Origin of the sequence: Arthrobacter jinronghuae, assembly GCF_025244825.1 — a bacterium.
In the GTDB taxonomy this organism is placed as follows: domain Bacteria; phylum Actinomycetota; class Actinomycetes; order Actinomycetales; family Micrococcaceae; genus Arthrobacter_B; species Arthrobacter_B jinronghuae.
On the sequence record NZ_CP104263.1, the window covers coordinates 2,063,476 to 2,178,818 of the forward strand.

The 115,343-nt window shown below is 65.3% G+C and carries 101 protein-coding genes and 1 pseudogene (2 of these 102 only partly in view); 30 read left to right on the forward strand and 72 right to left on the reverse strand.

What is annotated here, in order from left to right; all coding sequences use genetic code 11:
- The 7 genes and pseudogenes from holA to N2K98_RS09655 all read right to left on the reverse strand — a co-directional run.
- A protein-coding gene (holA, locus tag N2K98_RS09625; RefSeq protein ID WP_255865668.1) for a DNA polymerase III subunit delta crosses the window boundary here: on the reverse strand, window positions 1-62 show its 5' end (the start). Its footprint begins 976 nt before the window's first position; the window shows 62 of its 1,038 coding nt (coding positions 1-62); the start codon lies at window positions 60-62; the stop codon falls past the left edge of the window.
- 255 nt (window positions 63-317) lie between these two features.
- Window positions 318-2,609, reverse strand: a complete 2,292-nt coding sequence (locus N2K98_RS09630) for a ComEC/Rec2 family competence protein (RefSeq protein ID WP_260553700.1) — start codon at window positions 2,607-2,609, stop codon at window positions 318-320.
- A gap of 433 nt (window positions 2,610-3,042) precedes the next feature.
- Entirely contained in the window at window positions 3,043-3,843 is an 801-nt protein-coding gene (locus tag N2K98_RS09635) for a helix-hairpin-helix domain-containing protein (RefSeq protein ID WP_255865670.1), read from the reverse strand.
- Between the two features lie 142 nt (window positions 3,844-3,985).
- On the reverse strand, window positions 3,986-4,531 hold the full coding sequence (locus N2K98_RS09640) for a DeoR/GlpR family DNA-binding transcription regulator (RefSeq protein WP_255797617.1): 546 nt from the start codon (window positions 4,529-4,531) through the stop codon (window positions 3,986-3,988).
- A gap of 93 nt (window positions 4,532-4,624) precedes the next feature.
- A pseudogene (locus N2K98_RS17275) lies at window positions 4,625-4,804 on the reverse strand (DeoR family transcriptional regulator); the annotation flags it as partial.
- A 103-nt stretch (window positions 4,805-4,907) separates the two neighbouring features.
- Window positions 4,908-5,837, reverse strand: coding sequence for a carbohydrate kinase family protein (locus N2K98_RS09650; RefSeq protein ID WP_255865671.1), 930 nt, complete (start codon window positions 5,835-5,837; stop codon window positions 4,908-4,910).
- A 95-nt stretch (window positions 5,838-5,932) separates the two neighbouring features.
- Complete coding sequence (locus tag N2K98_RS09655) at window positions 5,933-7,963, reverse strand: bifunctional aldolase/short-chain dehydrogenase (protein ID WP_255865672.1); 2,031 nt, start codon at window positions 7,961-7,963, stop codon at window positions 5,933-5,935.
- A gap of 290 nt (window positions 7,964-8,253) precedes the next feature.
- Between N2K98_RS09655 and N2K98_RS09660 the strand changes: the two genes are divergently transcribed.
- The 7 genes from N2K98_RS09660 (at window position 8,254) to N2K98_RS09690 (ending at window position 15,978) form a co-directional block, all read left to right on the forward strand.
- Window positions 8,254-9,306: a substrate-binding domain-containing protein gene (locus N2K98_RS09660; protein ID WP_255865673.1), complete on the forward strand. Its 1,053-nt coding sequence runs from the start codon at window positions 8,254-8,256 to the stop codon at window positions 9,304-9,306.
- 144 nt (window positions 9,307-9,450) lie between these two features.
- The gene (locus tag N2K98_RS09665) at window positions 9,451-11,010 is read left to right on the forward strand and encodes a sugar ABC transporter ATP-binding protein (protein ID WP_255865674.1); all 1,560 of its coding nucleotides are present in this window, start codon (window positions 9,451-9,453) and stop codon (window positions 11,008-11,010) included.
- Window positions 11,007-12,035: an ABC transporter permease gene (locus tag N2K98_RS09670; RefSeq protein WP_255797611.1), complete on the forward strand. Its 1,029-nt coding sequence runs from the start codon at window positions 11,007-11,009 to the stop codon at window positions 12,033-12,035. Before N2K98_RS09665 ends, N2K98_RS09670 begins: the two co-directional genes overlap by 4 nt.
- Window positions 12,036-12,060: 25 nt before the next feature.
- Complete coding sequence (locus N2K98_RS09675) at window positions 12,061-13,191, forward strand: ABC transporter permease (RefSeq protein ID WP_255865675.1); 1,131 nt, start codon at window positions 12,061-12,063, stop codon at window positions 13,189-13,191.
- Window positions 13,188-13,751, forward strand: coding sequence for an SIS domain-containing protein (locus N2K98_RS09680; protein ID WP_255865676.1), 564 nt, complete (start codon window positions 13,188-13,190; stop codon window positions 13,749-13,751). Before N2K98_RS09675 ends, N2K98_RS09680 begins: the two co-directional genes overlap by 4 nt.
- 23 nt (window positions 13,752-13,774) lie before the next feature.
- A complete protein-coding gene (locus N2K98_RS09685; RefSeq protein ID WP_255865677.1) occupies window positions 13,775-15,511 on the forward strand; it encodes a dihydroxyacetone kinase family protein in 1,737 nt (578 codons plus the stop codon).
- Window positions 15,508-15,978: a ribose-5-phosphate isomerase gene (locus tag N2K98_RS09690; protein ID WP_255797607.1), complete on the forward strand. Its 471-nt coding sequence runs from the start codon at window positions 15,508-15,510 to the stop codon at window positions 15,976-15,978. The genes N2K98_RS09685 and N2K98_RS09690 overlap by 4 nt, the downstream gene beginning before the upstream one ends.
- A 641-nt stretch (window positions 15,979-16,619) precedes the next feature.
- Here N2K98_RS09690 and N2K98_RS09695 read toward each other — a convergent pair.
- Together N2K98_RS09695 and leuS are read right to left on the reverse strand one after the other, a co-directional pair.
- Window positions 16,620-17,789 (reverse strand): DegV family protein, encoded by a 1,170-nt coding sequence (locus N2K98_RS09695; RefSeq protein WP_255865678.1) that lies wholly within the window; start codon window positions 17,787-17,789, stop codon window positions 16,620-16,622.
- Between the two features lie 12 nt (window positions 17,790-17,801).
- Window positions 17,802-20,303 (reverse strand): leucine--tRNA ligase, encoded by a 2,502-nt coding sequence (leuS, locus tag N2K98_RS09700; RefSeq protein WP_407080027.1) that lies wholly within the window; start codon window positions 20,301-20,303, stop codon window positions 17,802-17,804.
- A gap of 343 nt (window positions 20,304-20,646) precedes the next feature.
- On the opposite strand from leuS, the gene N2K98_RS09705 reads away from it, so the two are divergent.
- Complete coding sequence (locus tag N2K98_RS09705; protein WP_255865680.1) at window positions 20,647-21,678, forward strand: sigma-70 family RNA polymerase sigma factor; 1,032 nt, start codon at window positions 20,647-20,649, stop codon at window positions 21,676-21,678.
- Here the strand turns inward: N2K98_RS09705 and N2K98_RS09710 are convergent.
- From N2K98_RS09710 to N2K98_RS09730, 5 genes are all read right to left on the reverse strand, one after another.
- Window positions 21,669-22,640 carry an SDR family oxidoreductase gene (locus N2K98_RS09710; protein WP_255797603.1) on the reverse strand — a complete coding sequence of 324 codons (972 nt, stop codon included), beginning with the start codon at window positions 22,638-22,640 and terminating at the stop codon, window positions 21,669-21,671. The two genes, N2K98_RS09705 and N2K98_RS09710, sit on opposite strands and share 10 nt — an antisense overlap.
- On the reverse strand, window positions 22,637-23,632 hold the full coding sequence (locus N2K98_RS09715) for a bile acid:sodium symporter family protein (protein WP_255865681.1): 996 nt from the start codon (window positions 23,630-23,632) through the stop codon (window positions 22,637-22,639). Before N2K98_RS09715 ends, N2K98_RS09710 begins: the two co-directional genes overlap by 4 nt.
- A complete protein-coding gene (locus N2K98_RS09720) occupies window positions 23,632-24,984 on the reverse strand; it encodes a flavin-containing monooxygenase (RefSeq protein WP_255865682.1) in 1,353 nt (450 codons plus the stop codon). Before N2K98_RS09720 ends, N2K98_RS09715 begins: the two co-directional genes overlap by 1 nt.
- 151 nt (window positions 24,985-25,135) lie before the next feature.
- The gene (gene glpK, locus N2K98_RS09725; protein WP_255797600.1) at window positions 25,136-26,659 is read right to left on the reverse strand and encodes a glycerol kinase GlpK; all 1,524 of its coding nucleotides are present in this window, start codon (window positions 26,657-26,659) and stop codon (window positions 25,136-25,138) included.
- Between the two features lie 61 nt (window positions 26,660-26,720).
- On the reverse strand, window positions 26,721-27,464 hold the full coding sequence (locus N2K98_RS09730; RefSeq protein WP_229951808.1) for an MIP/aquaporin family protein: 744 nt from the start codon (window positions 27,462-27,464) through the stop codon (window positions 26,721-26,723).
- A 197-nt stretch (window positions 27,465-27,661) separates the two neighbouring features.
- Here N2K98_RS09730 and N2K98_RS09735 point away from each other — a divergent pair, with 197 nt between their 5' ends.
- From N2K98_RS09735 to N2K98_RS09745, 3 genes are read left to right on the forward strand one after another with little or no spacing between them, the layout of a single operon-like run.
- Window positions 27,662-28,498, forward strand: a complete 837-nt coding sequence (locus N2K98_RS09735; RefSeq protein ID WP_255797599.1) for an aldo/keto reductase — start codon at window positions 27,662-27,664, stop codon at window positions 28,496-28,498.
- Window positions 28,499-29,428, forward strand: coding sequence for an alpha/beta fold hydrolase (locus N2K98_RS09740; RefSeq protein WP_255865683.1), 930 nt, complete (start codon window positions 28,499-28,501; stop codon window positions 29,426-29,428).
- 2 nt (window positions 29,429-29,430) lie between these two features.
- On the forward strand, window positions 29,431-30,522 hold the full coding sequence (locus tag N2K98_RS09745; RefSeq protein ID WP_255865788.1) for a glycosyltransferase family 4 protein: 1,092 nt from the start codon (window positions 29,431-29,433) through the stop codon (window positions 30,520-30,522).
- A gap of 3 nt (window positions 30,523-30,525) precedes the next feature.
- Here the strand turns inward: N2K98_RS09745 and N2K98_RS09750 are convergent, their stop codons facing one another.
- Together N2K98_RS09750 and N2K98_RS09755 are read right to left on the reverse strand one after the other, a co-directional pair.
- Window positions 30,526-31,539 (reverse strand): NADP-dependent oxidoreductase, encoded by a 1,014-nt coding sequence (locus tag N2K98_RS09750; protein ID WP_255865684.1) that lies wholly within the window; start codon window positions 31,537-31,539, stop codon window positions 30,526-30,528.
- A 57-nt stretch (window positions 31,540-31,596) separates the two neighbouring features.
- Entirely contained in the window at window positions 31,597-32,031 is a 435-nt protein-coding gene (locus N2K98_RS09755; protein ID WP_255797596.1) for a MarR family winged helix-turn-helix transcriptional regulator, read from the reverse strand.
- Window positions 32,032-32,136: 105 nt separating this feature from the next.
- On the opposite strand from N2K98_RS09755, the gene N2K98_RS09760 reads away from it, so the two are divergent.
- From N2K98_RS09760 to N2K98_RS09780, 5 genes are all read left to right on the forward strand, one after another.
- Window positions 32,137-33,108: a phosphotransferase gene (locus tag N2K98_RS09760; RefSeq protein WP_255865685.1), complete on the forward strand. Its 972-nt coding sequence runs from the start codon at window positions 32,137-32,139 to the stop codon at window positions 33,106-33,108.
- A gap of 247 nt (window positions 33,109-33,355) precedes the next feature.
- Entirely contained in the window at window positions 33,356-34,990 is a 1,635-nt protein-coding gene (locus tag N2K98_RS09765) for an HNH endonuclease (protein ID WP_255865686.1), read from the forward strand.
- A 133-nt stretch (window positions 34,991-35,123) separates the two neighbouring features.
- Window positions 35,124-35,861 carry an MBL fold metallo-hydrolase gene (locus N2K98_RS09770; protein WP_255865687.1) on the forward strand — a complete coding sequence of 246 codons (738 nt, stop codon included), beginning with the start codon at window positions 35,124-35,126 and terminating at the stop codon, window positions 35,859-35,861.
- 151 nt (window positions 35,862-36,012) lie between these two features.
- Window positions 36,013-36,486, forward strand: coding sequence for an Hsp20/alpha crystallin family protein (locus N2K98_RS09775; protein ID WP_255797592.1), 474 nt, complete (start codon window positions 36,013-36,015; stop codon window positions 36,484-36,486).
- Window positions 36,487-36,717: 231 nt separating this feature from the next.
- A complete protein-coding gene (locus tag N2K98_RS09780) occupies window positions 36,718-36,867 on the forward strand; it encodes a hypothetical protein (protein ID WP_255797591.1) in 150 nt (49 codons plus the stop codon).
- A 152-nt stretch (window positions 36,868-37,019) separates the two neighbouring features.
- Here the strand turns inward: N2K98_RS09780 and N2K98_RS09785 are convergent, their stop codons facing one another.
- The 13 genes from N2K98_RS09785 to pyrR form a co-directional block, all read right to left on the reverse strand.
- The gene (locus tag N2K98_RS09785; protein ID WP_255865688.1) at window positions 37,020-39,227 is read right to left on the reverse strand and encodes a primosomal protein N'; all 2,208 of its coding nucleotides are present in this window, start codon (window positions 39,225-39,227) and stop codon (window positions 37,020-37,022) included.
- Between the two features lie 6 nt (window positions 39,228-39,233).
- Window positions 39,234-40,457: a methionine adenosyltransferase gene (gene metK / locus N2K98_RS09790; RefSeq protein WP_255865689.1), complete on the reverse strand. Its 1,224-nt coding sequence runs from the start codon at window positions 40,455-40,457 to the stop codon at window positions 39,234-39,236.
- Between the two features lie 56 nt (window positions 40,458-40,513).
- Window positions 40,514-41,773: a bifunctional phosphopantothenoylcysteine decarboxylase/phosphopantothenate--cysteine ligase CoaBC gene (gene coaBC / locus N2K98_RS09795; protein WP_255865690.1), complete on the reverse strand. Its 1,260-nt coding sequence runs from the start codon at window positions 41,771-41,773 to the stop codon at window positions 40,514-40,516.
- A 32-nt stretch (window positions 41,774-41,805) separates the two neighbouring features.
- On the reverse strand, window positions 41,806-42,069 hold the full coding sequence (gene rpoZ / locus N2K98_RS09800; protein ID WP_227921386.1) for a DNA-directed RNA polymerase subunit omega: 264 nt from the start codon (window positions 42,067-42,069) through the stop codon (window positions 41,806-41,808).
- A 26-nt stretch (window positions 42,070-42,095) separates the two neighbouring features.
- Window positions 42,096-42,665 (reverse strand): guanylate kinase, encoded by a 570-nt coding sequence (gene gmk, locus N2K98_RS09805; RefSeq protein WP_255797587.1) that lies wholly within the window; start codon window positions 42,663-42,665, stop codon window positions 42,096-42,098.
- Window positions 42,666-42,706: 41 nt separating this feature from the next.
- Window positions 42,707-43,024, reverse strand: a complete 318-nt coding sequence (gene mihF / locus N2K98_RS09810; RefSeq protein ID WP_255797586.1) for an integration host factor, actinobacterial type — start codon at window positions 43,022-43,024, stop codon at window positions 42,707-42,709.
- Window positions 43,025-43,139: 115 nt separating this feature from the next.
- Window positions 43,140-44,009 (reverse strand): orotidine-5'-phosphate decarboxylase, encoded by an 870-nt coding sequence (gene pyrF, locus N2K98_RS09815; protein ID WP_255865691.1) that lies wholly within the window; start codon window positions 44,007-44,009, stop codon window positions 43,140-43,142.
- The gene (gene carB, locus N2K98_RS09820) at window positions 44,002-47,295 is read right to left on the reverse strand and encodes a carbamoyl-phosphate synthase large subunit (protein ID WP_255865693.1); all 3,294 of its coding nucleotides are present in this window, start codon (window positions 47,293-47,295) and stop codon (window positions 44,002-44,004) included. The genes pyrF and carB overlap by 8 nt, the downstream gene beginning before the upstream one ends.
- Complete coding sequence (carA, locus tag N2K98_RS09825) at window positions 47,295-48,431, reverse strand: glutamine-hydrolyzing carbamoyl-phosphate synthase small subunit (RefSeq protein WP_255865789.1); 1,137 nt, start codon at window positions 48,429-48,431, stop codon at window positions 47,295-47,297. Before carA ends, carB begins: the two co-directional genes overlap by 1 nt.
- A gap of 38 nt (window positions 48,432-48,469) precedes the next feature.
- Entirely contained in the window at window positions 48,470-48,985 is a 516-nt protein-coding gene (locus N2K98_RS09830) for a PH-like domain-containing protein (RefSeq protein ID WP_255797583.1), read from the reverse strand.
- Window positions 48,985-50,313 (reverse strand): dihydroorotase, encoded by a 1,329-nt coding sequence (locus N2K98_RS09835; RefSeq protein ID WP_255865694.1) that lies wholly within the window; start codon window positions 50,311-50,313, stop codon window positions 48,985-48,987. Before N2K98_RS09835 ends, N2K98_RS09830 begins: the two co-directional genes overlap by 1 nt.
- On the reverse strand, window positions 50,310-51,305 hold the full coding sequence (locus N2K98_RS09840) for an aspartate carbamoyltransferase catalytic subunit (protein ID WP_255865695.1): 996 nt from the start codon (window positions 51,303-51,305) through the stop codon (window positions 50,310-50,312). Before N2K98_RS09840 ends, N2K98_RS09835 begins: the two co-directional genes overlap by 4 nt.
- Complete coding sequence (gene pyrR / locus N2K98_RS09845; protein ID WP_255797580.1) at window positions 51,302-51,886, reverse strand: bifunctional pyr operon transcriptional regulator/uracil phosphoribosyltransferase PyrR; 585 nt, start codon at window positions 51,884-51,886, stop codon at window positions 51,302-51,304. Before pyrR ends, N2K98_RS09840 begins: the two co-directional genes overlap by 4 nt.
- A gap of 146 nt (window positions 51,887-52,032) precedes the next feature.
- Here pyrR and N2K98_RS09850 point away from each other — a divergent pair, with 146 nt between their 5' ends.
- Window positions 52,033-53,253, forward strand: a complete 1,221-nt coding sequence (locus N2K98_RS09850) for a PrsW family intramembrane metalloprotease (RefSeq protein WP_255865696.1) — start codon at window positions 52,033-52,035, stop codon at window positions 53,251-53,253.
- Window positions 53,254-53,350: 97 nt separating this feature from the next.
- Here N2K98_RS09850 and nusB read toward each other — a convergent pair whose 3' ends face one another.
- From nusB to N2K98_RS09915, 13 genes are all read right to left on the reverse strand, one after another.
- Window positions 53,351-53,761 (reverse strand): transcription antitermination factor NusB, encoded by a 411-nt coding sequence (nusB, locus tag N2K98_RS09855; protein ID WP_227921364.1) that lies wholly within the window; start codon window positions 53,759-53,761, stop codon window positions 53,351-53,353.
- Window positions 53,758-54,321 carry an elongation factor P gene (efp, locus tag N2K98_RS09860; RefSeq protein ID WP_227911484.1) on the reverse strand — a complete coding sequence of 188 codons (564 nt, stop codon included), beginning with the start codon at window positions 54,319-54,321 and terminating at the stop codon, window positions 53,758-53,760. Before efp ends, nusB begins: the two co-directional genes overlap by 4 nt.
- 102 nt (window positions 54,322-54,423) lie before the next feature.
- Window positions 54,424-55,545 carry a 3-dehydroquinate synthase gene (gene aroB / locus N2K98_RS09865; RefSeq protein ID WP_229951787.1) on the reverse strand — a complete coding sequence of 374 codons (1,122 nt, stop codon included), beginning with the start codon at window positions 55,543-55,545 and terminating at the stop codon, window positions 54,424-54,426.
- Complete coding sequence (locus N2K98_RS09870) at window positions 55,546-56,088, reverse strand: shikimate kinase (protein ID WP_255797578.1); 543 nt, start codon at window positions 56,086-56,088, stop codon at window positions 55,546-55,548.
- Window positions 56,078-57,286 carry a chorismate synthase gene (gene aroC / locus N2K98_RS09875; protein WP_255865697.1) on the reverse strand — a complete coding sequence of 403 codons (1,209 nt, stop codon included), beginning with the start codon at window positions 57,284-57,286 and terminating at the stop codon, window positions 56,078-56,080. The genes N2K98_RS09870 and aroC overlap by 11 nt, the downstream gene beginning before the upstream one ends.
- A gap of 32 nt (window positions 57,287-57,318) precedes the next feature.
- Window positions 57,319-58,188: a shikimate dehydrogenase family protein gene (locus N2K98_RS09880; protein ID WP_255865698.1), complete on the reverse strand. Its 870-nt coding sequence runs from the start codon at window positions 58,186-58,188 to the stop codon at window positions 57,319-57,321.
- A 2-nt stretch (window positions 58,189-58,190) separates the two neighbouring features.
- Window positions 58,191-59,405: an endolytic transglycosylase MltG gene (mltG, locus tag N2K98_RS09885; protein WP_255797575.1), complete on the reverse strand. Its 1,215-nt coding sequence runs from the start codon at window positions 59,403-59,405 to the stop codon at window positions 58,191-58,193.
- Window positions 59,402-59,974 (reverse strand): Holliday junction resolvase RuvX, encoded by a 573-nt coding sequence (gene ruvX / locus N2K98_RS09890; protein WP_255797574.1) that lies wholly within the window; start codon window positions 59,972-59,974, stop codon window positions 59,402-59,404. The genes mltG and ruvX overlap by 4 nt, the downstream gene beginning before the upstream one ends.
- A gap of 1 nt (window position 59,975) precedes the next feature.
- Complete coding sequence (gene alaS / locus N2K98_RS09895) at window positions 59,976-62,669, reverse strand: alanine--tRNA ligase (RefSeq protein ID WP_255797573.1); 2,694 nt, start codon at window positions 62,667-62,669, stop codon at window positions 59,976-59,978.
- Between the two features lie 95 nt (window positions 62,670-62,764).
- A complete protein-coding gene (locus tag N2K98_RS09900; protein WP_227921347.1) occupies window positions 62,765-63,019 on the reverse strand; it encodes a hypothetical protein in 255 nt (84 codons plus the stop codon).
- Window positions 63,020-63,046: 27 nt separating this feature from the next.
- Window positions 63,047-63,421: a DUF948 domain-containing protein gene (locus N2K98_RS09905; protein ID WP_229951780.1), complete on the reverse strand. Its 375-nt coding sequence runs from the start codon at window positions 63,419-63,421 to the stop codon at window positions 63,047-63,049.
- Between the two features lie 229 nt (window positions 63,422-63,650).
- Entirely contained in the window at window positions 63,651-64,277 is a 627-nt protein-coding gene (rpsD, locus tag N2K98_RS09910) for a 30S ribosomal protein S4 (RefSeq protein ID WP_104054795.1), read from the reverse strand.
- A 208-nt stretch (window positions 64,278-64,485) separates the two neighbouring features.
- Window positions 64,486-65,877, reverse strand: coding sequence for a replication-associated recombination protein A (locus tag N2K98_RS09915; protein ID WP_255865699.1), 1,392 nt, complete (start codon window positions 65,875-65,877; stop codon window positions 64,486-64,488).
- A gap of 92 nt (window positions 65,878-65,969) precedes the next feature.
- On the opposite strand from N2K98_RS09915, the gene N2K98_RS09920 reads away from it, so the two are divergent.
- On the forward strand, window positions 65,970-66,557 hold the full coding sequence (locus tag N2K98_RS09920; protein ID WP_255865700.1) for a Vms1/Ankzf1 family peptidyl-tRNA hydrolase: 588 nt from the start codon (window positions 65,970-65,972) through the stop codon (window positions 66,555-66,557).
- Here N2K98_RS09920 and N2K98_RS09925 read toward each other — a convergent pair.
- From N2K98_RS09925 to aspS, 3 genes are all read right to left on the reverse strand, one after another.
- Entirely contained in the window at window positions 66,554-67,606 is a 1,053-nt protein-coding gene (locus N2K98_RS09925) for a nitronate monooxygenase (protein ID WP_255865701.1), read from the reverse strand. The two genes, N2K98_RS09920 and N2K98_RS09925, sit on opposite strands and share 4 nt — an antisense overlap.
- A gap of 8 nt (window positions 67,607-67,614) precedes the next feature.
- Window positions 67,615-68,451 carry a PhzF family phenazine biosynthesis protein gene (locus tag N2K98_RS09930; protein ID WP_255865702.1) on the reverse strand — a complete coding sequence of 279 codons (837 nt, stop codon included), beginning with the start codon at window positions 68,449-68,451 and terminating at the stop codon, window positions 67,615-67,617.
- A 121-nt stretch (window positions 68,452-68,572) separates the two neighbouring features.
- Window positions 68,573-70,366, reverse strand: a complete 1,794-nt coding sequence (aspS, locus tag N2K98_RS09935) for an aspartate--tRNA ligase (protein ID WP_229951775.1) — start codon at window positions 70,364-70,366, stop codon at window positions 68,573-68,575.
- A 124-nt stretch (window positions 70,367-70,490) separates the two neighbouring features.
- Here aspS and N2K98_RS09940 point away from each other — a divergent pair, with 124 nt between their 5' ends.
- Window positions 70,491-71,792 carry an APC family permease gene (locus tag N2K98_RS09940; RefSeq protein WP_255865703.1) on the forward strand — a complete coding sequence of 434 codons (1,302 nt, stop codon included), beginning with the start codon at window positions 70,491-70,493 and terminating at the stop codon, window positions 71,790-71,792.
- A gap of 6 nt (window positions 71,793-71,798) precedes the next feature.
- On the opposite strand, the gene N2K98_RS09945 is transcribed toward N2K98_RS09940, so the two are convergent.
- Window positions 71,799-72,809 (reverse strand): adenosine deaminase, encoded by a 1,011-nt coding sequence (locus N2K98_RS09945; protein WP_255865704.1) that lies wholly within the window; start codon window positions 72,807-72,809, stop codon window positions 71,799-71,801.
- A gap of 44 nt (window positions 72,810-72,853) precedes the next feature.
- Window positions 72,854-73,462: a hypothetical protein gene (locus N2K98_RS09950; protein WP_255865705.1), complete on the reverse strand. Its 609-nt coding sequence runs from the start codon at window positions 73,460-73,462 to the stop codon at window positions 72,854-72,856.
- An 84-nt stretch (window positions 73,463-73,546) separates the two neighbouring features.
- Between N2K98_RS09950 and N2K98_RS09955 the strand changes: the two genes are divergently transcribed.
- Complete coding sequence (locus N2K98_RS09955; RefSeq protein WP_255865706.1) at window positions 73,547-74,866, forward strand: sensor histidine kinase; 1,320 nt, start codon at window positions 73,547-73,549, stop codon at window positions 74,864-74,866.
- A gap of 56 nt (window positions 74,867-74,922) precedes the next feature.
- Window positions 74,923-75,534: a response regulator gene (locus N2K98_RS09960; protein ID WP_370646399.1), complete on the forward strand. Its 612-nt coding sequence runs from the start codon at window positions 74,923-74,925 to the stop codon at window positions 75,532-75,534.
- Here N2K98_RS09960 and hisS read toward each other — a convergent pair.
- Window positions 75,531-76,886, reverse strand: coding sequence for a histidine--tRNA ligase (hisS, locus tag N2K98_RS09965; protein ID WP_255797563.1), 1,356 nt, complete (start codon window positions 76,884-76,886; stop codon window positions 75,531-75,533). The genes N2K98_RS09960 and hisS overlap by 4 nt on opposite strands.
- Window positions 76,887-77,077: 191 nt before the next feature.
- Between hisS and N2K98_RS09970 the strand changes: the two genes are divergently transcribed.
- From N2K98_RS09970 to N2K98_RS09980, 3 genes are all read left to right on the forward strand, one after another.
- A complete protein-coding gene (locus N2K98_RS09970; RefSeq protein ID WP_255865707.1) occupies window positions 77,078-77,836 on the forward strand; it encodes a peptidylprolyl isomerase in 759 nt (252 codons plus the stop codon).
- A gap of 53 nt (window positions 77,837-77,889) precedes the next feature.
- Window positions 77,890-79,320: a DUF349 domain-containing protein gene (locus N2K98_RS09975; RefSeq protein WP_255865708.1), complete on the forward strand. Its 1,431-nt coding sequence runs from the start codon at window positions 77,890-77,892 to the stop codon at window positions 79,318-79,320.
- A gap of 101 nt (window positions 79,321-79,421) precedes the next feature.
- Window positions 79,422-80,042, forward strand: a complete 621-nt coding sequence (locus tag N2K98_RS09980) for a type IV toxin-antitoxin system AbiEi family antitoxin (RefSeq protein ID WP_255865710.1) — start codon at window positions 79,422-79,424, stop codon at window positions 80,040-80,042.
- A gap of 13 nt (window positions 80,043-80,055) precedes the next feature.
- Here the strand turns inward: N2K98_RS09980 and N2K98_RS09985 are convergent, their stop codons facing one another.
- The 8 genes from N2K98_RS09985 to N2K98_RS10020 form a co-directional block, all read right to left on the reverse strand.
- On the reverse strand, window positions 80,056-82,221 hold the full coding sequence (locus tag N2K98_RS09985; protein WP_255797626.1) for a RelA/SpoT family protein: 2,166 nt from the start codon (window positions 82,219-82,221) through the stop codon (window positions 80,056-80,058).
- A gap of 442 nt (window positions 82,222-82,663) precedes the next feature.
- Window positions 82,664-83,680 (reverse strand): protein translocase subunit SecF, encoded by a 1,017-nt coding sequence (gene secF, locus N2K98_RS09990; protein WP_255797559.1) that lies wholly within the window; start codon window positions 83,678-83,680, stop codon window positions 82,664-82,666.
- Window positions 83,680-85,407: a protein translocase subunit SecD gene (gene secD, locus N2K98_RS09995; protein ID WP_255797558.1), complete on the reverse strand. Its 1,728-nt coding sequence runs from the start codon at window positions 85,405-85,407 to the stop codon at window positions 83,680-83,682. Before secD ends, secF begins: the two co-directional genes overlap by 1 nt.
- A 93-nt stretch (window positions 85,408-85,500) precedes the next feature.
- A complete protein-coding gene (locus N2K98_RS10000) occupies window positions 85,501-85,920 on the reverse strand; it encodes a preprotein translocase subunit YajC (RefSeq protein WP_255797557.1) in 420 nt (139 codons plus the stop codon).
- A 104-nt stretch (window positions 85,921-86,024) separates the two neighbouring features.
- The gene (gene ruvB, locus N2K98_RS10005) at window positions 86,025-87,116 is read right to left on the reverse strand and encodes a Holliday junction branch migration DNA helicase RuvB (protein ID WP_255865712.1); all 1,092 of its coding nucleotides are present in this window, start codon (window positions 87,114-87,116) and stop codon (window positions 86,025-86,027) included.
- A 1-nt stretch (window position 87,117) separates the two neighbouring features.
- A complete protein-coding gene (gene ruvA / locus N2K98_RS10010) occupies window positions 87,118-87,744 on the reverse strand; it encodes a Holliday junction branch migration protein RuvA (RefSeq protein WP_255797555.1) in 627 nt (208 codons plus the stop codon).
- Window positions 87,745-87,817: 73 nt separating this feature from the next.
- Window positions 87,818-88,417 carry a crossover junction endodeoxyribonuclease RuvC gene (gene ruvC / locus N2K98_RS10015; protein ID WP_229951763.1) on the reverse strand — a complete coding sequence of 200 codons (600 nt, stop codon included), beginning with the start codon at window positions 88,415-88,417 and terminating at the stop codon, window positions 87,818-87,820.
- Between the two features lie 11 nt (window positions 88,418-88,428).
- Window positions 88,429-89,187, reverse strand: coding sequence for a YebC/PmpR family DNA-binding transcriptional regulator (locus N2K98_RS10020; protein ID WP_227921280.1), 759 nt, complete (start codon window positions 89,185-89,187; stop codon window positions 88,429-88,431).
- 277 nt (window positions 89,188-89,464) lie between these two features.
- Between N2K98_RS10020 and N2K98_RS10025 the strand changes: the two genes are divergently transcribed.
- Window positions 89,465-90,736 carry a Mur ligase family protein gene (locus N2K98_RS10025; RefSeq protein ID WP_255797554.1) on the forward strand — a complete coding sequence of 424 codons (1,272 nt, stop codon included), beginning with the start codon at window positions 89,465-89,467 and terminating at the stop codon, window positions 90,734-90,736.
- The gene (locus N2K98_RS10030) at window positions 90,733-91,479 is read left to right on the forward strand and encodes a type 1 glutamine amidotransferase (RefSeq protein ID WP_255865713.1); all 747 of its coding nucleotides are present in this window, start codon (window positions 90,733-90,735) and stop codon (window positions 91,477-91,479) included. Before N2K98_RS10025 ends, N2K98_RS10030 begins: the two co-directional genes overlap by 4 nt.
- Here the strand turns inward: N2K98_RS10030 and N2K98_RS10035 are convergent.
- From N2K98_RS10035 to N2K98_RS10045, 3 genes are all read right to left on the reverse strand, one after another.
- Entirely contained in the window at window positions 91,476-92,579 is a 1,104-nt protein-coding gene (locus N2K98_RS10035) for a hypothetical protein (RefSeq protein ID WP_255865714.1), read from the reverse strand. The two genes, N2K98_RS10030 and N2K98_RS10035, sit on opposite strands and share 4 nt — an antisense overlap.
- 51 nt (window positions 92,580-92,630) lie before the next feature.
- Complete coding sequence (locus N2K98_RS10040) at window positions 92,631-92,942, reverse strand: hypothetical protein (RefSeq protein WP_255865715.1); 312 nt, start codon at window positions 92,940-92,942, stop codon at window positions 92,631-92,633.
- A 208-nt stretch (window positions 92,943-93,150) separates the two neighbouring features.
- Complete coding sequence (locus N2K98_RS10045; RefSeq protein WP_255865716.1) at window positions 93,151-94,785, reverse strand: HNH endonuclease; 1,635 nt, start codon at window positions 94,783-94,785, stop codon at window positions 93,151-93,153.
- A 353-nt stretch (window positions 94,786-95,138) separates the two neighbouring features.
- Here N2K98_RS10045 and N2K98_RS10050 point away from each other — a divergent pair, with 353 nt between their 5' ends.
- A complete protein-coding gene (locus N2K98_RS10050; protein WP_255865717.1) occupies window positions 95,139-95,858 on the forward strand; it encodes a class I SAM-dependent methyltransferase in 720 nt (239 codons plus the stop codon).
- A gap of 34 nt (window positions 95,859-95,892) precedes the next feature.
- Here N2K98_RS10050 and N2K98_RS10055 read toward each other — a convergent pair whose 3' ends face one another.
- Window positions 95,893-97,227 (reverse strand): CapA family protein, encoded by a 1,335-nt coding sequence (locus N2K98_RS10055; protein ID WP_255865718.1) that lies wholly within the window; start codon window positions 97,225-97,227, stop codon window positions 95,893-95,895.
- Between the two features lie 114 nt (window positions 97,228-97,341).
- On the opposite strand from N2K98_RS10055, the gene N2K98_RS10060 reads away from it, so the two are divergent.
- Window positions 97,342-99,366, forward strand: coding sequence for a M3 family metallopeptidase (locus N2K98_RS10060; RefSeq protein ID WP_255865719.1), 2,025 nt, complete (start codon window positions 97,342-97,344; stop codon window positions 99,364-99,366).
- A gap of 116 nt (window positions 99,367-99,482) precedes the next feature.
- Here the strand turns inward: N2K98_RS10060 and pgsA are convergent, their stop codons facing one another.
- From pgsA to N2K98_RS10085, 5 genes are all read right to left on the reverse strand, one after another.
- Window positions 99,483-100,100, reverse strand: coding sequence for a phosphatidylinositol phosphate synthase (gene pgsA / locus N2K98_RS10065; protein WP_255797549.1), 618 nt, complete (start codon window positions 100,098-100,100; stop codon window positions 99,483-99,485).
- A 3-nt stretch (window positions 100,101-100,103) separates the two neighbouring features.
- Window positions 100,104-100,688: an HIT family protein gene (locus N2K98_RS10070; RefSeq protein WP_255797548.1), complete on the reverse strand. Its 585-nt coding sequence runs from the start codon at window positions 100,686-100,688 to the stop codon at window positions 100,104-100,106.
- 15 nt (window positions 100,689-100,703) lie between these two features.
- Window positions 100,704-102,716: a threonine--tRNA ligase gene (gene thrS / locus N2K98_RS10075; RefSeq protein ID WP_255865720.1), complete on the reverse strand. Its 2,013-nt coding sequence runs from the start codon at window positions 102,714-102,716 to the stop codon at window positions 100,704-100,706.
- A gap of 75 nt (window positions 102,717-102,791) precedes the next feature.
- A complete protein-coding gene (locus tag N2K98_RS10080; protein ID WP_255865721.1) occupies window positions 102,792-106,217 on the reverse strand; it encodes a DNA polymerase III subunit alpha in 3,426 nt (1,141 codons plus the stop codon).
- 37 nt (window positions 106,218-106,254) lie between these two features.
- On the reverse strand, window positions 106,255-106,566 hold the full coding sequence (locus N2K98_RS10085; protein ID WP_229951751.1) for a DUF6504 family protein: 312 nt from the start codon (window positions 106,564-106,566) through the stop codon (window positions 106,255-106,257).
- Window positions 106,567-107,074: 508 nt separating this feature from the next.
- Here N2K98_RS10085 and N2K98_RS10090 point away from each other — a divergent pair.
- On the forward strand, window positions 107,075-107,341 hold the full coding sequence (locus N2K98_RS10090) for a hypothetical protein (protein WP_255797545.1): 267 nt from the start codon (window positions 107,075-107,077) through the stop codon (window positions 107,339-107,341).
- Window positions 107,342-107,354: 13 nt separating this feature from the next.
- Here N2K98_RS10090 and N2K98_RS10095 read toward each other — a convergent pair whose 3' ends face one another.
- Together N2K98_RS10095 and N2K98_RS10100 are read right to left on the reverse strand one after the other, a co-directional pair.
- A complete protein-coding gene (locus tag N2K98_RS10095) occupies window positions 107,355-108,965 on the reverse strand; it encodes an MDR family MFS transporter (RefSeq protein ID WP_255865722.1) in 1,611 nt (536 codons plus the stop codon).
- A 33-nt stretch (window positions 108,966-108,998) separates the two neighbouring features.
- Complete coding sequence (locus N2K98_RS10100; RefSeq protein ID WP_255865723.1) at window positions 108,999-110,681, reverse strand: MDR family MFS transporter; 1,683 nt, start codon at window positions 110,679-110,681, stop codon at window positions 108,999-109,001.
- Window positions 110,682-110,966: 285 nt separating this feature from the next.
- Between N2K98_RS10100 and N2K98_RS10105 the strand changes: the two genes are divergently transcribed.
- Window positions 110,967-112,010 carry a DUF2776 family protein gene (locus N2K98_RS10105; protein ID WP_255797542.1) on the forward strand — a complete coding sequence of 348 codons (1,044 nt, stop codon included), beginning with the start codon at window positions 110,967-110,969 and terminating at the stop codon, window positions 112,008-112,010.
- A gap of 10 nt (window positions 112,011-112,020) precedes the next feature.
- Here the strand turns inward: N2K98_RS10105 and N2K98_RS10110 are convergent, their stop codons facing one another.
- The 5 genes from N2K98_RS10110 to N2K98_RS10130 all read right to left on the reverse strand — a co-directional run.
- Complete coding sequence (locus N2K98_RS10110) at window positions 112,021-112,800, reverse strand: tyrosine-protein phosphatase (protein WP_255865724.1); 780 nt, start codon at window positions 112,798-112,800, stop codon at window positions 112,021-112,023.
- Window positions 112,793-113,365, reverse strand: a complete 573-nt coding sequence (locus N2K98_RS10115; RefSeq protein ID WP_255865725.1) for a DUF2087 domain-containing protein — start codon at window positions 113,363-113,365, stop codon at window positions 112,793-112,795. Before N2K98_RS10115 ends, N2K98_RS10110 begins: the two co-directional genes overlap by 8 nt.
- Window positions 113,352-114,137 carry a hypothetical protein gene (locus N2K98_RS10120; protein ID WP_255865726.1) on the reverse strand — a complete coding sequence of 262 codons (786 nt, stop codon included), beginning with the start codon at window positions 114,135-114,137 and terminating at the stop codon, window positions 113,352-113,354. Before N2K98_RS10120 ends, N2K98_RS10115 begins: the two co-directional genes overlap by 14 nt.
- A 19-nt stretch (window positions 114,138-114,156) precedes the next feature.
- Window positions 114,157-114,978, reverse strand: coding sequence for a hypothetical protein (locus N2K98_RS10125; RefSeq protein WP_255865727.1), 822 nt, complete (start codon window positions 114,976-114,978; stop codon window positions 114,157-114,159).
- 84 nt (window positions 114,979-115,062) lie between these two features.
- On the reverse strand, window positions 115,063-115,343 hold the 3' portion of the coding sequence (locus N2K98_RS10130; RefSeq protein ID WP_255797537.1) for a chorismate mutase. The gene runs 58 nt beyond the window's last position; only the last 281 of its 339 coding nucleotides appear in the window; its start codon lies off the right edge, out of view; the stop codon is at window positions 115,063-115,065.

A 115,343-nucleotide genomic window follows, 5' to 3' on the forward strand; every position in this document is an offset into this window, starting at 1 on the left:
GAGGACTTGCTTGCGGAGGACTTACTTGCGGAGCTGCGTTTGGAAGGGACTGCCGGATTCACAGCTGGGGCTCCTGGGATTGTGCGGCGGCCTGTTTCGGCCTGCCGGGTGTAAAGGATCGAAAGGTACCCGCACCGCGGATAGCCTCCCTCCAAGATTGCCACGGTCCCGGTCCGCGGCCAATTTTCCTGTTGTCTCCGGGCGTGGGGTGGTCAGCGAACCTAGTTACCCCCTCGCCAAAGGACTGCCTCGAGGACGGCGGCGGGCGGTCCTGCGTTCCACGCCCGCCGGATGGAAGCGGGACATTTCCCCGGCCTTTAGGGCGGCAGGCCGGCTATCTGCAGCCCGTCGCCCTCCCTGGCCACCAACAAGGTCCCGTGCTCGTCTGTGCGGGCAACGGCTGTACCCGCCGCTTCGAGCCCGGCCAGCGTCTGCGGCGCAGGATGGCCATAGTCGTTGTCCGCGCCTACTGAAACCAGCGCCAGTGGGGGCGACACTGCGCTCACCCACCCACCGCCTCCGTTGCGCGCGCCATGGTGCGCCACCTTCAAGACATCAACCGAACCGGCGCCCAGTTCCGGGTGTGCGGCGATGACTGTGGCGGCAGCGTCCTCCTCAATATCCCCGGTGAAGAGGATCCGCAGCGGACGCAGCCTTGGGTTCTCTGCGACTGTAACCAGAAGGACCGCGCTGGAGTTATTCTCCTCCTCGTCTCCGGCGGCCCCTGACCGGGGATCATGATCACCGGGGTCCGGGAGCGGCCAGAGAACACTCCAGGACACGCTCCCGGCATTGCCGGCCATGCCTGCAACGAGTCGTTCCCGCGGAGCCGGTGATTCGTCCAGTACCGCCACAAGATCCCCGGGCAGCTCGCTGTCGGCCGTCGAGTATCCCACCCTCAGCACGTTTCGCCCCGCCAGCACACCCGAGGTTCCCCCGTAGTGGTCCTGGTGTGCGTGACTGAGAACAAGCATGTCCACAGTCTGGATATCCAACCGGTCAAGGCAGCTGTCCACTGCATCGGGATCGCTGCCCGCGTCGATCACCACTGCGCTGCCCGGCCCGGACCGGACAGCGAATGCGTCGCCCTGTCCAACATCGCAAGCGGCCAGCACCCATTCATCCACCTGCCCCGGGCCAAGTGAGCCGGCGGCAAGGACCATTCCGCCCGGCAGGACCAGGGCAGCAGCCGCACCGGCAACGAGCCAGCGCCGGGTGCGGGTACCACCCCGAGCCGGGGACGCTGCACCGGGATTAAGGATCCTGTGCGGCGGGGATCCATGGGCCCGGCCCTCCGGGGCCGGATGCCGATCCCGGATACTCCATCTTTCCCGCCGGGAAAGATGGAGTATTCCGGCAACCGCTGCAAATGTGCATCCGGCCATCAGCAGCACGCCGGTGGTGCCGTCGGGCCAGGCTGCCAGGGCCCCGGGAGCTGATTCAAAGAACCGGGCAGTACGGGCCACCCACCAGGCCCCTCCGGCCGCAAGCAGGAGGGGCGGTACTGCCAGCACCGGAGCCGCGGCCACCAAGGCGACGGCAAACATCCCCGCAATGCTCACTACCGGGACGACGGGTGCGGCTACCAGATTGGCGGGAACCGAATACACCGGCAGCTGTGGCTGCAGGGTCACCAGGACCGGGGCGCAGAATAGCTGCGCTGCTACCGGTATGGCAATGGCGGCCGCAAACCATCCGGGGAGGCGACGGGACAGGACCCGCACCAGATGCGGTCCCAGCACAACCAGCCCAAGGGTCGCACAGACGGACAGAATGAACGCGTAGCTTCCGGCTAACCACGGATCCACGCACAGCAGCACCGTGATCGACAGGAAAAGCAGCGCCGCTGAAAGCCGTCCCCGTCCGGAGAGCACGGCGAGGGTTCCCAGCCCGCCCATCACAGCAGCGCGCAGCACACTGGGATCCGGACGCACGAGGAGCACAAACGCACCGAGGCCCGTCAGAGCCAGCAACGCCGCCGGCACCCGCGGTACCCGGAGGGCTCTGGCTGCGAGGAAAATGAAGGCGATCAGGTAGCTGCAATTGGCACCGGACACCGCCGTCAGGTGGGTCAGTCCAGTATTCTTCATTGCCTGTTCCAGTCCGGAATCAAGCCCGCCCCGGTCGCCCAGGACCATGCCTGGCAGAAGTCCTTCGATTCCGGCATCCCGGTCTTCGGCTGTCTGGACAAAGCCGTCACGGAGCCGGGCGGTTGCCGCGTACCATCCACCGCCTCCGGTAATTTCCGGAGGTGCTGCGGCCGGGAGCATGGCTAGATTCCGGTCCCCTGCGGGGAGTGGATGCAAGGGTCCGGCACTGGTGAACCGGTCCCCCATCCTGATCTCGCCGTAGTCCTCCCCGCCCACCACCAGAAGGGTCGCTGAAGCCCGGAACCGATGCCCGTCCGCGGTCCCGGAATCCACCACGGCATCGATGAGGTACCGCGGACTGCCCGTGAACCGGTCGGCAGCACCGGGCCTCGCGTCCGAAACTGCACGCATTTCCGCGGTAATCACGGCTTCGGCTGTGATGAGCTCCGAAATAGGGCCGCTCGTACGGTTGGCCAAGCTGCCGGCCGCACTGGCACAGACCAGGGCCGCTGCGGCCATGGGAACAGCCGTGCCGCGGAGGAACGCGGCAGTTCCCCCGGTTACGCGGGAGGCCGTCAGGAGCATAAGGACCGCTAGGACGGCCGCCAAACAAGCCAAGGCCCAGCCCGCGGGCATGGGCACCCGAAGAACGGCTACGGCAGCCGCCCATACCGCCACTGCGGCAGGCAGGAGCCGAAGCTCGCGGAGGGGCTCCGGCGGCGATGCGTCTGACTCGGCCTTACGATTGCTCCAGGCTTCACGCACTGCCCGGTTAACTCCGGTTGTCCGCACTGCCACGGCAACCTCTGTCGTCCGGACCCCCGCCACAGTGATCCCTAGAGGCGGCTCAGATTCCCCGTCTTCCGGCCGGTCGGAGCCGCGGCCGCCGGGATTCAGCGCCGAGGCCACATATCGTGACCACCTGCTCTCGCTCCGGGCCATCCGGTACCCGCTAGACCGTGACCAGTGGAAGCAATGCCGCCATCATTGCTTCACCGATTCCCGGTATTGCGTCCAGGTCTTCCGGCCGGCTGAACCTCCCATGCTCGGTGCGCCACGCCATGATCCGTTCAGCGAGCACCGGCCCGACCCTCGGGAGTGTTTGCAGCTGGGCGGAGTCCGCCGTGTTCAGGTTGACGCTGCCGGAAGCCGCACCCGTCCCGTCCGCAGCGGGGGGACTCCCGCCGGCCGGGTTGCCTCCCGGGCTGCCGGCTTCGAGACCCGACGCGCTCTCATCGATCCGCGGAACTAGCACCATCACACCGTCCTCCGCGACCGCAGCCAGATTCACTCTGGCAAGGTCGGCATCCGGCGCCGTTCCCCCGGCGGCCTCCACCGCATCAACGATCCGGCTGCCCGGATCCAGCCGCACCACCCCCGGATGCTGCACAGCCCCGGCGACGTGGACCATGATCATTGCTGTGCCCGCCTCCGGCTCGGCTGCACCGGACGGAACCTGCGCCGACGCAGCGGAAGGAACAGTAGACGGAGTAACGGTATTGCTGCTCCCCGCTTCAGGAAGCGGCGAGGGAGCAGTGCCGGGCGGGGACATTCCGACACTGGCCACCGGAACAGGCTCCCGGTCGCGCAGCACCAGGATGGCCAGCCCGCAGCCCAGCATCATGCAAACTGCCAGGACCGCCGCAGGCAGGGAAAAGGCCCACCGACGCCGCGGCTCTTCAAGGTCCCGATCCCAGTGCCCGGGGCCGTCAGCGTCCTGGCTGTCGACGGTGTCCCAACGGTGTTGTGCCATGGCCCAAAGGTAGCTATCCCGGCTGTCCGGTCCCGTGTTCACTATCGGACAGGTGGAGGACCGGGTCCTGTCCGCGGCCTAAAGCCGGCGTGTGGAGGACCGGACGGTCTATCTTGCGACGCCTTAGCCCGAACCGGTTGCGTCAGCTAGCAACCAGCACTATGACGCCCGCGTCTTCGAAGCTCTTCACGACAATCGCGTCGACTTCGTCGTCCACTATTACATGAGTAAATTCATCAATACCGCCCAAACGGTGCAACGCTCCATGGTCAATCTTACTGTGATCTACCATGAGGACTCTTGTTTGCGCAGCAGCCATCATGGCCCTTTTCGCAGTGACGATTTGCTGGTCCTGGTGGTACACGTCGAGCCCCCTCACTGCGGAAGATGATGCAAAAAGAACGTCTGCATAGAGGTCGGCAATGCTCCGCTCACACATGAGGCCCAGGAACGACTGGTATCGCGGCACGTACTCGCCCCCAAGAGCGATGAGGTGCACATCCGGATTATTAGTTACCTGCTGCATAGCAGGCATGAAGTTGGTGATTATGGTCAGCGGAGATCGGCCAATTAGCAGCGGAACGACCTCCAGTGACGTTGTTGAGTCGTCCACCATCACGACATCGCCTTCGGAGACGAGTTCCACAGCCACCCGTGCCATTTTCTTCTTCTCTTCAACCGCGCTCATTGCGCGAAACTGCACGTCGCTTTCAAATTGCGTCGATCGGTGGACAGACGCACCCCCACGAACCTTGCGCAGCGCGCTGACGCGCTGCAACTCATCGAGATCCCGGTGTACCGTCATGCGGCTAACCCCGAGCTGCTCAGTAAGGTCATCGACGCTTACAAATCCACGCTGATTTACGACCTCGCCGATGAGGCTGAGGCGGGCAGCCTTACTGCGAGGTTTGGGGTGATGAGCGTCATGGGACTGGGCATCGTGGTCTAGGGCATCAATCATGTTGTTGGGTGGATTGTCTGCACGTTCAACACCCGTCCTTTCCGTTCGTCACGTCATTTTATCTCGCCCTATGCGCCAAAGGGCGCCGGCTGGCGGGGCAGCCTCAGGCAGCCAGTCTGGCCTGGGTTTGCTGGAATTTGGCGACTTGATTCCTGTCCACAATTCCGGCATCTGATCCCAGTCCAGTCGCGACGAGACTGCCACAAGCCAATCCCCGTTCCGCTGCACCCATGACATCCAGGCCGTCGAGCAACCCGGAAATCAGCCCGGCACTGAATGCGTCTCCACAACCAGTAGTATCCACGACGCTGATGTCGTAAGCGGGCAGTACAGTTTCCTTGTCACCATTGGCCGCGACACTCACCCCGCCGCCGCCCATCGTTAGCAGAGTGTGCCCCACGCCTTGGGTGTGCAGCCATTCAATGATCTCTTGGCGATCTTCGGTACCGACCAACCACCCGGCTTCCTCGATGTTGGGCATGAGGTAATCCACATATCGTAAGGACGGACCAATTACCCTTTGGGCGTCATCCCGCGGGCTCATCAGGAAGTCCATGGTGACGGTTAGGCCGAGTTCCTTCACTCGCTTCAGGACCCGCCCCATAGGGGCACCATCCAATCCCGGCAGGATAAAGGCACCACCAAGATGGAAAATCTGAGCCTTTTCAACGATTGACCAGGGAACATCTGTTTCAGTCAGGCCAGCATTGGCGCCGATAACATGGAGCGCCGGGCGTGAGCCGTCACGGCGAATCGGCAGAAGACTTGCGGAGGTCTGTCTCCTTGCATCGACCACCAAATTGTCAGTGTTGACCCCGTAACTGTTCATGGTGGAACGAACAAAGTCACCAATGGTGTCGTTGCCGATCCGACCGACGGCACCAACCTCAACACCAAGCTTGGCCAGGTTCACCGCTGGCGCAGCGGCGGTGCCGGCCACAGTAAATTTGATCTGCTCCATGAATTCGAGGCGTTGGCCAGGCGGTACGGACGTGAACGGCCAGCCGAGCGCGTCGGCAATGTGTGCACCCATTGAAATCACTTGAGACGTCATCATTCCTCCATCAATTAGGTCCAGAGATCCATTTGACTTCTGGTACAGCCCTTCATCGCCTAGCGGGCAGATCTCTAGATGACCCTGTCGTTGCCCCCATCGACGGGCACCTGAGCACCAGTCGTTGATTGGAAAGCCGGCGTGCACATTGCTCCTACCATCTGAGCCACGTGGAGGCTTGATACCTCCGTGGAAAGTAAGTTACGGCGCTTGTATTCCTCAACGCTCACTCCGTATCTAGCCGCGCGTTCGGCGAGCAGTTCCGGAGCCCATAGGCCGGTGTCGAAGACGGCGTCGGGATGCACGGTATTGACCCGGATTCCGTCCACTGCCCACTCCAGAGCAGCAACTCGGGCCAGCTGGGTCAGCGCGGCCTTCGACGCGGAGTAGGCGGCGGCTCCCGGACCAGGTGCGGCCACGTTTTTGGAACCGATGACGACAACCCGTCCGTAGGTGGGTGACTCGGCCAATAGCGGCTGAGCGAGCCCGAAGAGAGCCTGAACTGAACCGACGTTGATGGCCAGGGTTCGGTCCCACGCCCTTCCGTCAAGGCCGGTTATCGGCACGCTTTCCGGGAAAACTCCCGCGGCAACTATGAGCATGTCCAGGCCGCCAAAGCGCTGCACAGTCTGTCGCAGCGCGCCTTCTATGGCAAAAAGTTCTTGTACGTCTGCCTGAATGCCCAACCAGGAGTCACACGAAAAGGTGGTCGTGACATCCTCGGAGATGTCGACTCCGACCACGCATGCACCCAGGTCAAGCAGTTTGTTGGCGATGCTGCGACCAATACCGGAGGCTGCCCCGGTTACAAACGCCACTTGGCCGGCCAACTCAGGTGAGACACCACCCCTGCGCAGCTTTGCTTGTTCGAGCTCCCAGTACTCTATATCGAAGAGCTTGTCCTCAGTCAGGGATGTGTACCGCCCGATTTTTTCGGCTGCCTCGATGACATCAAACGTGTGCATGGCTATGTCACGCACTATGTTGGCTTCTTTCACAGTCCTGCCGACCGTGAACATACCCCTCTTTGAATCGAGCATAAATCTGGGCGTGGGATCCAGCATGGTGAGCGGCACAGGTGACCGATCACGGTTTCGCTCGAAGTAAGCCTGATAATCCTGGACGTAGGCGTCAACGTCGTAACCATCGATATCCCGGCCCACCAGCGGAATGCGCTTCGTGTGAATGATGTGATCGGGGGTTGCAGGTCCACGAGAAACTATCCGAGTCAGGTCCTTCCGTCCTAAAAAGTTCCGGACTCTAGGGCCGACGTGCTGGCACATGATCATCGACTGCCCAGCGTGCCGGGAAATTGCTCCGCGCAGGCGGGCGACAGCCAGCAGATCGACGCTGTCCATTTCGTGCCTTGCAGTTGATGCGTCGGTCTCCGACAGGGCTTCAATGGACAAGGGCACGGACGGGGCAGGCCCTTCCGTTTCCGAGATGAACCTAAGGTGGTCTTCAGCCGCTGAAATGATCTCTACATGCCGGCTGTACGCTTCCTCCATAGTGTCGCCGAACGTGAAAAGTCCGTGATTGAGCAGCACCATTCCCCGGGTTTCAGGGGTCGCGAGTTGCGGCCAGAGTTCATTGCAACGACGGGCGAGGTCGAATCCAGGCTTGACATAAGGGACCAGTACCAGCTTGTGCCCGAAAAGGGCAGAGACGACGGCTGCTGGGTCAGGTTGATTGGTCAGCGAGACGATTACGTCGGCGTGGGAATGCAGCACAGCCCGATAAGGCAGGAGTGCATGCAATAGAGACTCTATTGACGGGTCAGGAGCAGATGCGTCGACCAGCGCACTTCGCAGTTCATTGACGAGCGCAGTATCAGTGATCGATTTGACCGTCAGGAGCTGTCGCAGGCGGTCCATGCGAAGCGGAGCGAATCCCTGCGGCTCGATGGAGGCCATGTCCCAGCCGCTGCCCTTTACATAAAGGGTTTCGATGTCGTCGCCAGTGACGTCCACAACTGTGGCTTTGATGGATGAGTTGCCTCCGCCGTGGAGCACGAGGGATTTGTGTGCGCCTATCGTGCGTGATCCCTGCACGCATTCGTCGACGGCGTTCTGTCCGCTCTTCAGCGGTTGCCACAGGCTTTTCACTGGAACTCCTTTGTTCGCGTACGGTGCCACGATGGTGTGTGTCGTTACAAATCAGCGAGAAGACCGACGATATAACGGAAACATACCAGAAGCCGTACAGCCGGCATCCCAGCATCGTGAACCTCGCACCTACCTGCCTTTGTCCGGACTTACAGGCAAATTTGGCCAAAACGTTGCGAAGCAAAATTTCGACCACATTGTCTGAATCCGTGTTTTACTGTTACAACTGTCACGGCCGGTACGACCGCAGCGGGCGTTTGTAACACGGCTACGTTCAAAGGAGAACAACTATGAAGCGTCCAGCGAGCTTGCTCAGCCTCGCGGCGACCGCGATTGCGGCAACCGTCCTCATGTCCGGGTGCGGCACCCTAGGAGACACGGGTAGCGGAACTAAGGCATCCGGTTCCGATGACGGCGTTTTCCGAATCGCGACCGTGTCAAAAGTCGAGGGAATCTCTTGGTTCGAAGCAATGCGTACCGGCGTTGACCAGTTCAACACCGACAACGGCGACGTGGTCGAAGCATGGCAGACCGGCCCGGACTCAGGGGATCCTGCAAAGCAGGTTCAAATCGTCGAAGACCTTATTGCACAGGGTGTCGACGCCTTGGTCGTTGTTCCAAACGATCCGCAGTCCATCGCCCCCGTCCTGAAGAAGGCCCGCGACGCCGGCATCGTTGTCGTAACTCATGAGGCACCGGCGCTTGCCGCAACAGACAGCGTCGACTACGATCTCGAGGCCTTCGACAACGTCGAGTTCGGAGAAAAGATGTTCGAGCAGCTCGCCGACCAGATGGGTGGCTCGGGAACGTTCGTAGGCGAGGTGGGCTCTCTCACCAGCGAAACTCATATGGCTTGGTACAACGCGGGCCTCGACTATCTCAAGGAGAACTACCCAGAGATAACCCCTGTATCGGCTCAGCCCTATGAGGACGATAACGATGACTCCAAAGCCCGCGATAATGCCCTTGAAATCCTCAAGGCCTACCCTGACTTGAACGGCTTCATCGGCACATCGGTTTCTGCCGGGGCCAATTTCGCAGCGGTACTGAAAGAGAAGAACCTGACCAACATCGCCACGTCCATGCTAAGCCTGCCTTCCGTTGCAGGTCCGTATCTCGAGGACGATGTAGTCGGCTCGGCACAAGCATGGAACCCTGCCGGTGCAGGCTACGCCGCAAACGAGGTGGCCTTGGCCGTACTCCAGGAGCGGGCTATCGAGTCAGGTAGCGATCTCAAGTTCGAGGGCTACGAAGACGTCACAGTAGATGGCAAGCTCATCAGCGGCTCGGCGATTTTGATGATCAAGAAGGGCCAATACCCCGACGGCAAGTACCCGTTCTAAGGCTCCAGAAGCCTCACTTCGCTGCGGTGGTGGCGTCTTTCCAGGTGACGACGCCACCGCACGGAGTGTTCACTCTTTCATCCCTATGTGCGGCCTCTCTCCGACCCTGCCGCACACCTTTCTCGACTAGCGAATAGAGCGATCATGGGTGACTCAATCCTCACCGCGGAGAATCTCTCCATAGACTTCGGTGGCGTAACCGCACTAGAAAATATCAACCTGTCGATAGGCCAGGGTGAAATCCTCTGTCTTGCCGGCGAAAATGGATCGGGCAAATCGACATTCGTCAAGATCGTGTCCGGTGTCTACTCGCCTAGCTCCGGCAGTGTTTCGATCGACGGATCCCTAGTCGATTCGCATGGCCCGCGGGGCGCGATCAGTGCCGGGGTTCAGGTTATTTATCAGGATCTCTCCCTCTTTGATCACCTCACGGTGGCAGAGAACATCTCTATTAATCGCATGATGCACGATGGATCCAAGCTCGTGAAGCGTTCCGCTATGCGGACTATTGCTGCGGAACAGCTTGCCCGAGTTGGTGTCGAACTCCCCCTGGATGAGAGGGTCTCCACTCTCTCAGTGGCCAACAAACAACTAGTCGCCATCGCGCGGGCGCTCAGCATGGACGCCCGGATCCTTTTCATGGACGAACCCACCACCGCGCTGACCACCAACGAGGTAAAACGGTTACTGAAGATCGTATTGGAGCTCAAAAACCGCGGATTGTCGATCGTATTTATTAGCCACAAACTCGACGAAGTTTTCGCCATCGCGGATCGGATCATCATTTTTCGCAACGGGCACAAGGTTGGTGACTTTCCCGCTCATGAACTTGACGAAGAATCGCTGAGCTTTCACATGACCGGTCGCCGTGTCTCCTACGCACGCTACCACCGGGAACCCAATGATGAGGCTCCACTTTTGCAGGTCCAAGGCCTCAGCAGGCAAGGGAACTACAGCGACGTCAGTTTCGATTTGCGCAAGGGAGACATTCTGGGGCTCACCGGGCTTCTCGGTGCTGGCCGCACAGAACTGGCGCTTTCGTTGTTCGGCCTCAACACCCCTGACTCCGGGCAGATTCTGATCGATGGAAAACTAACCAGCATCAGCTCTCCACTTCATGCCATGGGCCATGGGATCGCGCTGGTACCCGAGGATCGAAAGGCCCAGGGTCTGTTTGGGGCACAGTCAATCCGAAACAACGTCTCGTCAAATGTGATCGACTCGCTGGTTGGCCGTACCCGCCTGATCGACCGGAAAGCGGAGAAGGCTCTCGCACAGACAACGGTGCAGAAAATGAACGTTAACAACAAAGATATCGACACTCCCGTCGAGAACCTTTCCGGCGGCAACCAGCAGAAGGTAGTGATCGGCAAATGGATCGCCCGGGAACCCACGATTTTCATCCTCGATAGTCCAACAGTCGGCATAGACATTGGATCAAAACAGGAGATATATGACCGCATTCACGCCCTTGCCGCAAGTGGAATCGGCGTAATCGTGATTTCCGACGAACCCGAGGAGATCATTGCCAATTGCAACAGGGTGCTGGTGATGCATGAGGGAGTTGTACTCGACCGCTTCGGTGAGGCCGATCTCCGTGCCCCCGAATTCAAAGATCGCCTCGCAACGATCATCAGTGACCCCGGCGCCCACGTGAAACACGTAACGGTCCCCCTAACGTCGACCTCAGGAAATCAGCAATGAAGACCAGTCCGTTTCGCGTCATCTTCAACCGGCCCTCCACCGCGATGGAGAAGTATCTGCTAACCATTATCCTTGCGTACATAGTGATCGTGGCCTTGAAGAACCCGCTGTTCTTCAGCCTGGAGACCCTGTTTGACATGCTTCGGAGTGGGTCCGGCGTTATGATCCTCGCCGTCGGCGTGCTCCTCGTGCTCATATCGGGCGGCATTGACGTCTCGTTCACAGCAATCGCGGTGGTCTCGGGCTACACATCGGTGCAGCTCATGATGGCGTTGGGGATCGACAACGTTCTGTTCGCATTCATGGTGTCCATTGCTGTGGGATGTCTGCTCGGCGCCGTCAATGCTCTGCTTATTTCCAGATTCAAACTCCCAACCCTAATCGTGACCCTCGGTACCGCCAGCGCCTACCACGGCCTGATGGCAACAGTTCTCGGCACAAAGTCCTACCCCACTGGTGCGATGCCTCAGTCCATGGTCGAGTTCGGGTCCGCCAACTTAGTGGTCATAAACTCCGAGACCGGCAGATACGGCCTCACGGTGTTCCTGCCGATAGTGATTTTTGTGCTCGGACTCACCTGGTTCATCCTCTACCGCACGATGCTTGGCCGACAGATCTTCGCCGTCGGTAGCAATGAGGAATCCGCCTCACGTCTCGGAATTAATATCACCCGCACCAAGTTGTTTGTCTACTCCTACTCCGGCGCTCTCTCCGGATTGATGGGAATCATTTATTTCAGCGAACTAAAGTACGTCAATCCTGTCTCCCTCGTGGGCAGCGAGCTGATGATTATCGCCGCTGTCGTCATTGGGGGTGCGAAGCTCACGGGCGGCGAAGGAACGATTCTCGGCACAATTCTAGGCATCGTTGTTGTGCAGTTGTTTCAATCCACTCTGGTATTCCTCGGCTTGGGATCCTCGTGGAATGACCTGTTCTTCGGTGCTGTATTGCTAATGAGTTTGGGCGTTATGTACTACCGCCAACGCATCCAGGACCGAAAGAGTCTCGTCTTCGCGACGAGCTAAACCGGAGAGCAAGGGGAACCAAAAAATGAATTTAGTCGCCCGTATCGTCGCCCGGGACAAAAACCTGTCCGTGCTGGTCCTCATGACAGCCAGTACACTAACGGTCCTTGTTGCCTTGCTCGGCGGTCGATTCCTTTCCGCCGGCAATCTGCAGTCGATGTCCTCTCAAGTCAGTGAATTCGGCTTTCTTGCGCTCGCAATGGGCCTGGCCATGCTCACCGGTGGCATCGACCTGTCTATTGTGTCAGCCGCGGTGCTAGCCGGCATCATGGGTGCCACCGTTATGAGCGGGCAACTCGTACCGGTAACGGAGTCAAACTCGAACGCACTAATGCTCGCCGGCATCCTAGCGGCGCTCGTCACCGGCATGATGTGCGGCTTGCTCAACGGTGTGTTAGTGGCCAAGTTATCGATTCCACCCATCCTCGCCACTTTGGGCACTATGATCCTGTTCACCGGCATTGGCATGGTCATTACAGACGGGCAGAGTGTACCGATCTCCATCGTCAGCTATTCCGCCCTCGGCGCGACTACGATCGCGAACATCCCGCTTATTTTCGTTCTCATGACCGTCGCATTTCTCGTCATGGGCTTTGCGCTTAGCCGCACCCGCTTTGGCCGCCGCATCTACCTTTTCGGTGAAAACAGCGTTGCACTGCGCTTTTCCGGAGTACGCAATGAACGAGTGATCATCCTGACATATGTCACGATCGGCCTGCTCGTGGGGATCGCCGCTGTAATTATGGTATCCAGGGTCAACTCGGCCCGTGTCGGTTTCGGCGAGTCATACCTGCTGCAGGCGATTCTCGTGGTTGTCCTCGCAGGTTACAACCCGTACGGCGGCCGAGGACGGGTTATCAGCTTGGCCCTGGGGCTCATTCTGTTGCAATCCCTTCAGAGCGCATTCACCATCCTGCAATTCAACCCTTACGTAAAAAATCTCATCTGGGGTTCGCTGCTGTTGCTGGTGATGGTGGTCAACTACTACGTTGCTCGCTGGAATCCGCTTCCTGTGTCCCCATCCCTTGGGCCGAAGGAGCCAGGATCCGCATCAGGCTCCACCGGCTCATCGGTAGCCGTCACGCACCGACCACTCGGTAAGGATGCGGACCCGGATCCCCGCGCATCGGTTGAGGCGGGCGGGCAACCAGGATGAGCGCCTTCCACCACCAAGCTGCCGAAATAGTCTCCGAGCTTGATGCGACCGTCGCCCGGGTAAGTACCGACGAGGTGGAGAACACCCTTAATGCGTTGATGACCGCCAATACCATTTTCGTGATTGGTGTAGGCCGGGAAGGACTTGCTGCCAAGGGGTTCGCAATGCGCCTGGCTCACCTCGGCCTTCGTGTGCATTGGGCATGGGATGACACCACTCCCGCTGTCACCGCTGATGATGCACTGCTCATGGTCAACGGACCCGGAAATATCGGGCATCTCGACTATGTCTTTGATCGGGTGAGAGAGGTGGGAGCAACGACAATCGTGGTTTCTGCACTAGCCGGCGCCCGCACCCCAGGTATGGCCGATGTGACACTTATCGTGCCAGCGACGGTTTATCGAGGGAAGGGAGACCTTGTCCCCTCCATACAGCCGATGGGCAGCCTGTTCGAGCAGGCAACCCTTTTGGTCTTCGACACGCTAATACTGCAGCTAATTGAGCGTCTAGGCATCCATTCCTACGCCGAATTAGCACCGCGACACCGCAACTTCGAATAGCCGCTCAACGAGGAGTGACCGTAATGACCCACATTTACAACGACCCCGCCGACTTTGCCGAAGAGGCCCTTGCCGGATTCGTGGCGCTGCACAAATCTTACGTACGACCTGTGCCCGGAGGCGTCGTTCGCCGGCAGCCAGGCCCGAGAGGCAAGACCGTAGTAATTTTCGGTGGCGGCAGTGGCCACTACCCAGCTTTTGCCGGACTGGTTGGGCCCGGATTCGGAGACGGATCCGTAGTGGGCAACATCTTCACTTCGCCGTCCGCACAATACGCATACTCTGTGGGCCGACACGCTAACCGTGGCGGTGGCGTCATTTTCAGCTTCGGTAACTACGCAGGAGATGTCATGAATTTCGGCATCGCGTGCGAGCAACTTATTGCCGAGGGCATCGACGCGCGAAATGTAGTCGTCACGGACGATGTGCTGAGCGCCTCAATGGATGAAATCCACAAACGCCGCGGGATCGCGGGCGATTTCGCTGTTTTCAAGGTGCTGGCCGCGGCCGCCGAGACCGGCGCTGATATTGATGAGGTGGAGCGGCTAGGCCGTCTGGCCAACGACCGAACCCGCACAGCCGGAATTGCGTTCTCCGGCTGCACGTTCCCAGGCGCATCCGGCCCGCTGTTCGCCGTGCAGCACAGCCAGATGGCTGTGGGCCTCGGTATTCACGGAGAGCCCGGCCTTCGAACCGTACCGCTGCAGACCGCTACCGAGATTGGTGACTTACTCGTAACCTCTCTACTTTCCGAACGACCCCCCGCCAGCGGTGAACGAGTGGGCGTGATCCTCAACGGCCTCGGCTCCACGAAATATGAAGAGCTATTCCTTCTCTGGGGCGAGATCTCCCCTCGGCTGGAACAGGCAGGCCTTCAACTCGTGGAGCCTCAAGTGGGAGAACTAGTCACCAGCTTGGATATGGCGGGCGTTTCGCTGAGTCTCGTTTGGCTCGACGATGAGCTCGAGCCACTGTGGTGCGCACCTGCAGATACGCCTGCTTTCCGCAAAGGTTCAGCTCTCGCCGCTCGTACCGAAACCGAAGATGATGCCTTGATTGACGACTCCTACATCGACAACGTTGCGCAAGGTACACCAACCTCTCAGAAGAGCGCGGCACACGTTGTTGCTTTCGCCTCCGCGGCTCTAAACACCATCCGGGAACATGAAGAGACCCTCGCCCAAATGGACGCTATCGCTGGAGATGGCGATCATGGTCGGGGCATGGTGCGTGGTCTGGACGCTGCTCTGACGGCCGCCATATGGGCATCCAAGGGCGGAGCCGGAGTTGGGAGCACATTGACGCGCGCAGGTGATGCCTGGGCAGAACATGCTGGTGGAACCTCAGGAGTACTCTGGGGCTCAGCCCTACGTGCAGCAGGCCGAATAATAGGTGACGACAACGAAATCGGCTTTCCGGAAATCCTTCAGGCATCCGACGCATTCGCCGACGCACTTACCCGATTGGGCAAGGCATCCTTGGGCGACAAAACCATGGTGGACGCAGTGGTTCCATTCGTGGTTGAACTGCGTAACGCTTCCGACGGCGGGCAAACCTTGCCAAACGCCTTGCACCTCGCAGCGGCTGCATCCTTTTCGGCTGCCAGGGCCACTGCAAATCTGTTACCCAAAATGGGCCGTGCAAGGCCTCACGCCGAAAAAAGCCTGGGTAACCCAGATCCCGGAGCCATTTCATTCGCCCTTATTGTGACCGCCCTAGCAGACAACGCCGCTCATGAACGAAAGGTGGAAGTCGAATGACTACACAACCTCTAACTATTGTCATCGGCGCCGATGACGCCGGATACGACTACAAGGAAGTCCTGAAACGCGACCTTGAAGCGAATCCCTTGGTCGACGCCGTGATCGACATCGGCGTGGATGCCTCAAGCCACACTGCCTATCCGAGCGTTGCGATAGAAGCTGCCACTATGGTGGCCAACGGCCAGGCGGACCGGGCCCTTCTGATCTGCGGCACCGGCTTAGGCATGGCCATCGCGGCAAATAAAGTGCCTTCCATTCGAGCTGTGACGGCACATGACGGTTACTCCGTCGAACGGGGGGTGCTGAGCAACAATGCGCAGGTGCTCGCCTTTGGCCAGCGCGTAGTGGGTTTGGAGCTGGCGCGACGCCTGACTCAGGAGTGGTTGCACTATCGCTTCGATGAAAGCTCCGCTTCTGCCGAAAAAGTTCAACTAATCAATGACTTCGATGAAGCCACGTCCTAGATCAAGTGTGGAGGCCAGATGGACTAATCATTCCCTGCGCCTTACTTGAAGATGTTCTTGAACCTGGCATCCATAACAACCTGGCCATTCTGCCAGGCCGGACGGAATTCGCTCAGGGACTTCGAGTACGTTTCCAGTGACTCTACGACAACCCCATCAGCGGTGTTGCGAATAACTCAGATCGCAACCGTGAATACACTCATCCGCTTGGAAGCGTTGGCGGAGGCGATGGTTACGCGGGTCCAGAGCCATTGTCGATTCCCAGGGATACTCCATGCTTACGGAAAGAACCCATCCGGTTGGACCGGGCCGAGTAAGAGATGGGAACAACCGCTTCGATCTCGTCCGTCAGCTTGATTTCAATGGTTTCCTGGGCCTTGCCGTTCTGCCCTCGCCCCACGTCACCCAGGTGGCGAACTGCACCGCCGAGCAGTTCCGGCGTCGGCTCCGGCTGTGCTTCGGAGCCGAAAGTGGAACAAACCAGTTCCGTTCCATCCTTGAGAATGTCCAGGGCGTAAAGATCGTAGTCAGTGTTGGATGACCATTCACAGCGAGCCGTGACTACAGGGGTTTTTGCAATGGTGACGCGGTTACCTTTTCAAGGGAAATAGCACCGGCTTTTGACGCCTCTACCGTGCACGTTATTCTTTGGCGCCGCCGGAAGACTTGCTGCCCTTGGCTTTGGTCCCGGCGAACCTGGTCCGGGACGCCGCACCTGGGGCCGCCGGTTTCCCGGCTGCGTTCCCGGCTGGTTTCCCGGCTGCGTTGCCGGTGTCCGTGCGGCCGCCTTCGTCGTCCGTGGCAACCCCGTCCGCAGCAACCCCGTCCGCCGGCACGCCGGCACCAGCCGGCCCCGCGCCCTGCACTATGTGGCCGGCAGCATCACTTCGGTCTCCTGCAACGGCGACGGCCAGCACCCCCAGCCCGGCATGGGCGGCCAGGACGGCGGGCAGCGGGCAGATCAGGATCTCTACCTCGGGCGCGGCGGCACGGACAATTCCGGCCAGCCGTTCGGCTTCCGAGGCATTGCCGAAGTGGTGCACCGCGGCGCGGACCTTCCCGTCGCGTCCGGCAATGTCCTGCTGCACCAGTTCGGCCAGCCGTGCCAGCGCTTTGGGTGCAGTCCGAACACGTTCCAGCGGAACAACCATGCCGTCGCGGACCACCAGGATCGGCTTTACGGCAAGCAGGGTACCCAGCCAGCCTGCCGCCGCACCGATCCGCCCGCCACGGCGCAGCTGGTCAAGGCTGGGGACGTAAAAGAGGATAGTGGCATCGGCCGCTACCGAGCGGGCATCTGCCGCTACCTCCGCCGCGGAATAACCGGCCCGGGCCCTCTCCGTCGCCGCCGCCACGGCAAAACCGAGGCCCATGGCCGCCGTCGCACTGTCGATGACCTCGACCGGAATTTCAGCCGAACGCGCGGCAAGCCGCGCCGAATCCACGGTCCCGGAAAGCTGCCCGGAAAGGTGGATTGACACCGCGGAGGTGCACCCGGCGGCAGCAAGCTCGCGGTAGGCCGCTTCGAACTGCCCCGGCGCCGGCCGGGAAGTCCGCACTTCATGGCCCTGCGCCATGGCCAGGGCAAGGGCAGGAATCAGTTCCGCGGATCCTTCGCCGTAGATCTGGTCCCCGATCATGACGGGCATGGGAACCACCCGGACAAAATCGGCGGCGTTGGCCGCTTCCGCCCAGCCACCCGGCAGCGCGGACGCCGAATCGGTCACCACCCCCACGGACGGCCCGGGGACGGCCGCGGTTTCCCGCTGCCGTCCCCTGGCCCGCGATGCGAGCCGTTCGAGCCAGTCCATGGGTCCCGGCGCCTAGGCCGGGACGATGTTGACGAGCTTTGGCGCCCGAACGATTACCGTGCGGATGCCGCGTCCGTCAAGGAACCGTTGCACCGCGTCGGACGCCAAAGCGGCCTGCCGCAGGTCCTCCTCGCTGATGTCCGCAGCGACTTCCAGCCGGTCGCGGACCTTGCCCTGCACCTGGACAACGGCGGTGACCGTGTCCTGCACCAGCAGGGTTTCATCGACCACGGGCCAGCCGGCGTTCACTACCGAGGCTTCGCGGCCCAGCAGGTTCCAGAGATCCTCGGCCGTGTACGGCGCGAAGAGGCTCAGGATGACGGCGACGGCTTCCGCGGCCTCGCGTACTGCCGGGTCAGCGGCGCCGGCGCCGGAGTCGATGGCCTTGCGGGTCGCGTTGACCAGCTCCATCAGCTTGGCCACCACTACGTTGAACTTGTTGTTCTCCAACAGTTCGGTGGCATCGGCGACGGTCCGGTGCGTGAGCGCACGCAGCTTCCGGTCCCCGGCCGAGTAGTCCACGCCGGGTTCGCTGGTGATGTCCTGGCCCAGGCGCCACGCACGGGCCAGGAACTTCGCGGAGCCCGACGGCGACACATCCGCCCAGTCGACGTCGTCTTCCGGCGGGGAAGCGAAGATCATGGTCAGGCGCACCGCGTCCACGCCGTACTTGTCCAGCTGCTGGCCCAGGTCCACACCGTTGCCCAGCGACTTGGACATGGCCTTGCCGCCGTTGAGCACCTGGCCCTGGTTCAGCAGCGAAGCGAACGGCTCGCTGGCTTCCAGCAGCCCCATGTCGTGGACCACCTTGGTGAAGAAACGCGCATAGAGCAGGTGCAGGATCGCGTGTTCGACGCCGCCCACATACTGCCCGACCGGCATCCAGTTCTTCGCTGCCTCGGGATCGAACGGGCCGTCCGTGAAGTGCGGGGACACGAAACGCATGAAGTACCAGGACGAATCCACGAAGGTGTCCATGGTGTCGGTGTCGCGCTTTGCGGGACCGTCGCACTTCGGGCAGGCCACGTTGACCCACTCCTCGGCCGAAGCCAGCGGAGAGGTGCCCTTCGGAGCCAGTGCTTCGCCGCGCAGCCCGGTGGGCAGCGTGACGGGCAGCTGGTCATCGGGGACCGGAACTTCGCCGCAGTTTTCGCAGTGGATGATCGGGATGGGTGTGCCCCAGAAACGCTGCCGGGACAGCAGCCAGTCACGCAGGCGGAAGTTCACGAACTTCTCGCCGGTGCCCTGTTCCTCGAGCATCCGGACGGCGGCGGGAATGGCTTCCGCCTTGGGCAGGCCGTCCAGGGCGCCGGAGTTGATCAGGGTGCCTTCGCCGGTGGTGGCCACACCGCTGACGGCGGGATCCTCTTCGCCGGTGTCCAGGACAGCCCTGACGGGCAGGTCGAAGGTCTTGGCGAAGTCCAGGTCACGCTGGTCGTGGGCCGGGACGGCCATGATGGCACCGGTGCCGTAGTCCGCCAGCACGTAGTCGGCGGCCCAGACGGGCAGCTTCTCGCCGTTCAGCGGGTTCACGGCGTACCGGCCGGTGAAGACACCGGTCTTGACGCGTTCGGTGGACTGGCGCTCGATATCCGAAAGTGCCTTCACCGATTCGCGGTAGTCCAGCAACGCATCGCGGTTTTCGTCCGTCACCAGGTCCAGCGCCAGCGGGGCGTCAGCGGCGACAACGAAGAAGGTGGCGCCGGACAGCGTGTCCGGACGGGTGGTGAAGACGGTGACCTGCTCGGCGGGCTTGCCGCCGGCGGCCTCGATGTTGAACCGGACGTGGGCGCCCTCGGAGCGGCCGATCCAGTTTTTCTGCATGGCCAGGACCCGCTCGGGCCAGTGGCCCTTGAGCTGTTCCATGTCATCGAGCAGGCGGTCTGCGTAATCGGTGATCTTGAAGTACCACTGGTTCAGCGACTTCTTGGTGACCTGGGTTCCGCAGCGTTCGCAGGCACCGTTGACTACCTGTTCGTTGGCCAGCACGGTCTGGTCCTTGGGGCACCAGTTGACCGGGGAATTCTTCCGGTAGGCCAGGCCTCGCTCGTAGAAGCGGGTGAACAGCCACTGGGTCCAGCGGTAGTACTCGGGATCCGAGGTGTGGATCCGGCGGGACCAGTCAACGCTGATGGCGTAGCGCTTGAAGGACTCCGCCTGCGTCTCGATGTTGCGGTAGGTCCAGTCACTGGGGTGCGCGTTGTTCTTGATGGCTGCGTTTTCCGCGGGCAGGCCGAAGGAGTCCCAGCCGATCGGGTGCAGCACGTCGTAGCCGAGCTGGCGCCAGTAACGGGCGACGACGTCGCCCATCGCGAACGCTTCGGCGTGGCCCATGTGCAGGTCGCCGGAGGGGTACGGGAACATGTCCAGTACATAGCGTCGTTCGCGCGAGCCGTCGTCGGCAGGGGTGAAAACACCGAGGTAATCCCAGACCTTCGGCCATTTCTGCTCGATGGCCGCGAAACTGTAGACGGCCTCTTCCTGCTGATCAGTCTGTGACTGCGTGCTCACTATGCTTCGCCTCTGTCCTCAAAGAAAATCGATCCGCGCTGCGGGCCGTCGGTAAATCCGGCCCTTAAATTTTTGGGTCCTCCCCAGACACACAAAAGCCCCTCGACAAGCAAGGGGCGGCCGCGCACTGACGGTGCGCGGCTAGCTAAGGAGGAGTACTGCGATCATTTCTCCACTTTACAACAGCGCACGGCCCTCGGAGCCAGTGTGTTCGGGTGAGCCGCAGGTGGGATGGACCCCGGCGTATCTTTTGTCCCTTCCCGTGCGTCTACCCGGTAGGACCAACGCAGGAATGCCATTGTTATCGCAGGTGCCGCCGGGGCGGCCGAACGGAATGGAGCCAGGAATGTCAGTAACAGCAACGAAGCCGGAACCGGTAAACATCCAGGCCGGAGAACTTCGGCAGGCCAGGAGGAACTTCCTCGTAGCGCTCGAGCCTGTGCGCCCGGCCGTTTACCGTTACTGCCGCAGATTGACCGGCACTGTCTGGGACGCCGAGGACCTGTTGCAGGAAACCCTGGTGAAGGCCCTCTCCGATGCCTCCCAGCGGCATGAACCCACCAGTAACGTGGAGGCCTGGCTGATCCGGATCGCCACAAATACCTGGCTGGACACCCTGCGCCGCAGTGGCCGGACAGCGGTGCAGGACTTCAGCGAACCGGGTGCGGACGTGCCCGACGACGGCGCCGCGGATCCCCTGACGTCTCTGGAAGTGGAGTCGGCGCTGGAGCATTTGCTGCTGGTCCTGCCCCCTCGGGAACGGGTCTGCGTGGTCCTCAAGGACGTGTTTCGCTACTCCCTGGCCGAGATCGCAGAAACGCTGGACACCACCGCCGGGGCGGTAAAGTCCGCGCTTCACCGCGGCCGGAGCACGCTGGCAACGGCCCGGGCGGGAGGATCCGTGCCCGCCGACGACGACGGCGCTGCCGCCGGCTCCGGGACCAAACCACCGCAGCCGGAGGGACACCCCGAGCTGCTGCGCCGCCTCGCCGATGCCTTCAACTCCTACGACATCGATGCGATGGTCAGCCTGTTCCTGACCGGCGGGCGCACGGTGGTGATCGGCAACGTCAGCGAAACCGGGCACGAGGAGATCCGCACCGGCTCCATGACCCACACCTTCGGGCCGGACGCCGCAGAGCTCTACCGGGCCAGCGTGCACAGCTATGACGGCGAGGACGTAATCCTCCTGTGGGAACGTCCCAAGGATGCGCCGGAGACACCCGAGGTTGTGGCCGACGTTCTTCGTCTCAGCGGTGCCCTCGGGGAACCGCTGATTGCCGAACTTCGGTTGTACTTCTTCTGCCCCGAAGTCCTGGCCGAGGTGGCCGGCGGCCTGGGACTGCCCTTCAAGACGAACGGCGTGTCCTACTTCTGACGTATGTCCCGGGCGGCGTCCCGGGCTGCACGGAACGCGAGGAACGCTTCCCGGCTGGTGCGGGTGGGGGTAAACCCGAACTCCTGCTTGAGGGCGGTGTTGTCCAGCACCGGCCGGTAGCGCAGGAACCTCACCTGCTCCGGCCCGTGGACGGTCAGCCGCAGCAGGTGTCCCAGCCAGAGGGCGGCGGCCAGGGCCGGTGCCGGAACCGTGATGGTGCCGCGCCCCAGCAGCCCTGCGATTTCCCGGACGGTCAGGGCACCGTCTCCGGCGACGTTGAAAATGCCGCTGCGTCCCGTGACGACGGCCTGCACCATAATGCCGGCCACGTCTTCATCCCAGATGAACACGAACGGGGAATCGCTGCCGGCTACCCGCAGCAGTTTCCGTGCGTCGAAAAGGGCGGTGATCTGGTTGCGGACCCGTTCGCCGAGGATGGTGCCGATCCGGAAGATGGTCTGCTGCAGCTCGGGATGTTCCTCGCGGAGCCTGGCCAGCTCCTCCTCGACCAGCCTTTTATGCCGGGAGTAGGCAAACTCGTCATTGCCGCGGAGCGGATCGGATTCCTTCAGCCACGAGGGGTTGTCCGGGTGGTAACCGTATGCGGCGCCGGAAGAGGAAATGACCACATGCTTCACTCCGGAGGAGATACAGGCCGCCAGGACATTCCGTGAACCCAGCACGTCCACAGAGAATTCCTGTTCGGGGGTGGTGTGCTTGCCGGGATTCACGATGGCGGCCAGATGGACCACGGTGTCGATCCGGTGCGACTGCAGCAGCCGGGCCACGTCCGGGGAACACACATCCGCGAGGGCGTACTCGACCCCGGCGAGCCGGCGTTCCTCCGCCGGTTCCCGGATGTCCAGGCTAAGGACATACGAGACCTCCGGATGTCCTGCCAATCCGGCAACCACCGCGCTGCCCAGGAAACCGTTGCCGCCGGTCACGCAGACCCGGGTCATCGTCCCCTCCCCCGCTTCCCGTTCGATCCTGCAGATCCGTTCGATCCGGCCGACCCTGCCGATCCGTTCGACTCGACTGACGAGGCCGCCGCACTGCGGCGCGCATCCCGCCGTCGCCACCAGGCGGCCAGCAGCAGTCCGGCCAGGATGTCCCAGATGCCCCACCAGGCGGCAACCATCGCCATCCCGCCCAGCCCGGCGAAGAAGGTCAGGGTCAGTCCGAGCCCGAGTCCGGTATTGCGGGCACCTACCTCGAAGGTAAACGCCCGCCGGCTGGGTTCGTCCAGCCGTACCGCCGCTGCGGTCCAGTAGCCAACAGCCAGTGCCACCGCATCATGCAGCAGCACAACCAGGAAGATGGTCCCAAGATGCTCGCGGAGCGGGCCCAGGTTGCTGGCCGTCCCGGCAACGATGAAAACGAGCAGGGCCAGCAGGCCGATCCGCTGCACCCAGGGCCGCAGGATGTCGGTCACCGCGGGGAAGCGCCGGGCCAACGGCATGCCCACTGCAAAGGGCACGCCGATGATAAGCAGGACCTGGACCAGCATTTCCCAGCGGTCCAGGGAGAAGTCCCGCATCAATCCGGCAGTGGCCGGATTCAGCCGTGCCCACAGCGCCACGTTCAGCGGCATCACGGCGATGGCCACCAGGTTCGAGACAGCGGTCATGGAAGCGGACAGGGCAACATTGCCGTGCGCCCGGTGCGTAAGCACGTTCGAAATGCCGCCGGGCGGACAGCAGGCAACGAGGATCATGCCCAGGGCGATCGATGCCGGGACCTGCAGGAGGAGCGCCAGCCCTACCGTCACCGCGGGAAGCACCAGGTACTGGGCGCAGATCCCCAGCAGCACTGCCTTCGGGCTGCGCGCCACGGTCCGGAAGTCCGCCGGACGCACCTCGAGCGCGATGCCCAGAATGATGACCGCCAGCACTACGTTCAGGATCAGCAGGGAGGCTGGCGTGAAGCTCAGGACGACGTCGTCGATGGGCATCAGCGGTTCACCTCTTCACGCGCTGCGGACCCGGCGGACGCCAGCCGGTCCAGGTGTGCTTCGAGTTCGGCCCGGTAGGCGTCCTTGTTCACGTAGTAGCTCATCCGGTCCAGGCCCAGGTAACGGTAGCCGCCGGTGACATCCGGAGACTTCCCCGCCAGCAGCTGCCGGAACTCCCCCGCCGCCTCCGGGGAGTGTTTTTGGGCTGCTAGGTAGGCGGCTGCCAGTTCGGCCTGCCGGAACCTTCCTTCCCAGCCCAGTCCGGAGGCTTCCACCATGCCGATGACGAAGAGGTTCTCCGCCTGGCGGCTGAAGATGTTCAGGTACAACGACGGCGACGGGCCGTCCCAGCCGAGCAGCGCCGGATCCAGGAACGGATAGTCCAGGGCGTAGCCGGTGGCGAGCAGGAGGAGGTCATACTCCCCCGTGCTGCCGTCCCGGAAGTGCACGGTGTGCCCGTCCAGCCGGGCAATGTCGCCCTTGACCTGAAGATCCCCGTGTCCCAGATGGTGCAGGATCAGGGAGTTCACCACGGGGTGGGACTCGTAGATGCGGTAGTCGGGCTTCGGGAAGCCGAAACGGTGCGGATCTCCGGTGAACATGCGCAGCAGCCGCTTGTCGAAGAACTGCTTCAGCGGCCGGGGCAGCGGCTTGCCCTGGTTCAGGGTGTCGGTGGGCCGGCCGAAGACGTACTTGGGAATGAAGTAATAACCGCGCCGGACGCTGATGTCGACGGCGGCGGCGTGGTGGACGGCGTCCACGGCAATGTCGCAGCCGCTGTTGCCGGCGCCTACAATCAGCACCCGCTTCCCCGCGAGCTCCCGGGCATCTTTGTACTCTGCGGAATGGCGGATCTCTCCGGCAAACCGGCCGGGCAGGGCGGGCACTGCCGGCGTGTGCAGGGTGCCGGACGCAACGATGACGGCACCGAAACGGCCGCTGCCGGGACCGTCGGGGCCATCCCACGAAACCGTCCAGGCGCCGTCGTCGGCCGGCACCGCTGCAGTGACCTTTACACCGAACCGGATGGCAGGCCGCAGACCGAAATGGTCCGCATAGGAACGGAAATAGGCGTGCAGCCGGCGGTGCCCGGGATAGTCGGGAGTGTCCCGGGGCATGGGGAATTCGGAGAACTGGGTGGTGGATTTCGAGGAGATCAGGTGCGCCGATTCATAGACCGTGCTGGCGGGATTCTCGATGTTCCAGAGTCCGCCGACGTCCGTGTGCTGTTCAAAGCCCACAAAGTCCAGTCCCTGTTTCGACAAGGCACGCATGGCGGCAAGGCCGCTGGGTCCGGAGCCGATGACGGCGACGGGCAGTTCCGATCGTATGGCGTTTGCTGCGGGAGACACTTCCACCTGCTTCTGTGACCTGCATCACTAGCGATGCTGCCCGAACGCTACCGAAGGGTGGATGTGCGGGTCAAACCGGCCCCGCCCGTGCGGGGAAACGAAAGGCCCCGGCAGTCTCGCTGCCGGGGCCATTCACTACTCTGCCGTTGACTTACTGAACGTCGTCGTCAACCCAGTCGAAGGTCTTGGTGACGGCCTTCTTCCAGAGACGCATCTGGCGCTCACGCTCAGCGTCATCCATCTGCGGGGTCCAGCGCTTGCCTTCGGCCCAGTTCTGCTCGAGCTCGTCGGTGCCGTTCCAGAACCCGACAGCCAGGCCTGCGGCGTAGGCAGCACCCAGGGCAGTGGTCTCGATGACCTTGGGCCGGACCACGTCCACGCCGAGAATGTCTGCCTGGAACTGCATCAGGGCATCGTTGGCAACCATGCCGCCGTCCACCCGCAGCTCGGACAGCGGGACACCGGAGTCGGCGTTCACGGCGTCGAGCACTTCCCGGGTCTGGAACGCGGTGGCTTCGAGTGCGGCCCGGGCAATGTGGTTCTTGTTCACGTAGCGGGTCAGGCCCACCATCGCACCGCGGGCATCCGCACGCCAGTACGGTGCGAACAGTCCGGAGAATGCGGGCACAATGTATACGCCGCCGTTGTCCTCCACCTTGCGGGCAAGCTCTTCGATTTCCGGAGCGCTGTTGATGATGCCCAGGTTGTCGCGGAGCCACTGCACCAGGGACCCGGTGACGGCAATGGAACCCTCGAGGGCGTAGACCGGCTTGGCGTCACCCAGCTGGTAGGCAACGGTGGTGATGAGGCCGTTCTCGGAACGGACAATCTCCTCGCCGGTGTTGAAGATCAGGAAGCAGCCGGTTCCGTAGGTGTTCTTGGCATTGCCCTTCTCGAACGCGGCCTGGCCGAACGTGGCGGCCTGCTGGTCGCCGAGGATGCCGGCCACCGGGGTTTCGCGCAGCAGCTGCGAGCCTGCAACCATGCCGTAGACCTCGGAGGAGGACTTGATTTCCGGCAGCATCGACCGCGGAATCCCGAATTCCTTGAGAATGTCCTCATCCCAGGTGAGTGTCTCAAGGTTCATGAACAGAGTGCGGGAGGCATTGGTCACATCGGTGATGTGCACGCCTCCGTCGGTCCCGCCGGTGAGGTTCCAGACAATCCAGGAGTCCGTGTTGCCGAACATGAGGTCCCCCGCCTCTGCCCGTTCACGTGCCCCCTCTACGTTGTCCAGGATCCACTTGATCTTCGTGCCCGAGAAATACGTGGCCAGCGGCAGGCCGACCGTGTCCTTGAAGCGGTCCAGGCCGCCGTTTTCCGCCAGCTCGTTGACGATGGGCTGCGTGCGGGTGTCCTGCCAGACAATGGCGTTGTAGACGGGCTCACCCGTGTTGCGGTCCCAGACCACTGCCGTCTCACGCTGGTTGGTGATACCAACGGCGGCAATGTCGTGCCGGGTCAGGTTGGCCTTGGACAGGGCACTGCCGACAACTTCGCGGACGTTCGTCCAGATCTCCATCGGATCGTGCTCCACCCAGCCGGCGTGCGGGAAGATCTGCTCGTGTTCCTTCTGCCCGGTGGAAATGATGTTTCCGTCGTGGCCGAAGACGATGGCCCGGCTGCTGGTGGTGCCTTGGTCGATGGCGATGATGTACCTGGGATTGTCAGGCATTGTTTCTGCTCCTTGCGGTGGGGGTCTTTGGGGTGGCAGGCCAAGAGGACTGCCGCTGCGCTTATACCGGAAGCGGGAGGGGGATCTGGGCGCCGATCCAGCCGCCGAGTGCGCCGCCGATCAGCGGACCGACGACGGGCACCCAGGCGTAGGCCCAGTCGCTGCTGCCCTTGCCCGGGATGGGCAGCAGGGCGTGCACGATGCGGGGTCCAAGATCACGGGCCGGGTTGATGGCGTAGCCGGTGGGGCCGCCGAGCGATGCGCCGATGCCGAGCACCACGAGGGCCACGGCCAGCGGGCCGAGCTCCGTGGGGGTTCCTGCGAAGGCAACGATGGTGAAGACGAGGACGAAGGTGCCTACGACCTCGGTCACAACGTTCCAGCCGTAGGACCGGATAGCCGGACCGGTGGAGAAGACACCCAGGATGTTGGCTGCGTCGGGCTCGTCGTCGAACTGCTTCTTGTAGGCGAGCCACGCCACAAAGGCACCAATGATGGCACCGGCCATCTGCCCGGCGAAGTAAACCATGGCCGCGCCGAAGGAGACCTCGACGCCCGGCGCGAATTCCTCATTGCCTGCCGCCCAGAGACCTACCGTGACGGCGGGGTTGATGTGTGCGCCGGAAATAGCGGCCGCATACACGCCGGCAAAAACACCGATGGCCCACCCCCAGTTGACCATCAGGAACCCGCCGCCGGCACCCTTCGTTTTTGCCAGCGCCACGTTGGCCACGACACCGCAGCCCAGAATAATGAGGATGGCCGTTCCGGCCAGCTCACTGATGAAAACTTCTCCGAGAGTCACCATCGACTCCTCCGATCATTCGTATCTGTCCGCGACCCAAGTGGGAGGGCGGACTGTTGGTTTCTATGCAACCAATCTTTTGCAAGAAGCGCCATTACCTTAGCCGACCTGTTTGGCGCCACGCCAATCTTCACGCGGCGAAACAGGTAGTCAGGGCACGATTCGGCACCGTGCCCGCACCTCGGTAAAGTCGTCATATGCAGCCTGCAGCTCGAGTTCCGCTCAATAACGGCGTCATGATGGATCAGGTCGGCTTCGGCACCTACAAGATCCCGGCCGACGACGCCGCCCGGCTGTGCCTTGAGGCGCTCGGGGCAGGCTACCGGCACCTCGATACGGCGGCCCTGTACGGCAATGAAGCCGGGGTGGGAGAGGCCGTGAACACCTTCGTCCGCGCGAACGAAGCCGAGCGCAGCGACATTTTCGTTACCTCGAAGGTCTGGAACACCGACCAGGGCTACGACTCCACTCTGCGTGCCTTTGATGCGTCCCTCTCCCGGCTGGGCCTGGACTACTTGGATCTATACCTCATCCACTGGCCGTGCCCGCAGCGGGGGCAGTTCGTCGACACGTACCGGGCGTTGGAGGAGCTCTACGCCGCAGGCCGGGTCCGTGCCATCGGCGTCTCCAATTTCCAGCCCGGCCATCTGCATCAGCTGCTGGACGCGACCGGAATTGTCCCGGCGGTAAACCAGATTGAACTGCACCCGTGGCTGGCACAGGAGGAACTGCGGCAGCTGCACCAGCGGCTCGGAATCCGAACGGCTGCGTGGAGTCCGCTGGGCCGCGGTGCAGTCCTCGCGGACCCGGTAGTTGTGCGGATTGCCGCTGAACTCGGCCGCACCCCCGCGCAGGTGATCCTCCGCTGGCACCTGGACCTCGGCAACATCGTTATCCCCAAGGCCAGCAGTCCGGAGCGGATTGCCGGAAACCTGGACCTGTACTCCTTCGAGCTGACCGACGATCACCGGACGGCGTTGAACGGACTGGACCGGGGCCAGCGGTCCGGATCGAATCCCGACGAGGTGAACTGAATGTCCGGTACTGCAGCGCGGAGTTCGTTGACGCCGTCGGGCGCCCCTGCGCCTTTCTCCCGCAAGGCCGCAGTACGGTCCTTTTCCGTGTACGGCACCGAGCAGGTCTGCCGGGACTTCGCGCCGGTAACGGAGGACGACGCCGGCCTGCCGCCGATCTTCATGGTCCACGGGTTCCGCGGCGACCACCACGGACTGCTGCGGGTTGTCGAAGCACTCCCCCGCCACCGTGTCCTGGTGCCTGACCTTCCCGGTTTCGGCGCCGGAGCCGCCCTTCCCGGCCCGCACGATGTCCCCGCCTACACCGCATTTGTCCGCGAAGCACTGGCGGACCTGGGTCTGGGTGCGGACACCGTCCTGCTCGGCCACTCCTTCGGCTCCATCATTGCCGCGCACCTGGCGGCCCAGTCGCCGGAGCTGATCAGTGAGCTGGTGCTCGTCAACCCGATCTGCGAGCCTGCACTGGAGGGTCCCAAGGGGATCACCAGCAAGGCGGCTGAACTCTACTATCGGCTGGCGGCGGCACTGCCGGAGAAATCCGGCATGGCACTGCTCCGCAGCCCGGTCATTGTCCGGGGCATGAGCATGCTGATGGCAAAGACGAAGGACCCGGGCCTGCGCCGCTGGATCCATGCCCAGCACGATGCGTACTTCAGCGCCTTCGCGAACCGCCGGGTGGTCCTGGATGCCTTCCGGGCATCCATTTCGGCCACGGTGCGCGACGTCGCCGCGCAGCTTTCCATGCCGGTGCTGCTGATCGCGGCGGAACAGGACGACATCGGATCGGTTCGGGGACAGCGCCTGCTTGCGGATCGGATCCCCGACGCGGAACTGCAGATGCTCCCCGGTGTCGGCCACCTGGTGCACTATGAAAAGCCGGCTGAGGCAGCCGACAAGATCGAGGATTTCCTGTCGCGGAGGCATGTATGAGGATGCGCCTGGCCGTAGACGCACGGTTTACCCGCACAGACCACCACGACGGCATCAGCCGCTACGGCGCCAGCCTGATCGAGGCGGTGAGCCGGCACGCCGACGTCGTGATGCTGATTTCGGACGAACGCCAGCTGGGCCTGCTCCCGGACCTGCCGTGGGTGAAGGTCAACAGCCCGCTTTCCCCCGCGGAACTGTTCGTGGCTTTCCGGATCAACCGGCTGGGTGCCGACGCGGTTTTCTGCCCGATGCAGACCATGGGCAGCTGGGGCCGGAAGTATCCGCTGATCCTGACCCTGCATGACCTGATCTATTACCAGAACCCGACGCCGCCGTCGTTCCTTCCGCCGGCGGTTCGCTGGCTGTGGCGGCTGTACCATCTGGCCTACTGGCCGCAGCGGCTGCTGCTGGACAGGGCCGACGTCGTTGCCACCATCAGCGGGACTACGCGGGAGCTGATGTCCCGCCACCGGTTGACGAAACGCCCCGTCCGGATAGTGGCCAACGCACCCCAGGCGGGTGCCGTGCCGCGGGACCCGGATGCGAAGGCCGAGGCGTCGCTGCTGTATATGGGGTCCTTCATGCCGTACAAGAACGTGGAGACCATCATCCGCGGCATGGAATACCTGCCCGACTTCACGCTGCACCTGCTGAGCCGGATCTCCGATGCGCGGCGAAGCGAGCTTGAGGCGCTGATTCCCGCCGGAGCGCGCGTGAGGTTCCACAACGGGGTCACCGATGAGGAGTATGACGCCCTCCTGCGACGCACCACGGCCCTGGTAACGCTGTCGAAAGCCGAGGGCTACGGGCTGCCGGTGATCGAGGCAATGGCCGTGGGCACACCGGTGATTGCCAGTGACATTCCGATTTTCCGCGAGGTTTCCGGCGGTGCGGCGGTGCTGGTGGATCCGGATGATCCGTCCGCCTTCGCCGGGGCCGTACGGCAGCTTGGCGAGCCCGGGCGCTGGCAGAAGGCGTCCGACGCCGGCGTGCAGCGGGCCGCCGACTACAGCTGGGGTGCCTCTGCCACCCAGCTCATGGAAACGGCCGGGGAGGCTGTCCGCCTGTTCCCCGGCCGCCGCCGTCGTCGTTGATCCCTACTTGCCCAGGTTCACGATCATCTTGCCCTTGTTGGCACCCTTCATCAGGTCAATGAAGGCCTGCGGGGAGTTTTCGAGTCCGTCCACGAACGTCTCGTCATAGCGGACCAGGCCGTCCTGCATCCAGCGGGTCATCAGCGCGGCGAACTCGTCCGCGTACTGGTTGTAGCTGCCCACCAGGAACCCCCGGAGCGTGATTTCCTTGCCGATGGCAATGGCCAGGTTCCGCGGGCCGACAGGCGCATCGTTGTACTGCGAAATGGCGCCGCACATGGCGATCCGCCCGAACTTGTTCATCACCGACAGGGCCGCTTCCAGGTGCTCGCCGCCCACGTTGTCGAAGTAGACGTCAATGCCGTCGGCCCCGGCAGCCTTCTTCAGCGAATCCTTCACGGGACCGTCGTGGTAGTTGAACGCTTCGTCGAAGCCCAGGTCGAGCAGCCGCTGGACCTTTTCGGCGGAACCGGCACTGCCGATGACCTTCTTGGCACCCATGGCCTTTGCGATCTGCCCGACCAGCGAACCCACGGCGCCCGCGGCTCCCGAGACGAAGACGACGTCGCCTTCCTTGAATTCCGCCACCTTGGTCAGGCCGGCATAGGCGGTCTGGCCGGTCATGCCCAGCACCCCGAGGTACGCGCTGGCCGGAGCGGCGTCCGTATCGATGACACGTGCACGGCGCCCGTCAAGGACGGCATAGTCGCGCCAGCCGAGGCCGTGCAGTACCTTGTCCCCCGGCTTGTGGTCCGGTGAGCGTGACTCCACGACTTCACCGACGGCGCCGCCCTCCAGCGCTTCGTCGAGCCGGAACGGCGGTACATAGGACTTCGCGTCATTCATCCGGCCGCGCATATACGGGTCCACGGACATGTGCAGGTTGCGGACCAGGACCTGGCCCTCCTGCAGTTCGGGTACCGGTACCTCCGCCAGACGGAAGTTCTGCTCCGTCGGCCACCCGTCGGGGCGGGAAGCAAGCTGGATTTCGCGGCCGGTTTCGGGGTAACTGCTCATGGAATGAACCTTACTGTCGGGGTTGATGGTAGGTATTGGTGCCGGGTATTGGTGCCGTCACTTCGCCGCGGCCTGCCGCAGTGCGGCAGTAACCTTGGCGAGTGTGTCCTGCAGGCTCTGCAGGTCCTGCGGTGCCAGTCCGGCGGAGGCTGCGAGCCGGTCCGGCAGGTTCCTGGCGTCATTTTGAAGTGCGCGTCCGGCATCCGTGAGGTTGATACGGACGCGCCTCTCGTCCTCGACGGCACGACGCCGCTGCACCAGGTCCGCTGCCTCCAGCCGCTTGAGCAGCGGCGAAAGCGTGCCGGAGTCCAGGTCCAGTGCCTCGCCCAGGTCCCGGACGCTTTGGGCGTCTTTCTCCCAGAGCAGCGACATCACCAGGTACTGCGGGTAGGTCAGCCCCATCTCTTCAAGCATCGGACGATAGAGGGCCGTAGCCGCCCGGGAGGCGGAGTACAGCGAGAAGCACACCTGCCGCTGTAGGGATTCGTTCATGAGCCCACCGTAGGGCACAATTCAATTGTGCACAACCTGTTTGTGGCGGCTCGCTGGATGCGCCCTTGCCTGCTTGGGTACAAGTGCTGCCCTAGGCTGTTCCGAATGCAGAGCATCCCCGATTACCGCCGCACGGCCGCCAGACGTCCCTGGGCCGAGTTGCCGGCAGTCCTGCAGTTGCGGCTCCGTACATATCTGGGCGGCAGCATCACATCGGTGCAGCCGGCGGGCGGCGGCTTCACGCCCGGTTTCGCCGCGGTTCTCGGGAACGACGCCGGGGTGCGCGTCTTCGTGAAGGCGGCACCGGCGTCGGACACTGTCACTTACCGGTCATACGTGCGCGAATCGCAGGTGGTGCCCTTGATGCCTGCGGGCATGCCCATGCCGGCGCTGCTTGCCGCCGAATGCCTGGCGGCGGAGGGCACCGACTGGCAGCTGCTCGTTTATGAGGCGGTGGACGGACGCATGCCCGGCCAGCCGTGGACCAGCGCGGACCTGCTCGCCGTCGAGGACTCCTGCAACACCGCCGCCGGCCTCCTGGCGAACTTCCCGCAGGATGCTGCCGGCCGTCCCGTTGCAGAAGACATGGCCCGGATACCCTCCGCTTTCGAGCCGGTAGCCGAGGGCGGTCCGGCTCCGTGGTTCCTGCCGACGCTGAGTGCCGAACAGGCACGGACGTTTTCGGGACTGCTGGAACTGTGTCCCGAGGCCCTGGCAGGTGATGCAGTCCTTCACGGAGACCTGCGCCCGGACAATATCCTGATCAGCTCCGGGCAGGCACTGTTCTGCGACTGGAATTTCCTCGGGACCGGCGCTCCCTGGCTGGACTGGGTCGGGGTACTTCCTTACGTGCGTGGTGACGGGTTCGACGTCGACGCCGAACTCCGGCGGTCGGCGCTTACCCGGGACGTCCCAGCTGACCATATTGACGCGTGGCTGGCGTCGCTGCTCAACTGCATGATCGACTCGGGCTGCAAGCCCGAGGTGGCATCAAGCCCGCACCTGCGCAGCCACGGGAGGCATACGGCACGGCTGATCTACGCCTGGCTGGTCGCCCGGCGCGGGCTGGCGTGGTGAGGGGTGGCCGCGGGGAGAGGGTTGGCCGCCTGAGGGGTGGCCGCGTGAGGGCCTGTCGCTCGGCGTGGGCTTGTCGCGCAGCGAGGGCATCTAATGAGCTCCGAAGCGCGGTGCAACCGGCTCCGGAGGACCATCTGGGTCTGTAACCGCCGCCGTTCCCACAGCGCACAGTGCCCGTTAAAAACAGGTATTGAGTCGCGTAGTTTTGGCCTTTTATGCAGTCAAACAGAACACTAGACTCGAACACATGTTCGAATATCTGCCATCGGTTGATCATCATCGGAGGGGCCCGCTGGAGGCCCAATCCGCAGTGTTTGACGCCTGGGTGGAGTACTTGGCAGCTGAGTTCGAACCTAACTCCCTTCCGACGCCGGAGGGCTCAGTTTCGGAAATCGCATCGGATTCGGAACTGATCGACCAACTGCGGGCGCTTGAGGAACTGAAGGGTGCCGCTGCCGCAGCGCAGGCACGGATCGCAGCGGCATTCGACGCCTCACAGCGGAGCAAGCAGAAACACGCCGGCCTGCGGAAGGAAGAGTTGGGGCGAGGGGTAGCTTCACAGATCGCACTGGCCCGGCGGGAATCCGCCAACAAGGGCGGACGGCTGCTCGGCTTGGCAAAAGCCCTGACCTCGGAGATGCCGTACACAATGCAGGCTCTGTCCTTCGGAAAGATCAGCGAATGGCGGGCCACACTCCTGGTGCGCGAGACAGCTTGCCTCTCCCTCGAAGACCGGCGGCAAGTGGATGAAGAAGTGGCAGGTGATGCCGGCCTGCTGGAGTCCCTGGGCGACCGGCAAATCATCGCCCGCGCCAAGGCTGCCGCATACCGATTGGACCCGCGGGCGGCAGTGAACCGCGCCGCGAAAGCAGCCTCTGAACGGTTTGTCTCCTGCCGTCCGGCGCCGGACACCATGACGTATCTCACCGGATTACTGCCCGTGGCACAGGGAGTGGGCGTCTACACAGCCCTCTCTCACGAGGCTGACCGGCTACGCGCCGCCGGCGACTCAAGGGGGCGGGGCCAGATCATGGCGGACACCCTGGTGGAACGGGTCACCGGGCTGGGAGATGCGGGCTCGACGAAGGTGGAGATCCAGCTGGTAATGACCGACCGGACCTTACTGGCAGGCGATTCGGAACCGGCGCTGGTACCCGGGTACGGTCCGGTGCCGGCGCAGTGGGCTAGGGATCTGGTTCGGCGCCGGAGCCGGCGGGGCCCGAGCAGACGGCACCAGAGCAGCCGGGGCCGGACTAAGGACCAAGCCATGGGCGGCTCCGACAAGCACGCGGAACACTGGGTCCGGAGGCTGTACACGGCTCCGGACACCGGAGAGCTGGTGGCGATGGATTCCCGCGCACGGCTGTTTCCCAAGTCCCTGGCACGGTTCATCGCGGCCCGGGATACTGCCTGCCGAATGCCCTGGTGCGGAGCACCAATCCGCCATCTGGACCATATCCGCCCTCACAACCGCGGCGGACCCACCAGTGCATCCAACGGGCAGGGACTATGCGAGGCATGTAACCATGCAAAGGAAGCGCCCGGGTGGCGTGCAGAACCAGTCCGAAGGAGCAGCCCGGAGGCCGAAGCAGACGCCGGCATCAACGCGGGACCCGGACGCCCGGTAGACACAGCGACCGCAGGACACACGGTGGACACGACGACGCCGACCGGCCACACGTATCGTTCCACCGCTCCGCCCCTGCCCGGGACGGCATTGCCCGGGACTGCTTTACCAGGGGCGCTACCGCGGCTGGCACGTCCGCAAGACCACCCGGCTCACCTGCAAGAGAACCCGACGCCTCCCCTGGCCCGTCCCCCGGCGCGTTCGCCGGACTCCCCCGTTGAAGCATGCATAGCGGATTTTGTCTGGGCCGCCTAAAGGTGAACCCCGGAGGGCTGCCGCAGATGGAAGCACGTGGCTATAGTGGCGGCCAACCAGCTAGCGAGGGCCAAGAAGCCAGTGGCCAACTCAGCCCTCACGGATCGGCTAATTGTCATCAGAAGGAGGACCCGTGAAGCTTGGACCGCATCTGCACCGCATCGGAAACGACATCGTGGCTGCTTATTTGGTCGACACCGACGACGGGATTACCGTGATCGACACGGGACTCCCCGGGCACTGGAACGATCTGCTCGCCGAGCTTAAATCCATGGGTCGAAGCCTGGATGACATACGCGGGGTGGTCCTGACCCACGGCGACAGCGACCACATCGGCTTTGCAGAAAGACTGCGCCGAAGCCAGAACGTGCCCGTCTTCGTCCATTCCGAAGACGCAGACCGTGCTCGCGGCGGCAAGAAGCCAAAGCCTGCAATGGGCCCCATGCGGCCGGGCCCCGTGGTTCGGTTCTTCGCCTACGCGCTGCGCAAGCGGGGCTGGCGCCCAACGTACCTCACCCAGGTATCCGAAGTGGCCGACGGAGATGTCCTCCCGCTTCCGGGTTCACCGCGCGTCATCGCCCTGCCGGGACACTCTCCGGGGAGCGTCGCCGTGTACGTTCCGGTTGCGGATGCGGTCTTTGTCGGGGATGCCCTCACCACGCGCGACGTACTGACAGGGCAGACCGGCATCCGGCCCGCACCGTTCACCGATGACCCTGCGTTAGCCCTCAATTCCCTGAACCGACTGGCCGGCCTCGAGGCCACATGGGTGCTCCCCGGACACGGGGCTCCCTGGCGCGGTTCCCCGGGCGAGGTTCAGGAACTGGCACGCCTGGCGGCAGTTCGGACGGATCGCTCCGGCAGCCGCTAAGGCCACAAATTCATCACCAGAAAAAGTAGTTGGCACTCGCCCCACGAGAGTGCTAATCTCATTTTCGCAAGTTGAGTGTTGCTGACTCAACTTTGGAACTGAATCTCGGCACCGCTGAAAAAGCGATCACGTAGAAGGAGTTGGTACCACCATGGCTATGAAGTTTGATCCGTTCCAGGAACTGGACCGCATGGCTCAGGCACTGCGTGGCGAAGGAACCCTGCGCGGCATGCCTATGGACCTCTACCGGCAAGGCGACCAGTACATCCTCGCAGCAGATCTCCCCGGGATCGATCCCGGATCCATCGACATTGACGTCGACGGCCAGCTGCTGACAATCCGGGCCCAGCGCACACTGCAGAACGCGGACGGGGTCAAGTGGCTCACGCGTGAACGGGAAGCCGGTAACTTCCTGCGCCAGCTCAACCTTGGCCAGGGGATCGACACTGAACAGATTTCCGCCCAGTACGAGAACGGCGTCCTCAGTGTCATCATCCCCGTGGTTGAGCGGGCCAAGCCCCGCAAGATCGCCGTCCAAACCTCAACGGAATCTTCCGCCATCAACGGCGAAACAGTCGAAAGCAGCGCAGTCGAAGGTACCAGCCGTGAAACCGTTGGGGCCTAATCCCTGACCACATTTTCTACGACGAAGGGCTCCGGAGATCCGGAGCCCTTCGTTGTACCCGCCACCGGTGCACACCCAGTGGCAAACTTCACCCCGATTCCGGTCAATTCCGCTTTCCACGGGGCGGGATACTGGGAAATGTACGCCATGAAACGGATCGGGCCGGGGCAAGAGGGTGGCAGCCACAGCTGCAGCCACTAGATTCCGGCGACCGGGAAAGGGGACGCAGCAGTGAGGCTGCCAACTGTCAATCATCGGTACTGGATGATCCACGGAGTACCCCGTGGACTGTTTGGCCGGTTGTCCCGGTTGGGCGGCGCCGCCCAGCTGGCTTTGCTTTCCCTCCTCGGCGCCAGCGCGGTCCTGTTCGAGCTGCTGTAAGTAGGAACTGCCCCAGGAACTCGAGCTGCGGTAAAGAGGAACCAACTGCAGGAACTCGAGCTGCCGGAAGTAAGAATTGCTTCAGGAACTCGCCAGCTGTAAGCAAGAACTGCCGCAGGAACCCGCCGCCGGACGCCTGGACCTAAAGGACGTTAAAGGACGTCAGTTCCGTCCACTCGAATGTAGACGGGATCGCCCGTCCGGCGTGCAGAGGCAGCAGCCTTGGTAGAACGCAGGGCCGCCGTAATCGCGGGTGCTGCCGTGTACGGGAAAAACAGGAGTGTCCGGTAGCGTCCACCGGCCCCGCCCAGCTGGCCTTCCGGAGACCTGCTGTCCCGTTGCTGGGAGTTGCCCGACGGCGGAACCACCGCGGGTGCAAGAGGCGCCGGCCCCACGGCCCGGACACCCTCAGGCAGCTCGAGCCGAGTGATAAACGCGTCAAGCCCTTCCCTCGACCCGCTCAGTTCGGCATACCGTACGGCCGGAGGCAAACCCAGTTCACGCCGCAGCTCCAGTTCGCGTTCCGCCGCCGAAGCCGGGTCCCAACGGAGCAGATGGCCGACCGTTGCCGAATCATCGGCTGTGACAACCACGAGGCCTTTTTCCGTTGCCGGGCGGACCAGCGCTGCCGCCGTAAACCAGCGGCGCAGGGTGTCCTCCCCCGCCCGCAGCGATTCCCGGGACAGCATCGCATTGCCGTCCAGCAGGATGGCTGCGGCGTAGCCGCCCGGAGCTACGGGTTCGGCTCCGGGGGTGGCGACGACCAGGGCCGGGGTGTCCGGAATCTCGGTCCGGATGTGGTCGCCGGCGGACGAAATCACAGTGGTGGAGGGGAACGCACGGCCCAGTTCCTCGGCGGTGCGCCCGGCACCGGCGGTGGAGCCCCGCAGCTGGGTTCCGCCGCAGTTTCCGCAATGCCACATGGGTTCCGGCCGCCCGCACCAGCGGCATGCCGGAATACCGTTCCTGCTGGCCAGGCCCAATGGACCGGAGCAGTTGCGGCAGCGGGCGGGTTCCCGGCATTCCTGGCAGGACAACGCCGGCGAGAAACCGGTCCGGGCCACCTGGACCAGCACCGGTCCCCGCGTCAGTCCGTCCTGCGCCGCCTTCCACGCTGCGTGCGGTATCCGGGCCCGGGCAGCCAAGGGATCGCGTTCCATCGTGAAGGAGTCGGTAGTGCTGACCACCCGCGGGGCATGCGTCCGGACGGTGGAACGTTCGGCGGCTATACCGGCCGCCCAGCCGCTGGCGACCAGCCGTTGTGCCTCAGTGCTCCGCGAATGGGACGCCAGGAGCAGGGCTGCGTCTTCCAGCTCGGCACGCAGCAGCAGTACGTCGCGGGTGTGCTGGTAGGGCGCCCGCTGTTCGGCGTGCAGGTCGTCTGCGTCATCCCAGATAACGGCCAGGCCGAGATCCTGCACCGGCGCATAGGCGGCCGAACGGGTACCAATTGCCACGCGGACATCACCGTGCAGCAACTGGAGGAAACTGCGGTAGCGCGGGGTGGGTCCGTCTTCGGCCGTCAACCGGACAAAGGCAGCTGCCCCGATCCGGGCAGTAAGCGCGGACTGCACCCGGGAGAGGTCCTTGTTGTCGGGAACGACGACGACGGCGCCCCGCCCGGAGAGCAGCGTGGACCGGACAGCCTCGGCAATTTCTGCAGGCCAGTCCTGCGGGCCGTAGCCGCCCAGCGAGGAGAGCACAGCGCGGGGGCGGTGGCCCGCGGCCAGATGGGTCAGGAACCGCGGTCCGTGCGGATAGCGTGTCAGCGGGTTGGCTCCGGCCCCTTCCGGTCCAGGCACGGCGTCGGCCGGTCCGGGCACGGCGTCGGCCGGTCCCGCCGACGAGCCGCCGCCCGTACCGGAGTCGCCGTCGGCACCAGAGCCGGCGTCAGCGGATTCCGCCCGGGCCTCGGGAGTAAATTCCTTCTCCACCCGCGCCGCACGCGGCGGAATGGCTACGCGCAGCACATCGTGGACCGTTCCGGCGTAGCGTGCGGCGACGGCCTCGGCCAGGCGCAGGATCTGCGGGGAAAGCACGGGCTGCGGGGAGATTATCTTTCCCAGCGGCATCAACCGGGCAGTGGTGTCCGCTTCGGCCACCCGTTCGGTGATGAATCCCGGGAGTTCCTGGCCGCCGAACCGGACTTTGACCCGGGCGCCCGGCACAGCGTCGGTGTCGAGGTCGGCCGGGACCAGATAGTCAAAGGGACGGTCCAGGTGCGGCAGCGGGGAATCCAGCAGGACGCGGGCAATCGGCAGGGCGGAAGCCGGCTGCGCCTTGCCCACGGGTTTTGCCGACGGCGTGAAGCCGTGCAGCAGGGAAAGCTGCACGGCCTCAGTGGTGTCGTCGGCGGCCATGGCCGGCTACACGTTGAAGTAGCTGCGGAGGTCCTCGACCTTGTCCTTGCGCTCCCAGGTGAAACCTTCGTCCTCGCGGCCGAAGTGGCCGTGGGCGGCAGTCCGCTGGTAGATGGGACGCTTGAGGTCCAGGCCGTTGATGATGCCCAGCGGACGCAGGTCGAAGACTTCCTTCACAGCGTCGGCAATCCGGGCCGGGTCAACTGTTTCGGTGCCGAAGGTTTCAACATAGATGCCTACGGGGCGGGCCATGCCGATGGCGTAGGCAATCTGGATTTCCGCACGCCGGGCCAGACCGGCGGCAACCACGTTCTTGGCTACCCAGCGCATGGCGTAGGCCGCGGACCGGTCTACCTTGCTCGGGTCCTTGCCGCTGAAGGCACCGCCGCCGTGGCGGGCGAATCCGCCGTAGGTGTCAACGATGATCTTGCGGCCGGTGAGGCCGGCATCGCCGACGGGGCCGCCGATGACGAACGGGCCGCCCGGGTTGATGATGTGCTCGACGGCCGAGATGTCGAGGTCGGTGCCGGCGAGGACGGGGTTGACCACGTACTCCACCATGTCGGCCCGCAGTTGTTCCAGGTCCAGCTCCGCGGCGTGCTGCGTGGAGACAACCACGGAGTCCACGGAAACCGGCCGGTCGCCGTCGTACCCCACGGTGACCTGGGTCTTGCCGTCAGGGCGCAGGTACGGAAGGGTGCCGTCCTTGCGGACAGTGGTGAGGCGTTCGGAGAGCCGGTGTGCCAGCCAGATAGGCGTGGGCATAAGTACCGAGGTCTCGTCGCTGGCGTAGCCGAACATGATGCCCTGGTCCCCCGCGCCCTGGGCGTCATAGGGGTCAATGACCTTCCCGGTCCGGTTCTCCAGGGAGTTGAACACGCCTGAAGCAATTTCCGGGGACTGCTGGCCGATGGAGACGGACACGCCGCAGCGGGCGCCGTCGAAGCCGTTGGCCGAGGAATCGTAACCAATGTCCAGGATGGTGTCGCGCACCAGCTGCGGGATTTCAACGTAACCCTCGGTGGTTACTTCTCCGGCGACGTGCACCAGTCCGGTGGTCACCAGGGTTTCAACGGCTACCCGGGACTCGGGGTCAACCTTGAGCAGGCCGTCGAGGATTGCGTCACTGATCTGGTCACAGATTTTGTCCGGGTGGCCCTCAGTGACGGATTCCGAGGTGAAAAGGCGCAGATTGGACTGCGGCTTAGCGGGAGAGGAAGTAGAAGTCACGGGATTTACTCTACCGGGCCCCACCGACCATCCAAGCACGCGCAGGGTGCGCAGCCTCAGGCGGTGCGTGCAGCGAGCTCGGCGGAAATCCGCGCGATGATGCGTGCCGAAACGTCGGCTTTGGTACCGGCAGCGCTCTCGCCTGCATCCTCTGCGGCGTCTGCCGGTGAGAGAATCCTCACCTCGGTTTCGTCCTGGCCGAAGACAAGGGATTTGCCGACCCGGTTGAGGACCAGCAGGTCGCAGCCCTTGCGGGCAAGCTTCTTACGCCCGTATTCGAGCACATCGGAGGTGGCATCTCCGGTTTCGGCAGCAAAGCCGACAATGAGCTTGGGGGTGCGTGTTCCGGCTGCGTCGCGCGCCTGGACCAGTTCGCGCAGGATGTCGGGATTCCTGACGAGGGTGATCACGGGATCAGCTTCGTCGTCGCGCTTCTTGATTTTGGTGTCCACCACCTGTGAGGGACGGAAATCCGCCACCGCAGCGGCCATGATCACGACGTCGGAGTCCGCGGCAGCCGCATGCACAGCGGTACGCAGTTCGAGGGCCGTTTCAACGCGGAGAAGCTCGACGCCGCTCGGCGCCGGAACGTCCATGTGCGCCGCTATGAGCCGCACCCGGGCGCCGGCCGCCAGAGCCGCTTCGGCCAGCGCTGTCCCCTGCTTTCCTGAGGAGCGGTTGCCGAGGAACCGGACCGGGTCCAGCGGTTCACGGGTGCCGCCGGCAGTGATGGTGACGGTGGTGCCGGCCAGCGCGCCGGGGGCGGATGCCGGCTGGGCGGCTTCGGCGGCTGCTTTAACGGCGGCCAGTGCGGCGGTGAAGATAGCCTCAGGTTCCGGCAGGCGGCCGGGGCCGGTGTCCTTGCCGGTAAGCCGCCCGATGCCCGGCTCCAGCACCACGGCGCCCCGGCTGCGCAGGGTTGCGACGTTGGCGGTGGTTGCGGGATGCATCCACATTTCGGTATGCATGGCCGGCGCGAAAACCACCGGCCCGCGGGCCATCAGCAGGGTGTTGGTGAGCAGGTCGTTCGCCTGGCCGGCGGCAGCCCGGGCCAGCAGGTCCGCAGTGGCCGGGGCCACCACGATCAGATCCGCTTCATGTCCGAGCCGCACATGGTTAACCTTCTCCACTTCGTCGAAGACGGAGGAGGAGACGGGGTTGCCCGAGAGCGCCTCCCAGGTGGAGACGCCGACGAACTGCTTGGAGGATTCGGTGGGGACAACAGTGACGTTGTGCCCGGCCTCGGTGAAAAGCCGCAGCAGCGACGCGGCCTTGTACGCGGCGATTCCGCCGCCGACGCCCAGGACTATGCGCACGCTGCTGCCTTCCCCCTTGTGTTCGCTGAGCTTTACTCGGCGTTCTCGTTCGGGCGCACCACGAGCATGCCGTCGTTGATCTCGCGCAGGGCGATGGACAACGGCTTTTCGTTCAGCTTGGTTTCCACCAGCGGGCCGACGTACTCGAACAGGCCCTCGTGCAGCTGGGAGTAGTAGGCGTTGATCTGGCGGGCGCGCTTGGCACCGTAGATGACCAGCGCGTACTTGGAATCGGCTGCTTCGAGCAGGTCGTCGATCGGCGGGTTGATGATGCCTTCAGACACAGGGTTCTCCAAAATTCTTGAACGGGATTCGCGGTTTGTCAGCGCGTGCGCGGACTGATTCCCATGAGTGATACAAGCTCAGCTGCCGCCCGCTGGACGTCATCATTAATGACGGTGTGATCGAACTCGGACTCGGCAGCAAGTTCCAGTTTAGCGGTTTCCAGCCGTTGCTGCTGCTCTTCGGACGTTTCGGTTCCGCGCCCCACCAGGCGCCGCACCATTTCATCCCATGTGGGCGGGGCCAGGAACACGAAATTCGCCTCCGGCATGGACTTCTTAACCTGCCGGGCACCCTGCAGATCGATCTCCAGCAACACGCTGCGGCCCTCGGCCATGGCTGCCTCGACGGTGCGGCGCAGGGTTCCGTAGCGGTTGCGTCCGTGGACCACTGCCCACTCGAGCATCTGGTCCTTTTCAACCATTTCGTCGAACTCTTCGGCGCTGACAAAGAAGTAATGTACGCCGTCTTCTTCGCCCGGCCGGGGGGCACGGGTGGTGGCCGAGACGGAAAGCCAGACCTCGGGATAGTTGTCCCGGATATAGGTGGATACAGTGCCCTTGCCAACTGCGGTTGGACCTGCCAGAACTGTCAGCCGCGGTTGCGACACGTAAACCTCATTCACTCGTTGTTATTGCTGGCCTCCGGAGCCTAATGGCCCGCCAGCAGGTCTATCAGCGCCTTGCGCTGATGCACGCCCAACCCCCGGACCCGGCGGGTCGGCGCGATACCTACCGTAGCCATTATTCCAGCTGCGCGGCGCTCCCCGACACCAGGCAGGGCGCGCAGCAGGTCCATGACCTTCAGCCGGCCGATTGCTTCCTCTCCGGAACGGGACAGGATGACTTCTTCGATGCTGAGGTCACCGGACTTGATTCGTGACTTGACCTCGGCGCGGACAGCTCGGGCCGCAGTGGCCTTTTCGCGGGCCAGCGTACGCTCGGCTTCGGTCAGTGGCTTGAGGTTCAAGAGACTCTCCCGGACGAGGACACACCGCTGTCAGCGGCTCTGCTGGTAGGTCCGAACCTATCCGTAATCGAAGCCCAATTGCAATGGAAACCGCTTCGCACCACACGCCGCTCCGCTAGCGTACGGATGCCAGCTCCGCTCCGGTCCGCAGCGCTGCCTCGCGCAGGGCCCGGGGATCGGGGCCGGCCCGCAGGATGCCGCGGCTGGAGGTCGCCAGGACGTTGGGGTACGCCGCAGCGAAGGTTGCGCGCAGGTCGGCGGCCGTTGCGCCCTGGGCGCCCAGTCCCGGTGCGAGCAGCGGGGCACGCGAGGCGGCAAGGTCAATCTCGAGGTCGGCCAGTGCCGTGCCGACGGTCGCGCCCACCACGAGTCCGACGGAACCCAGCTCCGTCCCGGGAACCACTCCCGGACCGGCGTTTTCCGCCGCAGCCGCGTCCACGATCCGGGCCGCTACGGAGCGTGCCGCTCCCCCGGCGCCGACGTGCTGAACGGACGCCCCTTCCGGGTTTGACGTCAGTGCCAGGACAAACACGCCCCGCCCGCTGGCAGCGGCAAGGTCCAGGGCGGGCCGCAGTGATTCGAACCCGAGATACGGACTGAGTGTCACGGCGTCGGCCGCCAGCGGCGAACCGTCCCGCAGCCACGCGTCCGCATAGGCAGCCATCGTGGAGCCGATGTCCCCGCGCTTGGCGTCGGCGATACTGAGCACGCCGGCGTCCGAACAGGCCGCCAGCAGGCGTTCGAGGACCGCGATCCCGGCGGATCCGTGGCGTTCATACAGCGCCGCCTGCGGCTTCACGGCTGCAACCTGCTCCCCCACCGCCGCGAGGACGCTGAGGGAGAAACGCTCCAGCCCGGCGGCGTCGTCGTTCAGGCCCCACTCGGCCAACAGCCCGGGATGCGGATCAATGCCGACGCACAGCTGCCCGCGGCGGTCCATGGCCGCGCGCAGCCGTGTGCCGAAAGCGGGTCGCTCCTCAGGCACCGGCTGCCTTCAACCGGGCCGCGTGTTCCTGCAGTGAGGTCACGTCCCATTCGTAGGACCGCATTGCTTCGATTGCCTGGACCGCAGCACCGAACTCGGAAACGGTGGTGACCACGGGGCAGCCGATGGACGTGGCCGCGGCACGGATTTCGTATCCGTCGCCGCGGGCCTGACCGCCGGAAGGCGTGTTGACCACGAGGTTGATTTCTCCGGCGGTAATCAGGTCGACGACGGTCCCTTCCCCGTTCGGTCCCGTACCTTCGCCGACCTTGCGCACCACGGTGGCGGCAATGCCGTTGCGGCGCAGCACCTCGGCGGTGCCGCCCGTGGAGAGGATCTCGAAGCCGAGGTCGGTCATCCGCTTCACCGGCATGATGATGGAGCGCTTATCCCGGTTCGCCACCGATACGAAGACCTTGCCGGCGGTGGGCAGGGCACTGTTGGCGGCGGCCTGGGACTTGGCGAAGGCGGTGTCGAAGTACTTGTCGATGCCCATGACCTCCCCGGTGGACCGCATTTCCGGGCCCAGCAGGGAGTCCACCACGGTGCCTTCCGGTGTGCGGAACCGGCTGAACGGCAGCACCGCTTCCTTCACGGCCACGGGGGCGTCCAGCGGCAGGGTGGACCCGTCGCCCACGGCGGTCAGCTTCCCGGCGGCCCGCAGCTCGGCGATGCTGCTGCCGGTGCCGATCAGCGCCGCGGCCTTGGCCAGTTGGACGCCGGTGGCCTTGGAGACAAACGGCACCGTGCGGGAGGCACGCGGGTTGGCTTCGATGACGTAGAGGATGTCCGAGGCCAGGGCGAACTGGATGTTGATCAGGCCGCGGACGCCGACGCCGGCGGCGATCACCCGGGTGGCTTCGCGGACCCGGTCGATCACGTCGGTGCCGAAGGTGATGGGCGGCAGCACGCAGGCCGAGTCGCCGGAGTGGATGCCGGCTTCCTCGATGTGCTCCATGATTCCACCCACGTAGAGGTCGGTGCCGTCGAAGAGCGCGTCGACGTCGATCTCGATGGCGTCTTCCAGGAACCGGTCCACCAGGACCGGATGGTCCGGGGTGATCTCGGTGGCGTTGGCGATGTAGCGGGAGAGGTTGGCTTCGTCGTAGACAATTTCCATGCCGCGGCCGCCCAAGACATAGGACGGGCGGACCAGGACGGGGTAGCCGATCTCATCCGCCACCCGCTTGGCGTCCTCGAAGGACACGGCCGTGCCGTTCTTGGGCGCGGTCAGTCCGCCCTCATCCAGGACCTGCTGGAACGCACCGCGGTGTTCGGCCAGGTCGATTGCGGCGGGCGAGGTGCCCAGGATGGGCACGCCGGCGTCGGCCAGGGCCTGCGCCAGCTTCAGCGGCGTCTGCCCGCCGAGCTGGACGAAGACGCCCAGGACCCCGCCGGTGCGCTGCTCCGCGGCGATGACCTCCAGGACATCCTCCAGGGTCAGCGGCTCGAAGTAGAGCCGGTCGGAGATGTCGTAGTCGGTGGAAACGGTTTCCGGGTTGCAGTTGATCATCACGGTCTCGTGGCCGGCTTCGCGCAGTGCCATGGTCGCGTGGACGCAGGAGTAGTCGAACTCGATCCCCTGCCCGATCCGGTTCGGGCCCGAGCCGAGGATGATGATGGACGGCTTGGCGTGCTCGGCCACCTCGTCCTCCTCGTCATACGAGGAGTAGTGGTACGGCGTGTACGCGGCGAATTCGGCGGCGCAGGTGTCCACTGTCTTGTAGACCGGCCGCACGTTCAGGGCGTGCCGCACGCCGCGCACCACTGCTTCGGGGGTGTTGGTCAGCGCACCGATCTGCTCATCGGAGAAGCCGTGCCGCTTGGCCAGGCGGAGAATGTCCTCGTCGACCGACGGCGTGGCGCGGATCTGCTCAGCGGTTTCGTTGATGAGCACCAGCTGGTCCAGGTACCAGGGGTCAATGCCGGTGGCTTCGAAGAGTTCCTCGATCGTTGCCCCGCCCAGCAGGGCCTGCTGCACCTGCTGCAGCCGGGCGGTGGTGGGCCGCCGGGAAGCCTCAATGAGTCCGGGCACGTCGGCGGCATCCACCGGATCAAAGGACAGCGAAGAGCCCTTCTGCTCCAGCGAACGCAGCGCCTTCTGCAGGGCTTCGGTGAAGTTGCGGCCGATCGCCATGGCCTCGCCCACGGACTTCATGGTGGTGGTCAGCGTGGGATCCGCGGCCGGGAACTTCTCGAACGCGAACCGCGGAACCTTCACCACCACGTAGTCCAGGGTGGGCTCGAACGACGCCGGGGTCTTCTTGGTGATGTCGTTCGGAATCTCGTCCAGGGTGTAGCCGAGGGAAAGCTTTGTGGCGATCTTGGCGATGGCGAAGCCGGTGGCCTTGGATGCCAGGGCCGAGGAGCGGGACACGCGGGGATTCATTTCAATGACCACCACGCGGCCGGTGTCCGGCTCGATGGCGAACTGGATGTTGCAGCCGCCGGTGTCCACGCCTACCTCGCGGATCACGGCGATCGCGATGTTGCGCAGCTTCTGGTACTCGCGGTCGGTGAGGGTCATGGCCGGGGCCACGGTGATCGAGTCGCCGGTGTGCACGCCCACCGGATCGAAGTTTTCGATGGAACAGACAACAACCACGTTGTCGTTCTTGTCCCGCATCATTTCCAGTTCGTATTCCTTCCAGCCCAGGATGCTCTCTTCGAGCAACACCTCGGAGGTGGGGCTGTACTGGATGCCGGCGCCGGCAATGCGGCGGAGGTCCTCGGCGTTGTAAGCCAGGCCGGAGCCGAGCCCGCCCATCGTGAAGGAGGGCCGGACCACCATCGGGTAGCCCAGTTCCTCCGCGGCGGCGAAGGCCTCGTCCATGCTGTGCACGATGATCGACTTCGCGGATTCGGCACCGCAGCGCTCGACGACGCCCTTGAACTTCTCGCGGTCTTCGCCGAGTTCGATCGCGGCGATGTTCGCGCCGATCAGTTCCACGTTGTACTTTTCCAGCGCACCGCTCTTGTCCAGGGCGATGGCGGTGTTCAGTGCGGTCTGTCCGCCGAGGGTGGGCAGGATCGCGTCGGGCCGTTCCTTGGCAATGATCTTCTCGACCACCTCCGGGGTGATCGGCTCCACGTACGTGGCGTCGGCGAATTCCGGGTCGGTCATGATGGTGGCCGGGTTGGAGTTCACGAGGATGACCCGCAGGCCCTCCTCCTTGAGCACCCGCAGGGCCTGCGTTCCGGAGTAGTCGAATTCCGCGGCCTGGCCGATGACGATCGGGCCGGAGCCGATGACCAGGACGGACTTGAGGTCGGTTCTGCGGGGCATTAGATGCTTTCCTTGCTCTTGCTGGCGGCCATCAGGTCCACGAAGCGGTCGAAGAGGTACGCGGAGTCGTGCGGTCCGGCGGCAGCCTCGGGGTGGTACTGGACCGAGAAGGCGGGGATATCGAGGCAGGCGAGGCCCTCGACGACGTCGTCGTTCAGGCTCACGTGGCTGACCTCCACCCGGCCGTAGCGGGCCTCGGGTGCGGTGACGGGGCCGTCCAGCGGGGCGTCGACGGCGAACCCGTGGTTCTGGCTGGTGATTTCCACCTTGCCGGTCCGCCGGTCCATGACGGGCTGGTTGATCCCGCGGTGCCCGTAGCGCAGCTTGTAGGTGCCGAAGCCCAGGGCCCGGCCGAGGATCTGGTTGCCGAAGCAGATCCCGAAGAACGGGATGCGGGCGTCCAGCACTTCGCGCAGCAGGTCCACCTGGACGTCGGCGGTGGCCGGGTCGCCGGGGCCGTTGGACATAAACACGCCGTCGGCGTTGAGGGCTTTGATGTCCTCGAAGGTGGCGGCGGCGGGCAGCACGTAGGTGCGGATTCCGCGTTCGGCCAGGCGTACCGGCGTCATGGACTTGATGCCCAGGTCGATGGCGGCGACGGTGAACAGCGGTTCGCCGGCCCACCCGTGGTCCGCCGGATCAATGAGGTAGGTTTCGTCCACGCTGACCTCTTCGGCCAGCCGTGCGCCCTCCATACCCTGCTGGGCACGGACCTCGGCGAGCAGTTCGCTGTCCGGACGTTCGGCGTCGGCCCCGGAGAAGATCCCGGCCTTCATGGCGCCGCGTTCGCGCAGGTGCCGCGTCACGGCGCGGGTGTCGACGCCGGAGATGCCGACGACGCCCTGTTCCGCCAGCTGCTCGTCCAAGGTGGATTCGGAACGCCAGCTGGAGGGGCGGCGGGCGGCGTCGCGCACAATGTACCCGGCCACCCAGATGCGCCGGGACTCGGCGTCGTCGCCGTTTACGCCGGTGTTGCCGATATGCGGGGCCGTCTGGACCACGAGCTGCCGGGCATAGGAGGGGTCGGTGATGGTCTCCTGGTATCCGGTCATGCCGGTGGCGAACACCGCTTCGCCCAGGGCCGTTCCCTGCGCGCCGTAGGCACGCCCGCGGAAGCTGCGGCCGTCTTCCAGCATCAGGACGGCCGGGGTGGGATTGATGATTTCGTGCACTGTCACAGTTGTTCCTCGCTAGGGGTGGCCGATTCCGGCAGAAGTTCAGTAATGGCGCGGACCAGGGGTGTCTTCTCGTCCGCGGAGCGGGTGCGGAAGCCGGTGTCGACGCGCTTGGGTCCCAGCTGCCAGGTCACGATGACCAGTCCGTCCTTTTCAACGAATTTTCCGGCCATGCCGCGCTCCAGCCGGACGCTGTGCAGATCCTGCCGCGGAATCCAGAGGTCGTCGGCGCCGGAGCGGGCAAAGAGCACGCCTTCGGGGAAAACAGCGGCGGTGGCGTTGGATTTTACGCCCAGCCCGTAAACCGCCACGCGGTCCAGCCAGTCACCCGCGGTGGTGGTGGCGACGTATTGGCCCAGCGCCTGGAAGCCCGGATCGGACAGCTCGTCCGGCAGGGGCCGGGGGCGGGGCGTGTCCTGCTGGCGGCGTCGTCGGCCGCGCCAGCCCAGGGCGAACAGACCCAGGACCACGACGATAAGGGCGGCCAGGCCCAGGAAGAAAAAGACCAGTTCCATCAGGATTCCTTTGCGGCAGCGGGGTGGGGCGTGTTCAGTCTGCCGTTCAGGACGGTGGGGTGGCCGGCGTAGAAAACCGTTTCGACTCCACCGGGCAGTTCCAGTCCGGCAAACGGACTGTTGCGTCCCTTGCTAGCCATCTTAGAAGGGTCGACCCTTCTTCGCGCAGACGGGTTCACCAATATGACGTTGGCCGGTTCGCCGGCGGCCAGGGGCCTGCCCTGGCCCGGGACCCGGCCGATCAGCGCTGGTGTCGCAGAGGTGACGCGGGCGAAACCTGCCCAGTCCATCAGCCCCGTGTCGATCATCGCGTGCTGCACCACCGAGAGTGCCGTCTCCAGGCCGGTCATGCCCATGGCCGCCGTCGCCCACTCGCCTTCCTTGTGCTCGCTGGGGTGCGGGGCATGGTCGGTGCCGACAATGTCGATGGTGCCGTCGGCGAGGCCGCGGCGGACCGCCTGCACGTCCGCTTCGGTGCGCAGGGGCGGGTTCACCTTGTAGACCGGATCATAGGTCCGCACCAGTTCATCGGTCAGCAGCAGATGGTGCGGGGTTACCTCGGCGGTGACCCGGATGCCGCGATCCTTGGCCCAGCGGAGGATTTCCACCGACCCCGCGGTCGAGACGTGGCAGACATGCAGGCGGGAGCCTGTGTGCCGTGCCAGCAGGACATCGCGGGCGATGATGGATTCCTCGGCGACGGCGGGCCAGCCGGCCAGCCCGAGGACGGCGCTGACTTCCCCTTCGTTCATCTGCGCGCCTTCGGTGAGGCGTGGCTCCTGGGCGTGCTGGGCAACGACGCCGTCGAATGCCTTCACGTATTCCAGCGCACGGCGCATCAGCACCGGGTCCGAGACGCACTTGCCGTCGTCGGAAAACACGCGTACCCGGGCGCGGGAATCGGCCATCGCGCCGAGTTCGGCAAGCTGCCGGCCCTCAAGGCCCACGGTGACCGCCCCTACCGGACGCACATCCACCCAGCCGGACCGCTCCCCCAGGCTCAGGACCTGTTCCACCACGCCGGCGGTGTCTGCGACCGGCATGCTGTTGGCCATGGCGTGCACGGCGGTGAAGCCGCCGAGCGCTGCGGCACGGGTGCCGGTTTCCACCGTTTCGGCGTCTTCCCGGCCGGGTTCGCGGAGGTGTGTGTGCAGGTCCACCATGCCGGGCAGGGCGACCAGGCCCTCCGCCTCCACCACGAGGGCGCCCTCGGGCACCGGCAGCGCCGGTGCGACGGCGGTGATGGTGCCGTCCTCGATGCGGATATCCGCACGTTCGGTGCCGAGCACTGACGCTCCGCGGATCAAATAGGTGCCGGAAGTGCTCATCGCGTCTGCTCCTGCTGGGTACGGGCGGTGCTGTTCTCTCCGGAGAGCAGCAGGTAAAGGGCGGCCATCCGCACGGAGACGCCGTTGCGGACCTGGTCCAGGACGGTGGAGCGGGGCGAATCAGCGGCACGGGCGGAAATTTCCAGCCCGCGGTTCATCGGACCGGGGTGCATGATGATGGTGTCCGTCAGGCCCAGGGCGTCCAGCCGGTCGAGGCGGACGTCGTCCAGGCCCCAGCGGCGGGAATACTCGCGGACGGACGGGAAGAAAGCCGAGTGCATCCGTTCGCCCTGCACCCGCAGCATCATGACGGCATCCGGCCGGGTCGCCAGCGCCTCGTCCAGGTCGTAGCTGACGGTGCAGGGCCAGGACTCGACGCCGAACGGCAGCAGCGTGGGCGGTGCAACCAGGGTGACCTCCGCGCCGAGTGTCCGAAGCAGCCACAGGTCCGAGCGGGCAACCCGCGAATGCAGCACGTCCCCGGCAATCACCACCTTCATTCCGGCCAGGTCGGTGCCGGCGGACTCCGTGCCGTGCAGCCGCGCCCAGTGCCGCCGCATGGTGAAGGCATCCAGCAGCGCCTGGGTGGGGTGTTCGTGCGTGCCGTCCCCGGCGTTGAGCACTGCGGCATCAATCCAGCCGGAGGAGGCCAGCCGCGCGGGCGCTCCGGAGGATCCGTGCCGGATCACCACGGCGTCGGCGCCCATGGCTGCCAGCGTCTGTGCCGTGTCCTTCAGTGATTCGCCCTTGGAGACCGACGACCCCTTGGCGGAGAAATTGATGACGTCGGCGGACAGCCGTTTCGCGGCCGCTTCAAAGGAGATGCGTGTGCGGGTGGAGTCCTCGAAGAAGAGGTTCACCACGGTGCGGCCGCGCAGGGCCGGGAGCTTCTTCACTTCCCGCTCCCCTACCGCGGCCATCTGCTCCGCCGTATCCAGGATGGCCAGGGCGTCATCCCGGCCAAGGTCCAGCGTGGACAGCAGGTGCCTCATGCAATGCCCTCGATGACCACTTCGTCTGTGGCCGGCCCGCCTGCGGCCGAGCTGTCGCTTTCGGCCAGCCGGACCCGGACCTGTTCAATGGAAGCGGTAGGCAGGTTCTTGCCCACGTGGTCAGCGCGGATGGGCAGTTCGCGGTGGCCGCGGTCCACGAGCACCGCCAGCCGGACGATGCGCGGCCGGCCCAGGTCCACGAGGGCATCGAGCGCGGAGCGGATGGTGCGGCCGGAATACAGGACGTCGTCCACCAGCACCACCACCTTGTCATCAATGCCGGTGACCGGGACGCGGGTGGCGTAGGGCGGCCGGGTGGGCCTGCGGGCGAGATCGTCGCGGAACATGGTGACATCGAGCTGGCCGGTGATGGCAGCGGGATCGACGCCGGGGGCCGCCGCCGCGATCTTCGCGGCCAGGCGCTGGGCCAACGGATAGCCGCGGCGCGGAATCCCCATCAGGACCAGGTCTTCGGGGCCCTTGTTGGCCTCGAGGATCTCATAGGCAATACGCGTCAGGGCGCGGTCAATGTCAGCTGAAGACAAAACAGTACGGCTGGAAATGGCATCTTTGGCCGTCATATTCGCTTCCTCCTTCCCCGCCTCACAGGACGGAACTTAAAGGTTGAATGCGGCACCAAGCTATCACAGGCCACGCCGCCGCCCGCTGTGTGTGACGCTAAGTGCCGCGCTGCAACTATCCTGTCTGCTATGAGCAGGCCCAGCGCATGAGCGCACCCGGTATCTTCCCCGCCCAGCAGCAGCATCCAGCCCCTCCGGGCTACGGCCCTGGCGACGGCGCCGCACCCGTCCAGGCGTTCTGGTCCCCTCCGGCACCACGCCGGGACAAGGGCCTGGCCGCCACCGTAGTGCTGATTGCGCTCTCCGCCGTAGCACTGGCCTGGGTGGGCATGTACCTGGTCGACGGCCTCGGCCCGCCGGCCTTTATTATCTGCGGGCTCCTCGCGCTGGTTCCCCTGGGCATCTGTGTGCTGGGTATCTGGTGGGTGGACCGGTGGGAACCGGAACCGCGCAGCAGCCTGGTTTTCTCCTTCCTCTGGGGCGCCGGGGTTTCAGTGGCCATCGCCCTGCTGGTTGGCCCGTACTTCACGTATGCCCTGCTGGAGCTGGTCCCCTACGGCTCGGCGGACCTGCTGGGCGCGGTGGTCCAGGCTCCCGTGGTGGAGGAGATCGCCAAGGGGCTGGGCATCCTCCTGCTGCTGCTGGTGCGACGGCGGATCTTTGACGGGCCGGTGGACGGCATCGTGTTTGCCGCCGCCGTGGCAGCGGGGTTCGCCTTCACGGAAAACATCCTCTACTTCGGGTCGGCGCTGCGGACGGCCGGCCCGGAAACGGTGTACGAGCTCGGGTTTATTTTCATCCTCCGCGGGCTGCTCTCGCCCTTTGCACATGTCCTGTTCACCGCCTGCACCGGGCTCGCCCTGGGCCTGGCGGCGCGGCGTGCGGGCAACGCGTGGATCCTGCCGGCCTTCGTGCTCGGCTTGATTCCGGCCATGCTGGGGCACATGCTGTGGAACGGCGGCCCCGCGTTGTTTTTCGGGGACTTCTTCCTCTTCTACTTCCTGCTCCAGGTCCCGTTCTTCGGGGCGGCGGTCACCGGCGTATGGCTGCTGCGCCGCGCGGAGCAGCGCCTGACCCTGCGACGGCTCTCCGAATACGCCACGGCGGGCTGGTTCACCCCTGCAGAAGTGAGGATGCTGGCCACCGGTGCCGGCCGCCGCCAGGCAATGGGCTGGGCCCGGGCCACCGGGGCGGCACCACACATGAAGGAATTCATCCGGCGGGCCACCCGCCTGGCCCTAACCCGGCAGCAGATCGCTTCCGGCCGGGATGTCAGCGCCAATATGGAGTACGAGCGGACCCTGCTGGGTGAAGTGACCGGCATCCGGACCACCATGCTGGCCGGGCAGGCCCTGCAGCCCCGGTAGAAACGGCTGAAAACAACTGGAAACGCCTGAAAACGGCTGAGGACGCAGAAAAGACCGGCCCCGCGGGGCCGGTCTTTTCTGGCTGTTTGGATCCTGGCTAGGCCAGCAGGGACGGCTTGAGTTCCTGCAGCCGTCCGAGCAGGCCGTTGATGAAGGCCGGGGATTCGTCCGTGGAGAGCGCTTTCGCCAATTCCACGGCTTCGCTGATGGCCACCTTGTCGGGAACGTCGTCGTTGTAGAGAAGTTCCCAAGTGCCCAGGCGGAGGATGATGCGGTCCACCGAAGGCATGCGATCAAGCGTCCAGCCCTGCGAATACGTACTCAGGAACTCATCGATCTGCTCCTGCATCGCAACCACGCCTTCCACCAGGTCCATGGTGTAGGGGTTGATGGTCTGGTCGGTCTTTTCGCGGCGGGCCCGAATGGCATCGAAGGCAGAAACCGAACGCTGTTCGGCTTCGAAAAGGACCTCCAGTGCCCGGGTCCGTGCTTTACTGCGTGCACTCACTCGTTAACGCGTCCCAGGTAGTCGCCGGTGCGGGTGTCAACCTTGACCTTGGTGCCCTGCTCCAGGAACAGGGGCACCTGGATCTCGTAGCCGGTCTCGATGGTGGCGGGCTTGGTGCCGCCGGTGGAGCGGTCGCCCTGCAGGCCCGGCTCCGTGTAGGTGATTTCCATGGTGACCGACGGCGGCAGCTCGATGTACAGCGGCGAACCTTCGTGGATCGCGATGGTGACCATCATGGACTCCATCATGAAGTTCGCGTTGTCACCGACAATCTTGCCGGGGACCGTCAGCTGGTCGAAGTCGGAGGTGTCCATGAAGACGTAGTCTTCGCCGTCCTGGTACAGGTACTGGTAATCGCGGCGGTCCACGGTGGCGGTCTCGACCTTGATGCCGGCGTTGAACGTCTTGTCCACTACCTTGCCCGAAGTCACGTTGCGCATCTTGGTACGGACGAACGCACCACCCTTGCCCGGCTTCACGTGCTGGAACTCGATGATGCTCCAGAGGTTGCCTTCAAGCTTCAGCACGGTGCCGTTCTTGATGTCGTTGGTCGTCGCCACAGTTTCTCTTCCGTTGTTAGTCAGTCGTTAATCAAAGTACGTTCGTTAGTCAAAGTACGTTTTATTCAAGTCCGTCGACTATTCTACCCGCTCGCGCAGAACCTACAGGCTGAGGCGGATTCCGCCCTGCGGCTCGGAGGCGATCTCCTGGTAGGCCGCGAACAGCAGCGAGGTGTCCGGGACCTCGAGCATGGACGGTTTAGCCAGTCCGTCCAGCACCACGAAGCGCAACAGGTCCCCGCGGGACTTCTTGTCCCGACGCATGCCGTCCAGCAGGGCAGACCAGCGGTCCTTACGGTAGGTCACGGGAAGCCCCAGCGAGGAAAGGATTTCCTTGTGCCGGTCCGCCGTGGCGTCATCCAGCCGGCCCACCGTCCGGCCCAGTTCCGCGGCGAAGACCAGGCCGACGGACACCGCCGCGCCGTGCCGCCACTGGTAGCGTTCCGCCAGCTCGATGGAGTGGCCCAGGGTGTGCCCGTAGTTCAGGAATTCCCGGCGGCCGGATTCGCGCAGGTCCGAGGAGACAATTTCGGCCTTGACCCCGATGGAACGTTCCACCAGTTCGCGGACGACGTCGGAAGCGCCGTCGGCCACTGCCTCCGGGTTCGCTTCGACCAGGTCCAGGATGGCAGGGTCGGCAATGAACCCGCACTTGATGACCTCGGCCATGCCGCTGAGCAGTTCGTTCTTCGGCAGGGTGGCCAGGGCGTCCAGGTCCGCCAGCACCCCGGCCGGCGGGTGGAAGGCGCCCACGAGGTTCTTGCCCTCGGCGGTGTTGATGGCCGTCTTGCCGCCCACGGCCGCATCCACCATGCCCAGCAGGGACGTGGGGATGTGCACCACTTTGATGCCCCGCAGCCAGGTGGCGGCGACGAAGCCGGCCACGTCGGTGACAGCTCCGCCGCCCACGGCGACAATGGCATCGGACCGGGTGAAATCGTTCTGGCCCAGGACCTGCCAGCAGAAGGACGCCACCTGGATGTGCTTGCCCTCTTCGGCGTCCGGGATCTCGGCGGTGACGGCGGTCAGGCCCGTGGCGGCGAGTTCGTCGCGTACGGTATCGCCGGTCGTACGCAGGGCGCGCGGGTGGATGACCAGGACGCGGCGCACGCGCTCACCCAGCATGTCCGGCAGCCGGCCAAGCAGGCCGTTGCCTACGACGACGTCGTAGTTCTCTGCGGGATTGGAGCCGGTCACCGGGATGATCGTGGGTTCGGAGGGCATCTAGTCTTCTCCTTTGATGAGGACGGAAGTCAGCCGGTCAATAATGGCCGGAACGGTGAGTCCCCTGGTGTCTATGGTGATGTCGGCCAGGGATTCGTATATGGGGCGGCGGATGTCCGCCAGCTCCTGCCAGCGCCGGACCGGGTCCGGTGCGAGCAGTGGACGGTGACCTGCACGGGTGATCCGCGGAAGCACTGTGGCAAGGTCCGTATCCAGAAACACTACAGTGGCGCCGCTGAGCAACTGCTGCGTCCCCGAGTCCAGTACGGCTCCGCCGCCCAGCGAGATGACCGTGGGCACCCGGGCTTCGAGCGCCGCGGCAACGGTCCGCGCCTCGACCTCCCGGAAATAGTGCTCACCGTAGGCGCTGAAGATACCGGCAATGGGGCCGTAGCGTGCCACTACGGCCTCGTCGGTATCCAGGAACGGCATCCCCTGGCGGGCGGCGAACCCGCGGCCGACCACCGATTTCCCGGCTGCCATAAAGCCCATCAGGACCAGGTGCCGGTCGAGCGCCCTGGACCTGCCGTTCCTAGAGGACATCGGTACCGGCGGATTCCAGCGGCTGCGGGATGGCAGCCAGGTAGGCGTGCAGGTTCCGCGCGGTTTCGGGCACGGAATCGCCGCCGAACTTCTCGATCACGGCTTCGGCCAGGACCAACGCCACCATGGCTTCGGCAACCACACCGGCAGCGGGGACCGCACAGACATCAGACCGCTGGTGGTGGGCCCGGGCCGGTTCGGAGGTACTTACGTCAACGGTGCGCAGCGCCCGCGGCACGGTGGCAATGGGTTTCATCGCGGCACGTACCCGCAGCAGCTCGCCGATGCTCATGCCGCCTTCAATGCCGCCGGCGCGGTTGCCGGAGCGGACCACGCGGCCCTCGGCGTCCTGCAGGATTTCGTCGTGCGCGGCGGAACCGCGGCGGGTGGCAGTGAGGAAACCGTCCCCTACTTCCACGCCCTTGATGGCCTGGATACCCATCAGGGCACCGGCGATCCGGGCGTCAAGCCGGCGGTCCCAATGAACGTAGCTGCCCAGTCCCGGCGGCAGCCCGTAGGCCAGCACCTCCACCACTCCCCCAAGCGTTTCGCCCTCCTTGTGGGCCGCATCGACTTCGGCAACCATGGCGGCCGAGACGCCTGCATCGAAGCAGCGCATCGGATCGGCGTCGAGCGCGTCGACGTCGGCCGGGAGCGGCAACGCCGAGTCCCCGGGCGCCATCACGCCGGCAATGCCCACGGTATGGCTGACCAGCTCAATGCCCAGCTGCTTCAGGAAGGCAGAGGCGACGGCGCCAAGCGCTACGCGGGTCGCGGTTTCCCGGGCGCTGGCACGTTCCAGGACGGGACGGGCTTCGTCAAAACCGTACTTCTGCATGCCGGTGAAATCAGCATGCCCCGGACGGGGGCGGGTGAGGGGCGCGTTGCGGGCAGAGTCGGCCAGGACTGTCGGATCCACCGGATCAGCAGCCATCACCTGTTCCCATTTGGGCCACTCGGTGTTGCCGATCTCGATGGCCACCGGGCCGCCCTGGGTTTTGCCGTGGCGGACGCCGCCGAGGATGCGTACGGCGTCCTGTTCGAATTTCATCCGGGCGCCGCGGCCATAGCCGAGGCGGCGGCGGGCCAGTGCAGCGGAAATCAGGGTGCTGTCCACTTCCACTCCGGCAGGGACACCTTCAACAATTCCGACCAATGCAGGGCCATGGGACTCACCGGCGGTCAACCAACGCAACATGCATTCAATACTGCCATGCCCGGCGGGGGCGTTCAGCGCCGCGGGATTCCCACGGCGTCACACATGGCGTTTGTGACGCCGTGTTCGTCAAAGAAGGCTTCCCCGGTAAACAGCTTTACCTGCTCCACGGCCTGGTAGAGCAGCATCTCGATGCCCGGCACCACCGTTCCGCCGAACCCGGACCAGACGGACGCGATCCTGCTTGGCCATGGGTCGTACGCGGCATCCAGGAGGATGGCACCATCCCGGACTTCGGCGATGTCCTCTGCCAGGCCGTCGGCGCCGTACGGCGGCAGCGTGCAGATTACGACGTCGGCAGCCGCACAGGCCTCGGCCGCCTCCTCCCACGGGCGCGGGCGGACAGCAACGCCGGTTGCCCGGCCTGCGTCCAATACCCCGGCCTGGCCGGGGGCGGGTTCCGGGAAGCGACGGGCACAGACCACAGTTTCGGACGCGTCCAGCTGCGCGAGGGCCGCAATGGCCGCGCACGCCGTTCCGCCTGCACCCAGCACCACGGCGCGCGGCCGGGCACCGATTCCGGCGTACCGCAGCGCGCCGGCAATGCCTGCGACGTCGGTATTGTGGCCGGTCAGGACCGTGCGGGATCCCGTCCGGGAGAAGGTCACCGTATTCAGCACCCCGAGTGCCTTGACCAGCGGCTCGACTTCGTCCATCTGCGCCACCATGACCGCCTTCAGCGGCATAGTGACGGACAGACCGGTCCAGCCCGCCTGCCCGCGGAGGGAGGCCGCGAATCCCGCGGCCTCCTCAACGCGAAGGTCTATTGCCTCGTAGCTGCAGTCGAACCCCAAATGGGCGTATGCAGCCCGGTGCAGCCGGGGCGACTTGGAATGGCTGATCGGATGCCCCAGCACGGCTGCGCGCCGCGCAGTGCTATCCACCGCTAACCGCACCGCCCGGCTTTTTGGGTACTGCACCAGTTCTGGTATTCCTCGACGTACTTGGCGTGCTCGGCGAGGGTGGAGGAGAACTTGGTTTCGCCGCTGTCCAGGTTGACGGTGACCCAGTAGTAGTACGGGACGTCATCCGGGTTGGCCGCTGCCTCAATGGCTTCCCGGCTCGGGGAACCGATGGGACCGACGGGCAGGCCGGGGTTGGCGTAGGTGTTGTACGGGTTGGATTTGTCCGCTTTTTCCTCGGGGGTGAGTTCGTAGCTCTTGCGGTTCAAGCCGTAGGTCACCGTGGCATCGGACTGGATCAGCCCGTTGGTTTCCTTGTTGTCCGGGCCCAGCCGGTTCTCGATGGAGCCGGCGACGGCGCCGTAGTCAGCCTCCCCGGCCTCGGCCTGGATGATGCTGGCCTTGGTCAGGATCCGGTACTGCTCGGCGGGATCGGTAATACCGGCCCCTTCGAGTTCAGCGAAGGTGTTATCCACCATTTCGGTAATGATCTCGGTGGCGTCCTTTTCGACGTCGAACCGGTATTCGCCCGGATGCAGGTAGCCCTCCAGGCTTACTGCTTCCTCCGGCAGGCCGAACTGCTGCGGGTCCGCGGCCAGGGCCTGGAACTCCGAAAGCGGGATCCGGGTGGAGGTGTTCAGGACTTCGAAGACCTCGCTCTGGCGCAGGTCGCGTGCCACGGCCGCGTAATGCACCTGGCTGCCGCCGTCCCCGAGCAAGGCATCCACGGCGGCGGAGGAGGACATCTGGTACTTCATTTCATACGTACCGGGCTGGATTTCCCGTCCGTCCGACTGGGCGGTGAAGGCGTTGACGAATTCCTTGGACGTGGCGACGATGTCTTCGGCTTCGAGCTTTCCGCCGATCAGCAGCGGGCCGTCACCTTCTGCAACGGTAAAGGCCACGGTGCCGTTGCCGGCACCCTCGTAGTCCTGGATCTCGTTCATGCCAAGCAGGTCCCGAAGGAACATAATGAGGCCGAAAATCACCCCTGCAAATACGGCCAGCACGGTGACCATGATGATGGTCCGGCGACGGCGGCGGCGCTGCTTTTCACGGCTCGGCCGTTGGCTCCTGCGGCTGGGCAGGTCCGCGGGCTCCTCGAAGAACACGCCCACGGGGAGTTCATCACTGCCGCCCTGTCCGGGCCTGCGGTCAGGCTCCGCCATGGCCGGGTAATCGGGATATCTGTGGCTCACGGCGTATTACCGCCTTCGCGCTCGATGTCCTGCGAAATGTCGAACTCCTCAGTCGGGGCCGGCACCCCGCCGCTCTCGCGGCGCGGCCGGCGCAGTGTAACCAGCTCCCCTACGTCCCGGTTCAGGGATCGTTGTGTGTCAATAGACTGCTGCAGAATAGCCACAGCGGCCGCTTGATCAACCACTGTACGGTGATTCCGGCTGTTCATTCCAGCTTCGCGCAGGGAACGGTGCGCGGAGACCGTAGTCAGGCGTTCGTCCACCAGCCGCACCTGCTGTTCCTGGCCGGCGTCGGCCAGGGCGCGGACCAGCGCCTGCGCGTAGTCCCGTGCCATCTGCGTGGAGGCGGTTTCGCCGCCGCCCAGGCTGCGGGGCAGGCCGACAAACACTTCAACGGCACCCCGCTCCGCAGCCTCCCGGACCACCACGCGGATGTCACTGTTCTTCTTCGCGTCCCGCTTCAGCGTCCTGACCGGCATGGCCAGGACGCCGTCGGGGTCGCTGGCTGCGAGGCCGACCCGGACCAGGCCGACGTCGACGCCCAGCTTCACCCCGTGCAGACCACTCAAGTCAGCTCCGCCCGGCCACGGCTTCGCGGATGGCCGTGAGGGCATCTCCGATCCTGCCTGCGTCGGAGCCGCCGCCCTGGGCGACGTCGTCCTTGCCGCCGCCGCCGCCGCCGAGCACGCCGGCCGCAACCTTGACGAGTGCACCGGCCTTAACGCCGGCGCCGCGGGCGCCTTCGTTGGTGGCAACAATCACTACGGGACGGTTGTTGGAGACGCCTGCGACAGCCACCGCTGCGGGCTCGCTGCCCAGACGGGAACGCAGGTCGAGGGCCAAGGTGCGCAGATCATCCGCTCCCCCGACCTCGCCGGCGTTGTGTGCCAGGAGCCGGACGCCGTCAACGTCAACTGCAGTGCCTACGAGGGCGGCAGCGGAAGCGGACAGCTGCTCGCGGCGCAGCCTTTCGAGTTCCTTCTCGGTGGACTTAAGCTTTGCCAGGGTGGCGGCAAGGCGGTCCGGGAGCTGCGCCGACGGGACCTTGAGCATCTCGGACAGCTCGTTCACCAGTGCCCGCTCTGCGGCCAGGTGACGGAAGGCATCCATACCCACGAAGGCTTCGACCCGGCGGTTGCCGGACCCCACGGACTGCTCGCCCAGCAGCGTCAGGCTGCCGATGCGGGACGTCGAGGCCACGTGTGTACCGCCGCAGAGTTCGCGGGACCAGTCGCCGTTCATTTCCACGACCCGCACGGTGTCGCCGTAGGCTTCGCCGAACAGTGCGGTGGCGCCCAGGGCCTTGGCGTCCGCCAGGGACATGACCTTGGTCTCGACCTGGTAGTTGCTGCGGATCGCGAGGTTGGAGACCTCTTCGATTTCGGACTTTGCGGCGTCGGAGAGGCCTTCGCCCCAGGAGAAGTCGAAGCGCAGGTAGCCGGCCTTGTTGAAGGAGCCGCGCTGCAGCGCTTCCGGGCCGAGGATCTGGTGCAGGGCGGCATGCACAATGTGCGTGCCGGAGTGCGCCTGCTCCGCTTCGTGGCGGCGCTGGGCGTCGACGGCGGCCAGCACGTTGGCGCCGGCAGCGATCTCACCTTCGCGGACAATCGCCTTGTGTACGCTCAGTCCCTTGACCGGGCGCTGGACGTCCTGCACCTCGAGGACGAAGCCGTCACCGGTGATGAGGCCGGTATCGGCGGCCTGTCCGCCTGCTTCGGCGTAGAACGGGGTTGAGTCCAGCACCAGGGAAATCTCCGAACCCTGCCCGGCGTATTCCACCCGGGAGTCCCCGGAAATGATGCCGCGGACCTTCGATTCGGTCTTCAGCTCGTCGTAGCCGGTGAACACTGTGGAGCCGGCGGCCAGCAGTTCGTTGAACACCGACATATCGGCGTGCCCGTGCTTCTTCCCGCGGGCATCTGCCTGGGCACGCTTGCGCTGCTCGGACATGAGGGAGCGGAATCCGGCCTCGTCGACCTTCAGTCCCGCTTCCTCGGCCATCTCCAGCGTGAGGTCGATGGGGAAACCGTAGGTGTCGTGCAGGGCAAAGGCTTCTTCGCCGCTCAGCGGAGCTCCGGCAGCCTTGGACACCTTGACGGCTTCTTCCAGGCGCTCGGTGCCGGAGGCGATGGTGCGCAGGAACGCCTTCTCCTCGGCGTAGGCAATCCGGCTGATCCGGGCGAAGTCCGCTTCAACCTCGGGGTACGTACCCTTCATGGCGTCGCGGGAGACGGGCAGGAGTTCGGGCAGCACGGCGGTGTCCACGCCCAGCAGGCGCATGGCACGCACGGCCCGGCGGATGAGGCGGCGCAGCACGTAGCCGCGGCCTTCGTTGGAGGGGCTCACGCCGTCGGAAATCAGCATCAGGGCGGAGCGGATGTGGTCGGCAACCACGCGCATCCGGACGTCGTCCGTGTGGTGCGGGTCCGAGGGGTCTTCGGAGCTGGTGTAGGTCTTGCCGGAGAGCTCGGCGGCCTTGTCCAGCACGGGACGGACCTGGTCCGTCTCGTACATGTTCTCCACGCCCTGCAGGATCATGGCCAGGCGCTCAAGGCCAAGGCCGGTGTCGATGTTCTTCTGCGGCAGTTCGCCGGCCACGTCGAAGTCCGTCTTGGAGCGCACGGCGGAGAGCTGGTACTGCATAAAGACCAGGTTCCAGATCTCGATGTAGCGCGTCTCGTCTACTGCCGGGCCGCCCTCCTGGCCGTAGGCCGGGCCGCGGTCGTAGTAGATCTCGGAGCAGGGGCCGCCCGGGCCGGCCTGTCCGGTGTTCCAGTAGTTGTCCGCCTTGCCGGTCCCGATGATGCGTTCATTCGGAACACCGACTTTGTCCCGCCAGATGGCGCGTGCTTCGTCGTCGCGCTCGTCGCCGTCTTCATAGACGGTGACCCAGAGCCGCTGCGGGTCCAGCCCGTAACCGCCCTTCTCGACGTCGGAGGTCAGCAGTTCCCAGGCGTAGGTGATCGCTTCTTCCTTGAAGTAGTCACCGAAGGAGAAGTTTCCCGCCATCTGGAAGAAGGTGCCGTGGCGGGCGGTCTTGCCCACTTCTTCGATGTCCGCGGTGCGGATGCACTTCTGCACGCTGGTTGCCCGGCTGTACGGCGCCTTTTCGCGGGCGGTGAGGTAAGGGATGAACGGCACCATGCCGGCCACGGTGAACAGCAGCGAGGGATCGTTGGAGACGAGCGACGCCGAGGGCACCACCGTATGTCCCTTGTTGCTGAAGTAATCCAGCCAGCGGCGTGCAATCTCGTGGGACTTCATGGTGCTTCTATACCCTTCCGGTAATGGTGTTTCGGCATGCAGGTGGAACTGCGTGCGTAATGCTGTGCTGCCAGTGACGAAGAAGTGCCGGCCGCTTAGCGGCGCGTGGACCTCAGCGTTTCGGCAACGTTGTCGGAGTTGTCCAGGCCCAGGGCGGCGCGCAGCTCGCCCTCGCGCTGGCCCATGCCTTCACGCAGGGCTTCGGCGAAGCTCTGCACGGCACCTGCTGCGGAATCCACCGCACGGTTGATCCCCGCCTGGCTCAGGCTGGTCTTGGCTTCGGATACCCGGCGGACGGCGATGACGCCGATGGCAACGCCAATGGACATCCAAAATACGCGCTTGATCATGGCTGGCTCCTGTAGTTGTTGGTGTGCTTAGCGGCTGCGTCGGCCGCGGCCGACGGTCCTGCGGGAAGCGAGGGCGGAACGGACGCCGTAGCTGAATGCCGAGACCTTGATCAGCGGGGAACCCACGGTGGCGGCCACCAGGGAGGACAGAGCGGACAAGTTGGCCGATGCGTCCGAAACATTCGAGGAGATGCCGTCCACCTTCTGCAGCTGCTGGTTGGTGGTGGACACCGTTGTGGTGACCTCGTCGATCAGGGGAGTGGTCTCCTCGCTGAGCGTACGGATGGCGCCGCGCATCTCGTCAAAAACCTTCCCCAGTTTCCAGACGGGAACGGCCAGCAACGCGACCAATACGGCAAACACACCGGCCGCGATCAGACCGGCTATATCTCCACCCGACATGGGACTCCTTCTTGCGCAAAAATTTGTGGTTCGCATCACCGTGACCGGATCTGCCCGGAAGGTCCCGCCTGGATACGGCGAAAGACTCCGCTATGTACCTTACCTACTGCAACGCCGCGGCACTTACTTTTGCCGTGTACGCCACGAAAGGAGCAATACGGCCCCGGATAACGGAACAGCCCGCGGCACAAGGCCGCGGGCTGAACAGTAAACGGAAAAGTTTCCGTTATTAGCGTGCGTAGTATTCCACCACGAGCTGCTCTTCGCAGGTCACGGGGACTTCCGAGCGCTTCGGGCGACGCACGAGGCGTGCCTGCAGCTTGTCCAGGGAAACATCGAGGTAACCCGGAACGGCGGGCAGGACGTCGCGGTGGGCGCCGGCTGCAGCAACCTGGAACGGCGTCATGGTCTCGCTGCGCTGGTGCACGTGGATGAGCTGGCCTTCGGAAACGCGGAAGGACGGACGGTCCACGCGGGCGCCGTCAACCATGATGTGACGGTGCACAACCAGCTGGCGGGCCTGGGCGATCGTGCGGGCAAAGCCGGCACGCAGCACGAGTGCGTCGAGACGCATTTCGAGCAGTTCGATCAGGTTTTCACCGGTCAGGCCGGCGGTACGGCGGGCTTCTTCGAAGACACGGGTCATCTGTGCTTCGCGGATGCCGTACTGTGCGCGCAGACGCTGCTTTTCACGCAGACGTACGGCGTAGTCGCTGTCCTGCTTGCGACGGGCGCGGCCGTGCTCACCCGGGGGGTAAGGCCGACGCTCGAAGTACTTTGCTGCCTTGGGGGTCAAAGCAATGCCGAGGGCGCGCGATGCGCGTGCCTGCCGGCGTGCACGTGTGTTGTTAGCCACGTTCACCTTTCACTGTTTGGCGGTTTGGCCACGGCGGTAGTACGTGCCGTGACTGCTGCGAAATATGCTGGCCTCCATTAGGGAGAGCTCCGGCCAACCGCTGCCGTCTGCTACAGCCGAGGGTGTCGAAATCGACAACCGGCTTGCCAGTCAACCATCAATGCTAACACGCACCGCGGCGCCCGCCGGCAGGAGCACCCGGGGCAGGTCAGGACTTCTCGCCCCGAATGATTCCCCGCAGCCGCTCCAGCCTTGCGGAGATGTCGCGCTCCACTCCGTTGCCGGTGGGTTCGTAGTAGTTCTTTCCAACCAGGTCATCCGGCGCGTACTGCTGGCGTGCGACGCCGTGCGGGGAATCATGCGAATAGACATACCCCTTGCCGTGCCCCAGCTGCTTCGCGCCCGGGTAGTGGGCATCGCGCAGGTGGGATGGAACGCCCTGCCCGCGCCCGGCCCGCACGTCGGCGATGGCCGCGTTGATGCCGTTGTAGGCAGCGTTGGATTTCGGCGCGGTGGCAATATGCACCACCGCCTCCGCCAGGATGATCCGCCCTTCAGGCATGCCGATCAGCTGTACGGCCTGGGCCGCCGCGACGGCGGTCTGCAGCGCCGTCGGGTCCGCCATTCCCACGTCCTCCGAGGCGGAGATGATCAGCCGCCGGGAAATAAACCGCGGGTCCTCCCCCGATTCCAGCATGCGGGCCAGGTAGTGCAGGGCGGCGTCGACGTCGGATCCGCGCAGGGACTTGATGAACGCGCTGGTGATGTCGTAGTGCTGGTCCCCCGCGCGGTCGTACCGCAGCGCCGCGACGTCCAGCGCCTCTTCGGCATGCTTCAGCGTGACTTCCGGGACGTCGTCGCCGTCCGCTTTCTCGGAATAGGCGACGCCGGCGGCGGCCTCGAGCGCGGTCAGGCCACGGCGGGCGTCCCCTGCCGCCAGCCGGACCAGGTGCTCCAGCGCCTCAGCGCTAAGCGTGACCCGCCCCGCGAGTCCCCGTTCATCCTCGACGGCGCGTTGGAGCAGGGCGGCAATGTCCTCCTCGGTCAGCGGCTTCAGTGTGAGCAGCAGCGACCGGGACAGCAGCGGGGAAACCACGGAGAAGGACGGGTTCTCCGTGGTCGCTGCCATCAGGACCACCCACCGGTTTTCCACTCCGGGCAGCAGTGCGTCCTGCTGTGCCTTGTTAAAGCGGTGGATCTCGTCCAGGAAGAGGATGGTGGTGACGCCGTGCAGGTCCCGGTCCGTCAGGGCCTGCTCCATGACCCGGCGGACGTCCTTGACGCCGGCCGTGATGGCGGAGAGTTCCACGAACTTGCGGCCTGCACCCCGGGCGACGACGTGCGCCAGCGTGGTCTTGCCGGTGCCCGGCGGCCCCCACAGCATGACCGAGGAGGGTCCGGCGGGGTTGCGTTCGTCAGCGGACGACGCCAGTGTGCGCAGCGGCGAACCGGGGCCGAGCAGGTGCTGCTGCCCCACCACCTCGTCCACGGTGCGCGGGCGCATCCGGACCGCCAGGGGGCTGCGCGGCCGCACTCTCGTGCCCGGGGCTGCCCCGGCGTCGTCGAACTCTGCGTCGTCGTCTCCGTCTACGCTGAACAAATCATTCCCCGGCAAACCATTCACGCTTCAAGGCTACTCGTGCCGTAACCTGAGCAGGTCCACCCCTCTTTTCGTTGAAAGCAGACCCGGCCATGCCTGCCTCGCGCACCACCTATGTTCCGGCAGAGCGGCTGGCCGGCTGGCTGGAACGGTTCGAGGCGAACCAGGGGGCGCTTCAGCTCCTGCCAGGGAACGAGGGCATCCGGGTCCGCGCGGCGTCCGGGGCCGAGGCCGAACTGCTCGGACCGTGGCCTGCCGACGGCCGTCCCGGGCGGGGAACCAACGACGTCGAACGCCTCGCCTCACTGGCCGGGCAGGCCCGGACCCTGGGGCTGGTGCTGGTCCGCCGCGGCGGATATGCCGTGGGCGTTGCCAGGGAAGGCCGCCTGCTGGGCTCGAAAACGGGCTCACCCAACAGCCGCCGGGCCAACGCAGCCGACGCGTTGGCTACCACCGCCGCGGAGCAGGCAGCGGCCGTATTCGGCGGTGCAACCCCGGAGTACCTCGTCTTCGGCGGCGACCGGATGCTGGCCGAGCAGGTAGTAGGACGGCGGGAGTTTGCGCGCTGGGCCGGCCTGCCCCGGCTGCGCCCGCTGGACGTCGCAGATCCGAAAGCTGCGGTGCTGGCGCAGGCGGCCCGCAATGCGGCGTCGGTGTTCGTCCGGATCAGCCTGCCCTAGCAACGGTTAATGCGCCCCCCCAATCGCGCGACCACGGCGGCGGCCGGTTCCGGCAGTGCCGACCGGTAACCGGTTCCGGCCCAGAGGCTGGTGCCGTGCGGGTCCCCCGCGGCCACCGCCTGCGCCCGAAGCCCCTTGGTGATTTGGTTGACCAGCGGGTACGCGGCGGGAGCGTCAGGGTGCCGGGCCATAAAACGATTGGCCAGTCCCCGTGCGGTGCGGCCGGAAAAGGCCCGGGTCAGTGCGGTCTGTGCAAACTGCGGATCCTGCAGTGCCGCTCGGTGCACGGGACTGGTCCCGGCCTCCGGGCTCAACAGCAGCGCGGTGCCGATCTGCACGGCGTCCGCGCCGGCGGCCCGCAGGGTCCGAACCTGTGCAGCGGTGCTGATTCCTCCGGCGGCAATGAGTTCGACCCGGGCTGAGCTGAAGGTGTCCCGAACCGCGCGCACCAGGTCGACCAACGGCTGCTCGGCCGGCTCCGCCCCGGCGTCGAACGTGCCGCGGTGGCCGCCCGCCTCGGGCCCCTGCAGACACAGCACACGTGCGCCGGCCGCAACGGCCAGTTCCGCTTCCGCTGCGGTGGTCACGGTGACGGCAACGGCGGTGCCTGCATCCCGGAGCGCAGCAATAACGTCCCTGCCGGGCAGGCTGAAGGTAAAGGACACCACCGGTACCTGCAGGCGGAGGACTGCATCGAGTTTGGCGTCCCAGCCGTCGTCGTCCTCCGGATCCGGCAGCGGCAGCAGCTCCGGCGGATAGTCCCGGGTGAGCTGCTCCCGGTAGGCAAGGGCGGCAGCGACCTGCCGGGACGTTCCGGAACCGCCGGTGTTCGCGGCGTCCGGCACGAAGAGGTTTACTCCGAACGGCCGTCTGGTCATTGCCCGGGTCGCGGTGATTTCCTCCGCCAGCGCCTCCGGGCTTCGATAGCCGGCGGCCAGGAACCCCAGGCCGCCGGCGTTGCTGACCGCCGCGGCCAGCGCCGGAGTGGACGGCCCGCCGGCCATGGGTGCGCCGACGACGGCGTGCGGAAGGGACCCCAGAGTAAACATGCCCGCGGCTACAGCTTTACGGTGCCGTCGATGCAGGTGGTGGTTTCCCCGCCGACCCAGATTCTCCGGTCCCGGGTAAAGATCCGCACCAGCCCGGAACGCTCCAGCACGGTGCCCTGCGTGACGGTGTAGCGCTCCGGCGCCAGGCCGGCTCCGATCAGCCACTGTGCCAGTCCGGCGTTGAGGCTGCCGGTGACGGGATCCTCCGGCACCCCGTGCCCGGGCGCAAAGGCGCGGACTTCGAAGTCCGTTTCGCCGCCGTCGGGCTGCGGGCCGATGACTCCCACGGCCAGGGATCCCATAGCTGCCGGATCCGGCGTCAGGGACAGCACGGTTTCGGCATCCTTCAGGAGCAGGCCCAGCCAGCCGGGCCCGTTGTCGATCCAGTTCGAGGCGGAAACCTGGTCCCGGCTGATCCCGAGGGCCTCCACGGCCTGCTTCAGCACGGCTTCCTCCAGCTCGCCCGCGCGGATCAGCGGCGGCGCACCGAACGCAGCCATCCCGGCCGAGGCGTGCAGGGTCACCAGTCCCACTTCGCATTCGGATATTACGACGCCGGGGTAGTGCGGAATGTTGCCGGCTTCGAGCCACGCATGGCAGGTGCCCAGGGTGGGGTGACCGGCGAAGGGGATCTCTCCCCCGGGTGTGAAGATGCGGACTCTGTAGTCGGCGCCGTCCTGCGTGGGCGGCAGCACGAACGTCGTCTCCGACAGGTTCGTCCACCGGGCAAAGGAGGCCATGGCGGCGTCGGAAACGCCGTCTGCGTCCAATACCACGGCCACCGGGTTGCCCAGATAGGGCTTGGTGCCGAATACGTCCACCTGCTTGAACCAGCGATCTCTCATGCCCAAACACTATCGGGTGCCGGTGCCGGACTGTCCAGCGGAAACGGGCATGTCCAAAACGCGGTTAAAGCACGGTACCCGGCCGCATGCTGCGACCGGGTACCGTGCCTGCGGCGGAGAGCTATGCTTCCTTCGCGGCTGCTTCCTTGTCCTTCTTCGCTTCAGGCTTGAAGTCCACGCCGGCTTCCTTGCGCTGCTGCGGCGTGATCGGTGCCGGAGCCTGCGTCAGCGGGTCGTAGCCGCCGCCGGACTTCGGGAAGGCGATGACGTCGCGGATGGAATCGGTGCCGGCCAGCAGGGCCACCACGCGGTCCCACCCGAACGCGATGCCGCCGTGGGGCGGTGCGCCGTACTTGAAGCCTTCAAGCAGGAACCCGAACTTCTCCTGGGCGTCTTCCTGTGAAAGGCCCATGACCTTGAAGACACGTTCCTGCACGTCGCGCTGGTGGATACGGATGGAACCGCCGCCGATTTCGTTGCCGTTGCAGACAATGTCGTAGGCGTAGGCCACTGCCGACTCGGGATCCGTGTCGAAGGTATCCATGAATTCGGGCTTGGGCGAGGTGAAGGCGTGGTGCACGGCCGTCCAGGCGCCGCCGCCCACGGCCACGTCACCGGCGGCAACAGCGGCCGACGCCGGCTCGAACATCGGAGCGTCGACAACCCAGACGAAAGCCCAGTCCTTGGGGTCGATCAGGCCGGTGCGGTGGCCGATCTCCACGCGCGCGGCACCGAGCAGGGCACGCGCCTCGCTCTTTTCGCCGGCACCGAAGAAGATGCAGTCACCCGGCTTGGCACCCACCTTTTCGGCGAGGTTCTCCCGCTCGAAGTCGGTCAGGTTCTTGGCGACCGGACCGGTCAGCGTGCCGTCTTCCTGGATCAGCACGTAAGCCAGGCCCTTCGCTCCGCGCTGCTTGGCCCATTCCTGCCAGGCATCAAGGGTGCGGCGTGCCTGGGAGGCGCCGCCCGGCATCACCACGGCACCCACGTAGGGAGCCTGGAAGACGCGGAAGGTGGTGTCCTTGAAGAATTCGGTGAGCTCGGTCAGCTCCAGGCCGAAACGCAGGTCCGGCTTGTCGGAACCGTAGCGGGCCATGGCATCCGCGTAGGTCATCCGCGGGATGGGGGTGCTGATCTCGACGCCGATCAGCTTCCACAGCGATTTCACGATCTGCTCGCCCAGGGCGATGATGTCGTCTTCTTCAACGAAGCTGGCTTCAATGTCCAGCTGCGTGAACTCCGGCTGGCGGTCGGCGCGGAAATCCTCGTCGCGGTAGCAGCGGGCAATCTGGTAGTACTTCTCGAAACCGCCCACCTGCAGCAGCTGCTTGAACAGCTGCGGGGACTGCGGCAGGGCGTACCAGGAACCCGGGGCCAGGCGTGCCGGCACCACGAAGTCGCGGGCACCCTCGGGGGTGGAACGCGTCAGGGTGGGGGTTTCGATCTCCACGAAGCCTTCGTCGTGCAGCAGTTCGCGGGCAACGCGGTTGGCTTCGGAGCGCAGGCGCATGGCCGCGGCCGGCGCCGGGCGGCGGAGGTCCAGGTAACGGTGGCGCAGGCGGGCTTCCTCGCCGACCTCCACATGCTCGTCGATCTGGAAGGGCAGCGGGTCCGAGGTGTTCAGGATAACGACGTCGTCCGCGATCACCTCTACCTCGCCCGTGGCCAGCGCCGGGTTCTCGTTACCCTCGGGCCGCTTCTGCACGGTGCCGGTGATCTGCAGGACGTACTCGTTGCGCAGCCCGTGGAAGACATCCTCTTCACGCACCACAACCTGCGCCACACCCGAGGCATCGCGGAGGTCGAGGAAGGCGACGCCGCCGTGGTCGCGCCGTCGGGCGACCCATCCTGCGAGAGTAACGGTCTGTCCAATATGCTCGGCCCTCAGGGAACCAAGGGCATGAGTGCGCAGCACAGCTGTCCTTTCGAAAAACTTGCGGAAACCACTGTTTCCGCCCATTGTAAATACACGGTCTACTTGAGAGTTTACCGGTGAACCGACCCCCACCCCGCCACGTACCTACCGATTGGACGGCCTGTTGTCCGGCACTACCCAGCCGCGTGTTCCCCTGGGCGGCTTTGATGCCACCACTGCCGGCCTAGGCTCCATCGTCGGTGCGGGCGCGTTCGTCGCCTTCGCTCCGGCTGCGGCTGCAGCAGGACCGGCGCTGGGCGCGGGCCTCGGCATCGCCGCGGTTGTGGCCTTCCTCTGCGGGCTCTCCACCTTCCAGCTCAGCAGGGCCGTCTCACGCCGGCTCCCCGAGGACCGCGGCGGGGACGCCACGGCGCGCACGGCCGCGAGGATCCTGCTGGGGCCATACAGTGGTTTCCTTTCCGGCTGGACCCTGGTCTGGGCGTTGCTGCTTTCCTCGGCTGTCCTGGCACTCGCGTTCGGCGCTTATGTATTTCCTGAGCACCCCAAGGCCGGCGCGGCTGGGGCCGTGATTGTTATGGCCGCAGTGAACCTGCTGGGAGTGAACAGGGGTTCCTGGGTTACCCGCTTCATAGTGGCCTTTGTCTTCAGCGTCCTGGCCTTCACCGTGGTGGTGCTCTTCAACGAGGCACCTCACCAGCCGCTGCGGGTGGGTGCGGAGATTGAGGCCAGCACCTCGGGTGTGCTGCAGGCAGCCGGGCTGCTGTTCTTCCTTTTCTCCGGGTACACGCGGCTGGCCACGCTGGGTTCGGGTGTACGTAATCCCTCACGCAACCTGCCGATCGCGATCCCCGCTGCCATTGCCGTGGCCTTCGCACTGTATTGGTTCATGGGTTCCTCAATGCTGGCCTACTACGGTGCGGCTGCCCTGTCCGCCGAGACCGCTCCCCTGCTTGATCCGCTGGAGAGCGTGGGCGCAGGCGTGGGTACGGGGGCCGTCATCCTTGCCGTTGCCGCCGCCGCCCTGGGCGGACTGTGGTCGCTGATGGAATCGGCAGGCCGGACAGCCTCCGACATGGCCGCCGACCGTGACCTTCCCCCCTTCTTCGGTTGGTCCAGGGAATCCCGCTTCGGCCGCGGACAGACCCCCTGGGCTGCAGAAGCCGCGGCCGCCGCCGTCGTCCTGATGCTTGTCGTGCTGGGGGATCTGGACGCCCTGCTGGGGATGGCGTCCTTCGCCCTCCTGTTCTACGCGGCCATCACCACTGTGTGTGCTTTCACGCTGAAGGACCGCACGCGCTACGCACCCCGGGTCCTGAACCTGGCCGGCGCCTTGGGCGCGCTGCTGCTGGCCCTCGCCCTGCCGCCCGTGTCCATCAGCCTGACCCTGATCATCCTCGTGGCGGGGCTCGTGGTCCGGTTGAGCTTCCGGCGGCCGCGGACCCCCAGGACCCCGCCGCCGTTCTAGGCCCGCCTAGGCGCCGGCCGCCTCCCATGCACGGACTTCGCCCAGCAGCTCGGCGCGGCGTCCGGCAGACGCGAACGAAGCTTCAATGGAGTTGGCGGCCAAGAGGGCAAGCTGCGCCCTGCTGAGCCCGAAGGTTTCCTGCACCGCCCGGAAATTGTCATCCACGTAGCCGTCAAAGTAGGCCGGGTCATCCGAGTTCACGGAAATATTCAGGCCGTGTTCGAGCATCCGCGGCAAGGGATGCTCTGCCAGCCCCGGCACCGCCTGCAGCCGCACGTTGGACAGCGGGCAGACGGTCAGCGGCACTTTCTCCCGGACCAGGCGGTCCACGAGGTCCGGGTCATCCAGGCAGCGGATCCCGTGGTCGATGCGGTCTGCCTGAAGCAGGTCCAGTGCCTCCTCGATGTAGGCGGGCGGGCCTTCCTCGCCCGCGTGCGCTACGCTCCGCAGCCCTGCCTCCCGGGCACGCCGGTACAGGTCTATGAACGACGACGGCGGGTTCCCTACTTCCGCAGAGTCCAGGCCGATCCCGATGATCGGCGCGCCCATGGCCAGCAGTTCCTCCAGCACCTCCAGCGCTTCGGCCACCGGGTGGTCGCGCAGGAACGCGGCAATCAGCTCGGTGGAGATCCCGAATTCTTCCTCGCTGCGGGCCAAAGCCGCCCAGACGCCGCCCACAGACACACTCAGCGGGACGCCGCGGACAAGGTGCGCCTGCGGATCCATCATCATCTCCACATGCCGCACCCCGGCCGCCGAGGCCCGGCGGAGGTAGGCGCGGGTCATGTCGGTGAAATCCGCCTCGGTCCGCAGCACATCCATATTGGAGTAATAGAGGTCCAGGAAGGACTGCAGGTCCGTGAACCGGTACCGCGCACGGAGGTCCTCGAGGCTGTCGTAGGGCAGGTCGAGGCCGTTGCGGGCGGCCAGTTCGAAGATCAGCTCCGGTTCCAGCGTTCCCTCGATGTGGAGGTGGAGTTCGGCGCAGGGCGGGGTGGGAAGCAGGTCAACGGGCATGGGTAAAGCCTAGGGGCCTGTGCCGTGCACCGCCACGGATGCGGCTAGCTGCGGCCGGCCTTTTCCCGGGGAGCGGTTTCAAACATTCCGTACACCGGGCCGGCCAGCAGCCAGATCCCTGCGACCAGGCCGGCCCGCTTCACCCAGTCCCACAGCACCTCGGCTTCCCCGGGGGCGGCCACGATGGTGATCATGGCCAGCAGGACGGCGACGGTTATCCCGGTGGCCATCAGGACGCGTCCGTATTCCGCCCACAAGGAGCGCCGGTACTCCGGCGTCCCCTTCGCCGGCTTCACGGGCGCCGGTCCCCCGGCAAACCGGTGGGCAACCCGCACATCCGCCCACCGGATCAGGCTGTGGCCGAAGGCGACACTGAAGCCAAGGTAGAACGCTGCAAGGCCGTGAATGGACTCGGCCCGTCCGCCCAGCGCGAGGTCAGCCGCGGATGCCGCCAAAAGCACGACGTCGAGCAGGGGAACGCACGCGAGCAGCACCATGCCCAGCCGGCGCCGGTGAAACAGGTAGCGGGCGCCCAGTCCCGCCGCCAGCAGAACCCAGAAGCCGACCTCTGAGCCGATGATCAAATACACGAGGATGTCCATAACCCCAGCCTTCCGTGCGGGGAACCGGGTGTCGTCGGCGAAAGGTGCCACCGGTTGGGTGCCTTCCGTCATCCCTTTGGAGGACATAGCGCTGCACCGGGAGGCAGGCGAACGCCGCTCATTTAGGCTGAACCCATGCAAAAAACCCCAGACCAGCGTGCCGGGAACGGAATCTGGCCTTCCGGCGCCGCCACGGCTGCCGGCTACCTGGTGGGCGGTACCGTGCTGGAACTCCTCGGGGTGAACGCTGCGGGCCTGTTCCCGCCGATTCCGGGCGCACCGGGCTGGGCCTGGGTGCCGGTCCTGGTGCTGGGTTGCGCGGGACTGCTGTTCCGCCGCCGGAACGTTCCGCTGATGCTTGCCGTCACCGGAACGGCAACCGGTGCCGGCGCAGTGCTTGGCGGCGGGATCATCACGTACCTGCTCCTGTTCGAGCTGTTCTATGCCGGTATTCTGTTCGGTTCACCCCGGGTGAGCCGCGGCGTGCAGCGCGCGGCGGTAACCGGCATGGTTGTCCTTCCCGTTTCCGTAGGACTGGTTTACCGGGAGTGGCCGTACCTGCTCTTCGGTTTATTCCAGGCGGTTTTCGTCTGCCTTGTTCCGCTGTGGTGGGCCGGCTCCCTGCGCCGCCAGACCGAGCGGGCGGAACGCGAACGGCAGCGGGCGGAAACAGAACGCCTTCGGGCCGAACGCACCGCCCAGCTGGCTGAACTTCGCCTCCGGGTTGCGGTGGCGTCGGAGCGCGGCGCCATGGCACGCGAACTACACGACGCGATTGCCGGGCATCTGTCCGCCATAGCACTCCAGTCCGGCGCTGCGCTGGCGGCGCGCGACGCTGCCCTGGACCACCGGGTGCTGGCCCAGGTCCGGACGGAAAGCGTTTCCGCCCTGCAGGAAATGCGCTCGATGATTGACCTGCTCCAGTCCGACGGCCCGTTGGACGGCAGGGAGCAGGCGGAAGCCGCTGCAGCCGCAGGCGGCCTGGGCCAGCTGGAATCCCTGGCAGCGTCCGCCCGGCTGGCCGGAAGCCCGGTGGAACTGGATCTGCCCGGGGACGCTGAGGTGCCGGTGCTGGTAGGCAGCAGCGTCTATCGGATCGTGCAGGAATCGCTGGCCAACGCGGTCCGGCACGCGCCCGGCTGCCCCGTCAGCATCTCCGTCCGACTGCGGGACAGGCGGCTGGAGCTGAGCATCAGCAATGCGCTCCCCACATCCGGCGGCGGCAGTTCCGCGTCCGCCGGAAACGGTTCGGGCCTGCGGAACATGAACCTGCGGGCGGCCCAGCTCGGCGGAACTTTCTCTGCCGGACGGGTCGCAGGTAGTTCCCCTGGGCAGGATCTGCGACCCGTCTGGCTCGTGGAAGCCGCCCTGCCCATAGAAGACGCCGTGGAAGCCTCCGTACTCCCCCGCGTACTCCCCCGCGTGCTCCCCCGCCAGCCCCAGGAGACACTTTGACCGCCGCCACCGTGCTGCTAGCGGATGACCACTCGGCCATCCGCGGCGGCCTGCGCATGATCCTGGAGTCCATCGGCGGCTTCACGGTCGTCGGCGAGGCTGCCGACGGAGCCGGAGCCGTGCGCATGGCACGTGCCCTGCGGCCCGACGTCGTACTGATGGACCTTCGCATGCCCGGAATGGACGGAATTGCCGCCACCGCCGAGATCACCGGAGAGGGCCTGTCCGCGGTGCTGGTGCTGACCACCTTCGACATTGACGAGTACGTTTTCGCTGCACTGCGGGCAGGTGCCGCCGGTTTCCTGTTGAAATCGGTGGAACCTGCCGAACTGGTCCGTGCGGTGCAAAGCGTGGCCGACGGCGACAGCGTCCTCTCCCCGGAGGTCACCGGCAGGCTGATCTCCGCGTTCGTGCAGTCACCGGTTACGGCACCCGCAGCGGCAATGGCTGCCGGGAACATCGCGGCTGAGCCCCTTACCGCACGGGAGGAAGCGGTCCTGGCCTGCATCGGCGAGGGACTGTCCAACCAGCAGATTTCCCGCCGGCTGGGCATCGCCGAAACCACCGTCAAGACCCATGTCTCCCGGGTGCTGGCCAAGCTGGGAGTCTCCTCCCGGGTGCAGGCCGCCATCGCGTTCCGGGAACGCGGCGGCGGCCCGGGCCGCTAGGCGGACGGCACCTGCACGGGGGTTACCTGCACGGTGAGGTCCTCGGCCGGCGGGGTCCAGAGCGCGGGATCCGCCGGCACCTGCTCACCGGTCCGGATGTCCTTGACCTCGTGGCTGCCGTCTTCGGCGGTGAACCAGACAAACGGGATGCCCCGGCGGTCTGCGAACTTGATCTGCTTCCCGAACTTCTCCGCCTTCGGGGCAACTTCCACTGAAATCCCGCGGCTGCGCAGCTGGGCGGCGGTGTCCTGGGCTTCGGACCAGGACTCGTCGGTGGCCAGGGTCAGCAGCACCGTGGTGGGAACGCTGCGCGAAGCCTGCGCGAATTCCTGGCTGAGGATGCGCATGACCAGCCGGGTGACGCCAATGGAGAGTCCGACGCCGGGGAAGGTGCGGTTGCCCTTGCTGGCCAGGGAATCGTAGCGTCCGCCGGAGCAGATGGAGCCGAGCGCTTCATGCCCCACCAGGACCGTTTCGTAGACGGTGCCGGTGTAGTAGTCCAGGCCGCGGGCAATGCTGAGGTCCGCGAGGACCCGGCCCGGAGCGCGGCGGGAGGCTTCGCTGATGACCTGGAACAGTTCATCGAGGCCTTCGTCCAGCAGTTCGTTGGACACGCCCAGTGCCCGGACCTGCTCCACGAACGAAGTGTCCTCCGTGCGGATGGAGGCCAGTTTCAGGGCAGCCTCGGCCTGTTCGGGGGTGGCACCGAGTTCTTCCTGCAGGAGCTCGGCTACGCGCTGCGCGCCGATCTTCTCCAGCTTGTCGATGCTGCGCAGCACTCCGGCGGTGTCTTCCAGGCCGATCCCGCGGTAGAAGCCTTCCGCCAGCTTGCGGTTGTTGACCCGGATCTTGAACTCAGGGATCGGCAGGGCGCCCAGGGCTTCGGCGATGACCAGCGCCAGCTCGACGTCGTAGCGGAACGGCAACTCTCCGTCACCCACCACATCGATGTCGGCCTGCGTGAACTCGCGGGCGCGGCCTTCCTGCGGACGCTCGCCGCGCCAGACCTTCTGGATCTGGTAGCGGCGGAACGGGAAGGAAAGGTGGCCGGCGTTCTCCACCACGTAGCGGGCAAACGGCACGGTCAGGTCGAAGTGCAGGGCCAGCTGGTTGGGATCTTCCTTGCCGGCCGCCTCGCCCTCTTCGGCCTGCAGTCGGCTGAGCGCGTAAACTTCCTTGTCGATTTCGCCCTTGCGCAGCAGCTGGCCCACCGTCTCCACGGCACGTGTTTCGATGTTGGAGAAGCCGTGCAGTTCGAAGGTGCGGCGCAGTACGTCCAGGACATGGAGTTCAACAAGGCGCTCCTGCGGTAGCCATTCGGGGAAACCGGACAGTGAGGCCTTGCGTGCCATGGTGGCAACTCCTTAGGTGGGCGAAACGGCACAGGCGGAACCCCGCCCGGCCACGGTGCACGCAACCGCGTGCATAAACTATGTGCGGCACTCATTTTAGCCGCTTGGGAAGCAGCCCCCGTTTCAGACCCGCGCGTCGAACCCAGGCGTCGATCCCCGATCCCGACCACGATCCAGTACAGGAGGCAACGGTGGCAGCAAACCGCACCAGCCGTGAAGACAGGCGCCGGCTGGCCCGGATGGAAGCACGGAAGGCCTTCGCTGCTGCCCGTGCCAAGCGGCGCAGGCGCGACAATCTCTTCGCCGGATCCGCCGCCGTCGTTATCCTGGCCCTTGCCGTTGCACTGCAGGTGGCCTGGTTCAGTTCCGACCCCACTGCGGAAGACCTGGAGCTGCTGCGGGACCAGGCCGACGTCGCCGAACTGCCCGACGTTCCGGATCCCTCCGTCGCCGAGGGCAAGACCTTCACCGGATCCCTGGCCCTGGGCCAGGGCGAGATCGGCGTGGAACTGGACGGCAATGCCGCGCCGCAGGCAGTTGCCTCCTTCAAAACACTTGCCGATGCGGGCTACTTCACCGGCAAGGACTGCCACCGCCTGACCGCCACCGAATCCACCTCCGTGCTCCAGTGCGGTTCGCCGAACGGGGACGGAAAAGCCGACCAGGACTTCCTGTGGGGGCCGGTGGAGAACACACCCGCCGACGGCTTCTACCCCGCCGGCACCATCGCCGTCGCCCGCGGCGAGGACGTCATGAGCCACGGCACACAGTTCTTCATTGTTTACAAGGATTCGACGCTAACGCAGGAAACCGGCGGCTACACGATAATGGGTAAGGTAACGTCAGGTCTTGACGTACTGGAGGCCATTGCTTCCTCGGGGACAGCCTCCGGGGAGACCGATGGTTTCCCGAAAGACCCGGTGACGATTAACTCGTTCACCCTGAATTAAGTGGCGGCGCGGGCTTCGCAAACTGCCATCCATCGAGTGAAAGACTTTTAGCGGTGACAGACAGTCAGAAATCCGACGAAACAGCAGGCCCGTCCACTACGGAGACGTCCCGGCCTGCCACTCCGAGCCCCGCAGCACTTGCGGCGCGACGGCCCTCCCCCGCAGCCGTAGGCTCCCGGCCCGGCGCGGCCGCCCAGCCGGTGGTGGCTGCCCCCGCGGCCCACTCCACCCCGCTGGAGGAAGCCGCCCGCTTCGCGCGGGTCGAGGAGGACGGCCATGTCTTCCTGATCGTGGACGGCGAGGAATCCGCCGTCGGCCAGTTCCCCGACGCCTCCAAGGAAGAAGCACTGGCCTACTTCGTGCGCAAGTACGACGACGTCGCCAGCCAGCTCCTGCTTCTTGAGCAGCGGGTGCAGGTCAAGGCTCCGGCTGCGGACATCCACAAGACCCTGAAGCACCTGGCCCAGCAGGTGGCCGAGCGCAAGATGGTGGGCGACATCAAGGCGCTTGATGCCCGCATCGAAGCACTCGAGACCTCGCTGAAGGAAGCCGAGGCCGCCGAGCGTGCCGAGGCTGAGGCCGCCAAGGCGCGTGAGCTTGCCGCCCGTGAAGCCATTGTTGCCGAGGCGGAGGAGATCGCAGCCAAGGACCCGGCCACGATCCAGTGGAAGACCAGCAGCAACCGGATGAACGAGCTGTTCGATGCGTGGAAGACCGCGCAGAAGAACGGCCCGCGTCTGGGCCGCAGCACCGAGGACACCCTGTGGAAGCGGTTCCGCTCCGCCCGCACGGTCTTCGACCGCCACCGCCGCGCCTACTTCTCCCAGCTGGACAGTGAAAACTCGTCCGCCAAGGCTGCGAAGGAGGCTCTCATTGCCCGCGCCGAGGAACTGGCCACGTCCACGGACTGGGGCAACACCGCCGCCGAATACCGGCAGCTCATGGATGAGTGGAAGGCCTCCAAGCGCGCCAGCCGCAAGGACGACGATGCCCTGTGGGCCCGCTTCCGTGCGGCGCAGGATAAGTTCTTCGCCGCCCGCCAGGCAGCGAACGAGGTTATCGACGAGGAATTCGCCGCGAACCTGGTGGTCAAGGAAGAGCTGCTGAGGGAAGCACAGGCCCTGCTGCCGATCACGGACCTGAACTCGGCCCGCAAGGCCCTCCAGTCGATCCGTGAACGCTGGGAAGACGCCGGCAAGGTACCCCGCGCGGATATGGGACGCATGGAAGCCGGCATCCGCAAGGTCGAGGAAGCCGTGAAGGCTGCCGAAGACGAGCACTGGCAGCGGAGCAACCCCGAGACCAAGGCACGCACCAACTCTGCCCTGTCCCAGCTGGAGGCGACCATCGCGTCCCTCGAACAGGACCTGGCCGACGCCGAGAAGGCCGGCAACGCGAAAAAGATCGCGGACGCCCGTGAGGCCCTCGAAGCCCGTCAGCAGTGGCTGGCAATGCTGCAGAAGTCCGCGCAGGACTTCGCCTAGGCCCTGTAGCCCGTTCACGGCGCAAGCCCCGCCCCTCCCGTTATCCACAACGGCCGGGTCGGGGCTTTCGCTTTGCCTGCAGGCTGCACATGCTGGTGTGCATGCCTGCGCAGCTCTTTCCCTACCCCGGTGCCCTCCCGCAGATCACTTCCACGGGCGGAGCGCTGTTCACCGCCGGGGAGGTGTTCCGGCACGAGGAACTCCAGGCCATGGCGATGGACGGGCTGCTCCGCCATGTGTACGCGGGAACCTTTGTACGCTGGGATGTCCGGCCGGACCCGGTGGTCCGTGCCCTCGCTGCGTCGGCCGAGCTGCCCGTGCAGCTGCGCCGCCGGCTGACCATGGGGAGAATGACCGCTGCCTGGATCTACGGCTGCGCTCCGGGGCCGTCCCGCCTCGATGTCCTGGCGGACCGCCGCAGCCGCACCGGTGCCCTGCAGCCCTTCAGCACCGCAGTCCTCCACGAGGTCCTGCTGGGCCCGGCCGACCGTGCGGACGTAGGAACGGTGTCCGTTACCTCACCGCTGCGGACCGCCGTCGACGTCGCCCTCTATGCGGGCACCGCAGAAGCGGTTTCCACCCTGCGGCGCCTGGCCGCGCTCCCGGCCCTGAACTGCCGGCTGGACCTCGTGCAGCGTGCCCTGGAAGCCGGAAACCGGATACCGGGCAAAGCGGCGGCACTGGACCGTGTTGCGGCTGCCGCCGCCGAGCCGATCCGTTAGCGGACCGCGGGAACTAGACCCGCCGCTGCGACCCGGTGGTGCGGTAGACGTCGAATACGCCGTCGATCTTGCGGACCGCGCTGAGGATGTGGTTCAGGTACTTCGGGTCCCCCATCTCGAACACGAACTTCGACATCGCCACGCGGTCGCTGGAGGTGTTCACGCTGGCGGAGAGGATATTCACGTGGTTCTCCGAGAGGACCCGCGTCACGTCCGACAGCAGGCTCTTGCGGTCCAGCGCTTCCACCTGGATCTCGACCAGGAAGACGCTGGACTGGGTGGGGGCCCATTCCACCGGGACAATGCGGTCCGGTGTGGCGCGCAGTTCCTGCACGTTCCGGCAGTCGCTGCGGTGTACCGAAACACCCGAGCCGCGGGTCACGAACCCGATGATCGGATCCGGCGGAACAGGGGTGCAGCAGCGGGCAAGTTTGACCCACACATCGCCGGTACCGCGCACGGTGACGCCGGAATCGGAGAACTTGGGACGGCGGGCCGCGGTGGCCACCGGCGTTTCGGCCAGGTCCTCCTCGGCGCCCTGGTGCCCGCCCATCAGGTTGACCAGGTGCTCAATGACGTTCTGGGCGGAGGTATGACCGTCGCCCACCGCGGCGTACAGCGCGGAAATGTCCTGGTGGTGCAGTTCTTCGGCCACCGCCACCAGCGCATCATGCGTCATCAGGCGCTGCAGCGGCAGGTTCTGCTTGCGCATGCCGCGGGTGAGCAGGTCCTTGCCCTTTTCGATTGCCTCTTCGCGGCGTTCCTTGGTGAACCACTGCCGGATCTTGTTCCGGGCGCGCGGGCTCTTGACGAAGCCCTGCCAGTCCTGGCTGGGGCCGGCGCCCTCGGCCTTGGAGGTGAAGATCTCCACCCAGTCGCCGTGCTGCAGTTCACTGTTGAGCGGCACGAGTTTCCCGTTGACGCGTGCACCGATGGTCCGGTGTCCCACCTCGGTGTGGACGGCGTAGGCGAAGTCCACCGGCGTCGACCCGGCCGGCAGCGCCATGACCTCGCCCTTGGGCGTAAAGACGAAGACTTCGCGCGCATTGATCTCGAACCGCAGCGAATCCAGGAACTCATCGGGATCCGAGGTTTCCTGCTGCCAGTCCACCAGGCTGCGGAGCCAGCCCATGTCGTCAGGGGCTTCGGGGCCCTTGTTTCCGTCCTTGTACTTCCAGTGCGCGGCCACGCCGTATTCGGCACGGCGGTGCATGTCGTGGGTGCGGATCTGGATTTCCACGGGCTTGCCCCCGGGGCCGATCACCGTGGTGTGCAGCGACTGGTACATGTTGAACTTCGGCATCGCGATGTAGTCCTTGAACCGCCCGGGCAGGGGGTTCCACCGCGAATGCAGGGCACCGAGGGTCGCGTAGCAGTCGCGGACGGAGTCCACCAGGACGCGCACGCCCATCAGGTCATGGATGTCGTCGAAGTCTTTGCCCCGCACGATCATCTTCTGGTAGATCGAGTAATAGTGCTTCGGCCGGCCGGTGATGGTGGCCTTGATCTTGACCGCATGCAGGTCATCGGCGATCTGCGACCGCACGGTGCCCAGGTACTTTTCCCGTTCCGGCGTCCGGTCCCCCACCATGCGCACGATTTCGTCATACACCTTGGGGTGCAGCGCGGCGAAGGAAAGATCCTCCAGCTCCCACTTGATGGTGTTCATGCCCAGCCGGTGGGCCAGCGGGGCGAAGATTTCCAGGGTTTCGCGCGCCTTCTTGGCGGACGATTCCGGTGACACAAACCGCCAGGTGCGGGCGTTGTGCAGCCGGTCCGCGAGCTTGATGACCAGGACCCGGATGTCCTTGGCCATGGCAACGACCATTTTCCGCACGGTCTCGGACTGCGCCGCATCGCCGAAGGTGACCTTGTCCAGCTTCGTGACACCGTCCACGAGCATGGCGACCTCGGGGCCGAACTCGCTCCGCAGCTCGTCCAGCGTGTAACTGGTGTCCTCCACCGTGTCATGCAGCAGCGCCGCGGCGAGGGTGGTGCCGGTCATGCCCAGCTCCGCCAGGATGGTCGCCACCGCCACCGGATGCGTGATGTACGGATCCCCGCTCTTGCGCTTCTGGCCCTCGTGGCTGCGCTCGGCAACCACATAGGCGCGCTGGATCAGCTCCAGGTCTTCCTTGGGGTTGTTCACCCGGACCGTGCGCAGCAGCGGTTCCAGCATCGGCGAGTAGCCGGGGTTGCCCCGGCCTGCCAGCCGGGCGAGCCGTGCACGGGTGGAGGCACGGCGGCCGGTCGACGGCGCACGGCCTGCGCCGCTGCCGACTTTCGCCGGAGCGGAAGCCGGGCCGGGTACTGGAAGCAGGGCGTCAGTGGTGCTTGCGGCAGCATCCAATGCCGCAGCTTCGCGCGCTGCGGTGCTCTTCTGCCCCGGGTCGATTCCCGCGGTGCCGCTGTTTCCTGCCTCATCGGCAGGCGTTGCACTGTTGGCCACTGACGACCTTTCTTCCGTGCTCTCAAAAGCAGGTGGTCAAAACGTTTTGGCGGCCGCGCTTTACGCAGCCCTGTCAACCAGTCTAAGCCTGCCCGCACCGCACTTAAACCGCCGGTTCCGTACTCGCTTGGCATGGAGTACGGAACCGGATGGTCGGAGCGGGATTTACCCCTTAGGCGCTGACCGCCGTCGAGCCCTTGGCTTCGCTTGCGCGGCGCTCGGCCACCCGCTTGGCCTGCTTGCGGATGTCCGGTTCATTCCGGCGCAGCCACGCGTACAGCGGCGCTGCAATATAGATGGTCGCGATGGTGCCCAGGATGATGCCCACGAACAATGCCAGGGACAGGTCCTTCAGGGTTCCGGCGCCCAGCAGCAGCGCACCGATGAACAGGATGGAGGCCACCGGGAGGACTGCCACCACGGAAGTGTTGATGGACCGCACCAGGGTCTGGTTCACGGCCAGGTTCACTTCTTCCGCGAAGGTCCGCTTGGTGCGCTTGTCCAGGTCCTTGGTGTTTTCCCGGACCTTGTCGAACACCACCACGGTGTCATAGAGCGAGTAGCTGAGCACGGTAAGGAAACCGATGATGGCCGACGGCGTGACTTCAAAACCGCTCAGGGCGTAGACGCCGGCGGTGACCACCATAACCACCAGCAGCCCGACGACGGCGGCAACCGACATCTTCCAGGTCCGGAAGTACAAGGCCATCAGCACCGCGGCCAGTGCCACGAAGACGACGAGGCCCACCAGGGCCTGCCGGCTGACGTCGCTGCCCCAGGTGGGACCGATGAAGGTGGAGGTGACCTCGTCCTGGCTTACGCCGTAGGTATCCGCCAGCGATTCCTTGACCTCGATGGTCTGGTCATCGCTCAGCTTCTCCGTCTGGATCCGCATGGTGCCCGGGGCGATGTTGGTGACCTTCGGGTCGGCTGTCCCGGCAACCTCGGCCACGGCCTTCTCGCCGCCGCTGACGTCGGTGTTGCTGACGTTGGAGACGGTGAATTCGGAGCCGCCGCGGAACTCGATGCCGAGGTTGAATCCGCCCTTGGCTACCGGTATGGCGATCGAAAGCAGCACGGCTGCCGCTGCGATGATGAACCACAGCTTTGCCTTGCCAACGAAGTTGTAGGACCGCTTTCCCGTGTAAAGGTCGTTGCCGAATGCGGCGAAACTGGGGAGCTTACTCATTACTCGCCGTCCTTCTCGGAGCTGCGGCCGCTACCGGCCATTGATTCCTGCTTTTCGGCAAGCCGCCGTTCGGCGATGGTCATCCGTCGTTCGGCTTCCTTGGCCGCTCCCTTGTTCTTGCCGCGCGCAGCAGGAACATCGGAGGGATTCCGCAGGCGTCCGGCACCGCGGTACAGCGGTACGGCGCCCAGCTTGCTCGGATCGAGGCCGGAGAAGCGGTGGCCGTCGCCGAAGAACTTGGTGCGGGCCAGGAGCACCATGGTGGGGTGCGTGAACATAAAGACCACGATGAGGTCCGCAATGGCGGTGAGGCCCAGGGTGAACGCAAAGCCCCGCACGTTGCCCACTGCCACGAAGTACAGGACGACGGCGGCGAGGATGTTCACGGCCTTGGAGGCCAGGACGGTGCGCTTGGCGCGCTTCCACCCGTTGTCCACCGCGGACACCAGCCCGCGGCCGTCGCGGAGCTCGTCACGGATACGTTCGAAGTACACAATGAACGAGTCCGCAGTCTGCCCGATGGCGACGATCAGGCCGGCCACGCCTGCCAGCGAGAGCCGGTAGTTGTGGCTCCAGCCCAGGATGGCGATGGCCAGGTAGGACAGCAGACCGGCCACGACGAGCGAGGCGATGGTCACGAAGCCCAGGGCGCGGTACTGGAACAGCGAGTAGACGGCTACCAGGGCCAGGCCGATCAGGCCGGCGATGATACCCATCTTCAGCTGGTCCGAGCCAAGGGTTGCCGAGACCTGCTGTTCGCTCTGGATCTCGAAGCTGATCGGCAGGGCGCCGTATTTCAGCTGCTCGGAGAGCGCTTCGGAGCTTTCCTGGGTGAAGTTGCCGGTGATCTGGGGCTTGCCGTCGGTGATGACCGCGTTGACGGTCGGCGCGGAAATGATCTGCCCGTCGAGGACGATGGCGAACTGGTTCCGCGGGTCGCCCTGGGGGAAGGCGAAGAGACGCTCGGTAACCGAACGGAATTTGTCGGTGCCCTCGCCGTTGAACTCGATGTTCACGGCCCACTGGTTGGTGGAAACACCGTTGTTGCCCTGTGCCATGCCGAAGCTGGCCGTGGAAATGTCCACGCCGGGAACTTCGACCGGGCCCAGGATGTACTTGCCGGCGGTGCCGGGCTCGCAGGCGACCATGGGCTGGTCGGCCGGCGCCTGCTCCGCGTTTGCGATGGTATCCGGGTTCAGGCAGTCAGTGGTTTCGAACTGCGTCTGCAGTTCCGGTGAAATCCAGTTGGTGTCCGAAGCATCGGTGGGTTCCGCCGACGGGGTAGGCAGCTGTTCCGCGGGAGTGGGATCCGTTACTGCTGCACCCTGTCCCCCGCCGCCGGCCAGGACCGGGCGGAACTCCATGTTCGCGGAAGCCTGGATCAGCTCGCGGGTCTCGGGATCGGGGACACCGGGCAGCGACACCACGACGTTGCGGTTGGACTGCGTGCTGATCTCCGCTTCGGAGACGCCGCTGCCGTCAACGCGCTGGCGGATGATCTCCACGGCCTGGTCGAGCTGCTCGGTCGTGATTTCGGAGTCACCGCCCTGCACCTCGGGAGCAAGGATCATCTGGGTGCCGCCCTCAAGGTCGAGGGCGAGTTTCGGGGTCCAGCTGGCGTTGCTCCACATGGAACCACCGCCAAGCAAAAGGGCCAAGGCAGCAAAAATGACGCCCAACCAGAGGAGCGTCTTTTTCGCGGCCGAGCCGGGGCCGGTACGGGGCATAGGGAATTTTCCTTAAGGGCGAAGATCACCGGGACCGTCATGGTCTCCGGGCGGCAAGCGGGGCACCGATGCCCCGCTTGGCTCGTGGAGAGTCTAGTTCTCTTTTTTGTCGTCGCGGTTCAGGCGCTTGAGTGTTTCTTCAGGTGTCTCGTCCTGCACGGCGTCCTGGCGCTCGGAGGTGTCCTTGCCGAGCGTGAGGGAAGAGGCGTCATCGGGGACCGCGGCGGCGTCATCGGCCGGTGTTTCTTCGGCGGGAACGGTGACGACCTTGGTCAGTGCCTGGAGGTGCACCGTGGCGGTGTTACCGGGGGAAAGCTCCAGCACCGCCTTGTTTTCTTCCTGGTCCACGGAAACGATCCGGCCGAAAAGCCCGAACTGGGTCATGACCTCGGTACCCGGAAGCATCTGGGACCGCTGCTGGGCAACCGTCTGCTGTGACTTCTTCTGCTTGCGGAACATCATGATGACGAAGACCGCCAGCAGAAGAGGGAGAAAGAGATCAGCGGGATTCACGTGGATGGTTCCTGTTTCTGTTGGGGAAGGGTCAGGCGGGTCCGGGCATTGTGCCGGGACCGTGCCCAAGGGCCAGTCTAAACGGAAAACGTGGGAGCGGACTGTTAAGTTTCCGGCACGCTCTCGTCGCATGCCGCGGACGAGGTGTTGGTACCCGGGCCGGAAAACATGTTCTGCGGCATGGCGGCGGCCACGTGCTCGGGCATCTGGAGGCCCAGATGCTCCCACGCGGCCCGGGTCGCAATGCGGCCCCGCGGAGTCCTGCCGAGCAGGCCTTCACGGACCAGGTACGGTTCAGCCACCGTCTCCACGGTCTCCGGTTCCTCGCCGACGGCGATTGCCAGCGTGGAAAGTCCCACCGGTCCCCCGTTGAACTTGGTGATCAGCGCGGTCAGCACGGCGCGGTCCAACCGGTCAAGGCCGAGCACGTCCACCTCGTACATATCCAGCGCGGCCCCGGCCGAGCGGGCATCAATCTGCTCGATACCGTGCACCAGCGCCCAGTCGCGGACGCGGCGCAGCAGCCGGTTCGCAATTCGGGGAGTGCCGCGCGAGCGTCCGGCAACCTCGGCGAAGCCTGCGGAGTTGACCTTCATATCCATCAGCATGGCCGAGCGGCGCAGTACCAGTTCCAGTTCGTCCGTCGAGTAGAACTCCAGGTGGCCGGTGAATCCGAAACGGTCCCGCAGCGGACCGGGCAGCAGGCCGGCGCGGGTGGTGGCTCCCACCAGGGTGAACGGCGGCAGGTCCAGCGGAATGGCCGTGGCACCGGCTCCCTTGCCGACGATGATGTCGACGCGGAAATCCTCCATGGCCATGTAGAGCATTTCCTCGGCCGGCCGGGACATGCGGTGGATTTCGTCCAGGAACAGCACCTCGCCCTCGGTCAGGGAAGACAGGATGGCTGCGAGGTCGCCGGCATGCTGGATGGCCGGCCCGGAACTGATCCGCAGCGGTGCGTTCATTTCCGCGGCAATGATCATGGACAGGGTGGTCTTGCCCAGTCCGGGCGGACCGGACAGCAGGACATGGTCGGCGCTGCGGCCGCGCAGCCGGGACGCTTCGAGCACCAGCGACAGCTGCTCACGCACGCGCTTCTGCCCCACGAAGTCGTCCAGGTTCTTGGGACGCAGGGCGGCTTCAATGGCTTTGTCGTCCGGATCGGGCCCCGGAGCAACCAGGGAATCAGCGGACACCTCAGCCCGCCTTTCGGCGCGAGGAGGCCCGGGCGCCGTCGGTCCCGAGGCGTCGCAGCGTCAGTTTCAGGATTTCCCCCACGTTGCCGGCGGCAGCGACGTCGGGATGCTCGGCGGCGGTATCGTCCATGGCGGCGGTGGCGTCCTTTTCGGACCAGCCGAGACCGGTCATGGCCGCCAGGACCTGTTCCTGCCAACGGGGTGCGGCCGGGTTTTCCGCGGTGCCGTGCGGCACCAGCTTGTCCGCCAGCTCGAGGACAATGCGGCGGGCGCCCTTGGGGCCAATGCCGGAGACCTTGCTGAAGGCCTTGTCGTCGCCGGTGGATGCGGCGACCCGGATGGCTTCGGGGGTGTGCACGGCCAGGACAGCCAGGGCTATCCGGGGGCCCACGCCGCTGACGCCGAGGAGGATTTCAAAGACCTCGCGCTGATCCGCGTCGCTGAACCCGTACAGGGTCATGGAGTCTTCGCGGACGATCATCGCGGTATGGACGCTGGCTTCACTTCCCGTGCGCAGCGAAGCCAGCGTCTGCGGAGTGGCCTGGACGAGCATCCCGAATCCGTTGACATCAATGACGGCAGAGGTAAGGCCCACGTGCGAAACGACCCCGCGGAGGGAACTGATCATGAAGGAACTCCAGAGGCTGTATAGAACATATCTACGAATACCCTACTTGCTGGCGCCCGCATTCCCCTGTTGTTCAGTAGCTTCCGCGTTTTGCCCGCGCTTCCGCTTCGGCCCAGAGCCGCTGGGCCGGGGTCAGTCCGGTAGCCGGCGCCGTGCCCCGCGACGCAGAGCCTGCGGTGGGTCCGGGACCGGCGACGCCGCGGCGCCAGGCGTGGGTGATCGCCAGGGCAAGGGCGTCGGCTGCGTCCGCCGGCTTGGGCATTTCGTCCAGCCGCAGGATCTTAGTCACCATCTTGCCCACGGCGTCCTTGTTGGCCGAGCCGGAGCCGGTGACCGCCGCCTTGACCTCAGTAGGCGTGTGCAGGGCCACCGGGATGCCGCGCCGGGCAGCGGCGGCAATGACGACGCCGGACGCCTGGGCGGTACCCATCACCGTGCTGACATTGAGCTGGCTGAACACCCGCTCCACGGCCAGGACATCGGGCCGGTGGGTGTCCAGCCACAGCTCGATGGCTTCGGAAATGACCAGCAGCCGTGCGTCCAGCGCGGTTCCGGCCACCGTGCCGACAACTCCGACGGCCACGAGGGTGGCCCGGCGGTTTCCCTCGACCTCAACTACTCCAAGGCCGCAGCGGGTGAGGCCGGGGTCCACCCCCAGGACGCGTAACGACACTGATTCGGCGCTTAGTCGTCTTCTTCAAGCTCGGCCATAACGGCGGCCGGGATATCAGCGTTGGAGTAGACATTCTGTACGTCGTCGAGGTCTTCCAGCGCATCCACAAGCTTGAGGAACTTGCGGGCAGCGTCGGCGTCCAGTTCCACGTGCATGGACGGGACGAATTCGGCTTCATCGGTCTCGTACTCGATGCTCGCCTCTTCCAGCGCACCAACGACGGCGCGGAGGTCCTGCGGCTCGGAGATGATCTCGAAGTTCTCGCCCGATTCCTTCACTTCGTCGGCACCGGCGTCCAGGACGGCCATAAGCAGATCGTCTTCAGTGAGGCCGTTCTTGGGGAGGTTCACCACGCCCTTGCGGGTGAACATGTAAGCCACCGAACCGGGGTCGCCCATGTTGCCGCCGTTGCGGGTCACGGCGAGGCGGACCTCGGAAGCCGCACGGTTCTTGTTGTCCGTGAGGCACTCGATCAGCAGGGCGGATCCCTGCGGACCGTAGCCCTCGTACATGATGGTCTGGTAATCAACGGCTTCACCGAGCAGGCCGGCGCCGCGCTTGACCGCACGGTTAATGTTGTCGATCGGCACCGACGTCTTCTTGGCCTTGGAAACGGCCAGTTCAAGGGCCGGGTTGCCTGCCATGTCGGCTCCGCCGGCACGTGCTGCAACTTCGATGTTCTTGATCAGCTTGGCGAAGGACTTGGCGCGCTTGGCATCAATTACGGCCTTCTTGTGCTTGGTGGTTGCCCATTTAGAGTGGCCCGACATGCTCTACGCTTCTCCTCTGATCGATAAAAAAGTCCGGCTGCTTGCCGCCCGTCCAGGACTCCGGGGAACCCGGGCCGAACAGGGAGACCAGCTAAGCTTCCCGAACGCACTGCCACAATTCTAGCGACCGATTCCGTTTCCGGGGCCGGAAACGCTTCCTGGCTCCGGGTCGGGGACGGATCCCAACGGATATAACCCCGCTGACCTGCCCCGATGCGTGCAGCCTCACGCCTTCGGATCGGTGCTGTATCAAGGGTGTGCGCTATATTCAGTAACCATGAGTTCTTTCTCCATCCTGGTCGGAAAACTGGTCCGCAGTGCCTCCAAACTGCGTGGCGGCGGCTCCGCCCTGCCGGGCCTGGTGGTGGAGAAGATCGATCCGGATTTCATCCGCCGCACGCTCGCAGACCTGCCGCTCGGCGTCGCCGTCGTGTCCGGAACCAACGGCAAGACCACCACTACCAAGATGGTGGTGGAGCTCCTGGAGAGCCAAGGGCTGAAGGTCTTCACCAATCGCACGGGCAGCAACTTCACCCGCGGCGTCGCCGCAGCCCTGCTGGGCGAAGTGAACCTGCGCGGGCACCTGGATGCGGACATCGCCGTCCTGGAACTGGACGAGGCCCATGCCGTGCACTTCGTGAAACTGATCCAGCCGCGCTACAGCCTGCTGCTGAATGTCCTGCGTGACCAGCTGGACCGGTTCGGCGAAATCGACAAGACCACCCGCCTGCTGGAATCCATTGCCCGCGCGACCACCGAGACGGTGGTGCTGAACCGCGAGGATCCCCGCGTGGCGGGCATTGCCGATTCCCTGAACGGACAGCGTGCCGTGTACTTCGGGCTCGACGCGTCGCTGCGCAGCACCTTCCCCAACGACGACGAGATGCGCGGCAGCCTCGCCGAGGCGCTGGCGGCAACGCAGGAGGCCGACGTCGTCCTTGAACGCGTAAGTGAGACGGACGCCGATTTCCTGGTCGATGGACAGGTCCGCACTACCGGACTGAAGCTGCGCGGCGTCTACAACATCTTCAATGCCGCCGCCGCCCTAGCCTTCGCGCGGACGATCAAGGGCAAGAACCTCGACTCCGACGCGTTGTTCGAGGCGCTTGCCAATGTGGAGCCTGCGTTCGGGCGCGGCGAGTCCCTGACCGTCAACGGCCAGCCGCTGGAGCTGGTGCTGGTCAAGAATCCCAGCGGCTTCCGCCTGGGCCTGAAGTCCTTCGCCGCCCACGGCTATTCAACAATGATCGCCATCAATGACAACTACGCCGACGGCCGGGACATGTCCTGGCTGTGGGACGTGGACTTCGAATCCCTGGCCGAGGGCGGAGTCGACGTCGTCAGCGGCGTACGCGCCTACGACATGGCGCTGCGGCTGAAGTACGACGACGTACCCGTGCGCACCATCGAACCGGACATCACGGATGGATTGAAGCGTTTTATCAAGGACTCCCCCGGGGTTCCCATGCGGATCTTCTGCACGTACACGGCCATGCTGGCCGTACGCCGGGAACTCTCCAAGATCACGAAGGTAGAGGTGGTCTCATGACCGAGGACCGCACAATCAAAATCCTGCAGCTGTACCCGCGGGAAATGAACATTTACGGCGACTGGGGCAACGTGCTGGTGCTCAAGCAGCGCCTGAAGTGGTACGGCTACCAGCCTGTCGTCGAGGAGTACAACGCCGGGGACGAGTTCCCTGCCGACGTCGACATCATTGTCGGCGGCGGCGGCCAGGACAGCGGACAGGTGGTGATCCAGCAGGATCTCCAGCAGTTGGCGCCTACCCTGCAGGGGCTTGCCGAGGACGGCCTGCCCATGCTGGTGATCTGCGGTCTGTACCAGTTGTTCGGACGGTTCTTCAAGACGCATGAGGGTGCGCTGATTCCCGGCATCGGCATCCTGGACATGGAGACCCACGGCGGTGACGTGCGGTTGATCGGCAACGTGCTTTCGGTCAGCGAAGAATTCGGCGAGATCCACGGTTACGAGAACCACAGCGGCCAGACGTTCCTCGGCCCGGGCGTGAAGCCGCTCGCGGAGATCCGCAAGGGTGAAGGCAACAACACCAAGGACAGCACCGAGGGCGCCCGGTACAAGAACGTGGTGGCCAGTTACCTGCACGGTTCCCTCCTTCCCAAGAACCCGGCCATTGCGGACTTCCTGATCGAAAAGGCAGCAATCCGGAAGTTCGGCAGCTTCTCCCCTGTTCCCCGTTCGGAAGAGGATCTGGCTGAGCTGTCGAAGCTCTCGGAGATGGCACGCCAGCACGCCGGGCAGCGGCCGCGCTAGGGACTCGCTGCGTCGTACCAGCGCAGAACCCGCAGTGCCCTGAGGGTGTTCCACCGGCTCGGCGTGCCATCGGGTTCTTCGAATCGAAAATGGACCGCGCCGGGGTGAGTGTTCTCCAGCAGCCAGCGTCCATCTGGCTGACGCCTGGCACGGACTTGTTCGATCGCCTCAACCAGCCGCGGATCTGCGGGGCCGCCGCGCAGGGCGAAGTAGCTCGTCGCCTTGAGCAGGTCATAGTACCAGCGTGGAGGGTAGGAGAACTGAAGCCATCGGGGGTTCACCACCTCGCCGATGCGCAATGAACGGAACAGGGTACGTCGAAGCAGATACTCCTCTCCGTCATGGCGGGCCCTGCGGACCTCGTCGGAACCACCGGTGTGCCTCTCCCACCTCAATAACGCGTCAACCACGTCAAGAGTGCTGGCTAAGGATCCCGGCGCCGTACGCGTCTCGGCCCAGCAGTTCCAGCCGCCGTCAGGAAGCTGGTCGCTTACGAGCCGCTGCACCACCGGGTCGACGTCGATGCCCAGGTAGGTGCCGATCAGAACAGTGCCGGCGTTGATGCAGCAGTCAGCTTCCCCGGCGAAGAACGGCAACCCGTTGTACTCCCAGCGGCAGTTTTGGGCGACAAGCCGGGCCGTTTCCTGCATCACCGCACTGTCCGGCGGCACGCCCAAGTGACACAGGTCGAGCAGCACCGGGTAGGTGGCGGTCCATGGTTGCGCGGATGCCTCACCGGGCCGCCCGCCTGGCGTCTCGGCCGGTTCAGCGGCTGGTGCCGGAAACGGCGGCGGCGGCTCACCGGCAGCCAGGGCCTGCGCGGTAGTCTCTGCGAACGCGGCGGTATCCGGGAAGCATGCCCCGTTTGCCCAGTGTCCGTCCGGTGTCCGCACTGCGAGCAGTCCAGCGCCCCACCCTTCGTACTCCACCCGCGCCCGCTCAATTAGCACCTCCTCCTGCGGGGCGTCGAGAATATCGCGTAACACCTGCCAGCGGATGGCTGGATCGCCTTGCAGCAGCCACTGCACAACAGGGTCGTCCTTAGCTGGCGGCGGCGTCCGGGGAACGTAGGCATCGTACTTCTTCAACGAAGTTTCCACCGGGGCATCGTAAGCGGGCATGGCGGTTGTGGACACAAGTGGTTGTATCGGTCAGAACCCGGTGGAGGTTGATTCCTTGTTCATCGTTGTCTGTTCACTTGCTTCGCTGTGACGAATGACCAGGGAGGCCGTGATGAGCATGGCGGAGAGCAACAAGGACGTTACCAGCAAGAGCAGATAGATCAGCGATACCAGCACAGCGGCAGGTGCTTCTTCCCAGACCGCGGGAAGGTGCAGGTAGTTCAGACTGTCTCCTATGCCGAAGTTCCTGTTGATGAACGAACCCAGGAGGAGGACGACCGCTGCGATACCGAACCACCTGCCGAACCTCATCGCGGACTTCGCCAGTGTTGCACCAGACATGTCACTCCTAGGGTTCGGTCGGGGGCTCGTCCTGCACCTGCTGGAAACCTGAGTATGCATGCCGTCTACGGCATCATCAGTACTGGGCCCCGTTCGAACAGCCCGCCCGCCGGGCATCCCGGTGAAGGCCCGGCCACCGGGACATCCATAACGACGGTGCACACAAAGCGCTACGCACACCCGCGATTTTGCGCTGCGGCTCGAACGATCAGGTGCCCGGCAGCGGCGGCGCCGTGGATTGATAGGTGTGTCCGGTCGGCGTGGTGATTTCAACCGTGTGCCGGCCAGGACTTCCGCTGCTTTCAGCACGCCATCCAGGTGCTTCCTTGGTCTGGTTGCAGGCTTCGCAGAGTCCCTGCAGGTTCTTTGCATCGGTGGCGCCCCCGTCCCGGTGCGGGCGGATGTGGTCGCGGTGGCGTATTGGCGCGTTGCACCACGGTGTCCGGCAGGTTTGATCCCTTGCAGAGATGAATTTCGCCAATAAATCGGGGACGAACCGCGCCTTTGAGTCCATGCCGATGAGTTCACCGATGGCCGGGGCCGTGTAGAGGCGTCGGAGCCAGAGGTCCGGCGAACCGGATCCACCACTTCGAGCTGCCTGGCCTTTACGTCCCGCGTTGGACGTCGGGCCGCTTCCTGTCGTTTCACCGCTAAAGCTGCGGCTTCCGGTCTGGCCGGCAACTGCCTGACGACTTCGGGTCTGGTCGGCAACGGCCTGACGGCTTCCGCCTTGGTTGTCATCAGCAGTGTGAAATTCAGCCATCCCTCGCCCGCCGCTGCCAGTTCCGGCTTTTCGTACCGCGTCGCGCGCCCACATGGCCGGTACCACACCGTATCCCTGGAGGTAGGCCGGCTCATCCGAGCCCGCAAGAAGCGTACGGTCGCTCATGACGAGTTGGACCTCCAGCGGCACACGGTCAGCTTGGGTAAGACCGGTGATTCTTTCAACCAGTGTGTCAGCCATGATCTGGCCCCGGCCGCGTTCATCGCCATGTGCCCGGAGGGAATCTGCTTCACGGCTGAGGGCGGCAAAGACGGCAACACCCTGGGCCACCGGCAACAGGCCGGTCAGGTAGGTCATGGTGTCCGGGGCAGGCCGGCAGGAAACATAGCGGTCGGCCTGGGCCTTGGCCGCCCGGCGGACCAGCGCCTCCTGATCGATCCGGTAGGTTATTTTCCTGATCCGGCCGATCAGGCGTCCGTCCCCCAAACCCTCCAGCCCTGCAGGGTCTCCGGCCACTTCCCGGTCCACCAGCCGACGGTCCGATACTGACAGGCACGCTGTCTCGCGGACCAGCAGCGTTGCCCGCCATTCGTTGAGCCTACCCTCGGACAGCGCCTGGAGTGTGCACGGCATTTCATGTGCCAGTGCCTTAGAAAAGCCAAGGATCCTCCCGCCGCGGGCAGGCGATTCGCGTCGGGCGAGGGCAATTTGAGCTGCGACTCCTCTCCCCTGCCGCTCCAGGGGAACCCCGGAACGGGCATGTGCTGCGCGTACGGAAGCATCGAAAGCGGCGGCAACCCGGACCTGGGCTGCTGCAGCGGCAGCCTTGAGGTCTTCGAGTACTCGCAGGCGGTTTATCAGACCCGCATCTGTATCGGAGGCGATGTCTTCCAAAGCCCGCCCGGACGACAGCTCGGAGATCCACGTGGTGACCGGCGAGGATGACGGTTCGTTGCCGCAAGGCGCTTCGTCGGGGGTTGCCGTGCCAGGGCACTCACGGCTGGACAGCGCTGGCGCGGTCGCCGGTCCGTTGCTGCCACCGCGGTATCCAGGAGGTGTACCGATGGAGGGGTCAACGCCATCAACAGGTGGTGGGTAATCCGGATTTGATTCGAACATGTGTTCGATGCTATGAGCTCAAAATCATGCCTGCAATAGGAGTTTTCGTCCTTGTGGAAAACCTCCTCCATCCCCGAGTACCCCTGCTCTGACCTGCAGAAACACTTGAAAGCGTGGGGCCGGTTCCTGCCTCCATCGGTCGATCCGGAATGCTCGCCCGAGGCCTGCCCTCGTCGACCCGAGGGCTAGCCTGGATCTGCCGCAGTGCGCAGGCAGGGCGTCCCGACCCAGCCGTCGTCCGGGCTCGCCGCGCGTGTTAGCGTTCCGGCGGAAGCCCCACCGGAAGCCCCACCGGAAGCCGCACCGGAAGCCGCCAGCCCCGACTGAAGCGAGACCTCACAGAAACGAGCCGCATGACTGCATCGAACCCCGGGAACTACTACGCCGTCCCTGAACTTGCGGCAGCCTACGACGCCGACAGCGAAGCCCGGCAGGACCTCCCGTTCTATCTGTCCTTGGCGGGCACATTGGGAGCCCGCCGTGTTGCGGACATCGGCGCAGGAACGGGCCTACTGTGCAGCCTGTTGGCCGGGCAAGGGCATGAAGTGATCGGTGTCGAGCCGGAAGAAACCATGCTCTCGCTCGCTGCATCCCAGCCGCATGCCGGCACCGTCATCTGGATTCAAGGAACCGCGGAAAGCCTGCCGGATGCCTGGACCGATCTGGTTCTGATGACCGGACATGTCGCGCAGTACTTCCTTGATGACACCTCCTGGGTGCAGGTACTCACGCATGCCAGACGAGCACTGCGGCCCGGAGGCAGGCTGGCCTTTGAAGTACGCAACCCGGACGTTGAAGCCTGGCGCAGGTGGGAGGGCACGCACAGTACCAGCCGGGGAACAGTCACCCAGACCGTCCAGCGTGAGGATGACCGGATCTCCCACACCGATACCTGGACCGACGGCTCCGGAACCCGGACCACCGTCGAGACACTGCGCTTCCCTGCCTGGAACACTGTGACCGCAGGGCTGGAAGCCGCAGGATTCACGGTGGATGAGTGCTGGGGTAACTGGGATCGAAGCCCGGTACGGCAGGATTCACCGGAGTGGATTTTTCTGACCGGTCCGGCCTAGGGAGAACCCCGACACCCCACAACCACGCCCCCGCCTACCCTCCCCCGCCGTCCTGCGACACGAGCCATTCATGCGCCCCGGCGTCGGCCGCCCCCAGAGACTCGACCACCGGAATGGTCCGTGCGCGCACCGCTTCCCGCTGGGCCGGCGGCGCGCATTCCCCCTGCGGCAGGTCCCCCGCAACGGAACACCACCGGTACGGGTCCCGGACAATCACCGACGGCGCCCAGGCGAGGTCGCTGACTGTCCATGCCCCGGCGTCGTCGCGGGCGAACTGCGCCCGGACTATCAGGCCCTCGTTGTTGACGTCGTACCAGGGCGAAAGCTCCGTCACGGCATTGCCGAGCCCGTAGACAATCCAGGTGCCGTTGTAGTTCTCGATCGGCAGGACCGAATGCGTGTGGTGGCCGTAAATGAAGTCGAACTCTCCGCTGTCCGCCAGCGCGTGGGCGGTTTCCATCTGCTGGGCATTGGGCACCGAGGCGTATTCGTCACCGGCGTGGATCGCCGCGACGACGACGTCGGCCCCCTCCGCCCGGGCCGCCTTCGCCTTCGCGATCATCGCCGGAGCGTCGAGCAGGTCCACCTGCCACGGATACTCGGCCTCCAGCCCGTTCAACCCGTATGTGGCCTCGATGACGGCCAGTTCCCCCGCCGGAGCGGACAGGCGCATGGGAGCGCCGGCGCCGGTCTCGGCGGCGTACGAGCCGGTGTGCGCCAGCCCCAGGGAATCCAGCACGCCCAGCGTGCGGTTCAACCCGGCCGTACCGGCGTCGATGGTGTGGTTGCTGGCGGTGGTGCAGCCGGAATAGCCGACGGCGGCCGCTGCCGTGAGGATCTGCGGCGGTACGTTGAACATGGGATAGCCCGTATACGGCCCGTCCGGTTCGGCCACCGGGGTTTCCATGTGACACACGGCCAGGTCCGATCCGGAAATGTAGGTCCGCTGCCCGGCCAGCAGCGGCTCGAAGTCCAGCGGTCCCTTGCCCGTGGCACCCGCATCCGCCGCGGCTTGCTCCCACAGCTGCGCATGGACCAGCAGGTCGCCGGCAAGCATGAGGGAAAAGCAGTTTTCCGTGGGACAGTCCGGCCCCTTTCCGGGGTTGCCGGGGTCCGCGGACGGTAACGACGGCGACGCTGACCGGGCAGGCGACGCTGCGGGCGAGGCGGACGCCGACGACGGCGCGCCGGCACCTTGGCGACCCTCCGGCCCGTCGCTCCCGCCTCCACCGTCCGCCACACAGCCGCCGAGCAGCAGGGCCAGCGCCAGCACCGCCGCAAGCCCCGGCAGGCGGAGCAGCCCGGCACCGAGCCCCGCCCCACGCCCCGCACCACGCCCCGGAAGACGAATACCCAGGTTGCGTTTCATGAACTCCCCCACGCATCTCCCCAGGCCCGCAGGCTGCGGCAGCGGGGAATCGGACCGATCCTACTGCAGTGTCAGGTTGGAGCGGGATGCCCCGCTGTGCCAGTCTTGGGCTTTATGGACAACCCTTTCCTTTACCCGAGTAGCCTGCCGTACCAGCTGCCTCCGTTCGCGCAGATCAACGAAGACGTATTCCTGCCCGCTTTCGACTCCGGAATCCGGGAGCACGCCGCGCAGATTGAGCGCATTGCCGCGAACCCGCAGGTCCCCGACTTCGAAAACACCATCGCCGAACTGGAGTCCTCGGGCCAGGAACTGGGGCGCACCGCCGTCGTTTTCTTCACCCTCTGTGCCGCGGACGCTACGGAGGGCGTGCAGCGGATCCAGCAGGAGATCGGCCCGCGGCTCGCCGCGCACGAAGACACGATTTACCTCAACCGGCAGCTTTTTGCCCGGGTCGAAGCCGTCGCGGCGAACCTCACCGGCCTGGACGATGAGCAGGTCCGCCTAGTGTCCGAGTACCGCCGCCGCTTCATCCGCGCCGGGGCGCAACTCGATGACGCCGGGCAGGCCCGCATGCGGGAGTTGAACGCCCGGCTTTCGGAACTGGGCACGGACTTTTCCCAGCGCCTGCTGAAGGACACCAACGATTCGGCCCTGGTAGTGGACGACGCCGCCGAACTGGACGGCCTGCCCGACGACGACATCGCCGCCGCAGCGACCGCTGCGAGGGAAGCGGGACACGACGGCAAGTACCTGCTGTCCCTCGTGCTGCCTACCCCGCAGCCCGCCCTGGCGTCGCTGACCAACCGGGAGAGCCGCCATCGGCTGCATGAAGCCGCCCTACACCGGGGTTTCCGGAACAACGACGGGAACACGCTTGCCCTCGCCGCCGAAATGGCCGCGCTGCGGGCCGAGAAGGCTGCACTGCTCGGTTTCGCCAACCATGCCGAGTACGGCACGGATGACCAGACCGCACCGTCCCTGGACGCGATCCACGAAATGCTGGACAAGCTCGCCCCTGCAGCCGTGCGCAATGCCAAAGCCGAGGCCGAAGAGCTGCGCGAAGCGGCCCGGCGGGACGGGCACGAACTGGCCGCCTGGGACTGGGCGTATTACTCGGAGCAGGTCCGCCGAGAGAAGTTCGACGTCGACTCCTCCGCCCTGCGCCCGTACTTCGAACTGGAGCGCGTCCTCACTGACGGCGTCTTCTACGCCGCCAACCGCCTATACGGACTGACCTTCACCGAACGGACAGACCTCGCGGGCTACCACCCGGACGTCCGGGTCTGGGAAGTGAAGGACGACGACGGCACCGGGCTGGGCCTGTTCCTGGGCGACTACTACACCCGGGACACCAAGAACGGCGGCGCCTGGATGAATTCCCTGGTCCACCAGTCCCGGCTGCTGGACGTCCGGCCCGTGGTCATCAACAACCTGAACATTTCCAAGCCCCCGGCCGGTGAACCCACGCTGCTGACCTTCGGCGAGGTAGTCACTGCGTTCCACGAATTCGGCCATGCGCTGCACGGATTGTTCTCGGACGTCACCTATCCCCAGTTCTCCGGCACCTCCGTACCGCGCGACTTCGTGGAATACCCGTCACAGGTCAACGAGATGTGGATGCTGTGGCCGGAGGTGGTCAGCAACTTCGCAAAGCACTACGTCACCGGGGAGCCGCTGCCGCAGGAGGAAATCGACAAGGTGAATGCGGCGGCCGTCTGGGGCGAAGGATTCTCCACCACCGAGTATCTGGGTGCCGCCCTGCTGGATCTGGCCTGGCACGAACTCCCCCCGGGCGAAACGGTGCAGGATCCGGAAGCCTTCGAGGCAGCGGCCCTGGCGGCGGCCGGCGTCGACCTGGACCTGGTTCCGCCGCGTTACCGCACCGGCTACTTCAAGCACATCTTTGCCGGCGGCTACGCGGCCTCGTACTACGCGTACATCTGGAGCGAAGTGCTCGACGCCGACACGGTCGAGTGGTTCCGGGAGAACGGCGGCCTGACCCGGGAGAACGGAAACCGTTTCCGGACGGAGCTGCTGTCCCGCGGCAACAGCATCGATCCGCTGCAGGCGTTCCGGAACTTCCGCGGACGCGATGCGCAGATCCAGCCGCTGCTGGACCGGCGCGGCCTGGCCTAAGCCTCGGCGGCCTAAGTCCGCCGCTGCGGCAGCCGCAGCGGCCCGGCAGCGACCATAAACAGAAGGCGGGAACCGGTGATCCGGTTCCCGCCTTCTGTTGCGTCTGGTAAGCCTGCCTAGGCCGGGTTGCCCATCCGCGCCTGCTTCCGCACGGTGTGCATCCGCTGGCCGATGGTCACGCAGCTGGCCAGAGTCAGCAGGATCAGCACCACCAGCAGCAGGACCTCGGGGACGCCCAGACCCACCAGTCCGGTGGCGACCAGCAGGGAGACCAGCCGTTCGGCACGCTCGGCTATGCCGACATTGGCGGAGAAACCCAGTGACTCGGCCTTGGCCCGGATGTAGGAAACCAGCATGCCGACCACCAGGCAGAGAACAGCCGCGGTGCCGATGGCGTCGTTGCCGCCGCCGGTGAAGAACCAGATGGCGACGCCGGCAAACAGGGCGCCGTCGGCAAAGCGGTCGAGGGTGGAATCCAGGAACCCGCCCCAGCTCCCCTTGCGCTGCTGCTGCCGGGCCATGATCCCGTCAACCACGTCGGAGAAGATGAAGACGGTGATGAAGATGGTGCCCCAGAACAATTCACCCAGCGGATAAAAGACCAGGCCGCCGATCATCACGCCGAGCGTGCCGGCAATGGTGACCATGTCCGGGGTCACCCCCCGGCGCAGCAGCCAGGTGGCCAGCGGGGTGAAAACGGCAGTGAAGAATCCCCGTGCGTATTTGTTGAGCACGCGTCAGTCCTCGCTGTCCGGGCCGGAGCCCTCTTGAGGCCACGCGTCGGCCACTTGCCGGCGCACATCGCCCAGGGTCTGGGTGATGGCCTTGGTCTGCGCGATGATCGGCAGGAAGTTTCCATCACCGCCCCACCGCGGAACGATGTGCTGGTGCAGGTGGGCGGCAATCCCGGCCCCGCCGGTTTCGCCCTGGTTCATGCCCAGGTTGAAACCGGTTGGGCTGGACACCTTCCGCAGCACGCGCATGGCGGTCTGGGTCAGCGCCGCGATTTCCGCCGTCTCCTCCGGGTCGATGTCCGTGTAGTCCGGCACATGCCGGTACGGGCAGACCAGCAGGTGGCCGGCGTTGTACGGGAAGAGGTTCAGGATGACGAAGGCATGCTTCCCCCGGTGGACAATCAGCGATTCCTCGTCCGACCGCTCCGGCGCGGCGCAGAACGGGCAGGTCTCCTTTGAGGAGACCTGCTTCTGCCCGCCCTTGATGTAGGCAAGCCGGTGCGGGGTCCAGAGCCGCTGGAAAGCGTCGGGGACGCCGGCGAGTTCAAACGTGTCCGTCACCGCGGCGTCGTCAGGCTGTTCTCCCATAGCGTCCCCGCCGCCCTACTTGTCCCGGTTACGGACGGCTTCGACAATCCGCTTGACGGCCTCTTCAACGGGTACGCCGTTGTCCTGGCTGCCGTCGCGGAAGCGGAAGGACACGGCACCTGCCTCGGCATCGTCGCCGCCGGCGATCAGGACAAACGGGATCTTGTCCTTGGACGCCGTGCGGATCTTCTTCGGGAAGCGGTCGGTTCCGGTGTCCACCTGGGCGCGGATGCCGTGGGCCTTGAGCTTGTCGACGACGTCGAACATGTAGTCGTTGAACGCTTCGGCCACGGGGATGCCGACTACCTGCACCGGTGCCAGCCAGGCCGGGAACGCGCCGGCGTAGTGCTCGGTGAGCACAGCCATGAAGCGTTCCACGGAGCCGAACAGGGCGCGGTGGATCATAACCGGGCGCTGGCGGGTGCCGTCAGCGGCCTGGTACTCGAGCTCGAAGCGCTTGGGCAGGTTGAAGTCCAGCTGGATGGTGGACATCTGCCAGGTGCGGCCGATGGCGTCTCGGGCCTGGACGGAAATCTTCGGGCCGTAGAAGGCTGCTCCGCCCGGATCCGGGACCAGGTCCAGGCCGGAAGCTTCGGCAACCTCGGCGAGGGTGCGGGTGGCTTCCTCCCAGATGTCGTCGGAGCCGACGAACTTCTCCGGGTCCTTGGTGGACAGCTCCAGGTAGAAGTCATCCAGGCCGTAGTCCTTGAGCAGGTCCAGCACGAACTTCAGCGTGGTGGTCAGCTCGTCCTTCATCTGCTCGCGGGTGCAGTAGATGTGGGCGTCGTCCTGGGTCATGCCCCGCACGCGCGTCAGGCCGTGGATCACGCCGGACTTCTCGTAGCGGTACACGGAACCGAATTCGAACAGCCGCAGCGGAAGCTCACGGTAGGACCGTCCGCGGGAGCGGAAGATCAGGTTGTGCATGGGGCAGTTCATCGGCTTCAGATAGTAGTCCTGGCCGGGCTTGGTGACCTCGCCGGTCTCCGGGTCGGTGACCTCGTCCACGTGCATGGGAGGGAACATCCCGTCGCGGTACCAGTCCAGGTGGCCGGAAACCTCGTACAGGTGGCCCTTGGTGATGTGCGGGGTGTAGACGAACTCGTAGCCGGCCTCGGTGTGGCGCTGGCGGGAGTAGTCCTCCATGGCCTTGCGGATGATGCCGCCCTTGGGGTGGAACACCGGCAGGCCCGAACCCAGTTCATCCGGGAAGGAGAACAGGTCCAGTTCGGTGCCCAGCTTGCGGTGGTCGCGGCGCTCGGCCTCGGCCAGGCGTTCCTGGTAGGCCTTCAGCGCGTCCTTGGTGGGCCAGGCGGTGCCGTAGATGCGCTGCAGCTGCTGGTTCTTCTGGTTGCCCAGCCAGTAGGCGGCGGCGGAGCGGGTGAGGGCGAAGGCGTTGGAGATCAGCTTGGTGTTAGGCAGGTGCGGGCCGCGGCACAGATCGCACCAGACGACGTCGCCGGACTTGCGGTCCACATTGTCGTAAATGGTGATCTCGCCGGCACCGACCTCGATGCTGGCACCTTCGCCGGCTTCCTCGGCGCCGTCCTTCTTGCCCAGCAGTTCAAGCTTGTACGGCTCGTTCTTCATGGCTTCGCGGGCTTCGTCTTCGCTGACCACGCGGCGGGCAAACTTCTGGTTCGAGTTGATGATCTTCTGCATCATCTTCTCGAGGGTCTTCAAATCCTCCGGCGTGAACGGCTCGGCTACGTCGAAGTCGAAGTAGAAACCGTCCTTGATGTACGGGCCGATGCCCAGCTTGGCGTCCGGACGCAGCTGCTGCACGGCCTGGGCCATGACATGGGCGGTGGAGTGGCGCAGGACATTCAGTCCGTCTTCGGACTCAATGGTGACGGACTCCACGATGTCGCCCTGCTCCAGCGGCGTATCCAGGTCCTTGAGGACGGAGTGAACGCGCATCACGACGACGTCGCGGCGGTCGAAGAAGAGCTGCGCACCAGTGGTGCCAGTATCCACCGTGGTCTCTTCGCCGTCGACGATGAGGGTGAACTTCTCTGGCACTGACACGGTTGTCTCCTAGATTTCGTTGTACGGCGTCTGCTGCACGGCCTGGACACGGCCGCACTTCCGCCCGTACCGATGTTATCCGCTGCGCTTGGACCCCACCAACATGCCGCGCTGACGGCCGGGCTTCGGAAGCGAGTCCGTGTCCGCCAGGTTCCATGCCTCGAGGGCCTGCAGGCTGATGCCCCGCGGCCCGGTGCGGCGGGTCAGCCCGCGGACCAGCAGCAGCTCGGTGCCGAAAAGCAGCGGACCGGATTTCTCCTGCGCCTCGTGGAAGAACGTGCAGTCAATGCACCCGGTGCCGTCGTCGAGGCTGATGAACACCACCCGGCGTCCCCCGCGCATGGGCGGAGTCTGCGTGGCCACCCGGATCCCGGCGACCAGCACCTCGGTCCCGTTGCGCAGGTCCATCAGTGCTTCCGCGGGAGTGACGCCCAGCCCGCGCAGCAGCGGACCGTAGCTTTCCATCAGGTGCGCGCTGACGTCCACGGACAGCAGGTCCAGTTCGGTGCGGACCTTTTCCCGCAGACCTGGTTCGGGCAGGTGATGGTGCAGGTTCGCCAGCTCGGTATCGCCCAGCGGCAGTGCCAGCTGCCCGGGAATCGGATCGTGCTTCCGGGACGCGGACTTGGCCGGCGCGGCGTCCAGGTAGGAGATCAGGTCCGCGCGGCTGCCCTCGGAGCCGGTCTGCTTGCTGAGCGAGTCGAACGCACCGAGCTGCGCCAGCCTGCGCAGGGTGGGCCGGGAGACCTTCGCGCGTGCCCGCAGGTCCGCCAGGGAGTCATAGGGCTGCCCGGCGGCAATGCGCTTTAGTTCGACGGCGGACAGCCCGTAGATCCCGGCCAGGGACAGCCGGATGCCCAGCCGGCCGTCGTCGAGCCGTTCCACCCGGTAGGTTTCGCCGCTGCGGTTGATGTCCAGGGGCAGGATGGGGATGCCCATCCGCCGGGCCTCGGCCACGAGCAGCCGGCGGGGGTACATCCCGGGATCGTGCTCGAAAATCCCGGCGAGGAACGCTGCCGGGTGGTGCGCCTTCAACCACGCGGACTGGTAGGTGGGTACGGCAAAGGCAGCGCCGTGGGCCTTGCAGAAGCCGAAGCTGCCGAAGGCCTTGAGCGTGTCCCAGACCTTGTCGATGGTCTCCGGAGTGTAGCCGCGGGCGGCGGCCTTGCTGCGGAAGTATTCCTCCACGCCGGGCTCGGCGGTTTCGTTGCCCAGCAGCCGGCGCAGTTCATCCGCCTTCGCCAGCCCGCAGCCGGTGAAGACGTTCAGGGTCCGCAGCACCTGTTCGTGGAAGACGGTGACGCCGTGCGTTTCGGCCAGCACCGGGCGCAGCGCCTCGTGCGGGTACACCTCCGGGGAGAAACCGTGCCGGTGTTCCAGGAACGGGCGGACCATGTCCGATTTCATCGGGCCGGGCCGGAACAGGGAAATGTCGATGATCAGGTCATTGAACTCCCGCGGCGCCAGCTTGCCCACCAGTTCACGCTGCCCCGGGGATTCGATCTGGAAGCAGCCCAGGGTATGCGTGCTGCGGATAAGTTCGTAGGTGGGTTCGTCGTCGAACGGCACGGCATCCAAGTTGATCCGGCCGTCCGCTTCGACGAACTCCGGGTCCGGGGAGTCCGGCCCGTCCCGGTGCTTCCCGGCGGCAATGACCTCTTCACGGGAGGAGTGCACCCGCACCACTTCGCGGACGGCAAAGGCCATGGCGCTCTGCATCCGCACGCCCAGCACGTCGAGTTTGAGCATGCCCATGGGGTCCATGTCGTGCTTGTCGAACTGGGACATGGGCAGGCCCAGGCCGCTGGGCTGCACTGGGGTGCGGTCCAGCAGGGAGGTATCCCCCAGGATCACTCCGCAGGGATGCATGGAGATGTGCCGGGGCAGCCGGTCCAGGCGTTCGGTGAGGTCCACCAGCAGGTCCAGCTGCTGGTTCTTTTCCACCTGGCCGGAGAATTCCCGCAGTTCGGGCTTTTCGGCGAGCGCCTCGCGGAAGTTGCGGGCCGAGAAACGCCACAGCTGCTTAGCCACAGCGCCGATCTCCTCCTCGGGCATGCCCAGCGCCAGTCCGGCGTCGCGCACCGCTCCCCGTGCCCGGTAGCCGTTCTGCATGCTCATCAGTGTGACGCGTTCGGAGCCGAAGCGTTCGAAGATGCGGTGATAGACGTTGTGCCGCTCAGCGCTTTCAACGTCAATGTCGATGTCCGGCAGCGTGGACCGGTCCCGGGACAGGAAGCGTTCAAAGATCAGGTCATGGTCCAGCGGGTTCACGTGGCTGACGCCCAGCAGGTAGTTCACCAGCGAGGAGGCCCCCGACCCCCGGGCAGCGGCGCGTACCCCCATCCCGGTGATCATGTCCGAGACTTCCGCAACGGTGAGGAAGTACGAGGCGAAGCCCAGCCGCTCGATGATGCCCAGCTCGTGTTCGAGCCGGTTGCGCAGCTCGACTTCGGCAATGGAGTCCCGGGCACGCAGCCTGCGGGTAATCCCTGCCTCGCAGCGCTGGCGCAGTTCGATCATGGGTTCGGCCTCGATGCCGATCACCGAGGCTTCGGGCACCACGGGCTGCTTCCAGCCCATGTCCGCCACGGGGTCTATTCGGCAGCTATCCGCGAGCGCCGCAGTGTCGGCCAGCATCCGTGCCGCTCCGGAGGAACCGTAGCCTGCCTCTGAGCTGATCTCACGGGCCAGTGCAGTCATCTCCCGTGTCCCCTTGAGCCAGCCCTGTCCGTTGGGCTGTAAGTCCGGGAGGTGGGAGAGCGAGGTCAGCGAGCGCGCGGCGTCGAGCACGTCGGCGGTGGCGGCTCCATCCTCGTCCACATAGCGCACGGCATTGGTGAGGATGCCGGGCACGCGCATCTCGTCGGCCAGCCGGAACATGCGTACTGCGTGGGCGAGGCTGAGGTTCTCCCCCGGCGCAGACAGATGCGTGACCACCTCGACGGCGAGCGCCCGGGCAGGGATCAGCGAGCGCCAGCGGCCGAACAGGGTGCGGGCGACGGCGTAGCTTCGGCTGCGCATGGCCTGGCCGACGTCGGACTGCGGGCCGACGAGGACGGTCAGGACCGGTTCGGCCTCCTCCTCGGGGACGCCTTGCCCGGCTCCTACGCCGCGGACGTACCCGGCAAGCTGCTCCATGGTGACGCCTACCGGTTTGCCGGCGCGTGCCCGGGAGGCGGAGGTGGCGGCGTGCGCGGCGGAGATCAGCCGGCACAGGGCACGGTAGCCCGCTCCCCCGGTATGCCCGTGGGCGAGAATGACCACCCGTCCCGTGACGGCGTTACTGCCATCCAGCACAGCCAGGTCCACCCCGACGATGGGATCGATGCCCGCCTCCATGCAGGCCCGCAGGTGCTTGACCGTTCCATAGAGCCCGTCCCGGTCGGTGCAGGCGAGCGCATCCGCGCCGTCGGCCGCTGCGGCCTGCGCCATCTCCTCCGGCCAGGACACCCCGTAGTGGGCGCTGAACGCAGTGGCTGCGTGCAGGTGGATGAAGCTCATTGTTTAGGCGCCGTCTTCCATTAGGCACTGTCTTCCATTAGGCGCTGTCCCTCAGGGCGTCATGGATCCGGATCAGGCGCCAGCGGTCGCTGCGGACGTGATGCGAAAGGTCGAGGGTGCGCAGGTCGGAGCGGTCATTGACCCGGGCCTGGACCCGCCAGATCTCGGTATCCACCAGCCCGGCGCCGTGTCCGCGTTCGGCTCGGGTTTCCTCTTCCCACCAGTTGCGGCGTTCATACCAGCGCACCGGATCGGCCCCCACCTTGTAGGTGCGCCCGCCCCAGATAAGCCGGAGAGGCTGGCCCGCGGGCGAGCACACCACCTCGATTGCTTCGCTGAAGGTACCCATTCAGCTTCCTCTCCGCCCACGGATGCATGCACACGCACCAACCCACTGGTTATCCATTGGTTCACTTGGTTATCAGTTGGCAACTAATTCGAACATATGTTCGAACAGCTCCGCCACCAGTGTACGACCAGCCGGGGACAAACGGCACCACTCGGGGATGGATCGGAAGGGAAGACCCGCTCCGGCGCAACAGGGCCCGCGGTGTCGCCGCAGAAGTAGATGCCCGCGCATGGTGCAGACTGTTCCCAGAACACACCGGATCCGGTGCAGAAGGCCGGTCCGGGCAGTTTTCACCGAATGGGGGAAGAGTATGACGGCAGACAGCAACACACCGCCTAATGGAGGGCAGCAGTCGGAACCGTGGAATCCGTTCGGGCAGGGACCTGAACCCCAGCACCGGAATCCATATCTGGAAGACGTCCTGCCTGCGGATCAGGGCCCGGTTCCCCCAGAAGCGGCCTCCCGGAAAACACGGTTCAGCGCGGCAGCGATAACGGGAATGATCCTCGTGTCGATCGTCTGGGCGATCGTCGTCCGCCCCCTCGTCATCCTCGCCCCCTGGGACGTCTCCGACTTCTCCATTTTTGGCTTCTTCGCCTTTTCCGGCCTGTTCACCCTGCTCGCAGGAGTGACGGGATTCATCGCGGCGCTTATCCAGGGGAACAAGAAGCTTGCCGCCCGCCTGTACATCATTCCCTCCCTGATCTGGCAGGCAGGCCTCGTGGCAGCGCTTTTCCTGCTGGTGATCGCCCTATCCGGTTATGACGGCACCTAACGCCAGGCCGCTCCTATCTCCCGCTGTCCACGTCCACCTTCACCCGCGCCGTGGTGGACAACGGCGTCTCCCGAATGAACAGGCACAGCACCAGGGCAACTGCCACGATGGGCACACTGAGCAGGAAAATGGGAGGCAGGGCCTGCCCGAATGCCGCAGCAATGAAGTCCTGCGCCGGTGCGGGGAGCCCGCGCAGCATAGCCGGACTCAGCGAATTGATGTCCCCTCCGAGGGCAGTCCCGGCCCCCGGCGGCGCCGCGGCAATCTCATTGCCCAACCGGTGGATGAAGATCGACCCGAACAGCGCGATCCCGAACGAGGCACCGATCTGGCGGAAATAATTCGCTGCGGAAATCGCCGCGCCCATATCCCTGCCCGGCACGCTGTTCTGCACAATCAGCACCAGGTTCTGCATCAGCATTCCCAGCCCGAGTCCCATCACCAGCATGCCGATTGCGGTGAACCCGTATGGGGTGGTGTCCGAGATCCGTGAGAGCAGCACCAACCCGGCAATGATCACCGCACACCCCAGCACCGGATAGATCTTGTACCGGCCGGTGCGGGAAATCAGCTGCCCGGTGCCGATGGAGGTCAGCAGCAGCCCGCCCATCATGGGCAGCATCATCAGGCCCGACTGCGTGGCGGTGGCCCGGTTGACCATCTGCAGGAAGGTGGGCAGGTAGGAGATGGTGGAGAACATCGCGATTCCGACGGCGATGCCCACCAGCACCGGCAGCAGGAAATTCCGGCTGCGGAACAGGCCAAGCGGCAGGATGGGTTCCTCGGCCCGCCTCTCCACCAGGACAAATGACGTGCCGGCCGCCAGCGTCACCACGGCCAGGGCAAGAATCTGCGGACTCGACCAGGCGTACGTGGTGCCGGCCCAGGTGGTCAGCATCACCAGGGCGGCGCTCGCGAGCGCAAGCAGCCCGGCGCCTGCGTAGTCCAGTTTCGGGCGCCGGCCCCGGGGTTTGGGCAGATGCAGCGAAGACACGACGACGGCGAGCGCCACCGCGCCGATGGGCAGGTTGATGTAGAACACCCACCGCCAGGACCAGGCATCGGTGATCCAGCCGCCCAGCAGCGGACCGCCCACGGACGCCAGCCCGAAGGCCGCCCCGATCAGGCCCATGTACTTCCCGCGCTCCCGCGGGGAGACCAGGTCCCCGAGGATGGCCTGCGCCCCGATCATCAGCCCGCCGCCGCCTACCCCCTGCAGCGCACGGAACCCGATCAGCTGGCCCATGTTCTGCGCCAGTCCGGACAGGACCGAGCCGGCGAGGAACACCACGATGGCGAAAATGAAAATGCTCTTGCGGCCAAACAGATCACCGAGCTTGCCGTAGATCGGCAGGCCGATGGTGGCCGCCAGGATGTACGCGGTGACCACCCAGGACAGATGCTCCAACCCGTTCAGGTCCCCCACAATGGTGGGCAGGGCCGTAGCGACGATGGTTTGGTCCAGGGCTGCCAGCAGCACCGAGAGCACCAGCCCCGTGAAGACCGGCACGAGGTTCCGCTTCGGTCCCCCGCCCCGGGCGGCGTCCACCCGGTGCTTCGGCAGGGCGGTCCCGGAGCGGGCCGCGGGCGCCGCGGTGCGCGGCGTTATTGCTCTGTGGGACATGGCGGGTTTCTTCTCTTCATGGTTGTTGTTGGCCTACGTTGCGTCCACGTTCACCCGCGCCGTCCTGGACAACGGCTGCTGGACAAGAAACAGCGTCAGGACAAAGGCCGCCCCCAGGATCGGCACCCCGAGCAGGAAGATCGGCGGCAGCGCCTCGCCGAACGCGGATTTGATGAAGTCCTGCGCCGGAGCGGGCAACGCCCTGATGCTGTCCGGGCTGATTGAATTGGCGCCGCCCGACGCCGCATCGCCGGCTCCGGCCGGCGCGGACGCCAGCTGGTCGTTCAGCCGGCGGATGAACAGGGAGCCGAACAGGGCAATCCCGAGCGAACCGCCCATCTGCCGGAAGTAGTTGGCGGTGGAGACCCCGGTGCCCATGTCCTTGGCGGGGACGCTGTTCTGCACAATCAGCACCACGTTCTGCATCAGCGCCCCGATCCCCAGTCCCAGCACGAACATGCCCAGCGCGGTGAGGGAATACGGCGTCGTACTGGAGATGCGCGAGAGCAGCAGCAGCCCGCAGATCATGGTGAGTGAGCCGAGAATCGGATAGATCTTGTACTTGCCCGTGCGGGAGATCAGCTGCCCCGTCCCGATCGAGGTGGTGAGCAGCCCCGCGGTCATTGGGAGCATCATCAGCCCGGACATAGTGGGACTGGCTCCGTTGACGATCTGCAGGAAGGTGGGCAGGTAGGCAATGGACCCGAACATGGCCAGGCCCACCGCGAGCCCCACCAGCGTGCAGATCAGGAAGTTGCGGATCCCGAACAGGCGCAGCGGAAGTATCGGTTCGGACGCGCGCAGTTCCACCGGAATGAAGATGGCGACGGCGACGGCGGCCACCGCTCCCAGCGTGAGGATGGTGGGCGAGGTCCAGGCATAGTTGTTGCCGCCCCAGCTGGTCAGCAGCACCAGGGCGGCGCTGCCGACGGCAAGCAGTGCGGCCCCGGAATAGTCCAGCCGGATCCCTTTGCGTTCGGACCGCGGCAGGTGCAGCGCGGTGATGATGACCGCGAGCGCCACCGCACCGATGGGCAGGTTGATGTAAAACACCCACCGCCAGGACCAGTAGTCGGTGAGGTATCCGCCCAGCAGCGGTCCGCTGACGGAAGCGATGCCGAACGCCGCGCCGATCAGGCCCATGTACTTGCCGCGCTCGCGGGCGGGCACAATGTCGCCGATGATGGCCTGCGCACCGATAATCAGCCCGCCGCCGCCTACGCCCTGGACGGCGCGGTAGGTGATGAGCTCGGTCATGCTGTGCGCCTGCCCGGACAGGGCGGAGCCGCCCAGGAAAACCACGATAGCGAAAATGAAGATGTTCTTGCGCCCGAGCAGGTCCCCGAGCTTCCCGTAGATCGGCAGCCCGATGGTGGAGGTCAGCAGGTAGGCGGTGATCACCCAGGAGAGGTGGTCCATGCCCTGCAGGTCCCCCACGATGGTGGGCAGGGCGGTGGAGACGATGGTCTGGTCCAGGGCGGCGACAAGCACCGCGAGCATCAGCCCGGCGAAGACGACGGCGATCTGCCGCCGCGAGTGCCCGCCTCCCGCATCGGCGCGGCCCTGTGCACTCTCCCCGCCCGTTGGCGGGCCGCTCCGGGCCTGCGGCGTGTGCGCCACCAGGGGGACGGCATTGACCGGTGCTCCCATGGCACCGGCCATGCCGGCTATCGGATGGGTTGCTGCGGTTCCGTGGGGAGTAAACCGGTCCGCCATGCACTCCTCCTTGGAATTTCCGCCGGATGAGGGGCACTCCGGTCGGAACATCCATTCGACGCCCACCGTCCTGCCAAGTCAACGGTCGGCGGCGGCCACCCATGTTGCCGGTACCGGCAGGCGTCGTGGCTGTCTGGTCCAGGGCAGGGACGGAGCGAAGTTCCATAGCCTGGGGAACTGCTCCCTGCCTCGGCGTTGTTCCACGGTTAGGACAGGCGCAGACTGGCACTAAACGCGGACCGGCCACGACGTCGAAGCCGCACGGGATCGCCTTCGGGGTACACCATGAACCGGACAATAAGTGTCATTTTCCGCGCCATACCGCTTCTCATGGGCGCTGTCTGCCTGTCCTTCGGCCTTTACATCCTGGCCGGGCGGAACGATGCCGATCACTTTGTCGCCGGACACGTCAACGTCGGGCTGACCGCCATCTGTTATGCACTGTTCACCACGGCGGCCACCATCATCAGGCAGCTCATCAACCGCTATGGGCGCGCGTGGGCGATCATCCTGCCGCTCTCCGGCTACGTGGCTGCCGCCGCCGCCATCATCTGGGGCATCGCTCTGGCCAACCGGGACAACACCGCGGAGAACCTCACGGCGGGCTTCGTTGTGATCGGCATCGGCTTCGTCGCCGCGTGCGTCAGCACCGTCGCGGCCGCGTCCACAAAATTCACGCTCATCCAGTCAGCACAGTTACTCGAGCCTCAGGGCGGCCCGCCGGAAGGTGCCCACTCCCGCGCCGTCGGCGCCGCGCTGCTCGCAGTTCCGGTTGCGGCCGCCGTCGTCGGTTTCTCCCTTGCGATCGGCCTGTTGGTGCGCGGAGATACTCCCGGATTCGTTGCCGGCCACGTCCTGATCGGCCTGTCGGCGATCTGCACGTCGCTGATCGCCCTGGTCGCGAGCATCGTGCGCCAGGTGCGCAACGAATTCAGCGGCGGCGAACGTTCCGCCTGGCCCTGGCTCGTGGCTGCCGCCGGCACGATCAATGTGCTGCTCGGACTATTCGTGCTGTTCAGCTCACACGAACCCTATCGGCTGGCCCCGGGATGTGTGCTGATCGGCCTCGGGCTGATCTGCTTCAGCATCCTGTCGAAGGTGCTGTTGCTCGCCCTCGTCTGGCGCCGCACGTTTGCCCTGGCCAACCGCATCCCGCTGATGCCCATCGGAACAGCGCTCACCTGTCTGTTTTTCGCCGCGTTCCTCTTTGAAGCCGCAGGCACAGACCCGGCGTTCTTTGTCCCCGCGCACGTGCTGGTTGGGCTCGGAGCTGTCTGCTTTACGCTCTTCTCAATCGTGTCGATCCTCGAAGCGGGGACGTCCGAGTAGCAGAGCAGCGCTAAGGCTCGGCGGTAACTGCTCCCCGCCAGGTGCGGATGCCGGTGCGTACTTCTTCCGGCAGCCCGGCGTCGTCAAAGAGCCGCTGCAGCGAAAAGCCGTCCACCGCCGCGCGGAGGGCACCGTCCATGCTGGTTCCGTGCTCGGCGCACAGTTTTTCGCTCTCTGCCTCCGGATTGGGCCGTCCCGTTGCTGCTGCGAAGGCGTCCGCGTTGCGGACGGTTTCGAAGTAGTCCTCCCGGATCTCCTCCGGCTCCGCGTCCACTGCCGCGAGCAGGACCATTGCGGTCATTCCGGTGCGGTCACGTCCCGCCATGCAGTGGAAAAGCACCCCGCCCTCGGGTGCGCCGGCCAGGGCGGTGAGGACGGCGCCCATCCGGTCCGGCAGCCGGGTCAGGTGCGGCAGGAAGTACAGCGGCGTGCCCATCAGCCCGTTGTCCCAGTACCCTTCCCAGAACTCCGGGTTCTCGTCCAGGCCGTCCAGGTCCACGGGAACCGTGGTGAGCCAGTCCGGGCGGGCGGTGGTGTCCCGTGCACGTTCGGGCGGCTGGCGGAGGTCGACGACGGTACGCACCCCCAGTGCATACAGGGTGTCCCAGCCGCCGGGCCGGATCAGGTCCACCGTTTCGGAGCGGAAGAAGACCCCGTGCGGCGTAAGCGTGCCGTCGCGCCGTCGTCGGCCGCCCAGATCGCGGAAGTTCACCAGGCCCTCCACGGTGGCGGGGGTGCCGGAAGCCTCGTCGACTGCATTGAGCTTGGCCGTGTCCGGGAAACTAGGCAAATTCCATTCCTTCCGCCGGGCGGGGACGGGTGAGCCAGTACTGGGTGCCTGCGGCATCCCGGGCCACGATGCCTTCATCCACCAGGTAGCGGCGGATGGCAGCGGGGTCTGCGGTGAAGGCCGTCAGCCGGGTGGTGAGTTCCTTCTCCGACAGGACCGGCCGCAGCCCCGGCTCCGGCGGCCGGGCATGTTCAAAGACCTCCCCGGCCAGGAAATGGAGCAGCTCCAGCCGGTCGGAGCGTTTGCGCGGGTAGGACTCGAGCCTGCCGTTGACCAGAAAGCGGCGGGCCGACGTGTCGGGTGTGCGTACCCCGGCGGCCAGCAGATCAGCGAAGACCGAGGCTACGGGTTCCACGCCGCGCTCGCCGACGCGGACCAGGCCGGCGTTCTGCAGCACGGCCAACGACTTGGTCTCGGAAGAGGTGAGATCCTCCGGGTCCAGGCAGGCGCCGTCGTTGTCCGCCAGCACGGCTCGGGCGTACAGGTGCAGGCGCCGGCGGTCAGCGAGCGCCGCCGCCACGGGACGCCAGCGGTTCCCCTCCGGAGTCGGATCAGTTTCCCCCATGGTTCCCTAGCACCTGGACCGGCAGCATCTCGTGCATCATCCCCATGACCTGCAGTTCGGCGTACAGGTCCGCCACGGCCGGGGCATGCCAGTCCTTCACCGTGATGAGCGTTCCGTCCGGGTAGTTTTGCACGGCGGCAGCAGCAATGGGGAAGGGCAGCCGCCCGTAGGCCGTCCGGGAGAACCAGTTGAGGTATCCGACGGCGGGTTCCCGGTGAGATGTATGTCCCGGCAATCCCAACCGGGTCCGGCGCTCGCTGACCCTGTCATAGGATTCCCGGCTGGTAAGGCTCGCCGTTTCCGGTTCCCAGATGCGGATCAGCTTCCGGAACCAGGCGGAGGCCTCATCAGGGGTGCCGATAGTGAAGCCCCCCGGCAGTTTCAGGGAGATTTCGTTGGGTCTCGGGCCGAGGTTCCGGCCGGCGGTAACGTCCAGGGAGAACAGCGGTTCCTTGGCACACGTGTCAGCGTAAAGCAGGAACTGCATCTTTCTGGTGCCGGTGGAAAACGGCGAGCCGGGGGCGTCGCGCTCCCGGTGGCTTTCAATTGCCCGGCCCAGTGCGGACGGGTCCGTAAAGTCCGCAGCGTCCCTGAACACGAGTGCTGGGCCGTGCCACTCACTCTCGGCAGCATCAAACCGTCCCCGGAACAGGTCCAGCATCCGCAGGATCCGGGCGGCCACCTGCTCCGCCGTTTCCCTCCTGGCTCCCCACAGCAGCCCGATACGGACAGCCTTATCCTCCGGAAACAGGTCGGCCACAGTGAGTGTCATGCGGCACAACCTACCCGATTCAGGCCCGGTCTTCGTGGAAGGGACCATCGGGAACCTGGTGATCCGGCATCTCGTGCAGCATCCCCATGGTCTCCAGCTCGGCATACAGGTCAGCGACGGCGGCGGCGTTCCAATCCGGGACGGCAATCAGCGTCCCGTCCGGGTCCTCACGGGTCACCGCGTCCAGCGGGAAAGGAAGCCTGCCGTACCCGGTGCGCGAGAACCAGTTCAGATAGCCCACAGACGGAGCGCTGAACGGCCGGTGCCCGATCCCCAGTTGACCCCTCCTCTCTCTGCAGAGGTCCATGGTTTCCGGGGTCATAAGGCACGCAGTTTCGGGTTGCCAGATTCGGACCAGTTCACCGAACCAGCCGCGGGCCTCCTCAGGGGAACCGAGAACGAATTCCGCAGGCGGCCGAAGTGAAATGCTGTTTGCCGGCAGCGTCCAGAAATGGCTGCGGCCGGCAGAAATATCAAACAGAAACAGTCCGTTCTCCGGATCGCCGCCCGCGGTCAGTGAAAATTTTGCCTTCAGGGTTCCGGTGTCCACAAGGGAGTCGGGGACGTCGCGCTGGCGGGGACTTTGAATCAGCGCTCCGAGTGTTTCCGGCCCGTCAGGGATGTCGATCCATTGGGGTCCGGGCGCGAAGAGGGTCTTCACCGACATCTGCCACGCTGCGTCCAGTTCCGGAAACCTGTTTCGAAGCAACGGGAGCGTCAACAGGATCCGTTCCGCGACCTGCACCGGAGTCTCCTTGCGCGATCCCCATTCCAGGGACAGCCACGCGTGGACCCGTTCGCCATCAGGTAAAGGGAAGAGGTCACCGACGGTTTGTGTCATGCGGCACAACCTACCCGATGCGGGCAACCCCGCGGTTGAGAACGCCGACGGCGTGTGGCTCCGCGTGCCGGAAGCGGACCCCCGCTAGCTGCGGCTGAAGGCGTCCAGCTTGCGCTGGGTCTCCATCTCGTGGCGGACCTTCAGCTCGTAGTCGATGAAGGCCTCGATCATGGCCTTGTACGTGCGTTCCACCACATTGCAGTCGCCGTCCTGCTCCTGGGCCGCATGGCGGACATGGGCAATGACTTCCTCCATGCGCTTGGGCGAGCGGACGGCGTCGTCGTTGTCCTTCAGTCCCCCGGCGACGCGGACCAGCCGCTGCCGCCGCCAGATCAGCGCGACAATTTCCTCATCGATTTCGTCAA

Coding starts and splice junctions, on each gene's coding strand:
- N2K98_RS09665 (WP_255865674.1), top strand. CDS start 9,451: ATGGGTGACTCAATCCTCACCGCGGAGAATCTCTCCATAGACTTCGGT.
- N2K98_RS10125 (WP_255865727.1), bottom strand. CDS start 114,978: ATGACACAAACCGTCGGTGACCTCTTCCCTTTACCTGATGGCGAACGG.
- N2K98_RS10120 (WP_255865726.1), bottom strand. CDS start 114,137: ATGACACTCACTGTGGCCGACCTGTTTCCGGAGGATAAGGCTGTCCGT.
- aroB (WP_229951787.1), bottom strand. CDS start 55,545: ATGCCCTCCGAACCCACGATCATCCCGGTGACCGGCTCCAATCCCGCA.
- N2K98_RS09705 (WP_255865680.1), top strand. CDS start 20,647: ATGTCAGTAACAGCAACGAAGCCGGAACCGGTAAACATCCAGGCCGGA.
- N2K98_RS09870 (WP_255797578.1), bottom strand. CDS start 56,088: ATGTCCTCTAGGAACGGCAGGTCCAGGGCGCTCGACCGGCACCTGGTC.
- pyrR (WP_255797580.1), bottom strand. CDS start 51,886: ATGACGGCCAAAGATGCCATTTCCAGCCGTACTGTTTTGTCTTCAGCT.
- secD (WP_255797558.1), bottom strand. CDS start 85,407: ATGCCCCGTACCGGCCCCGGCTCGGCCGCGAAAAAGACGCTCCTCTGG.
- N2K98_RS09640 (WP_255797617.1), bottom strand. CDS start 4,531: ATGAGCGCGGTTGAAGAGAAGAAGAAAATGGCACGGGTGGCTGTGGAA.
- N2K98_RS10055 (WP_255865718.1), bottom strand. CDS start 97,227: ATGAAACGCAACCTGGGTATTCGTCTTCCGGGGCGTGGTGCGGGGCGT.
- N2K98_RS09750 (WP_255865684.1), bottom strand. CDS start 31,539: ATGAGCAGTTACCCCGAAACCGGCCGCGAAATCCAGCTTGCTTCCCGC.
- N2K98_RS09760 (WP_255865685.1), top strand. CDS start 32,137: ATGCAGAGCATCCCCGATTACCGCCGCACGGCCGCCAGACGTCCCTGG.
- N2K98_RS09670 (WP_255797611.1), top strand. CDS start 11,007: ATGAAGACCAGTCCGTTTCGCGTCATCTTCAACCGGCCCTCCACCGCG.
- N2K98_RS09785 (WP_255865688.1), bottom strand. CDS start 39,227: ATGGCCGCCGACGACACCACTGAGGCCGTGCAGCTTTCCCTGCTGCAC.
- N2K98_RS09960 (WP_370646399.1), top strand. CDS start 74,923: ATGATCCTGGAGTCCATCGGCGGCTTCACGGTCGTCGGCGAGGCTGCC.
- N2K98_RS09745 (WP_255865788.1), top strand. CDS start 29,431: ATGCGCCTGGCCGTAGACGCACGGTTTACCCGCACAGACCACCACGAC.
- N2K98_RS10085 (WP_229951751.1), bottom strand. CDS start 106,566: ATGGGTACCTTCAGCGAAGCAATCGAGGTGGTGTGCTCGCCCGCGGGC.
- N2K98_RS09755 (WP_255797596.1), bottom strand. CDS start 32,031: ATGAACGAATCCCTACAGCGGCAGGTGTGCTTCTCGCTGTACTCCGCC.
- N2K98_RS10105 (WP_255797542.1), top strand. CDS start 110,967: ATGAACCGGACAATAAGTGTCATTTTCCGCGCCATACCGCTTCTCATG.
- N2K98_RS09650 (WP_255865671.1), bottom strand. CDS start 5,837: ATGGGTGCACACATTGCCGACGCGCTCGGCTGGCCGTTCACGTCCGTA.
- N2K98_RS09835 (WP_255865694.1), bottom strand. CDS start 50,313: ATGAGCACTTCCGGCACCTATTTGATCCGCGGAGCGTCAGTGCTCGGC.
- N2K98_RS10080 (WP_255865721.1), bottom strand. CDS start 106,217: ATGAGCTTCATCCACCTGCACGCAGCCACTGCGTTCAGCGCCCACTAC.
- N2K98_RS10095 (WP_255865722.1), bottom strand. CDS start 108,965: ATGTCCCACAGAGCAATAACGCCGCGCACCGCGGCGCCCGCGGCCCGC.
- N2K98_RS09955 (WP_255865706.1), top strand. CDS start 73,547: ATGCAAAAAACCCCAGACCAGCGTGCCGGGAACGGAATCTGGCCTTCC.
- N2K98_RS10030 (WP_255865713.1), top strand. CDS start 90,733: ATGACCGAGGACCGCACAATCAAAATCCTGCAGCTGTACCCGCGGGAA.
- hisS (WP_255797563.1), bottom strand. CDS start 76,886: ATGGCACGCAAGGCCTCACTGTCCGGTTTCCCCGAATGGCTACCGCAG.
- N2K98_RS09900 (WP_227921347.1), bottom strand. CDS start 63,019: ATGATCAAGCGCGTATTTTGGATGTCCATTGGCGTTGCCATCGGCGTC.
- N2K98_RS09905 (WP_229951780.1), bottom strand. CDS start 63,421: ATGTCGGGTGGAGATATAGCCGGTCTGATCGCGGCCGGTGTGTTTGCC.
- N2K98_RS09945 (WP_255865704.1), bottom strand. CDS start 72,809: ATGCCCGTTGACCTGCTTCCCACCCCGCCCTGCGCCGAACTCCACCTC.
- N2K98_RS10100 (WP_255865723.1), bottom strand. CDS start 110,681: ATGGCGGACCGGTTTACTCCCCACGGAACCGCAGCAACCCATCCGATA.
- N2K98_RS10045 (WP_255865716.1), bottom strand. CDS start 94,785: ATGTTCGAATCAAATCCGGATTACCCACCACCTGTTGATGGCGTTGAC.
- N2K98_RS09715 (WP_255865681.1), bottom strand. CDS start 23,632: ATGCCCATCGACGACGTCGTCCTGAGCTTCACGCCAGCCTCCCTGCTG.
- N2K98_RS09985 (WP_255797626.1), bottom strand. CDS start 82,221: ATGCTGGAACCGCTGCTGCGCACGGTCCGGGTGAACAACCCCAAGGAA.
- N2K98_RS09775 (WP_255797592.1), top strand. CDS start 36,013: ATGGCTATGAAGTTTGATCCGTTCCAGGAACTGGACCGCATGGCTCAG.
- N2K98_RS09675 (WP_255865675.1), top strand. CDS start 12,061: ATGAATTTAGTCGCCCGTATCGTCGCCCGGGACAAAAACCTGTCCGTG.
- N2K98_RS10025 (WP_255797554.1), top strand. CDS start 89,465: ATGAGTTCTTTCTCCATCCTGGTCGGAAAACTGGTCCGCAGTGCCTCC.
- N2K98_RS09930 (WP_255865702.1), bottom strand. CDS start 68,451: ATGAGAGATCGCTGGTTCAAGCAGGTGGACGTATTCGGCACCAAGCCC.
- N2K98_RS09685 (WP_255865677.1), top strand. CDS start 13,775: ATGACCCACATTTACAACGACCCCGCCGACTTTGCCGAAGAGGCCCTT.
- N2K98_RS09680 (WP_255865676.1), top strand. CDS start 13,188: ATGAGCGCCTTCCACCACCAAGCTGCCGAAATAGTCTCCGAGCTTGAT.
- N2K98_RS10040 (WP_255865715.1), bottom strand. CDS start 92,942: ATGTCTGGTGCAACACTGGCGAAGTCCGCGATGAGGTTCGGCAGGTGG.
- N2K98_RS10060 (WP_255865719.1), top strand. CDS start 97,342: ATGGACAACCCTTTCCTTTACCCGAGTAGCCTGCCGTACCAGCTGCCT.
- carB (WP_255865693.1), bottom strand. CDS start 47,295: ATGCCCCGCAGAACCGACCTCAAGTCCGTCCTGGTCATCGGCTCCGGC.
- N2K98_RS09630 (WP_260553700.1), bottom strand. CDS start 2,609: ATGGCCGCAGCGGCCCTGGTCTGTGCCAGTGCGGCCGGCAGCTTGGCC.
- N2K98_RS09925 (WP_255865701.1), bottom strand. CDS start 67,606: ATGTTTACTCTGGGGTCCCTTCCGCACGCCGTCGTCGGCGCACCCATG.
- N2K98_RS09980 (WP_255865710.1), top strand. CDS start 79,422: ATGCCTGCGCAGCTCTTTCCCTACCCCGGTGCCCTCCCGCAGATCACT.
- secF (WP_255797559.1), bottom strand. CDS start 83,680: ATGAGTAAGCTCCCCAGTTTCGCCGCATTCGGCAACGACCTTTACACG.
- N2K98_RS09635 (WP_255865670.1), bottom strand. CDS start 3,843: ATGGCACAACACCGTTGGGACACCGTCGACAGCCAGGACGCTGACGGC.
- carA (WP_255865789.1), bottom strand. CDS start 48,431: ATGCTGGAAGACGGCCGCAGCTTCCGCGGGCGTGCCTACGGCGCGCAG.
- glpK (WP_255797600.1), bottom strand. CDS start 26,659: ATGCCTGACAATCCCAGGTACATCATCGCCATCGACCAAGGCACCACC.
- N2K98_RS09710 (WP_255797603.1), bottom strand. CDS start 22,640: ATGACCCGGGTCTGCGTGACCGGCGGCAACGGTTTCCTGGGCAGCGCG.
- aroC (WP_255865697.1), bottom strand. CDS start 57,286: ATGTTGCGTTGGTTGACCGCCGGTGAGTCCCATGGCCCTGCATTGGTC.
- N2K98_RS10050 (WP_255865717.1), top strand. CDS start 95,139: ATGACTGCATCGAACCCCGGGAACTACTACGCCGTCCCTGAACTTGCG.
- N2K98_RS09660 (WP_255865673.1), top strand. CDS start 8,254: ATGAAGCGTCCAGCGAGCTTGCTCAGCCTCGCGGCGACCGCGATTGCG.
- N2K98_RS10115 (WP_255865725.1), bottom strand. CDS start 113,365: ATGGGGGAAACTGATCCGACTCCGGAGGGGAACCGCTGGCGTCCCGTG.
- N2K98_RS10020 (WP_227921280.1), bottom strand. CDS start 89,187: ATGTCGGGCCACTCTAAATGGGCAACCACCAAGCACAAGAAGGCCGTA.
- alaS (WP_255797573.1), bottom strand. CDS start 62,669: ATGAAGTCCCACGAGATTGCACGCCGCTGGCTGGATTACTTCAGCAAC.
- N2K98_RS09765 (WP_255865686.1), top strand. CDS start 33,356: ATGTTCGAATATCTGCCATCGGTTGATCATCATCGGAGGGGCCCGCTG.
- N2K98_RS09920 (WP_255865700.1), top strand. CDS start 65,970: ATGCCTGCCTCGCGCACCACCTATGTTCCGGCAGAGCGGCTGGCCGGC.
- N2K98_RS09690 (WP_255797607.1), top strand. CDS start 15,508: ATGACTACACAACCTCTAACTATTGTCATCGGCGCCGATGACGCCGGA.
- N2K98_RS10070 (WP_255797548.1), bottom strand. CDS start 100,688: ATGGGAGAACAGCCTGACGACGCCGCGGTGACGGACACGTTTGAACTC.
- N2K98_RS09840 (WP_255865695.1), bottom strand. CDS start 51,305: ATGAGGCACCTGCTGTCCACGCTGGACCTTGGCCGGGATGACGCCCTG.
- N2K98_RS09735 (WP_255797599.1), top strand. CDS start 27,662: ATGCAGCCTGCAGCTCGAGTTCCGCTCAATAACGGCGTCATGATGGAT.
- N2K98_RS09830 (WP_255797583.1), bottom strand. CDS start 48,985: ATGGAACTGGTCTTTTTCTTCCTGGGCCTGGCCGCCCTTATCGTCGTG.
- N2K98_RS09695 (WP_255865678.1), bottom strand. CDS start 17,789: ATGGACTGGCTCGAACGGCTCGCATCGCGGGCCAGGGGACGGCAGCGG.
- N2K98_RS09740 (WP_255865683.1), top strand. CDS start 28,499: ATGTCCGGTACTGCAGCGCGGAGTTCGTTGACGCCGTCGGGCGCCCCT.
- N2K98_RS09850 (WP_255865696.1), top strand. CDS start 52,033: ATGAGCGCACCCGGTATCTTCCCCGCCCAGCAGCAGCATCCAGCCCCT.
- ruvA (WP_255797555.1), bottom strand. CDS start 87,744: ATGATCAGTTCCCTCCGCGGGGTCGTTTCGCACGTGGGCCTTACCTCT.